The following is a 114,099-nucleotide window of genomic DNA, read 5'->3' on the forward strand; positions in this document are numbered from 1 at the left end:
CCACCATTGCACGCCGAATATCGCCTTCGCTGTTCTGGCTGGAACTCATGCTGCCGTTGGCAAGTACGATACCAGCACGACCGGTAGGCTTCAGGTGATACAGCATGTGCTGCAACCATGCATAGTTGGCATTGCCTTGCGGCGGCGTGCCATACACCCAGCGTGGATCACCTTCTAAACTGCCATGCCACCAGTCACTGATGTTGAAGGGCGGATTCGCAAGTATGAAATCGGCACGAAGGTCAGGGTGTTGATTGCGTCTAAACGTATCATCCGGCTCACGACCAAGGTTGTAGTCAATGCCGCGAATCGCCAGATTCATTGCCGCCAGCCGCCATGTTGTGGGGTTTGCTTCTTGGCCGTAGATGCTGACATCGCCAAGTTTGCCGCCATGGGCTTCGATGAAACGCTCAGACTGCACGAACATACCGCCGGACCCGCAGCATGGGTCATACACCTTGCCATGATGTGGAGCCAGCACAGCAACCAGCGTTTTAACTATGCTGGCAGGCGTGTAGAACTGTCCGCCACGCTTGCCTTCTGCACTGGCGAACATGCCAAGGAAGTATTCGTAAACCTGCCCGAGCACATCACGGGCGGCACTGGCATCGACACCAAAACCAATCTGCGATACCAAATCGACCAACTCGCCAAGCTTGCCATCCGGTAGCTGAGCACGGGCATAGCGTTTATCCAGAATGCCTTTCAGCTTTGGATTTTCAATTTCGATCAGTGATAACGCATCATCAATGCGTTTGCCAATGTCGGACTGCTTGGCATTGGCACGAATGCTTTCCCATCGTGCCGCTTCTGGCACCCAGAACACATTCACTTCACGGTAGTAGTCACGATCTTCCAGTTCTTCTGCCAACAATGCGGCGTCAGCGTCATGCAGGAAGTAGTCGTCTTTCGGATCAGCAAAGCGGCGGGTCAGTTCTTCGCGGCGGCTTTGAAAGGTATCAGAGATGTATTTAACAAAGATCAGACCTAAAACCAGATGTTTGTACTCGGCGGCGTCCATGTTGGCGCGGAGTTTGTCTGCCGTCGCCCAGAGTGTTTTTTTTATGTCGTCAATCATTGAGCTATTCAGTTAATTTGCTGTAAGTTTGCATGTATTTTGTACCATTATCATTCATATTCGCGGTCATTTTATTATTGATTTCGCAAATATCGCTTGTTCAACTGAGGCATTGTTAATTTTTTAGGATTTATCTGTACTCATGCTTCAATGATCAAATAAAAATCGAATATTGGTCGGTTAATCAAATGGGGGAGTATTTATTTTTCATCGCCAAGAAGTGAGCTTCACTCGTGGTTTGGTTGTACCGCAGAAAATCTGCGGAAGTACAGACCATCTGATGGCAACGGTAGTGTTTTTTCATCTGAGAATGTGAGATCAATATCCAAATATCTACTAGAATAAATATAAAGAACAGATATGGATCTTTCTATGAGCACAACTGCGGTTAATCCAAAACCAGAATCACAACAATTATCTGCTATTGGTCTTAAGACCTTTTTCAACATCGCATCCGCATGGAAGTTGACGAATGATCAGGAGGTGATTTTACTGGGTTCGCCAAGTCGCTCTAATTTTTATAACTGGAAGCGGAATCCATCTGCTGCCAATCTCAACCGGGATACGCTGGAGCGTATTTCTTACATTTTAGGAATATATAAAGCACTGCAGATTCTATTGCCAGATCCTAAAGCAGCCGACGAATGGATTTCAAAGCCAAACGCAGAAGCTATATTCGGAGGAGAGTCTGCCTTGGCCAGAATGTTGTCTGGCAATGTGTCCGACTTGTTCGTGGTACGGCAATACCTCGATGCCATTCGGAGGATGAACATGATGAATGATCCAATGGCGTGCATTCACTAGAAGCTAGGATAGTGCAGGAGATAACGCACTATAAATCTTTAATTTTGTTGCAAATTGCGTCAAATTCTGCTTTCACTGCTTGCCTGAAATCTTCCCGAGAGGGGCGGTTGTTCTCATCCGAAAAAATATCTTTCAACTCCAAGCTTCTCGTATCCATCATCGCCACCGCATATTCCAAAAAGCTGTTATAGCCTTCTGGCGGCCTCAGTCCATGTCCGGCCCACGCTGCAATGGTGCGAGATTTGATGGATTTTTGTGGTCGTCCATACTTAACTCCTTCAGACACAGGTGTCAGATAAAGGTAAAAATAACTTGTAACGCGTAGAGTTCTAAAGACTTAGTTTCTTAGAATTCCAAAAAACTCAAAATTTAACATCTCATTGAACAATTTATAGAATTTAATCCTTCATCTCACCTTTTTGGCAATTGAGGACTCTGTGGCAATAACCGATATTTTTATCGTTAGAACACTCGAGTGAACTGAAGTGGGATACTTTATCTTCCCAAATTGGGTGAGTTTTACTTCAATAGATGAACTCCGATAAAAGGGAACGAAATGTATTTCAACAGAAAAATTCAGAGTTAGCTGAACAAAATTCAGAGTTAAGTGAATTTCGACAAATGTCGACAGTAGAGGGTTACGTAATTTTTTAATTAAGTGCTTTTTTTGCAAGGGGAAAAACATCCCACTGCATTCAGCGCAAAAAAATATAGCTAAAAACTTGATAAATATTACTATGTTGATTATTAGGATAATCAACTTGATTTTAAAGTAAAAAATAGGAGGGAGGTCAAATTTCTGCGTGGAAGACTTAATTTCAGCTCTGCCTGCTACGAGCAAAGAACGGTATTTGGACAAGCTACCCGTCCTCAAGGATCGCCCGTTACCACTAGCCTGTTCCTCATACTTTCCACCGCTCAGGCTAAAAGCTCAGCTAATTTCGCAGGAGCACCGGGCCACGCGGTTGTGTCGCAATAAGGTAGAACGGACAAAAAATGTGGCGAGAGTCCGGAAAATTAAAAAGCTAAACTATAAAACTGTTCAGCTTTGGACAAAGGCTGACCTTTGGAGGTTTGAATTCGGTCGTATAAGCTTTTTTGGGTATCCTGTTCATCATTTGTCTTTCCAAAGTTACGATTATTTTACGTCACCTTTGGGGAACTAAATTTCAGGGGAAGCTCAGCCTCACTGAATCAGGGGGGCTACGCGATAAGTCGAGATATTCCGCAACGACGAGCCTGTGTACTGGCTATTGTAGAATGCTTAGGTCTTTATTACGATCTCAGGTTGCCCAGTTAATATAATCCAATTGTTGAGACGATTCTGCATCTGTCAGCTCAACTTCCTCGCTTTGGATCGCGTCGAATCGGGCTCTTTCTAACAAAGGAATGAATTGAGCTAGGTGATGAACGTCATTCTAGGATTTTGGACATTATCCAGCTGCAAGTTACGACAAAGTGTAAGCATCCAAAGCTAAAGATACCGGACAAGCGCAATATTATGTGAAGCTACTATTTCGTCTTTGACACTTGCACTAATAACCAGGCATTGAAATTTCTGACAGTAATGGATGAATACACGAAAGAATCCTGGCGAAAGGCGTAGCGGGTAGTATTAGGTCAAAGCGGGTCATTGATGTACTAAGCAAGTTGATCAGTATCCTAGGTACACTAACATGTCCGCGTAGCGATAACGGGCCGAAACTTTTAGCGACCCAATTGTTGTAATTGGTAACAGAATAATAAGCTGGAAATTGTATTAATCGAGCTAGGCAAGCGATGGCAGAACAGCGTGACAGAGAGTTTCAACGGGAACTCCGCGATGAATTTTTATCAACAGAATGGTTCAGAAACCGGATTTAAGTCCGCATCATCATTAAGACTAGCGGCAGCATTACAATCAGATTAGGTCAAACCCGGTCTGAATTATTTAACCCCAAACGAGCTTGTGAAAACAATACTCAAAGATTTACCAACCTAAGCTGACGAATTAAGATATCTGCAACAGAAAGTTTAACGGTAAGTCATTTGCAAAATCCCACTTTATCGATCGGGAATACCACAGCAAAATTCTTGCATTGCGAATTTGTAGTGAAATTTTTACCCTAAGACTCTAATTCGGTTTCGTTCTATTTTTGGTAGAAGATCAGCTACAACAGTAGAGTTAACTATATTTAGGTAGGATATCGGCTAAAAGTCTTTACAGATTTTTTCTGATGAACTTATTCTCCAATATCAGTACAACAATTCTATTGAAATCTGTAACATCGTCTAGCAATGGGCCCGCGCTCGAAAAAGAAGCGACAGATACAAGCTACGCTTATCAAGATCACGAACCGAAGGAAAGATTTCAGACAGGAATTCCGCATTGAACTTGTTCGCCAGTTCAGTGGGATATTCGTTGGTAACGTCAATGCATCTGGCCTGGCAAAATGCAGTATGACAAAGTCCACATTGATTTCCTGTTGGTTATAGTTCAGTACCATGCTTCCGTGCAAGTGCAATGAGTCATACATGTGATTTGTAAAAGTCAATGCAGCAGATTTCGCCCACGTATATTCTTTTGCAGTACTGTAATCTACAGGTTAGCAAAAGATTGTGAGTCTCTTAGAGTAAGAGAATTAAATTAAGCTGGGAGTGCACTATAAATAACTGTAAGCAGATATGAATATTCTTCGTCACGGATATTGGACACTAGCAGAAGCCACCATCCTTTAGCAAAGAACATCAAGACATTAAATAGTGATTGAAAAGAGGGCAAGACTCTAAATAACGTAATAAAACATTAGTAATTTCGATTCGAGACAAAATCGCCCCCCAAAAAGACAGCCTGACTTTCTTTTATTGACTTAATCATCGACAAGAACTATGTGCTTATCTTTTAGTCGAAAACGATGTCTAACTTGGTTCTCTTGTTATTATCCAAGCTCACTTGGAATTTAATATTTAATTATAAGCAGCTTATAAATTGTTTTTAGGAATATTTTATAAGCTGCTTATAATTTTTTAGCTTTCTTCGATAGATAATGCAAAATCCCGAAGAGCGGCTAATGTTTTCTTAGAGGCTACTTCTGGATCAACATTTTCTTTGATATCAATGATTATTTGTTTTTCAGTTACTTTTACCGAAAACAAAGAGACTCCATTTGAATCAACAATTAATGTAGGCTTCTTTGGAAGTTCTCTAGTTCTTTTAACCAATTGCTTCTCTACAAAAGCTCGTAGATCATCTCCATTAAGCTCGTGGTTATCAATTAATTTTTCGATACCTAGTATGATGGTTTCCAACCCATCAGGAAATTCTTTAAGTAGATCAGCAATGACGCGGCCATAGCGATATCCAAATAGACCTGGATATTTATCTAAAATCGACTTTATGGGATCAGGTAGATTTAGTAGTCCCAAGCACTGTGCCACACGAGCCTGCGTGCAACCGAACAATCTTGCGACCTCTGCCTGCGTTTTAGCGAAGCCACGATTCATCGCCTGTTTATAGGTTTTTGCTTTTTCATAGTCAGTTAGATCGATGCGTCCCTCATTGCTAACCAAGGTAGCAAGCTCAGCACTTCGATCATCTAAAGAATTCACTTGAGCACTGATCGTGCTCCAGCCTATCATCCTGGCTGCCCGAACTCTACGATGTCCAGAAATCAGTTCATATCTGCCAGTAGGCATTAATCTGACGTTAATAGGATCATCCTGACCGCGATCAACTAACATTTCGCCTAATGCTTGGATATAGCTTTCATCATATTTAGTGCGTGGTTGCCAAGGGGAATCATCGATTAAATGGACAGGGATTTTTTGAATTGTCTTTTCTTCAGACGCGATTGATTGTGAGGTAGTGGGTTGTTCGTTTGACTGAAGCAACTCTTCAAGTGACTTCGAAGGGCCAGTTGGAGGTTTTGTCATTACCATATTTGGCATGGATAGTGGTTTGTTAATGTTACTTAACTTTGCCGCAAGCGAAGCTTGAAATTCTGCCTCAGTTTGATGTTTATTACTCATAGAATTCCCATTTTTTCAATTAATGCTTGTGCAACTGACCTTAACTCTAACGCCGACTGAGCACTGGGCTTAGCCAGGGCAAGTGGTAATTCATAATCATCAGAAGACAAGACTTTTTTAAATTCTTCACTAGAACCAATTGTTTTGTTCAACCAGGCATTTTTATATTGATTTGTTAAAGCCAATACTTGCGCTGCCACTCGAACCCTTGTCGCATCAAAAAAGTTTCCTAAAATAATGAGCTCAGGATATTTTCCTAAGCTACTTTCCATCTCGCTGAGGACTTTAGACAAGTAAGACACTGACTTGGTACTATATTTTTCCATCGACACGGGGGCTAATACAAAATCACTTGCCAGCAAAGCTCCCCTTGTAGTTTGATTTTTTGCAGGAGGTGCATCAAAAATAATGATGTCGTATTGCGAAAGATCGAGATTTACATTTTGCCCAGACCGACCTTCATGTAAGAACTTTGCTATTGCCAATTCCGGCTGCTTACTCATAATGGCGTCTAAAGTAAACAAGGCTTCCAGCCTATCAAGTGATACTTCTGCTGGAATTAGATGAGGTCCAAATTCTCCATAAGGCTTTTTCAACACTGAGTCTAGGGAAGGAGTCGTGCTTTGTTGCCACTGAGGAAGAAGATTTCCGAAGTGAAAATCTACACACGTTTCAACAGGTTTGTTTACCTCAATCGCCTCTTCATGAGTCATTTCGGCATCATACCCAAATGACATAGATAGGTTTGCTTGAAAGTCGAGGTCAATAACTAGGGTTTTTAAACCAAGCAATGGAAAAATAGAACTGAGATTTGATGCGATCGTTGTTTTGCCGACTCCGCCTTTAGGGGCGTATACGGTCATAATGACCTTTTTTTTGGGCTTAACGAGTGTCTTTTTTGCTCGAAAAGCTGCTAACTCATAAATATTTTGTATCGTAAATAAACGTGTTTTGGGTCCATCACCAGCTTGTCTCGCCACTTGTATTCCCGCCTCTTCGGAATCGCGTCTAACGGCATCGACTGTGATGCCAAGTAAATTAGCAACGGCTTGTACCTTAAAGGGTTTGCTAGACAAGATTAATCTCCAGAATTAAATTTTTTTCATAATATTATACGTACAAGCTGTTTGCAAGGATTTTTTCTATTTGTAAGGTTAAATCCTTGCATTTAATCTATGGAATAATTAATAGGTAAATTTTTGATTAGTATTCACATAGGAGTAATTTTGACTTTGATTAACCCCTAATGAATTCGCAAAGGTGAGTATCAACAGGGATTAAATTTGAAAGGTGAGCTTTTACGGGGTTCTTTTCGAGATTTACTGCTTGAGAAGTATGCTAGTCGCTATCCAAATAATTTTTTGTTGATAATCATGGTGTTACCTCATTAGTTGCGAGAATAATTGTGTATTTCAGAACATAAATATCTGTATGGAAACAAAAGGGTGAGCTTTTACGGGGAGGAAAACTTGCTGTTTCAATGTAGAGAATTGATAGTTAAAATTTATTTGAATCTTCGAAAGCTACTTTTATCCCTTGAAAACCAGTAAATCTCATAGGTAAAGAGATTTGAAATCTCTTTACCTAGGTTTTTGTAAAAAAACTTAAGATAGTTTTTAGAAGTTAGGTTCTTTCTTTGGCGGTTATTTTTTCTAAAAATACACACAGGATCAAATTTATTATCTTGAGGGTTTTATTAATAAAAAACCCTATTAAAACCTTAAAACCAAATTAAGCAACACTAGACCTAGTATTCATGCGGGTCTCAGTCCGATTCGGTGAGTGAATACAGGTACTATGGTGAGTGCATACAGGTTCTTTCGTGAGTGTGTACAGGTACTAACGTCGATACAGGTGAGTATTTACAGGGACTTAGTGTGAGTGCATACAGGAACATTGGTGAGCTTCCACAGGTATCTTTTTGAGGTGATTCTAATTTGTAGTTGAAACTCACTTAAATAAGGTGAGGTTGTGGTCAATACGATTAAAAGGTGAGAGAATCAGAAAACAAATTTTTCACCTTTTGGAAGGTGATTTCCTATTTTCACCTAAAAAGGGTAGGTAGTGGCTAATGGTAACTAGAAGATCAAAAAAGGAAATCGTTGCTTTTGATACTATGCAATTAGAAGCTACCGAGACTACCGAATCAAAGGAATTTCGAAAGACCAATGAAGCAATTGGTCTAAGAGTAACGGAAGGCAAACTGACACTACTCACTCGGAAAGTGTTTAATGTCATGATGTATCACGCTCAGGCAATGAAGGTGCCCGGTATCAATGCACCGATTGATACACCATCGGCAAAGAAGTATTACTGGATTCCTCTCTCTGAACTCGCGAAAGATGCCTCTTACGATAGTAAAGACACCGAATTTCTAAAACTGCAATTAGAAGAGTTACAGAATATAAAACTCTTGATGGAAAATGAGACGCAATGGACAAGCGAGCGCCTCGTATCTTCGGTAACACTGGTGAATCCGACAGGTTTTAAAAAGCATGGCGGCCAGGTCTGGTTTGGTTTCGCATTTCCCCCAGAAGTGCATGAACTTGTTATGGCGCCGGGGACTTACACTCGCTTAAATATTATCTATCAAGGGTTATTGCGATCGGGAACGGCTTTAGCTTTATATGAGATATGCCGACGCTATGCAACGAATCCGTCAAAGAGAACGCATATCGAAACCTACGAACATTGGTACGGTGCATTAACGGGAAATGCGGTTTCGAAAGATGACCCCCCACCATATAAGTATTTTAAGCGTGATGTTATTAAACCTGCTGTTGCTCAGATAAATGCGCTCACAGATATTAATGTCGAGCTAATTGAACATAAAAATGGTCGAAAAATCGATCGTCTTCAATTCAAAGTTGATCATGCTCAGCAGCCACAGTTAGCATTCCCAGCTCCGCCAGTAATCGACCTAGAGTTAATAAACCGGATCATGAAATTAGGATTTAGCCAGCAGGAGGCAACGGACTTTGTCGCACAGTATGCCGATGAAAATATTCAAGCAGCTATCTCTTTTGTTGAAAATCGTCAGAAACAAAAAAATAGTCCTCCATTAGACTCTCCAGCCGCCTATTTCCGTTGGACCCTGAAGAAAGGATTGAACGCAGCAAATGAGCAGCTACAGAATAACGCTGCAAAATTACCAAAACCAAAAGCCAAAGATGGGCAGTCGCTAATGGATCGTTTCCTGGCAGCACGCTCGCAAGAGGCATTGGACGTGTACCATGAGGTTGATGAGGCCGGTAAAAAGATTTTATTTGAACGGTTCAAAGAAGCGAACCAAAGTAGTGCTTTGAATCTAAACAAAGGTATTGAAAGCCCGACTGTCAAAGCAATGTTTTCTTCTTGGTATGCTGATGAGTTATGGGGCGAGCCAACTGCTGAAGCGCTTGCACGGTTCCTGGAGCAAATGGAAGTTATCAAGAAATAAAAGATGTCAGTGCTGACGCTGTCTGACTGACCGAGTGGAAAACACGGGTTACTGGGCCGCAAATAATATTGCCCATTGTGCCAATAACGAATCACTTTACCAACGGGGAACGAGAGTGATGCATGATTCCATGGGTGAACCAAGCTGAATTGCCAACACCCGTCTAATCAACCAGGTATTGCAATCTAATGAGGTTTCTTGTGCTTGTCCAGCCAGCTTGTCGGTGTGGAGTGGGCAGTTCTAGCTTGTATATAAGGGCTATATCACCTGACTCTTATAGCTATTCGAAATCAAGGTAAATTTCGCCAAAAACGCAATTAACACCCAGCGAAGCGGAATAATAAGAACCTATTTGTTGTAGACATTCTTTTTCTTTATGTCGTGCAATTTTAGTAGTATGGCTAGCTTTGATTCGCTTAATTCGAGAATGCATTCGTTTGTTAATTGCGTTTTTGGTTTTTGTTTTAATTTTATTCTTTTCCTTATGAAACAATCTAACGAGTTACCAAGAAAATTTTGGATAGAAACACCCCTGGAAGCATTCTTGCATTTTGTTAGGTCGCCACAGTATGTTGAATCATCACTTAGACCAATAGGTAAAGAAATAATTTCTGAGTCTTCAATTGAAGTCTACAGGGCCATGTTCACTCGATTTTTACTTTTTATATCCACACGAAGTCTGAATTTATTTACAGTATCCGCGACAGATATTTATGCATTCCTAGTAGCAGAGGAACAGGTAGGTGAGGGTTCACAGTTGATTTTACAAAGTGATATTCAATTCCGCTATATTCGCTTGTTAGAACGTGTCTTTACCCACTTACAGATAATCCCAAGGCCGACTGACGATTTACTATTTGGGAAGTTGAAGGAATATTATCGTTTAGATGGGCGCAATCATAAAACTGTTACGCTGACGCAAAGCGAAATCAAACAATTCCTCTTTGCTTTACCCGTACCTCAAGCAAAGGAGCGAGTCGGAAGACTAAGTGCGAATTGGAAAAGGCGTCGTGATCGTGCAATGCAGTGCATCGTTTTAGGTGCTGGCCTCACAGTATCAGAAGCCATTTCTTTGAACATAAATTCCATTGAAAAAATTCGTCAAATTGATGGCACGCTCAAAATATATGTAAGCGATCACTCCCAGCTAGATCAACCACGTGTACATGAAACTTTTATGCATGCTGAGTTAGTTCCGGAATTATTAGATTGGCTGAATGAAAGAAACAAACTATTCCCAGACAACCCAATTGTTTTTCCAGGTACAACAGGAAAAATGCTGGATAAGGCCACTGTGTATCGACAAATCAGAAAAACTTTTGAAGCGGCTAAAATTGAACTGCCGAGGAGAGGAGGTCGGACCTTGCGTAATACTTTCGCTGCTCAAGAAATTAGAGCAGGTGCTAGTAATGCTGAGCTGATCGAAAAGCTTGGGCTCAATGAGGAGCGTTCTTTGGAAATATATTCACATGCTGCGAAAGCAAAATAAAAATTATTGCCTCGTACATTTTGCATGTGTTCATTAAGTACAAAATTTGAACCATTGTTTTAGCAAGACCTAGCCAAAACAACCATACATTGATTATTTCGCAATCATAGCAGGCTATTCAATTTGAAGAAATGGACGTCGGTATTGATTGGTGCAAGACAAATAAGAACCACCTATCAGCAAAATAGGCGATGTCTCAAGAAAGCAGTTCTAGGTCAGTAAACGGAGCTCGTTTAATGAAAATTTATCAGGGAGACTATGACCCGCATTTTATTGCCAAATTAATACGAATAGAAAATCCGGGTTGTGTCGCAATAAGCGGATCTGGTAAAGTTTGGTATGGACGATTTTCGCAAAAGCCTCATCAAAAGTACCCTCTGCAAGGTTCTTAAACGACTGCATTATCCGTTGGTCCTTTGCCAAAGCTTTCAGTTTTTCTCTATCCATTAAAATGTCCATCGGTAATTCCTCGCTCGAGAGGTTAATAGACCGTGGACATTTACACAAATTTATTTACAGGCTCGAAAGTGTCGTCGCCATGGCCTGTGCTTTTTTATGGCTGCCTATGTGAAACGTCAACAGACCCTAGTGTCAAGAATGTACTCATATTTTGATCGGGCAGCTTTGAAGTCTCCGAGAGCTTCATCAATTCCCGCAAGCGCACCTATTGCTTCCAGTGTTTTAGGATCATGAGCACCAAGTGTTGATTTACTGTTAGCTAGGATATATTCGTATCTTGTACGGGCGGACGCATAATCTTGCAGTGCTTCGTCTAATTCAGCAAGTTGGTACAAAGTCTTAATTTCATTATCTGCATCCTGATTGTACGGACTTGTATAGATATTCAGGAGTTGCTCATATAATTTTTTTGCATTTATATAATTTTTCTCTCTGAACAGCATGCGCGCCATCAATGTAAGGCAAGCAGTGCACTGTGATTTACTGGCATCTGATTTTCCGGCGACTTCTAAGAGCAGTTCATAAGCAGCTTTTGCTTCCTCGAACAGAAATAATTTTTCTAGTGAAAGTCCAATTGCAGATATCATTTTATCTACATCGCGCATTCCACGTCGTTCTATAAGTTGCTCAATTTTAAGTTTGAACTGAACTTCTCCCTGCAATTCTCTTTCCTTATTTTTACCGTTCAAAGCACATAAGAACTGTGAGCTTATTGTGTCAGCATGATCGCATCCCAGATATTTTTCCCGTAAGCGATAAACCATTTCATGCATTCTGCCCGCTACCTGGGACAGATTTAATCTGTCTGTTTTGATTGCCAGTTTAAATAATTCAGAAAGAGACCCCTTTGGATACTCTTGAATTGTGTCCTTAATGTGCGGAATAGTAGAGGTAACAAATGTCGAAAAGCCATATACGTACAGTTCGTTCAGAGTTATCTCGTCTTGCGTACTATTGCATGAAAAATCAAGATCATCAGGCTCTTTGCCCAGATCATTTATGAGGGTGATCAAACCATTCGTAGCTTCTTTGAACGATTGATAGGCTGACCCTGCAAGCTCGGGAGGTATCGATGCAGCACTGAAACATATTGTCAGAACACCCTCGTATAGTTTTTGTGCGACGTCATTTCTTTTTTTCTGCCGCTCAATATGCGCGAGTGAATTCATGAGTCTGCAAATATCGACGTGTTCATCCGTAAATGCATATGGCAATGTTCTGTCGGGAATTTGCTCATATAACCAGTTGGTGAGTCGCTGATTACCGTCATCAAAATTGATGCAAAATGCACTGATTGTTTCATATAGCCAGTCAGTAATACTTTTATGACTGAATTCGATGACATGATTCCAGACAACAAGTCCACTCAGTGCTGTACGAACGGTTGTCGCATTCTGTCCACGCCAGTCGCAAATATTTCGGGCAATATGTACGGGCAATGGCATCGGGCTTGCGCATAAAATTTCCAGGAACGGATATACAAGCTCCTTCCAGACCGGATTTTCGTTTGGTTTGTGGCCAAATGCCCGTTCAAACCAGTTCTGGTAAAAACCGCCCAGGCCGGGTGGCAACTTGGGTAAATCGGCAATATCCATACGCCCTTCTTCAACAGCGCGTCGTGCCATGACAAGGTACAGGATTTGTCCTGATGCACAGTCGAACAAGTGCTGCTGAGTATTTGATGTTAATGCCGGATTCTCCAGGGCCCAGGTTGACAAAAATTCCCGAAGATCATTCAGGTTATTTTCTGCGGCAATATTGAGATCAAAACTGGGGAATTCGTCGAGATAGGCGCTGACAGAAGGTCGTCCCGTTACGACGACTCCTAGCCATGTGGGTAAATATGATAATTGCTTGCCAAGCAGCTGTGTAAGGCTGATATCCCCTTCGTCAAGACCGTCGATGACGATCAATAGACGATCATCAGACTGGCCTCCGTCTATTTGTGATCGCAATGGATCAACGATCAAATGCGTCATTAAATAGTCAGCAGACAGCTCATGCAGCGGGCGATCGAGAAGGTCTAATTGTGCTCTTAGTAAAGTGCGATATGCCGGCAGTCTGGCAGCCAGCATAAATGCCAGATTCCGGACAAAGGCATGTGGGGAGCCCGTTTCCGGCTGAGATTGTTCGCAAAAGTGATATGCAACGACACGAAGCTTTGCGAAGTGGGCCAAATGAGCCGCAATGGCACTTTTTCCTGTGCCCGGAAGTCCGATTAGTTTGAATACCCGTTGTGATGGCTCGGTTAGTCTCCATTTTTCAATGGCATCAAATATCCATTGTCGACCAATAAGCCCATTTTCAATGAGTCGCCCGATTTTTGCTACACTTGTCGACGGATTCAAGCGTTTTGCAAGGAATTCGAGATCACCAGCAAAGCTTGCATTGTTCGCCAATATGTCCAAAATCTGACGGACTTTATTGTCGAGCCAGGGTTCGCCGTCATTAATTGCAGTAATTGATTCCCATCCAACCATATTCAGATATTGAATGTGACTCACGCTTGCCGGAATATTTTCTGCTGTACATTCGTCCGTCAGAACAGTCGCTATTGCCCCATGCTTATGGGCCATAGCGATACCGATCTCATCCAGACAGACACCAGGATCGCGAATTGACCGTGGACTCAAAAAAGATAAAACACGGTCTGAGTTTAGGATCCCTTGGGTTATTCCTTGTCGCCAATTATTTCCGGGATGTAATTGCTGTTCGTCAATCCAGGTTTTATGCCCGGCTTGCTCTAATTTAGCTTTAATTTTGCGTACAAGAAATGCACTGCGGTCGTTATTCCCATCGACAGTATGGGCATATGAAAGAAAAATAGTCTGCGGGATAAAGTCGGTTTTGGGCGGAGGGCCATCAAACACTTCACAACAGTCTATGTTTTCACAACGCCAGCGTTTGCGTGCTGAAATGTATGTGTGTTTTGTTCCATTACACAAAGGGCAGTGGATTTCACTAATACGCGTATCGGTCATACAATTTCTCTGTAGGTTTTTTCAAAATATCACCTGCAACCACCAATTGATGTCCATTATCATTCTTAATGAATCATCGCCAGGCAATCCTTCTATAACCCCTGATTATTCTCGGGGTTATGGAGGCAGGTTCAGTTAACTAAGCAGCAGATACTTGTATCGGTAGCTTGACGTAAGTGCCTGACTGATTATCACTGGTCGGCGAAACGGGGGCATACAGTCGATCGAATGTTGATCCGGCAACCGGCCATAAGTCATTGTTTGTGCCGGAAAGGATGGCGTCGCCAGCCACGAAGTGCGCGCTACTTTCGAGTGTACAGACTGTTCGCCAGAACATGGACAATGTACCTGAACAGGAACAGTGATCTTGATGTATCTACGGGGCATGACGTTCCAATGCTGGTTGAAACTTTATTAGAAATTTAATGAAAATTCGGTTGTCGAATTACTATATTTTAGCTGTTTGCAGCGGTTTAATGTACCCGGACACTGATTTTAGCGAGATCACTCACCATGATGAGGTGTTTGATGAGCACGCAAAGTCGTACATTTTTTACTGAGTTTTAACTCAAGGGTACAGCCACATGGCGGCAGGCCGGTCAGTCGCTTTGGGGGGGGGCTCAGCGGCGTGAGCTGAACTGGTTGTACAAGCTTTGGAAATAGCCCATGAGGAGAGAGGTCGGTTGCAGGCGTTGTTGTTTCATTTGGACTAGAGAACCCAGTATGGCTGTCGGAAATTCGGTCAACGCCTTTGGTGCTGTGTATTAATATTAAAGCAACTAAGACATTTTGTCTAATTGTCTGAAATCCGCGTTGGAGTAACATGCAACGATCTGCAAATTAGAAAATATCTCAAAATGAACTGGGTCCCCATTTCCTTCGTTTTATCAAGTCAGCCGTAAAACCTCGTCTCTTCAGGGCGAGGATGTAAGGCGGGAGGCGTAAGCCTCCTTGCTTTTCTTCTTGACACTGATACACTGAACATTCATTCAGTAGTTATTATTTTCCATGCCAAGAGATTCGCTCATTCCTGCACCTAAACCAGTCACCAACACCCGCGTGTTGCGTCTGCGATTAAAAGACAAGCATGCCGCTGTCTTGCGTGACCGGGCAATGTGGGTTAATCAGGTCTGGAACTACTGTAACAATCTCCAGCAACAGGTATGGACGCGTGAACATCGCTTCATGTCAGGTTACGACTTTGCTGCCTATACCAAAGGCGCTGGCAAGGAAGGCATTCCCCTTCATTCGCAGACCATTCAGGGTATCGCCGAAGAATATGCCACCCGCCGCAAACAATTCAAAAAAGTGAAACTTCGTTGGCGTGTTTCCAAAGGATCAAAGCGTTCACTCGGCTGGATACCGTTCAAAGCATCCGCCCTGCAATACCGCAATGGACAGCTCTGGATGTCAGGTATCGATCAGCCCTTGTGTCTGTGGGATAGCTATGGCCTGGCCAACTACGATCTAGGTGCCGGGTCCATTTCCGAAGACGCTCGTGGCCGCTGGTATATCAATATCACCGTGAAGGTGGTCAAGCAGCCGCCCACTGAAGGCAAGGCGGACTTGGGCATCGATCTGGGTTTAAAGACTTTGGCGGGGTTCTCTGATCCTGCCTTGCGCAATGTGGAAGCGCAGGACTTCTATCGCGGTGCCGAGCTTAAGTTGGCCATGGCGCAGCGTGCAAACAAAAAACGCTTAGTCAAATCAATCCATGCGCAAATAGCCAACCGGCGCAAGGATCATCATCACAAACTGAGCACTGCACTGGTCAAACGGTACGGTGCGATTTTCGTTGGCAACGTGAACGCGTCTGCTCTGGTCAAAACACGGATGGCAAAATCCGTTCTTGATGCCGGGTGGTCGATGTTCCGAACCATGCTCTCTTACAAATGCGATGACGCAGGTAGTTGGTTCGATGAGGTCAATGAAAGTTTTTCTACCCAAGACTGTTCTGTGTGCCTGGCACGCAGCGGACCGAAAGGGATGAAGGATCTTGGAATAAGGGAGTGGACTTGTCCGCATTGCGGTACGATACATGATCGTGATCGCAATTCTGCCAGTAACATTCTCCGTCGCGGACGTGCGACGCTAGTGGTAGGAATCCCCGTCCTTTAGGGCGGGGAGGACGTGTGCGCCCAGCATGGGCGCGATCTTGGAGGTGAAAGTCCTCCCGCGAGCTGACCACAGTGAGTGAAAGGAAATGCAACTGCGTGAGGGTGACCGAGCGTGGGAAGGAAGCATGGAATGAAACCGTGAGCCGATGAACAAAAACTGGATATGAGGCACGATGGAACAAAGCGAGCAGGCACTTCACTGCGAAGCTTTTGTGGTCAAGGTGAAATTGTGTAGATTCAGCGGTTGTGCGGGGAAGGATCGCGTTCTTACCTGGGGAGGTCTCGCTTTACGCCTGAAAGGGCGACGACGTAAGCCGGAGTGAGAAGTCAGCAGAGGCCGTAGTAGCTGGGCAACCAGTCAAGGGCCGAACGAGAAGGAGAGCTGGAAGTTATGACACTTGGTGGTGCATCGCATCAGAAATCTGGGAAACCAGAGCGTGACGCAGTTGGCGCGGGTGAAGCTCGCGCTGAAGCGGCACGTGATGAAGCACGTCCGGCGTGTCAACAACAAGAAGGCTTAGGGCGAGACGATCTGCTAACGCAGGTCTTATCGCGTGAGAATATGGCGGCGGCGTGGAAACGCGTCAAAGCCAACAAGGGTAGCGCAGGTGTCGATGGATTGACGATTGACGAGGCTCCGGAATTCCTTAAAACCCACTGGCCGCGCATACGGTCGGAACTTCTGAACGGAGCTTATCGGCCTCAAGCCGTACGCCGGGTAGAAATTCCAAAACCGAATGGCGGTATGCGGGAACTGGGTATCCCAACGGTTCTGGATCGGCTGATTCAACAAGCCCTGCTACAAGTTCTGCAGCCGATGATTGATCCGACTTTCTCGGAATTCAGCTACGGCTTTCGCCCTGGTCGGAGTGCACATGACGCGGTGCTTCAAGCACAACGCTATGCGCAAGAAGGCTTCCGGGTGGTGGTCGATGTGGATTTGGAGAAATTCTTTGATAGGGTCAATCACGACATCCTTATGGACAGGCTTGCCAAGCGTATCACCGACAAGGCCGTTCTGCGGCTGATCCGGAGTTACTTGCAGGCAGGGATCATGGCGGATGGCGTGGTTATGGATAGGATGGAAGGAACGCCGCAAGGCGGTCCTCTCTCTCCACTCCTGGCCAACGTCCTGTTGGATGAAGTAGACCAAGACTTGCAAAGGCGTGGGCATCGCTTTGCACGCTACGCTGATGACTGCAACGTTTACGTTCGCAGTCAGAAGGCTGGCGAGCGGGTATTACTCTCGCTGAGAAAGCTTTACGACAAGCTCCATCTGAAGGTGAACGAGAAGAAAACCGAAGTGGGACCAGTCTTTGGTCGTAAGTTCCTTGGCTATTGCCTACGGCGGTGGTCAAAGGACACGGTGAAGATTGCTGTCGCACCAAAGGCGCTCGATACGTTCAAGCAACGCATTAGACTCATCACGAGACGGGTTGGTGGCAAAGGCATGGAACAAATCGCCGAACAGATGCGGGCCTATTTGCCCGGTTGGAAGTCCTACTTCCGGCTGGCACAGACCCCGCAGACATTCAAAGACTTGGACTCATGGACGCGTCATCGCCTGCGGGCTATACAGCTCAAGCACTGGCGACGTGGTACGACGACTTATAGTCGTCTGCGGGCAATCGGTGCGTCCCATGATTTGGCGGTGCTAGTTGCTGGCGGTGGAGGTAAGTGGTGGAGCCACAGCGGTTCAGGACTAAACCTTGTACTTACCGTCCAATACTTCGACAACCTTGGGATACCCAGACTCACATGACCTCAACTTCTCGAACCGCCTGGTGCGGACCCGCATGCCAGGTGGTGTGGCAGGGGCGCGGCTAACGCCGCCCCCTATGCCGATCAATTACCTGGCTTCATGCCCGCATTTTCAGATGTGAAGATTCAACACATCGATCATGCAACCGGTTTGCTTAGCCTGAACATGACGCGAAAGGCTCGTTTAAAAGTGGAAAAATTGACGTTGCCGGCAATTCATTTTGCCACATACGCCAACTTAGCTTCTGACGCCATCGCTCCACAGCAAAGTCAGGAACTTGCTTTTTCAATGCAGTGCTGATGTGAAAGGTGAGGGAGATCAGGGACTTTATTAAAGCCCCTGAATTCTCTCCCAATCTGTACGCATTAGTTACGGAAACTTGCCCTGGGATACGCTCATTCTTAAAAGCACAGATTTTAAGGTGAGCCTTTACGGGGATTCACTTTTTAACTCAAAACCTCATGCCCACAACTATCTCAAATCAACAAACAAAGCGTACTTTGGCCAACATTATGTTGTATGTGTTGGAAGCAATTCACGAATCTGGTTTGACTGGCGCGCCTGGAGGCATTATTTATGCCGCTTTAATGCAACAGGGTGCCACCCTGGATCAATTCAATACCTTGATGGGTTGCCTCGTCAAGGCCGGCAACGTTACGCATGAAGACCAGGTGTATCGAATCACAAAAAAAGGAGAGGGCGCAATGATGTCCCTCGATGCAGCGTGTAGCTAAATTAAAGAACTTTATTTAGCCTTCAACTTTAGAAAAATTGGAGTTAATTATGGTAGCTGTAGTCACCATCGTTCAGTTGGAAACATCAATCAACGATTGGCGTAATAGAAAGCCTGCTAAATCAGGGGTGCTCTGTCGCGAAGCAAGCGTTTTAGCCGAACTCTATGGCGAAATGATTTTGTAAACCTCCCCCAATCAGTGCCAGGTATTACTAGAGTTTTGAGGTTGATGAAATAATCGGTATTCAACAGGTGTCATCCCGTTGAGCGAATCATGTGGACATTGCTCGCAACGGATAATGCAGTCGTTTAAGAACCTTGCAGAGGGTACTTTTGATGAGGCTTTTGCGAAAATCGTCCATACCAAACTTTACCAGATCCGCTTATTGCGACACAACCGTCAGATTTGATTTGCTACATCTAAATCCTTAAAATTGCCGCATCAAGAACTATGTCCATGCAGGGAGCGCATGTTCATTTTAAGAAAACTACATTAACCTTGAGTTAGGCCTTGCCAAAATTAAAGATTGCGACTCGAAAATAATCCGGAATTTTTCAGGCTGAAGCGATACCAGGGATGCTTATAGTCGCGTGTGAAATGCACACAAATCGCTGGCCACACCACTGCACTTTAATCGCTCTTTTTATTCCGGATACTTTTTGCATGCGTACTGTAATAGCTGGCATGTAAAGAGAGCAGGGCAGAACCATCATGAATTGCAGTGTCGCTGACTGAACTTCCAACCGTCTGACCAAACAGATTTGCCATTGATTCCAAAATCCGGAAAGCCACCCGATTATTTTCCCTTAAAAGTTGGGATGGGGGGAGCTGAATTCCCGTGGGAGACTGAAAGTATCATCGTTACCAGTTTCTTTTATGCTGTCTCGAGGATGGATACCCGACTCTTAAAATCTATACTGTCGGTATAGCTCTTTAAGTAGCAATCCGGTTTCCGCTTCATACAAAAAGCCAATGATCTTTTCTTATGGGAAACGCTTTTTCATGTCTCGCAATCCTTACAGTATGGGATTAGACTCTAATTCGGCGCGCTCCTCAAATGCGGGGAGACGTCGCTAACCAAATAGCGAAGCGTCTCAGCACATTTCTCCTTCTCCAATAGGCAAAAGAGGCAAAATAAATTCCTAAACATAACGTAACATAAAGCAGCTAGAATTGGATCGCATCAAGTGCTGAGATTTGTGACCACGTACCCATGTCGGAAACGCAGCAACCGCAATGTCTGTATGTTCTAAATCGGAGTAATATTAATGGTTCTTCCACTGATCCCTTTAGCTGCAGGAGCGGTCTCTCTTGCTGCCGGTGCATTAGGGCTTAAGAAAGGTCTTAACGCTAAAAAGATATTCGAGGAGGCTCGTAAGATCGGGGAAAATTCCCAGCGCCAATATAGAAAAAGCATCGAGGAACTTGACGAAAAGCGGAATTCGGTCAACGGCGAGCTTGAGAGTCTGGGCAAATTGAAGAAGAAAGTGTTCACGGAGACACTTGGTTATGTCGTACAGCAAGTGAAAAATGCCCGTTCGTCCGTCGATGGTATTGATGAGGAAATAACCTATATAGAAGTCAAGGAAATCGACATCTTCGATAGGGATTTGACCGAGATTTCCGGCTTGGATATCAGTGCCGGCTCCGCACAAGGCTTGGCTGCAGGTAGCGCAGGTGCTTTCGGCGCCTATGGCGCTGTCGGACTAGTGGCTAGCGCATCTACTGGAACCGCGATCTCTAGCTTGTCCGGTGTAGCAGCGACAAATGCAACTCTGGCTTGGCTAGGTGGAGGAAGCCTCGCCACAGGTGGTTTAGGGATCGCCGGCGGAACATGGGTACTGGGAGGCCTAGTTGCAGGACCAGCTCTTGCTATTGCGGGTTACACACTAGCAAGTAAGGCCGAAGATGCATTAACCAAAGCCGAAGAGTACAAGGCTGAAGTATCGATCGCGATTGCAGAACTTAATACCCCAACTCGACTTCTAGAGGCGATTCAGGCGAATATAGACGATACTCGCTATGTCCTTGAGGAGCTAAACCGGCGCTTTTTTGAAGCTAGGCTTGATTACGAAAAACATTTAAATAGAAGCAAAGGATGGCGTGGCTGGCTAGCAAAAATCCTTGGCAAGTATCAATCTAAACTCAGGCAACAACGGGAGCAGCGACTCGCCACGTTGGTTGCCTTGGGTAAGTCCATCAAGGCCGTGGTCAGCGAGCCTTTGTTGGACAACACCGGCGCGGCGACGCAGGGGTTTGGTTCCCGCATTGCAGGCGCCGTTGCTGTAGAAAGTATTGAAGAAAGTTGGAAATCGTGTGTCAGCTGTAAAAAACACATAAATCCCCTGCTTCGTATCTGTCCTGAGTGCGAGGCACCGCAAGATACACTACCCACGACCGCCAATGAGGATACGTGCTCAGACAAGAATAGTCAGAGTAGAAACGGCCGTATAGCGGCCATATCTATGGCAGTCATTTTAGCCTTGGTTGTATTCGCTGTGTACTGGTACGTTAATGTCCTGCCGAGCAGACAACAGGTCTTGGAGCCTGTGCCTACTTCAGCCCCAGTAGCCCCAGCCGACAATAAAATGGCAGTTGAAGAAAAGCCTGCATTGATCGACACCATTGTGCAATCAAAGACACTCGGCATGACGGTACAATACCTCGAAACGCTTGCTGGACCTGCAAAATATATTGAAGACGGCAACTCATCCAGAACTTACGAAATCGATGGATGTGTAATCAAAGTCATCTTGGGCCGCGACGGGCAACAGCGTATCGAAGCCCTCGCTGTCACAATGAGCTCCACCTGCAAGGCAAAGGCCGGAGGTTTCTTCCCGGACGATACAAAACAAATTCTGTTGTCTGACCTGACGATAAGCAAAATTACAGACTTATTATCGAGCCATCCTGATTTTTCAGCTAATTGCATCATGGACTGCGGAAATGCTTACGATCCATCAGTTTATGCCTCTTGGACGGCTGCTCACCATCTTGACTTCCTTGAAGTCACAGCCGGTATTCTTCTAGTGAGTGATACGTCGATTCAGGCCGCCCAAAAGTGGGCTCAAAGCATGGCAGAAAATGAAGGAGAAGAATGGGTGATAAATAACCGTTTCAATTGTGATCAAGGAAAATATCAAAATAGCGCAATTAACCTGTTTTCCGATATTAAGCCGACATCCATAACGTTCGGAAAATCTGCGACAAAGCCGGAATGTTCAAACTAAGGGCATGCCAGCCGATTGTTTCTATCGCAACCACCTTCGACTATCCATAATAAAAGGACCGCCATGGCCTTTCCAAATTCACTACACAGTCTTGGAAAAATCGCATCCAAACAAGATGCAACAAATTTTGTTCATGCATTTCTTGAGGTCGTGAAGGCGCGTGAGCGCTATTTACAACATAGAGAAACGGAAATCACGAAGCGGACGCATATCCGTGCAAACGCAGAGATTGAAATCACGAATATCCGGGAAAAAGCCCAGCTGTTGCGCGACTACTTTGTAATGACGTTTGCTGAGAGACGAGAAAATTTCGACCGGTGTTTTCAGTTACTCGACGCAGGAATGTCTAGTCAAAATAATCAGCAGATCGATGCCGCCCTTACACTCATCGTAAAAATGATCGACGAATCGCCGCTCAAGCAGGCTAACGAAGTCATGCAGCAATTAAAACATCGTTCACATGATCAAATTATTGATATCTAATGATCATTGGTTTCTGGTGGCCTTTGTAGGTCTTGCGCTTGGCTTATTTCACATGTCCACAAAGATCAGATAGGGAGCACAGGCCTTCCCCCATTAGCACGGACACTTTCGATAAGTATCGATGCCACTGTCAGAGATATTACCTGGCCCGTGGAAGAATGTTATTGTCTGAAGAGTTTAAGGGGGAAGCGGTCAAATTGGTTATCAGGCAGGCGCGCCGAAGGCGGCAATCGCCTACGACTTAGACGTTGTCCCCAATTTGCTAGGACGCTGTTCTAGAAAAGCAAGTAACGAAGCAGTCGTTAGCGATAGCGGCGGCGGAAGGTATCAAATCAAGAATACGAACGCATGCAACATGAATTAGTCTAGGTCAAAACGAAGCGCGACATCTTAAAAAAGGCGCTCGGTTTCTTCGCAACCGATTTCACTTACGTGTGGACTGGCAAAGGCTAATTGTTTGTCGCTGTCGCCTTAGACCTGTATTCGCTCAGAGTTGTAGGATGATCGATTCAACTGACGAAGAAGGCGCAATTGGTGATGGCGCCTTGCTGATGACCGTCTTTCGTCGAGGAAAACCGCGTGCCGTGCTGCATCACTCCAACTAGGGTTCTCAATACACGAGCGAGGACTTCCAGCGTCTACTTGAGTCCCACGGCATCGTCTGCAGCATGAGCCGCTGCGGAAACTGTTGGGATAACGCTGCAATGGAAAGCTTCTTCTCGACACTCAAGACTGAACGCCTGAGCAAAAGCACTACCGGACAAGAGATGATTTACGTGCTGATGCGTTTGATTACATAAAAGGTTTTACAATCCACATCGGAGGTGTTCCGCCATCGGCGAACTTAGCCCAGTACAGTTTGAAAATTTAAAATGCGCCTAATGGAAGTCCGTTCATGCTGGGAGTGGGGCAAGGATTGGTTGCATAGCGGGTTTAGTGGCCAAGTAAAAATGTTGCCACATCCAATAAAAGTCAATGCCGTTGTCAAATAAAATGGTATTTTATTACGACGCGTTTTGTCGCTTACATTGAGGTTCCCTCGATATTTCGTCTGCCATCAGATGAACTTCATGCTGTCAGCGTCTTCTGATTTTGCTCAGTTCTCCAGCGATTGAGATACTCAATGGGAGACTGGTAACCCAGTGTTGAATGCTGACGGGTTCGATTATAAAAGACTTCAATGTATTCGAAACTGGCAGCCCTCATTTCAGCATGGGTTGCATAACGCAGACCGTGGTAACGTTCGTTCTTGAAACTGTTAAACCAGCTCTCCGTTGGCGCGTTGTCCCAGCAATTTCCTTTGCGACTCATCGAACATATCATGCCGAATTCCTTGAGCTTGCCCTGAAAGGCATGGCTGGCATATTGGCTACCCCGGTCCGAGTGATGCAGCACGCCGGTTGCCGGCCGACGGCGAAACCAGGCCATGGTCAATGCATCCGTTACGATATCGCTGGTCATACGCGGCTTGAGCGACCAGCCTATGACTTCCCGATTGAACAAATCCAGCACAATCGCCAGATACAGCCAGCCTTCGTCGGTCCACAAATAGGTGATGTCCGAGGTCCAGACTTGATTGGGTACGGCTGGCGTAAAATTTCTATCCAGCAGATTGTCCGCAACCGGCAGGCTATGCTTGGAGTCGGTCGTGACCTTGTAGCGCCGCTTATGTCGGGCACGCAGACCATGCTCACGCATCAGTCGTTCAATCCGTTCTTTGCCTGCCGTAAAACCGCGCCGCCGCAATTCACGCACCATGCGTGGGCTGCCATAAGCCCCTTTGAGTTCGGCATGAATGGCGCGAATAATGGCCAGCGTTTGGGCGTCCGTGAGCCGTTTGCGAGCAGGTGTGCCGCCGCGCTTCCAGGCACGATAGCCACTGAGGCTGACGTCCAGCACGGCACACATTTCGGTCAGCGGATAAGTTTTGCGGTTGACGTCTATCCAGGCGTACTTCACAGAATATCCTTGGCAAAGTACGCTGCGGTGGGTTCAACCGGTCAAAGCAACACCTTCTGGTTTAATATAGATTTTGAAGGGAGATTGTTATGGTACAAATGGGACGCCCAGGTTTGTCAACTGCTCAAAAGGCGGATTTGTGGAATAGATGGAAGAATGGACAGTCATTAAGTGACATAGGGCGAGCCCTCGGTAAACATGCTGGATCTATTCACGGTGTTGTGTCGTCCAATGGCGGAATCGTTCCTGCTGCGCGCCATCGTTCCCGTTTGACGCTAACGCTTATTGAGCGAGAGGAGATTTCCCGAGGAATAGCAGCGGGACATTCAGCAAGACAAATAGCAGTTATGATTTGCAGATCACCTTCAACAGTCAGTCGTGAAATTGAGCGCCATGGCGGAAGAGTCAGTTATCGAGCTTCTGAGGCCGATGCGATGGCCTGGAAATACGCTACACGTCCCAAACAATGTAAGCTAGCCACAAACCTCAAAATGCAAAGGATTGTCGCAAGCAAACTACAGATGGATTGGTCGCCAGAGCAGGTAGCCGGGTGGCTGAAACTTGAATTTTCAAACGACCCCAATATGCATGTTTCGCACGAAACCATCTACCGCAGCTTGTTCATACAAGCTAGGGGCGTTCTCAAGAAGGAGTTGGTAGGGCATTTACGTTCTGGACGAATGATGCGGCGGTCAAAAAATGCTAGCACTGAAGGGCAGCCACGTGGCCGTATAGTTGATGGTATTTCCATCAGCGAGCGACCAGCAGAAATTGAAGATCGCGCGATTCCAGGGCACTGGGAAGGCGACCTGATCACTGGCTCAAATAATTCGCACATAGCTACGCTGGTAGAGCGACATTCACGGTTCACAATGCTAGTAAAAGTCCAGGGTAAAGACACTGTAAGCGTTGTCTCTGCACTAAGTAAACAGGTCCGCAAATTACCCTTGGAACTGCGTCGCTCCCTGACATGGGATCGCGGGATGGAACTGGCGCAGCACAAAAAGCTTACCGTCGCGACCAATGTTCAAGTTTACTTCTGTGATCCAAAAAGTCCTTGGCAGCGAGGCACAAACGAAAATACAAACCGCTTACTACGTCAATACTTCCCGAAAGGGACAGATCTGTCTGGATATTCACAGACTGACTTGAACAAGATTGCGCTTAAGCTAAATCAGCGACCAAGAAAAACCTTGGGATTTGAAACGCCAGCTAGTAAACTTAATTCCAGTGTTGCTTTGACCGGTTGAACCCACCGCCGCCTTTTTTATAATTTCGTTCTCCCGCTTTAGCCGGGCATTCTCTGCTCGCAGTCGCGAGAGCTCCATGGCCTCTGGTGTCACCACTTTGTTACCAGCACCCTTTAGCTTACCTTCCGCTTGTGCTTTGACCCAGTTACGTAGCGTTTGGTCGCCAAGCCCCAGTTCTTTAACAACAACCGAGACTGCCTCCCCATCTTTGACGCGCTGAACAGCCAACTCTTTGAATTCGGTCGTATAGGCCTGTTTAGGTATTTTTTTCATTTCCAGTCTTTCCATAGTAACGGTAATTTTACGTCACCTATGGCAGACTAAATTTCAGGGAAAGCTCAATCATTGATTTTCATAAACATGCAATTCAGCTTTATTCTAATATCGGCAACAAAAGTCCTGCGCAATATCCTCGGATCCGATTAGCCACCTTTAGCCGGCGAATTTAGTAGTTACCGCAATCTCTTGAAGCCTGAGATGCTGTCGTTGATATTACATACCTGAGACGCGGCTAAACATTTCAGCCGAACATCATGTCATTGCTTGATGAAATTCCGATTCGTCTTGTCGTTGAGCCTTGCATGGAAGCGGCGTGGCCGGTTGTGTCGCAATAAGCGGATCTGGTAAAGTTTGGTATGGACGATTTTCGCAAAAGCCTCATCAAAAGTACCCTCTGCAAGGTTCTTAAACGACTGCATTATCCGTTGGCCTCCAAAGGTCAGCCTTTGTCCAAAGCTGAACAGTTTTATAGTTTAGCTTTTTAATTTTCCGGACTCTCGCCACATTTTTTGTCCGTTCTACCTTATTGCGACACAACCGGCTGCAGTGTATACTTTCAACGATGACGGGGCCCGATACAGAGGCGCCGCATTACGAGAGAGACAAAACCATGAATCCCATTGTGTATGCAATACCCGTATTCATGCTCACCATCCTGCTGGAGGCCTGGGTGGCCCGGCGGCGTGGTGTGGCGGTGTACGACATTCCCGACGCCATCACCAGCCTGCACCATGGCCTGTTGAGCCAGGTGACCAACGCCTTCACCAAGATCGCCACGCTGGGCATCTACATCGCGGTGTATGAGGCCTACCGCTTTACCGAATGGTCCATGAGCAGTATTCCGCTGTGGATTCTGGCCCTGGTGCTGTACGACCTGTGTTACTACTGGGCGCACCGCATGGGCCACGAGGTCAATGTCATGTGGGCCTCGCATGTGGTGCACCACTCCTCGGAGTACTACAACCTGTCTACCGCACTGCGGCAGACCTCTACCGGCGCGTTATTCGGCTGGGTGTTCTACCTGCCCTTGGCGGTGCTCGGTATCCCGTGGCAGATGCTGGTGATCGTGGGCCTGATCGACCTGCTGTACCAGTACTGGGTGCACACCGAGCTGATTGGCCGACTGGGCATACTGGATCGCATTCTGGTGACGCCCAGCAACCACCGTGTGCACCACGGCCAGAACGACTACTGCATCGACAAGAACTACGGCGGCATCCTGGTCTTGTGGGACCGCCTGTTCGGCACCTTTGCCGACGAGCGCGATGACGAGAAAATTTGCTACGGCATCCGCAAGCCGCTGCACAGCTTCAGCCCGATCAAGGGCAACCTGCACTACTACGCCGACCTGTGGCAGATGTCCCGTGCGGCAAAGGGCTGGCGCGCCAAGCTGGGTGTCTGGGTGGCGCCACCGGGCGGCTGGACCGACGAACCCATCGAACATTTCGAGCCCCGCACCTTTACCCGCTTTGATGTGCAAACCCCCGCGCCGCTGCGTTGGTACGTGGCGCTGCAGTGCGCGGTGCTGGTGCCTTTTGTTTCGCATTTCATCGGTGTGGCCAAGGGTCTGGACAGAGGCACGGCCGCGGTGTACGCGCTGGGCATTCTGGTCACGGCGGTGGCGCTGGGGGCGCTGCTTGAGCGTTTTGTCTGGGGCAAGTGGCTGGAGCAGGTGCGTCTGCTGGCGCTGGGTGTGTCGTTCGCCGCCGTGCCGCAGTGGTTTGGCTTTGAGGCGCCGCTGCTGCTCAAGGGTGCATTGCTGGTGTTGTGTGTGGGCAGTGTGGTCTGGCTGAATCGCCAGTCCGTCGCCCCTGCCAACGCGGTGGGAGTGGCAGCATGAACCCGGACGCCTTGTCGGATCTGGTGCTGCTGCTGGTGTGTGCTGCCATCCTGTGGTTTCATCTGCGCCAGCGGCCTGCTGTGGCAGTGGCTGCCGGCCTGATCGGTTTGGCGGCCTGCCTGGGTGTGCTGCGGTATTCGGGCTGGGCCGAGATGCTGGGGCCACACCGTTTCACCAGCCTGCTGGCCGCCTGTGCTGCGTTTCCGTTGCTTGCATCAGGCCTGCGCTGGCCGGATGCGCCGCTGGCCACACGTGGCGCGGCGGTCGGGCGTTTTGTGCTGGTCGTGGGGGGCGTCGGCATCGTGCTGACGCTGGCCGGTCTGGCGCTCTGGTCGCAGGTGGTGCCGGGCGTGTGTGCGCTGGTGATTGCCTGGACGGCGGTGCAGCAGCGCAATACCTGGGGCTTGGCGGGCACGCTGGCTTTGCTGGGCAGCTTTGTGGTGGCGGCTACTGGCAAGGCCGACAGCAACTACCTGGGCTTGTTCAACACCGTGCAATTGATGCACTACACCCTGGCGCTGGCCTTGGCGCTGCTCGGCATGGCGGCGGAAGTGGCGCATGGCAGCTGCACGGATGTGCCGCCTGCGCGCAAGTAAGTCCGCAGCCAAGCTACCCTGACAAGGCCCGAACTGGCGACGGTTCGGGCCTTGTGCTTTGCGTACCCAAACAATCGCCGCAGAATACTGTGCATTTGTACAGTATTCATGTCAGCCACTTCCAAGCCCAAGCTCTACAACCCACGCCACCCCGAACGCACGCTGCTCTACCAAATGGTAGCCGAGCACTACGAGACCTGGCTAGAGTTGGCCAGCGCGGGTCAGTTCGACGGCCAGGGCGACCACCACACCCCCAAGCCCTTCGTGCGCAAAGCGTTTGCCAAGTATCTTGAGTGCGGCATCTTTGCCCATGGCTTTGCCCGCGCTCGCTGCGGCGACTGTGGGCACGACTACTTTGTAGCCTTCTCCTGCAAAGGCCGGGGAGTCTGCCCCTCGTGCACCACGCGGCGGATGGTGGAGACGGCGGCACACCTGAGCGACCACGTTTTCCCCCGCCTGCCGGTGCGCCAGTGGGTGCTCTCCGTGCCCAAGAGGTTGCGGTACTTCATGCAACGCGACGGAGCGGTGCTGAGCATGGTGCTGCGCATCTTTCTGCGGGTGATCGCACAAACTCTGCAGACCCACAGCCCCGGTGCGGCCCATATGGACAAGGCAGGCCTGCACATCGGTGCCATCGCCTTCATTGGGGTCTCCTCGTTTTCAGTGCAATAAGTGACGGTACGAAAAGCTAGCACTGGCGCGGAGGTGGTGTTGGTAGATCGTTGATTTCATTGACTTTCCTGTTCACTTTCAAATCTGCGATTCGTGGCGTCAAACCGTGGTCGGTTTCATCCATTGGTGCCAGTTATCGATGCATTTGGCCGCGAAGGCAGGATTTGGTCAGCATAGCGGTCAACCGGGAAGCGAAACACACCCCGCAAGTTGATGCTCTCCAGCCTGGTGGGCGCAATCTTCCCGATCAGTTCCGGTGGAATGACCTGGCGGCGGTTCGACCAGCGATCCAGGACCGCCTGCATCTGTGAGGTATTCCACGCCATCACGATGTTGGCCATCAGGCTCAACGCATCGGCCACAGCCTGCATTTCATCGACACGTTTGGCCTGCGCCGGGCTGATCCGGCCGGTATAAATGGCGCGCTTGAGGGCGTTAACAGCCTCGCCCCGATTGAGCACCCGGCGCAACTCGTTCCTGAAAGCGTCCTTGACAAAGTAGTCAGCCAAAAACGCCGTACGCAGCAACCGCCCCAATTGCACGCCAGCCTCATAGATTGGATCGCCCTGGGCGGCAGAACCGAACCGCGCAAGAGCTGCCACCGCACTGGCATGTCCGCTCATGACCGAGGCTGCCAGGTGCACCAGACTATCCCAATGCTTTTCGATCAAAGCGACGTCGACATTGGCTTCGCACACCGCAGCGATTTCTGCGGGCACTTTGGTGCCGCGTGGCACAAAGAGGTGGCGCTGTTTGAGTTCCTTCAACCGCGGGCAAAGATCAAAACCAAGCAAACGGGCATGTGACATGGCAAAGTCGGTGTAGCCATGGGTATCCACAGCAAGCTGGCTGGTCTCCAGCTTTTCTTGGCGGATGACACCTTCAATGGCCACGCCCGCCTGGCGCTCATTGAGCACAAAGGGCTGCGCATGGAAGATGCCCCACCGGTCTTTTACATGGGAGTAGATTCCAATGGAAGGTGTGTTGCGCCGAGGATCAAGCCGGGCTTGCCACACCCGTTTGGTGGTCTCCATGCTCATCATGTCAGAAGATGCCAAATCGGACCGCCCCCAGGTGGCGGCAATCGGGTGTCGCTGCATGAATTCCAGCACAGCCTGGCAGGCCTGGCTCAGACGCCGTTCGTCCCGCGCCCAGCGCATGGCCTGGCGAATGCTGGTGGCAGACAATTGCGGAATCATGCGCGCGCATTCGACCGCAGTCAGACTGGTGCCGTGGGCCATGATGCCGGCATAGACCATCAGCAGCTCGTCGGTAGAGCGCGGCTCACGTCCGAGCATGATCCAGCTAAAGCGCACCTGGGCGTCAACGGCCAGAATCACTTCCGGCAATTGAACCTCACCGATGCGGTGATCCAAAGCCGCGCGCAGCTTGGTCACTTCTGGGTCTTCGTCCTCTGCGGGCAATGGCGACAAATGGAGTTCATCATCCACGCGCAGTACGCCACTGCGGGCTGCAGCGGCCACCGCATCGACACCGGCAGTTACTCTGGCCAGCAAAGGCTTCAAGAAAGTGGCAGCCTTGCTGGGTAACGATAGACGGGCATAGTGTTTCTTGGACTCTGCCTGCCAACGCTCGTCCGTGAAGAACAAGCGCGCACGACCCCGAAAGCTCAGGCTGTGCTCAATCCAGACCGAGCCATTGCGCACCGCGCGGCGCAGGGCAAACAGGGTGGCCACCTCCAACGCCTGAAACGCCCGTTCCCGGTCTGGGCTGGAGATCGAAACCTGCCAGATCATTCCCAGACTTGGTGCCACCACTTCAACTGGCAGCTTTCTGGATCCTTTGAGATATAAAGCTTGCAGCTTGGCAAGGTACTCGATGGCAGGATGCTCGCCGGTGGCCTGCCAGGGCAGCTTTGCAATGGCGACGAGCAACGACCGCACGGGGCGAATTCCATCAATCAATCCCTCGCGGACCAGGGAGGCCCTGCTCGGTGGTTTGCGTTTCTGGGTTTCGGTGATCAAGGCTTCAAGACGGGCACGCAACTCAGCATCTGGCACCGCACCTTGCGCGCTCAAGGCAACAAGTTCGCCGAGCAGCGTTTTGTACATTGCGGCCCAATTGACGGTAGCGGGGACATCGGCGGCAGCCTGACGCCACAGATCGGCGATCCGGCGCTGCACCATAAGGATCAACTGGTCTGTGGTGGTGAACAGGCAATACCGAAGAAAGCATGCGACCTCCACGGTGCGCGCTGGCTCTTTGATCTTGGCTCCGGCTGAGGGCGGCCTGGAGACAAGTCGGCGCGCGTAGCGGCGCAAGATGAGATCGGGGATGTCTGCCAGGTGCTTATGAACGTCCAGCGTGTAAAGCAGGTCGATGCGCTCCAGTACCTCGCTGATTTGGCGGGTTGAGTGTTTCGCCGGTGCAGCCCATAGCCAACTCTGCTGGGTTTGTCCATCTGGGCGCAGCTCTGAAACTGAGGCTCGCCAGCGATCAAGTGTTGCTGGATCAACGCTGGCGGCGATGGCGGTGCCTGTTTCAACTTCAAGCTGGGCAAGTGCCGCCGCAATCAGTGTCCGAATTGCCCGCTCGTGCACGATCACCAGCTTGTTCTTGTACAGCCATTGACGCGCCCGCACGAGTAGCTGATCGCGGTCGGCGCAGCGCGCCACTTCGTCGCGCAGTTCACGTACCAGTGAGCGGCGCTGGTGCTCGCTCATCCACTGGAATCCAAGGACCGTGCAGGCTACTTGTTGGTGATCGAATAGCGTGCGCCCGCGTTCATACATGGCTCTCAGCGAGGCGACTTCTGGTGCTGCAATGCCAAGCTCGTTGCCAAGGTGGCGCCACAAGGCTACTGGAATTACCCGAAAGGCACCGAGCAAACGCCCACTCATGCGCAGGAAACCAATATGGAGCGCCAGACCAAGCTTGTGGGAATCACCTCGGCGTGCATTGATTGCGTCGCGCTCGGCACCATCGAAGGTGAAAAATGCCTTCATCTCGAAGTCGCTGATATCGCGGGGGAGCCCACGCATCCCCAAAAACGTTGTGTGCCAACCCTGCATCGTGAACCTCAAAAGTGGGAGGCCACCATACCCGTTTACAAAGCGAACAGGAAAGTCAATGAAATCAACGGTCTACCCAGACCACCCCCGCGCCAGTGCTAGCTTTGCGTACCGTCACTTATTGCACTGAAAACGAGGAGACCCCCTCTACCAAATGGTAGCCGAGCACTACGAGACCTGGCTAGAGTTGGCCAGCGCGGGTCAGTTCGACGGCCAGGGCGACCACCACACCCCCAAGCCCTTCGTGCGCAAAGCGTTTGCCAAGTATCTTGAGTGCGGCATCTTTGCCCATGGCTTTGCCCGCGCTCGCTGCGGCGACTGTGGGCACGACTACTTTGTAGCCTTCTCCTGCAAAGGCCGGGGAGTCTGCCCCTCGTGCACCACGCGGCGGATGGTGGAGACGGCGGCACACCTGAGCGACCACGTTTTCCCCCGCCTGCCGGTGCGCCAGTGGGTGCTCTCCGTGCCCAAGAGGTTGCGGTACTTCATGCAACGCGACGGAGCGGTGCTGAGCATGGTGCTGCGCATCTTTCTGCGGGTGATCGCACAAACTCTGCAGACCCACAGCCCCGGTGCGGCCCATATGGACAAGGCAGGCCTGCACATCGGTGCCATCGCCTTCATTCACCGATTCGGCTCCAGCCTCAATGAACACGTCCACTTCCACGTTTGTGTGGTGGACGGGGTGTTTGAGGAAGTGGAGGGCGAGGGCGATGCTGATGCGACCCCTCGAATCTCATCGCCGGGTGTCATCTTTCACGCGGCCACCGGCATCGATGCGGCTACCGTGGCCCCAGTGCAGACCACACTGCAAAAACGCATCCTGCGCGCCTTCGTTGCTCGGGGCCTGCTGGAGAACTGTGACGCCAAAGACATGCTGGGCTACAAACACAGCGGCTTCTCGGTGGACGCCGGTGTCTGCATCGAAGCCCACGACCGCGCTGCGCTGGAGCGGCTGCTGCGCTATTGCGCGCGTCCACCGTTTTCCATGGAGCGCCTACGCAAAGAGGGAAGCAAACGGTTGTGTCGCAATAAGCGGATCTGGTAAAGTTTGGTATGGACGATTTTCGCAAAAGCCTCATCAAAAGTACCCTCTGCAAGGTTCTTAAACGACTGCATTATCCGTTGGAAGTCATGATGCTTTGTGTGCGATGGTACGTGGCATACCCGTTGAGTTTTCGTCACATTGAAGAAATAATGCAAGAACGCGGCGTTGTCGTTGATCACGCCACGGTACATCGCTGGGCTGTGAAGATGTTGCCTGTGCTGGCCAAGATATTTCGTTCACGTAAGCGCTCCGTAGGTCGGAGTTGGCGCATGGATGAGACGTATATCAAGGTGAAGGGTCAATGGAAATATTTGTACCGAGCCGTTGACCGTGAAGGGGTCGTCTCAGAAAACGGAAAAAATCGTACGCTAAGCATGCGCGGAGGCTGGTATCCAGCGTTATAAGATCGGAATGGACACGCCGAGGTTTTTGGCCACGTCCTTGGGCTCCAAAGGTCAGCCTTTGTCCAAAGCTGAACAGTTTTATAGTTTAGCTTTTTAATTTTCCGGACTCTCGCCACATTTTTTGTCCGTTCTACCTTATTGCGACACAACCCGACCGGCGCATGGTCGAATCTGAAGACCGAAATACGGAGGCGCTCGCGCGCTTAGTACAGCAAGTGGATAAAGTTCACGAACGCTTAGACGAGCTTAAGGCAGAGACTGGCTCGCAAATTGCAGAGGCGATTCGGCCCTTGAATGAGAAACACCAGTCAATGTCGCGGGATCTGGGAAATGTTCGCGCCGATCTGGACGGCTGGGTGAATCGTGGTAAGGGAGCATGGTTTGTCGCATCGATCTGCGCGGCTATTTTTCAATCGTTTATTGTTGCCGCGTTGCTGTGGGCAGTTGCTGAAATTAAAACGCTGCACGACTGGCGCATCTCGGTGGACGCGATCAACCGGACGGAAGAACGGCGACCGAAATAACCGCCTTCCTGCTCAAAATACGAGATTCCGTCATGAATCTCGTATGTTTGCTCTGGTGTCTAAACAGGGACTTGTTCTATACTTCAGGAACCCCTTACCCTGACTTGGAGCCTCTCCATGGATACCTTGCCTGCTTTGCGTTCAGACAGCACTTCGCCTGCCTTGGCGCAATCGTCCCATCCTCCCCTTCCCCCCCCTTTAATCTTGGCGCGCAATGACCGCGAGATTATCGATGCCTGGCTGTCTCGTCCTGGCTTATCAAATGCGACGGTAAAAAACCTGCGCAAAGATGCCGGCCGCTTTTTGCTTTGGATAGAATCGCGCGGCCTTGGTCTGCGTGATGTTCGCTTTGAAGACCTGATTGCGTACTCTGAATTTGTAATGAATCCGCAGCCGGCCGATCTCTGGATTTCTACCGCGAAGTGGCCGCGGCATGATCCAAGATGGCGGCCGTTCTCTGGGCCACTGTCAGATGCGTCGCACAAGAAAACGCTGGAAACAATCAAGAGCCTGTTTTCGTGGTGCGCGCTGGCGAGGTACCTTGAGGTGAATCCTGCGGTGCTGCTCGGCCGGATAAGTGCGCCTCGCCGGAGCAGTGTCGAGCGGTACCTGCCGGCGGAAGGAATAGGCCTATTGCTGGACGCTTGCGATGGTCGGCCGCAAGAAAGCTGGCGTGACATTCTCAAGGTCGCCCGTTCTCGCTTCCTCATCCATGTCTATTACGGTACCGGTGCTCGCCTGCACGAAATCAGCAGCGCAACGATGGATAGCTTCCGCCCTGACCATAAGGGTATGTGGTGGCTGCACGTCATGGGCAAGGGTGGCATCGAGGGGAGTATCCCTGTCTCGCTGGATCTGCTTAGTGAATTCAAGCGGTACCGCTCTGCGTTTGGACTTCCTCCACTGCCTAAGCCTGGCGACACGACTCCGCTGATTTTGCCAGTGACTGGCGCGGTTCGCCCTGTCGCTGATTGCTCAATTCATCGAGAGGTGAAAGCTGTTATGACCGATGCTGCGCGCCTTGCCGAGCTCGCCGGCGATGACCGCCTCAGTATTGCCTTAGCCAGCGCTTCTACGCATTGGCTGCGCCACTCTGCAATCACTCATCAGCTGGACGCGGGTGCGTCGCTCAAGACGGTACAGAAAAATGCGCGGCATTCATCGATTACCACCACATCGCTGTATATCCACAAAACTGATGACGACCGTCATGCTGAAACAGTCGCGGCTCAGAAAAAGGCGCGGTAAGTTATCCACCGAAATTGTGGGTAACTTTTGCTCTTTCCGCATGGGGCGTGGCTCCGGTCGGTGATGTCAATTTTTAGGCTCCCGTCAAAATCGCAGCCTCGCGTTCCGCTGTTGCCAGAACCAGTCTGCCTGTTTCAATTCCCGCTATCCAATCGGTTAAATCGTTGAGCGGTACCGTGCCGGTCTTGGCTCCGGTCACTTGGGCAAATCGGCAGGCGCTGTCGATCTGGTAGAGCAGGGTTCCGCTTCTGTTCGTCAGGGAAACGCCTTTAAACCGTTCACGGAAGGCTTTAGCTTTCGCTTTGGCAAGCTGCTCTGCTTCCCTGCCTTTCTCGCGCCGTAGGGCTTCTGCTGCGATGTGCGAGTAATCGACTGTGCTGTTGGCCAGCTTCCGCAACGTGCAGAAAAGGTGTTCGCCTTTGAGCTTGGCCAGATATTCTCGGCAGGCTGTTGCGATGTCGCTGAGGCGCTTGCCTTTCTGGGTTGCAATCTTCATTAACTTAAAAACTCCAGCGAGGCTCAGTCCGTTTCCTGTCAGCCATTTCAAATCATCGGGCAGTATGCTTCCTCGCGTCGCTGGTTGTTTCTTTGGGATAGTTGGTTCAGTTAACGTATGGCCGTCTGACAAATTATCATCCGGCTCCCTGTGGATATCGTTGTTTTCTGCCTCGATCAAACCCAGCAATTCTGCCGCTTTTTTGGTCAGGCGAATGCGCGCAACCGCAAATCGTCCGTTCCGGCTTTTTCGTTCCTGGCTCATGACTTCGATCAGCCCGTGTTCCTTGATGGCGCTCATGTGGCGATAGACCGTGCGCTCGTCGATGCCTATTCGGCTGGCGATGTGTGCTTTGTGCGGGAAAATTGGCGCGAGTGGGTCGCTCTGCTTAACGTACCTGCAAATCTCCGCGAGTGTGTCTTTCACTCCCCGTGACAGGCCGATGATGTGCTTTGCGTTATCGAATGCTCTCAGTATCCTGACTGGCAGGTTGCGTGACTTTGGTGCTGAGATGCTGATCGCTTCCCCTTTGGATAGTGCTTGTACGTGCATGGTGCTGCCTTTCTGCGTTTTTCGCAAAAATCTCATTGACGGCAACACTAAGGGGAGATATATTGAGGTTTCTGACTTCTTTTCTCCCCAGAGCGTGTCTGGTGTATGTGTTTAGTGAAAAGATCCAAAAAGCCACAACGCCAATTGTGGCTTTTTACTTTTCTGGTGCTGAATCCTACTGTTTCATCTCGCTCTCCAATTTATAAAACTTTTATATTCTGCTCAGACCGATCGGTTTATAAAACTTTTATATTCCCTCTCGGCGGTGCATTTATAAAACTTTTATAAATGTTGTCTTCGGGCGGTTTATAAAACTTTTATATTTACCTGGTTCGCTCGCTTTATAAAACTTTTATATTTTCTTCTGCTCGGCTTCTTAATGCCTTGAGTATCAATTCTTCGATTTCCTCTGCACTGATTTCGGTCGCCTTTATCCTGATCGCAATCTCTTTGCCGGTCGTCTTTGTCGTGAATATTGGACGGCCGCTGCGGTCGGTAATGACTGCCTGATCATTTTTTGCGATGGCCTTGCTCTTTGCCTTGAGCATTTGCTCAACCCATGGCTTGATTGAATTCTGGCTTGCTCCGTCCTGCAATCTCATTACGGCGGATTCAATCAGTGCTCCTTCCTCTGGGTACGCTTTCAGCAGCGCGGCGATTGTTTGGCCGCAGCTTGCATTAAATAACTCAGGGTTATGGTTGAGCATGTCTAAGATGTTCTGGGGCAGCTTCAGCATGTTCATTCGCATCGACACCAGCGCTTGGCTGGTGCTGAAAATATTGGCGACTTCTTGCTGTGTGCTGGCATACCGGTCTGCGAGCGTTTCTTGGTACATTTTCGCTCGTTCATAGTCGGTCAGGGTGACGCTGCCTTCATTCGACACCATGGCCGAGAGCTTTGCGGCCCTGTCGTCTTTGATGACTACGTCGGCATCAATCTCTGTCCAGCCTATACTCCGCGCTGCGCGTGTTCTGCGGTGGCCTTTGATTAACTCGAAGCGACCGGACGGTTTTTCGCGCACGGTAATGACTTCCTCTTGGCCAGCGGCCGCGAATGAGTGCGCTAGGTTGTCGATTTCTTCTGCGCTGTACACCATCCTCGGCTGGTACGGACTGTCATCGATCTGGTCGAGGCGGATTCTCCGTCGGGTGCTTTGTGCTGGCTCTGGGGTGGCTGCGTGGTGGGCTTCTGTTACTAGCGGCAGCGGGTTATCTTCCGCTGAAACGGTGGCGATGAAGTTCTTGTCGCTGGCAGTATCCAGTGCCGGAATCGCTCCGGTGCTTACTAAGCCTGAAAACTTGATTTGTTTCTTCTGTGCGCCGGTCTTGTTGTTCATGTTTGCGCTTTCATCATCATGGTGCGGTCAGTTTGACGTTGTAAAGTTTGGCGAGTGATTTCGTCACATCGATGATGTCTCTCGCTCCTACGCTGTTCGGCTCTTTCTCCAAAACAGGCGCGGACTTTGTTATGTCATCGAGGTCGGTTTCCCGCAGGAATCCTACAAAATCTCGCACTATCGTGTCGTTCATGTACTTGCCGTAATCGGTACCGAGCTTTTCGATTGCTTCGACGTGGCTCTGGTACGACTGCCTGTATCGGTTCGCAATAATGTGAAGGCCGAGCGGGTGCTTGCGGTCTGGGTATGATCGGTTAATTTCTTCGATGTTGGATTCCAGCCCTTCAATCGCCAGCACAGATTGTGCTTCCGGCATGACGACCGCCGTCACCAGCTTGCTGGCAACTAAGAAGGACGTGGTCAAAATCGACGTGTTCGGTGCTGAATCTATAATGACAACGTCGTACTGCTTAAAGAAGTCGCTTTCCTTCTCCATCAGCCGGGCGAATAGGTGCTCTCGGTTCATCGCTCCGATCATCCACGATTCGACGTTGCTCAGGGTAATGTCGGCAGGTATCAGGTCGAGCATGCCTTGGTCGTAGATCGGCACAACGGCCTCGCGTATGCGGGTTGGCTGCCCCTTGGCCAGCCTTTCCATGAGGTTGCCTATGTGCGTCAGCGGCTGGTTAATGTCGAACCCAAGCTGCTTACTCATTGAGCCTTGCGGGTCGCCTTCGATCAGCAGCGTTCGGTGTCCGAATTGTGCAAAGCATGTCCCGACGTTGGTCGATATCGTTGTCTTTCCTACTCCGCCTTTTGACATGCGAAATGGGATAAGCGGGGGCATGTCTCGCGCTGAAGTGGGCGCGATGTTCATGACTGTCTGCCGGATTTTGCGGATTTCATAAGGCAGGTACAGCTTGTGCCGGTTGGCGTCAGTGGCGTCTTTCGTTCCGACTCCGGCTTCTTTTGCCAGTTCCCGGAACTTTTTATCTGTGTCAGTGAAGCCGACAAACTCTTTCGCCAGCTTCAGTTTGATGCCTTGGTGCTGCCGTATTCCCGCTTTCGCTTCCATGCAGATTTCTCCCGTAATATCGAGCATTTCGACGAATGTTAAATGGGCGGCGGAACATTTGCAACCAATTTTCACGAAAAATAGGCAACGCGAATAAAAAACGTGCCGCCGTTGCTTTTCCGTATTTTGATTATTTTTTACCCCTTGAGCACATGCGGCGTCGTATTTTCTCCATATCACTCTCAACAAAAAGGTGCTGCAGGCATTGGTTGTCGGTCGCTGGCTGCTGGACGATGACGATTTCCGGCTTCGGTGTGGGGGTCGGGCTTTGGTTGCTCCAAACTGCCCCAGCCGTAAAGGATAGGGCAGTTGCGAGGCCGTTAATGACTAAACTTTGAATCTTCACGTTTAACAATCCCGCACAGCTGCTTGAGTTCTGAAATTGCCAGACCAGATGCTTCGTGCATTGCGATCAGTATCGTGGGGCCGATATCGAGCTTGTGGCTTCTTAATTTGCTAATGACGGGCGGCGCAACAATGAGAGCCCGTGCCAGCGCGGCATCGTTCTTCAGCCTCATCGTTTTGATTAAAGTGTTCAGCAGGTGGTTGGTGCCTGGCTTTGTGTGTTCGTCAGTCATTCTTCATTCTCCTGGATAATTTGTGTTATTTGCTGCTCTGTCAGTCCGGTTTCTTTCGCTATGCGCTGAATTGCGTAAGTGGCGAGGTGCTCTTGGCCAGCCTTCAGCAGACTCATCAGATTGCGATATCTGCCGATCACATTGTCTTTGCTAATAATCGACGTCATGCTGCTGCTCCCGCTAAAACTGTCCGGCTGCCGTTGGCCGCCATCGGGCTGATGATGCCTTGCATCTCCATCTTTTCCATGAGGTGCGCGGCGCGGTTGTACCCGATACGCAGATGCCGTTGAACAAGTGAAATGCTGGCGCGGTCGTTGCTGATGACGATCTGGGTTGCCTGCGCGAGCAGTTCATCGTCGTTCGCTGAATTTCTGACGGCTTCTGTTTCCTGCACTAGATCGGTTTGCTGATTATTCTCTCCACCAAGTGCGAACGTGACCGCTTCCAGCATCTGGTTGAGCTCGCCGGTCATTAATGCAAAGTCGGCGTCAAAGCGATCACCTTCATTGGCTCCTTTGTCTTTCTGTTCTTCGATAATGTCGAGTGCCTTCACTTTCCGGATGCTCAGGGTGGCATCGAGCACAAAACTGATGCGGTCGTTCCATGTCAGGGCCAGCTTTTTGCATTGCTTGCCTGCACCGATGTGCCGTGCGACTTCGGCTTCATCAAGCGTGTGGCGAACGTACCGGACGGTCGCTTTGTCCTCGGTAACCGATGATAGCTCCGCTTCCTGGTCAATCGTGAAGCCTGCCGGCGCTTCATTTTCTGTCAGCCAGCTGGTCATTGCACTCGACGGCGCGGTTTTGACTGAGAACCCGCTGATTGGCAGGCGGTCGATTGCCTTGAGCATAACCTTCATGATTTCGTCTGCCTTCGTTGGGCTTGCTGTGTCGACGACGAGCCAGCCGTTGATCGGGTCGATCCACACCTTTACGTCGGTGATTGTGGTGAAGGCTCGCGGCAGTAACTCGTCGCGGGTGCGCTCTTTGATGTCTTTCATCGCCTTGCGTCCTGGAGCAAATCCTTGTTCCTCGGCGATTGCGGCGGCACGTTGCTTGGCTACTTCGTTGACGACACTCGCTGGCAGCAGCTTTTTCTCGGTGCGGAAATTCAGCAGCCATTGCCCGTTGCTGGAATACACAAAGTCGCCGTCTGGGCGTGGGTATGTCCAGCCGTAGCTTTGTTCCTCAGATGCCCCGCAGGGCGTGAATTCAAAGCGAGCGAGCATGTCTGAGAGCGTTTTTGCGTCCATGTTCCAGTGCTGCGTCAAGCGATTATGTTGATTTGCATTTAAAACTGACCCACCTTTTGCATTGAATATTGACCCACCCTAGATGTTCATATTACTGGTTTAGGTTGTGGATAACTAGTTGTTTTTTTCTCCTTTTCCTCCAAAGGTCAGCCTTTGTCCAAAGCTGAACAGTTTTATAGTTTAGCTTTTTAATTTTCCGGACTCTCGCCACATTTTTTGTCCGTTCTACCTTATTGCGACACAACCGTGTTTCTGGAGCGGGCGACACAGGTTGCGCGCGGTCCTGGCAGCTCCCCGACGCCAGTATGCTGCAGTTTCGTGTCCTCGTTGGCCTGGGAGCACATCTACGGGACCGGATATTACATTTGAAGGAAGAGCAAGAAGGTTGATGAGAAAAATATCGGCCGCTGCGGACTTCAAGAATCGGTAACAGGGCTTAGCGCCCGATTTTTTCCGTTTTCCCTATTCTCCCCTAACTGACACCACCTCCCAGGGCCTGATATAAAGCAACACTATCGACTAGGCGTTGTGCCTGGACCGCAACCATATTGATCCGGATTGACTGTGCCTGTTGCTGCGCGATGAGCAGTTGCAGGTAGCTGGCCGCGCCCAGCCGGTATTGCCGCTCGACCGACTGCAAGGAGGCCTGTGCAGCCATATCAGCGGCAGCGAGGGCAGTCAAAGTTTGTGCATCGCTTTCCACCGCGCGCAGGGTGTCGGCGACGTTACGCAAAGACTCCAATACGACGCTCTGGTAATTGGCTACGGCGGCATCAAAAGCGGCGAGCGCCGCTCTTTTTTCAGCGGGTAGCCCTGGATTAAAAAGAGGCTGGGTGAGCTGCGCAACCAGGCCCCACACTGCCGAGCCACCACCGAACAGGGCACCGGTGGTCAGCGCCTGAGAACCAAGGTTGGCGCTCAGGTTGATCTGTGGGTAGAGCTTGGCGACAGCCACACCATAGTCTGCATTGGCCGCATGCAACAGCGCCTCTGACGCCTGGATATCCGGTCGGCGGCGCACCAGTTCTGAGGGCACGACGAGCGGCATCTCGACGGGTAGAGTGAAATCGGCCAGAGTGAAGGCCGGGATGCCACCCGTGCCTGGGGCACGACCGGCTAGCACCGCCAGTAGATGTTCGGTTTGTTGCAGTTGTTTACGCAGCGCAGGCAGTTCTGCCCGCGTTTGCTCCGCCTGAGCTTGTAGGCTCAACGCTTCATCAGGTGAGGCCTGACCGATACGCACGCGTTCATGGGCTAGGCGCAGTTGCTCATCCTGCACGCGCAAAATGGCAGTAGTGGCTTCTAGTTGCGCGGCGAGGCGTGCTCGGGTAATGGCAGCGGTTGCCATGTTGCCGGCAAGGGCCAGGCGCGCAGCATTCAGTTCGAAGCGACGGTAGTCGGCGCGAGCAGCCAAGGCTTCGAGTGCGCGCCGGTTGCCGCCAGCCAGATCGAGGTTGTAATGCACGCCAACGCTGGCGTTGTAGAGGCTGAATTGACGTGCGTCTCCGCTCAACCCTTGGCTACTGGGACTCATTTGCTGGCGCTGAGATCCCAGTGCGACATCTACCTGTGGATATTGCGTCGAGCCCGCCTGTGCGGCAAGAAGCTCCTGCGCGTGTCGCAAATTGGCGCTGATGCTCGCCAGCGTCGGGCTGACATGGAAAGCTTCGTTTATCAGTCCGTCGAGTGCGGATGAACCCAAGCTTTGCCACCATTGCGTTTCGATCGGAAGCCCTTCGACTAGACGTTGTGTTTCGCCGAACTGCGTGGGAGCGGACGCGGTTCTATCAGCCACTGGTATTGCAGTGTAGCGAGCCACATCGGGTGCGGTGGGACGCTTAAAATCAGGGCCAGCGGCGCAGCCGGCCAGACCGGCGGTGATCAGACCAGCTACCAGGTAAGTTGCCGCAAGCCGTCTTTCGAGGCTGATGGGGCGCTGGCATGTTTTAGCGTGCTCCATAAAAATGCTCCACGAAAGGTTTACGGAAAGCTTGGTGGCAGCCCAAGCAGCTTTCCTGCACGTGGGCGAATGATTGGATCACCGCCTTGCCGTCGCTGCTCGCAGCAGCCAGCTTCATGGCCAGCGCCGCCTCGTGAGTCTGCGCGTCAAAGTTTCTGAACTTGGTCGCATCAGCGCCGAGGTAAGCAAGGATGCGCATTTTTTCAGTAAGCGGTGGCTCGGGGTGTGCAGCAACTTTTGGGGCGAGCTGAACGACCTGAACCCATTCCTCCTGCGAAATCGCACCGGTAATAGCCTGCATGTTGCGCCCGAGTTCCTGCATGATCTTGCGTAGCGCCAGTGGCTTAACCTGGGTAGCGTCACCAGCCCAAACTGGCAACTGAAAACCCCATAGAAGCAGGCAGGCCGTAACGGTCAGGGTGATAGTTCCAAATGCGTGGCTGTGTTTGCGGTGGGTCATGAAATTCTCCTGTAATTCAATCGTTCTCTCATTCGAATCCTCGCCCTTCGCCCGCTTCCTCATGGGTCACGCCGTCGCGGATGTGGTAGATGCGCTTGAAAGTGGGGATGATCTTTTCGTCATGGGTGACGACGATGATGGCGGTCTCGAACTTCCGAGCCATGTCATTGAGGATGCGGATTACAGCCATGGCGCGCTCACTGTCTAGTGGAGCTGTGGGCTCATCAGCCAGGATCACCGGAGGGCGATTGACCAAACCTCGCGCAATGGCGACCCGTTGCTGCTCGCCACCGGAGAGTTGCGAGGGCATGGCGCGAGCCCGGTGTTGCACATCGAGCGCGGTGAGCAGTTCCAGTGCCTTCGCGCGCGACTCTCCATTCGCGACGCCTGCAAGCATCGGCAACAGCGCCACGTTGTCGGTGACATCGAGAAACGGAATCAGGTATGGTGCTTGGAAAACGAAACCGATCTTGTCGCGCCGCAAGGCGCGCAAGTCGCGGACTTTCCAGCCATCGTCGTAGATCACTTCATCGCCCAGCGTCATGCGACCAGCGGTCGGTTCGATCACCGCCCCCAGACATTTGAGCAGCGTGCTCTTGCCGGACCCGGAAGGGCCGATCAGCCCCACCACTTCACCTGGCGCAACATGCATATTCACGTCTTTCAAGGCAAAGACAGCGGTGTCACCATCGCCATACCGCTTGCTCAAACTTTCGATGTGGATGCCTTTGCCACTCATCTCAACCTCCAATGGCTTCGGCCGGATCGACCTTGAGTGCCATGCGAATGGCGACGATGCTGGCTAGAACGCAGATCACGAGCACGGCGAAAAAACCGGCGATGGAGTCGAACGGCATCAGCAGTACGTACTTGGGAAACAGCGGCGCTGCGAAAGTGGCTGTGATCTTGCCGACCACGAAACCAATCACGCCCAGGGCGATCGCCTGCTGCATGATCATCGCGGCGATAGTTCGGTTGCGTGTGCCGATGAGCTTCAACACCGCGATCTCGCGGATTTTGTCCATCGTCAGCGAATAGATGATGAAGGCAACGATGGCCGCGCTAACGATGGCCAGAATCACTAAGAACATGCCGATCTGCTTGGCCGAGGTGGCGATCAACTTGCCGACGAGGATGTCTTCCATCTGTGCCCGGGTGTAGACCGTCAAACGCTTCCAGCGCCGGATGGATTCGGCAACCTCGTCCGGCGTATGGCCAGGTTTCAGTGTGACCAGTACTGCATTGACGAACGCGTTGGTGCTCTGTGAAGCAATCACGGCATCCAGCAAACCTGGAACACCGGGTCGATTGAAAGCCGGGTTGGCTTCGGTGCGACGCCGGCTTTGCCAAAGGGCGTCGTTGTCCTTGAGGAACTGAGCCTCTTGGGCATCCTTGAGCGGAATGAATACCATCGGGTCGCCGCTGGACGACACCATGCGCCGTGTCAGCCCCACGACGGTGTAATGATTTCGGCGAATGGCAAGACGATCTCCCAGTTTGAAGCCGGTGGCGATGTCGGCCACCGCCTCGTAGTGACCGCGCGTGATCTGGCGTCCAGCGACGAGATAAGGAGGCCATCCGGGTGTAGCCCCCAACGCGCCGGGCGCGATGCCGACCACCATGGTGCGTACATCACTCTCGCCCTTGCGTACCTGCATGGTCAGGTAGGTCACGTTCGCTGCCTGGGCGACTCCCGGCATGGCGAGGATGGCGCGATACACGTCATCGTTGAGGCTGGACGACTCCGCATAAGGACCCAGAGTATCCTTTTGCACCACCCAAAGGTCGGCGCCACTGTTGTCGAGCAGCGCCTTGCCGTCGTCCACCATGCCCCGGTACACCCCGGCCATGACCAGGGTGACGCCGATCAGCAGACCCAGCCCGATGCCAGTGAAGACGAACTTTCCCCAGGCATGGAGAATGTCGCGGCCGGCAAGGCTGATCATCGTGACACTCCTGGGATATGGTCGACCACATGGATGCGGCTGCGCGCCGTCAGTGCCTTTTCGCTATAGGTCACAATCTGGTCCTCATTCTTGAGCCCTTCGCGCACCTGCACGTAACCATTGAGGTCGGAAGCACCGAGCTTGACCGGGGAGAAATGCAGATCACCATCCACGATTTGCCAGACACCAACTTTGTCGCCCTCACGCTGGACGGCAGCGTTGGGGATCAGTGGAGCGGCCGGGAGCGCCGGCAAGTCAACCGTGACTTCGGCCAGTTCACCCACCGGTGGCAAAGGTTCTGGTTTGTTATCGAATGTCACCTTGGCAAGCGTTTCCTCGGTTACCGCGTCGGCCTTGGGTTCCACCCGCAGCACGCGACCTTTCAAGGTCTGGCCACCACGCGAACGCAGGACGATATGAGCCGGCAGCCCCCCAGCCAGCCCCGATGCGCTGATCTGGTCGAAGCGCACATTGATCCACAAACTCTTGGGGTCGATCACTTCCACCACGGCCTGGCCCGCGACGATGGTCGTGCCGGGATCGGCATCGCGCACGGCGACTACACCGTCGACCGGCGCGATCAGGCGCAGATTGCTCCGCTGCGCGACGAGTCCTTCGCGGTCGGAGCGTGCCCGGGCAATATCTTCCCGAGCGGCGGATAGGGCGGCATCGGCGATCTGCAGTTCCTGCCGCTTGGTGGTGACGATTTCCTCGCTGGTCGAGCGCACCGCAAACAATTGCTCATAGCGGCGCGCCTGGGTTTGCGCGTAGGCTTGCCGGGCTTCTGCCTCGCGCAAAGCCGCTTCCGCCCGCTTGAATACAGACTCCTGTGAGCGCACCCGATCATCAAGGTCGACCGGCTCCATCTCGCCGAGCACCTGTCCGGCCTTGACCTGGTCGCCTACATGCACCTCCAGGCGTTTGACGCGCCCGGCAAACGTCGGCCCGATCTTGTAGGTGTAGCGCGCCTCCACCGTGCCGATGCCGAACAGCGCCGGTGTGATAGCCCGTGATTCCACGCTTGCCACCGTCACAGCGACCGGGGCGAGCGGCCCTGATCGCAGACCGACATAAATAAAAAGCACCAGCAAAGGAATGATGACGGCAAGCAGCGCCAGGGTGCGGCCTTGCAAGGGTAACTTTTTCATTGCGCACTCCTTATGCCACGCCGATAAATTGCAAAGATGCGCGGCGCATCGCGGTGCATACGTCCCACATCACCCGCCAACAGCGATTGCATGACCAAGCCCTGGATCGTGCCAATGAACAGCGTTGCCGCCGCCTCGTTGTCAAGCGAGGGAGACAACTCGCCGCTGGCCTTGCCTTTCTCGATGAGACGATGCAAACGTTCGCCGTAGCGCTGAATCAAGGTTTGCACCATGCGCTTGGCCGGTGTCGATTCGGCACGCTGAAGCTCACCAAACATCATTCTTGGCACGCCTGGGTGCTCAGCTACGAATTCGATATGACTCATGAACATCGCCTCCATGGCTGCCAAGGGCGACTCGATTCCTTGTGCGGATCGATCGATTCTGGCTAATAGGCGCTCTGCTACCCACTCCATGACCGCCTGCCAAATGGCTTCCTTGTTCGGGAAGTGCCGAAACAGCGCACCCTGGGTCAAGTTCATGTGTTTAGCGATAGCTGCAGTGGTTATCTCGCTTGGGTTTTGTGAACCGGCAAGCGCCACGACGGACTCGACAGTTACGGCACGACGTTCATCGGCCGGCAGATGCTTTGGATGGGTGTCCACGAGCACTCCTTGTAAGATAGTAATTGATTATTATCTTACCACAAGAGGCAACTCAAACAAGAGAAAACCCGACGTACTCGTCAATATCTAGAGTCTGCAATGGGCTTAACGTGCTTTATTTTCCGTTTTCTGAGACGTCCCCTAATTTAAAAATGTATTGGGCGGCATGCCGATATCGTCATTACTGCTACTGTTTTCATTCACTTCATCGTCATCATTGTTATCAGCATCATTTGCAAACTTGATCATGCCATCGCAGTTTCGGCTTTCGACGATGTGTTCTAACAGTTCTGCGTAGCGGATGGTGACTTTCATTAATTGCGCAAGATTAATGCCTTGCACAAAGCTCATGTAATACATCACCAATAAATCATCATCCTTATCCAGACTAAAACTAGCCAGAAATAATTCAGAATTAAACCGCTGTATTAAGCGTAATTTGCTCTCATATGCACGCGACGGGTCAAGCGGTAAGAAAGTAGAGAATCTGAGAAATTTTCTTTGATCATCAAAGTAAATCCGAAAATTCAGACCTGCTCCGGTCACCAATAAAACCGAAGCGTCGTTCCTGTTAACTTCTTGCTTAACCACTTCGATTCCGCTACTTTCAAGGTGGTCTGTAATGGTTTGCAGATTGACTTGGTTTTCTTCTAAAAATTTGATCATTATCTTTATCTGATAAAGTGAAATCGTTTAAGTTGTATTTATTAAGCCTGATATATCAGGCGACCGCTGTCATCAACAACTCGTACCTGCATGTTCGGATGTTGTTGTTTTAATTGATCTGCACGCATAATTGCACTGCGCTCACTGTTGTCCTTCATGTAGGTGTGCCAAAAACTTGTATTGGATGGGCGTTGCTGAGTGCTGTACATAGTCATCTCCTTACGTAACGATATAGATTTATAGCTGTTTATTGCGACAGAAGATGTCGCTTTGAATGGTGCTGACTATCTGATACTGATGACGCAGCGGCCAGGCAGTATGACTGTTGATTTGCATTTAAAACTGACCCACCAAACGGCCTAATTTGCATCGAATATTGACCCACGTTTAAACGCTATCCTGCTTATTTTGCGAGCAGGAGAATGGAGTGATAGGTTATCGCTCGCCGGTTCAATATCTGGAAGACTGGATGAAGAAACAAATTCAAGAGAATCTGGCTGCATGACATTCACCTGATGGTGAACTAATTACCGAGGGAAGCTCAGACCTCTACGCGTACCACTTTTTTCGATGACTCTCATTCATCACTTTAATCGTGAATATTTTTATCAATTTTCATGTCTCCCAAATTAGCTTTTCAGTTTTAGTAAATGAGCTTCGCTGATGCTCATGTCTACGGCATGGCATCAGTTACTATTTTGTTTGATTTTTTTAAAGATACCTGCTGAACCTCACCTTTTGATTCTAAGATCAATAATCTCTAGTTAATTTTAATGCCTAAAAGACAATGAAAAAGGAGATGACATCCCTGTTTTATCTCACCTCTGCGAGTCTAATAATACTAAGGTGAGATCGGATGTTGAGATTATTTCACCTTTTAGTGAAAAAAGTTATTTAAAACGCAAAATATAAGATATTTAAATACTAAATTTGCAATAAATAGCTTTCACAATTCGAAAGGTGAGTATTTACGGGGAGCTTTTAATTTAACTATGAACTTTTTTTAAGACTAATACCTTGAAAGGTGAGCTTTTACGGGAAACTTTTGTCTCGGACTCCGAAACTAGTCTCGGAGTCCGAGACTAGTTTCGGCGCCGAGACTACTCAGAAATTCGCTTCTCGGCTTATGGGAATGGGCTTTAACGTAGAAATACGCTTACACAAATCTTGAGACGCACCTTATATTGATCAGACCGGTCACCGTGAGTTCGTTTCACAAAATCTCGTCAAGGCGATGAAAATCGCCCACTCAACACTTAGAAATGCAGAACTTATGTTCCATCGTTAGTGCAGTACTTTTGGAATATCCCGGACATGCTCTGCTGCCATTCTTGCACAGACATAGTTTCCCTCATCTGTCAGTTCAGTGACTCTTGCTTCACCTAACTCGCGTAGCAATTGTGGCGTAATTGCATCCAGTTTTCTTTCCAGTAGTTTTTCCCAGAGTTGCTTTTCATTGTCCTCAAATTGGACCGTTCCATTCGTCACTAGCATTTCATTACTCCGTTTTTCATTAGCTGGTGCCAAGCGTAGCAAATAGCTACTCCTTGTCAAATGAGTTCAATAGCTACCAAAGTAATAATAAAACTACTTGCAGAATGGTGTTCGTTATTCGGTTAGCTCTATCTTTTGAAGAGCCAATTCGATGTGTCCTGAACATTGTCTGATTGAATTGCGAAGGACAATTGTTGAACCATATTCTAAGATTCAAGATCACTTGACCCGAAACCGAGAAGATATGCATTCCGTGTTGGCCGATGCGGTATGTCATACCATACCTTAAAGAGCAACTTGAATCGCCACGAGTTCCCTAGACACTCGCCAGCCGTTCGAAATACCGCTTTTCGTCATTCATCGGCGATAGCTACTTGCAGAAACTATGCCGACGTTTCGGATTGTAGAACATCTCAATGTAATCAAAGATATCTCACTTTGCATCTTCCCGTGTTTCATACGCTTTTCTGGGTATCCGCTCGCGTTTGAGTAACTGGAAAAAACTTTCAGCCACCGCGTTGTCATGGCAGTTTCCACGTCGGCTCATACTCTGCTGCAGGTTATGCGCTTTGAGGAAGTCCTGCCAATCATAGCTGCTGAATTGACTACCTCAATTTTAAATTCGTCGGTATATCGTTTGTTACTCATCACTTCTCCTATTAGCCTAAATTATAGGCTGGAGAGTGTCTACATTACTCGTGGCGATTCAGTCCATGTAAAAAACACCAAATACCCCCGGCAAAAATACCGAAAGGTTACATTCTAAGGTGGAAACTATTGGACGCTGTTTTACCGCCACCTGATAACACCCATTAAACCAGTTAGATTTGCCTTAAATTTTTGGTATCGGACACTATTTATTGCATCATTTCTCGCTAACCATGAGAACTCATGGATACTTCATGGTTAGGTCATGGATGAAATAGATTGGAGTTGATGGTAAAAATGCAAGTCATGGTTACTCCATGGTTACTTCATGGACAGGTCATGGATGCAATCGATTGGAGTCGATAAATAAACCGCAAGTCATGGTTACTTCATGGGTTGGTAGTGCATGCTGCTTTTTTAAATTTTGACCGTTTGTGATGTATGACGATTCAAAGTCGCGATAGCAGATGATTTGTCGAAAGGCATGAAAATAAAGTGCTGATTTCGCATGACAAATGCATTACTGTTCATTATTATCCAGATTGCAGTACAGAATTCTCGCTGGGAAACTAGCATCGTCAAGGGCTCAATGCCGCATTTTCAGTCTCTCGTTGTTTTGCTTCTCGTCTTGTTTTCCGCTCCAAAAATGGCAGCGGATTTTTAAAAAAAAACAAGAACTTAGAAAAGCAAAGAGTGAGGGAACCAAGACAGTGATAAATATTGGCTCTCCGGTGTGTTTTCAAGAATTCTTCGGAATTCTCGAAATTGTAAATACACAAGCCAACTACACACTACAGTCACAAAAACACAGGATGACATTCGCTTCAGTGCGAAATTGTTGGGAGGTTGGACACAATCGCGTGCTCTGACAAACTTCAATTCACTCATCCTGCACGTCGGTCCGATTAAAACGACTGATGTGAACATTCCATACCGGGTTCCGCGTACCTGACACAAAACGCATGGATTCACAGCGATGCAGAAGTATCGACTTTCTATCCAAAACTCAGACAGCTTTGCAGTGCAGTTGCGACACCTCAGTGTGAAAACGCGCGCCAGCAGAAGTTGTTTGTAGATTGGAAAAGTAGTCGGAGCATCGTTGTGAAAGGGATGTGACCTACACCAAACCTAGTGCCAGCTGGGTTCGGTAGTGCCAAATTTATCGCTAAAGAGCCCTGGCCACGCTGCAAGCCGTCCGACCGACGTTACAGGTCAAAGAATTCGTTAAAGAAGCAAAAAACAAAAAGGAGTAGTCATGGCGTTAATCTACGATTTTGAGGTGGATATAGCGGGAGCGAAGCTCAATAACCGAATCAAAGACGAACTGCGCTCGCTGTTTAGAGACAATCTTGCAAAAGCACACAGCAAGAGTCGGATTTCGCATCAGTCGCTCGGCGTGAAAACACAGCGCATGCGCTCGTTATGCATGATTGCAGCAATAGAGATTTTGCAGAACGTCGGCAATTTTCGATTCGAAAGTCTGTCTGCATTAAAAGAAAAGCACATTCACTACCTGTTAGAGCACTGGATCAGTAAAAACCACACCCGAGGAACGCTGGAAAACAAGATCACCTATCTTGCAACACTGGCAAGTTGGCTCGGTAAGGCAAATATCGTGAAGTCTGCGGAAGAGTACGAACAGTTGAAGTCGCTGGAGAATCGTACTGGAGCGACTGAGGTCGGTTGTAAACAGTAGAGTCCAACGGTTTAGGCGGCTATCTGTTTTTCATAATGTTGTTGCATAAACGCGGCAGGCGACAGATAGCCAAGGCGAGCCTGCTTGCGAATTCTGTTGTAGAAGATCTCGATGTACTCGGTGATTTCACGTTTGGCATCCGTACGAGTCGCGAAACGACGGTGGTGGACCAGCTCGTTTTTGAGTGACCCCCAGCAACTTTCCATCGGCGCGTTATCCCAGCAATTCCCTTTGCGACTCATGGAAACCTGCATGCCAAACTGGCGCAGCAATCGCTGGTAGGCATGCGAGCAATACTGGCTGCCGCGGTCCGAGTGGTGGACAAGCCCTTTTTCCGGTCGTCTGGCGGCAATGGCCCGGAAGAGCGCCTGCATCACGAGATTTTGTGTCATTCGCTCATCCAAGGCATAGCCAACCAGTTCACCATTGAACAAATCCTTGATGCCTGCCAGGTAAAGCCAGCCTTCATCGGTTGCGATGTACGTGATGTCCGTCACCCAGGCGCGGTTTGGTGCCGATACCGCAAATTGACTACAGCTGCGATTGAAGCACTGTCCGTGACCCGCTTGACGGCAAGTTCCTTGAACTCGGTCGTGTATGCCTGTTTCAGTATCTTTTTCATTTCTAGTCTTTCCAAAGTAACGTTAATTTTACGTCACCTATGGCAAACTAAATTTCAGGGGAAGCTCAGACTATGTCGACGCAGACGATTATAAAATAATTCGATATAGTCAAAAATATCAGCTTTGGCATCCTCTCTAGTTGAGTATATTTTCTGTTTAACTCGCTTCTTCTTTAAGCTACTAAAAAAATTTCGCGACAGCATTGCCATAACAATTGCCGCGTCGACTGATACTTGGAACAAGGGTATGCTCCTTACACAAGCGAGCAAAATCATCACTGCCAAATTGGGGAAATTCAACCAGTCATCACATTACTACATTATTAAACTGATATTTGATAAGAACCGAATCATACAATCAAACCGGCGTTCACCACCGCACAAAACCATCCGCCATGCGATGAGATAGGTGAGGAATTCTACGTGTCGGCATCAGTCACGCCGGTCGCAGACGATATCGCGGCGGCTTGGTCGAGCGCCGGTCTAAGTATTGCTCGCAGCCTTGCGACTACCTCAAGCAGCGGCGTTATTGCCAACTGGTTTTTCCTGAGAAAGGTGAGCCAGATGGCTTGCCGTGAAGGATCGGTGGCAAACTCATCCGTTAGCCCAATAGGCAAAGAAGTTGGGACTGGCATGCCCCGCCGGACGAAGGTCGCAGCGATCGCTCTGGCCAGCGTATGGGTATTGATCGTCTCCCGACTCAGCAACACCCAGATGTCCAGATAATCCTTCAGCCGGCTGTTGGTCATGCCAAGCAAGGCAATGGCGTGCAACTTTTCCGAGATGACGGTATAGACGGGATAGGTTCGCAGGCGAGGTGCTGGCAAATCTTCGATCAACACTGGGTAGACCGCTTGAACCGGCCCAGGGGTGACTGCGTCGCCGAATCCGATGTCAATTTGCGTCTTGCAGCGTGCCTTGGCAATTTCGGCTGTGATAAACACCCGTGCGCCGGCGTAACCAGCCTCTTTACGAATTTCCTCAACACTGACCGTTGTCGGGTCGAAGGTAATACCATCCTCCACCTCGACGCCGGCGATGTCGCGGAATGTTTGTGCGATGGATTCAAGATCACTTGACCCGAAACCGAGTAGATCTGCATCCCGTGTTGGCCGATGCGGCATGTCATACCATAGCGTAAAGAGCAAGGCGCCCTTTAGCAGAAATAGATCTGCATGCTCGGACTGGCTCAAGCGGTACAACATACGCTCCAGTGCAAAGCGCACCAGAAGCTGATTGAAATCCGACTCCTCTGCTTTGGCAATGTTGAGCAGACGAGTCCGTACCGATGCGGCGAGATTCTTGTTCATTCGATTGCCTCGAGGTAGGGACGCATCACATTGGCAACACGGCAGACCTTTGCGAAGTGCCAGAGGTCGTCAGGGCTGGCCTTTTTTTGCGATCTTGCATCTTTGAGCGCCTCCAACGCCACGTCCAGTCCGATTTTGTTACGGTGTTTGAAGCAGTCGGCAATGGTTTTGGCAACGCAGTAAACGCGCAGCGTGACTTGATCGCGCTCGAACACCTCTATGCCACCTGAATAAGCCTCGCCGGTGAATTGAACCATCTTGAGCGGAGGATAGTCGATTTTGGGTGCATGACTGCCGCGAGGCATGCCGATCCAGACCTGGCGTGGCAGTTGGGTAGTCAGCTCATGAAATTGCAGGGCCGTGAGCAGACAAAACACGGCCTGTGGCGCCTTGATAGCGATTGCGGTCAGGCTTTCGTTCTCGGAGCCTTGGTTGTCAGGCAGGCGATACAGGCCACGATCAATCTTTTCCAGTTGTCCGCTTGCCGTCATGCGCGTTAGCACCACTCGGGGAGCTCCAATGTCGTCAAGATCGCTGGGGCGCAGCGTTCCCTTCCGACTAAGCAGATCAAGGACGCGTTGGGTATGGGTTTCGGTGCGCATAATACAGTCAGTATGTTCCTTTTTTTCGTCGAATACAAATAAGTGACGAATAAAAGGAACTTTTAGGAAATGACAATTCGCGAAATATGAATGGCATGGCTGGTATTGGCACTCACTTGTCCAATTTTGAATTCACCAAAACCAAACGATTTTTCAAAAGGCGTTATATTCAAAAAAGGGGAAAAATGATGAAAAGTTCGATCTCAAAGAAAATTAAGGCCTTAAAATCTGTTTCGACTCATGGAACAGGTAAAGAAAGTGACAGCCAGCAACGGATCGCTAAAGCGACTATGTTGTTAGCTTCAACTCGCGCTCAATACTTGGCAAATCTAGAACGCACACGTAAACAATTGACTTCGGATGAAGTAGGGGTTCTTGCAGGTCCTATTGCAAGGCAACACTAATCCGCAAAATATACCGCTCAGACATATTGCAATTTGACATCTTAATGATGCAGTTGCTTTATTTTGGAGATTTTATTATCTCATTTCAAGCTCGGTTCTCGAAAGTCTGGAAGACAATAGGCGCAAGGACTGTCTTCTTCAATTAAGTACCAGACTGTTAAGGCATGACAAGCCGAGTTAGTTCAGGAGTGTCTATGTAGTGGTCTAATGTACCCGGACACTGATTTAGGCGAGAATACTCGTCATGGAGAGGTGTTTGATGAACAAGCAAAGACGTACATTTTCCCCTGAGTTCAAACTGCAGGCCCTCCAAAGGTCAGCCTTTGTCCAAAGCTGAACAGTTTTATAGTTTAGCTTTTTAATTTTCCGGACTCTCGCCACATTTTTTGTCCGTTCTACCTTATTGCGACACAACCCATCAAACTTCATGATCCCGTAGCCTTGGAGCACGCTTGCAGCGCCATCCAAGCTCTGGAAGTACCGAAGGCCGCCACGGGCAGCACCCAGCACTCGCTCATTCATTCCGGCTCGCACCACAATCAGAAGACCCTTATCACCGGGCTCCACGCGGGCGGCGGAAACCGACCCAGCGGCGATGAGTTCCTTCAAAACCTTCGGCGCGACCACACTAGCAGTTGTCGTCAGCATCGTTTATACCCTATTCCGCGCCCAATCGCAACGATATCAGAAAACGTCGCGCCTGTCGCTGTATGGTGTGGGTGTCGTCACTTGTATGGACTATAGTCCATACTCGAAATCGTTATGTATATACATAGATAGGTATATACATACCTATCAGCGCTTGAGGAAGGCTTCCAGCGCCTCGACCACGATGTCCTTCTCAGTGACACGGCGGCCGGTCTGCTTGGAGCGCGCACTGGCCTCTTCGCGCAGCCGATCAGCCAGCTCTTCGGGAAAGTTGAAGATTTTTTGCACCCGTGCGCGGCCATAGCGCGGGCCTTCCTCGACCACGGGCGGCGTTGCTGCCGGTGCAGGCGCGGCGGGTGCCGCAGGCTTTTCGGCGCGATCAGCAGCGCCACTTTCCAAAAACTCGTTCAGGTCTTTGCGCTGGGCAAAGCCGATGTCCGGTTTTGCCTTCATGCCATCACCTCACGGAAGAACGCTTCCATCTCGCTGATCGCTGCTTGATCGCGGCCCAGCTCCTGAACGGTCGCGCCCTCGCCGATGGCGCGGCGGAAGGCCACGCGCTCGCAGACCTTGGTGGGCAGCACAGTCAGCTTCTGCTCGGCCAAGAATTCCAGCATCTCGGCCGCATCCTTGGTGCGCGGATCGACGCGGGTCAGCAGCACGCGCACGTCCAGCTCGGGGTTGTAGTCGCGGGCCAGCTCGACGACTTCCAGCAGGTCAGTCATGGCCGCTGCGTCCAGATTGGAGGCACCGACCGGGATCACGGCACGCTGGGCCAGCAGCAGCGCGGAGCGCAGGCCCACGGAATCACGGCCGCCTGCATCCACGACGACGTGCTCAAAGCCGGTGGCCAGTTGCTTGCCTTCGGCCAAGATCGCCTTGCCCGCGAGGCAGGTGGTGGTGGGCGACGGGTCGTACTGCGTCTCACGACGCCATGCGGCCCAGCTCGCGGCCGAGGCCTGCGGGTCGCCGTCGATGAGCAGCGTCTTGCCCTGACGGGCCAGCATCACTGCTAAATGCACGGCCGTCGTCGTCTTAGAAACGCCGCCTTTGGTATTTACGCAGGCAAAAATCATGGGGTGCTCCTATCTATGTATATACCTACCGATTGCAGCAGCATAGCTGCTCACCATCGCCCTTGATGGTCTGCCGCGCATCCGGCGCGTAGGTATGTATATACCTACCGACCACAAGCGAATAGTAGCAGACTTTTGCGCCATCGCGTATAGTTTTAGTTGTACGCAACAACAAGCAGAAGAGAACGCACCCATGCAGTTCAAGATCATCCGGCACCGCGACAAGGACGGCACTTACCGAGAGGGGCACAGAGTCCAGTGCCTGCGCCGGGTGCGCGAAGTAACGCCGGATTTTCCCGAGGGGAAGAACGTGCAGCGCGTGGTGGCCAAGTTCGACCGCGAAGCGCGCGAGCTGCCTGCCGATGCGCTGGCCATCCTCACCCCGGCCGAAGTCGAAGAGTGGCGGGAGTGGCGCGTCCGGCAAGACGAAGAAGAGTTGAAGGCAGCAGCGCAGTTCGAGCTGGACACGCTGGCCGAAAGCACGCGGGTGGCTCGGGTCGGGTTGGCCAAGGGCTACGCCACCACCACCACCGAAAACGTCGCCGCCATCCGCAAGGAAATCCGGGCGCTGATACGGGTTGCCAGCGAGCTGGGCCTGATGCCGGAGCCGGTGAGAGGGCGACCGGTCATCGAAGAGGAAAGCGAGATCACCTTGCTGCCGAACTTCGCGCCACCCGGCACGCCCGCCTATGAGTCCTACCAACGGCTGCTCGATGAGCACGAGAGAAAGAAAGCACAGACCAACGAAGGAGGCTGACATGCGCTACTGGACATTCGACCCCAACACCTGCCGCTTCGAGCGAGCGAGCAAGCAAGCCGCTTTGCACGCCGCAGACGTGGCCGTGGTCAACGACGACACCGACGTGCAGGTCATCAGCGATCACCAGCCGCCCAAGCGCTGGCCCAGCGGCGAGCCGCTGGTGGTGGCTGGCGTCGAGTTCGAGCGCGAGTTGTTCGAGTAGGTATGTATATAGGTAGGTATATACATATATGAGAACAACCAAAGCCATCATCTTCGACGCCTTCGGCACACTGATCCGCTACACAACGCGCACGGCCCCCTATGGCAGCCTCGTGGATGCGGACGGGCGGCCGGTGGATCGGCTCGCCTGCCTGACCCGCAATGTGCCGCTGGCGACCCTCGCCACTGAGATTGGCGCGGGGGACAACCTCGACCTGATGCTGCCCGACTTGGCCGAAGAGCTGTCCGGCCTGCGCCTGTTCCCCGAGGTGGCGGACGTGCTCGCCAAGGCACGGGCAGCAGGGCTGCGTTTGGCGGTGTGCTCGAACCTCGCCTATGAGTACGGCGCGGCCGTGCGCGGCCTCGTGCCCGAGCTGGACGCCTACGTGCTGTCGTATGAGGTCGGGGTGGCCAAGCCACACCCGACGATGTACCGGCTCGCGTGCGCCGAGCTGGGCTGCGCTCCGGCCGAGACGGTTTTCGTGGGTGACAGCAAGCGCTGCGACTTCGATGGGCCGCAGGCCTTCGGGATGCAGGCCCGGCATCTGGACAGAAGGGGAGGGCAGTCGCTGCTCGACGTGCTCGCCGATGTCCTGCCGACCGGCGACGAGATCGCGGCCGATGCTCGCGCCCGGCTCGCAACAAGCGGCGGTCAGGCACCAGACATTGCCGCTACTCCACGTCGCCGCGAAACCATGACACACGACGAGCTGATTGCAGCCGTGCCCGTGCGCCACATGGGCACCAGCACCGCCTACGCCTACATCGCACTGGCTGACATTCCAGCACCTTGGCGTCACCAGTTCGAGCAGGCACTGCGTGGCAGTGCAGCCCCCGCTGTGCCGGACGTAGGCCCTTGCGCATGGCTGACCGACTGGCAACAGTGGGTGATGGGTAGCTGGCACCGCGACAGCCGGGCGGAGGGCCTGCAACCATGACCGATCCCGCCGCAATGCACGCGCTGTATCGGTTGGCCGACTTCCCTGTGCTTGCCTCGCTGGCCCAAGGGCGCACCGAAGCGACGAGGCTGGACGGGCGAGCGTGTCGGTACATCTACGAGTCGGCGCTGGCCAGGATCGACTGGCCAGCCGTGTCGGAAGGCGAACGGGCATTGATGCGCTCGCTGGGGATCGAGGTGACTCCGTGATCCTCTTTCTCGACTTCGATGGGGTGCTCCACCCCGACGCGGCCTACCTGGAGCGCGGACGGCCTGTGCTGCGCGCCGATGGCGAGCTATTCATGTGGGCTGGCTACCTGGTGGACGCGCTGGCCTGCGCGCAGCATGTTCGCATCGTTCTGAGTACGAGCTGGGCGCGCGAGCTGCGGTACGCCCGCGCCCGAGACTACCTGCCTGCCGAGTTGAAGCAGCGGGTTATTGGAGCCACTTGGCACTCGGGGATGGCTACCGACGAAGAGCACCGCCCTCTGGGCAGAGACACATGGTGGGACACGTCCACGCGCTACCAGCAAATCCGCCGCTACGTGGATCGCGCGGGCATCACTGACTGGATCGCCGTCGATGACCAGCCCGAAGGCTGGGCCGAGACTGACCGGGACAAGCTGGTGGTCACTGACAGCAATCTTGGCCTGTCCGCGCCTTCGGCGCGCGTTCGCCTCACGGCGGCCGTTGGCAACATGACCGCCGCGTTGGCCGTGGCCGACGCGATAGCTGACGTGCTGACCATTCCGCAGGTCGCGCGTAGCGCGTCCTGCGCTGACTTGATGCAGTGGGTCGATTGGTGGCAGTCCTCATACCTCGATGCGATCCAGCTAACACCCGGCCACATTGCGCACGCGAAAGCCGGTCGCTGGTGGCCACCAGTGTCAGAGATGCAAATCGGAAAAATGCCACCAGCAATCGCTCAGAGGCGCATCCCATGACAGCCCGCGACAACGAAGCCGCGATGCTGAAATGCTGCGCCATGATCGCGACTGGCGCTCTGGACTCGCCGCGCACGCCAGCGGAAGCGAACGTCTGTCGCGTAGCCGGAATTATCCTGGGCCGACACCTGCATGACGCCCGTCAGCGCCTGTCTCAGGCCGCCGATGCATACTTCGCTGTTCATCCCTCCGAGCTGCTGGAGTCCGCCGAGACGGTGCGGCGCGGCTGGATCATCAACCTGCCTCGGCTACGTGACCGCTTGGAGCGACGGCTACGGGAGGTCGGGCCGGGAGAGGAGGGGCAGCAAACGACCCTTGATGCGATTGCCGAACTGGAATCCGGCAACGGACAGAGTTTGACAACGGTGGATGGGTTATTCGCAGACCTGCAAGCCAACGATGGAAACGCAGGCTTGCAGCCAATCCTCGTCATCGACCTTGAGGCCACCTGCGACGAGGGCGATGGCCTCCCAACAATGGACATGGAGATCATCGAGATCGGCGCGGTGTGGGCCACGGCTGAGGGCACCGTACTCGACCAGTTTCAGGCGCTGGTGCGCCCGGTGGTGTGGCCTCAACTCACCCCATTTTGTCGGCAGCTCACCAACATCCAGCAGGCCGACGTGGACGGTGCTGAGTTGTTTCCAGCGGTCGCGGCACGGCTGGCCAGCTTCGCCCAACGGCATCAGGCTCAGGGCGCAACCTGGGGGAGCTGGGGCCAATTCGACGCCAAGCAGCTTGCGCGTGACTGCGAGCGACACGGCATCGAAAGCCCGCTCGCAGCCTTCGAGCATGTCAACCTCAAACGCCGGTTTGCCAAGGCCCGCAAGATCAAGGAAGTGGGAATGGCCCGCGCGTTGCAGATGGTGGGCCTTCCTCTCGATGGCGCTCACCACCGAGGCCTCGACGACGCGCGCAACATCGCCAAGCTGCTGCCGTGGTCGCTGTAAGTAGGTATATATATATACCTACCTATATACATACCTAAAGACGGGACACCGGGGGGGGGAGGGTGTCACCTTGCGATTGTGGGCGGCGTGCGATACAATGTATCTCAATCAGTCGCAATAGGAGGCCGTCATGGCTGCTACCACCACTATGGTTCACGTTCGCGTGGACGAGAACGTCAAGGCGCAGGCTGCGGAAACGCTGGCCTCGATGGGCCTGACCGTCTCCGATGCGATCCGCGTGTTCCTGACCCGTGTTGTCGCCGACAAGGAACTGCCGTTCGCGCTCAAGGCACCGAACGCCACCAGCCGCGTTGCCATCGCCGAGGCCAACGAGATCATCAAGAGCCGTCGCGCTCGCTTCGCAACCGCTGACGCTCTGCTGAATGACCTCGAAGAAGCCAGCCGCAAGTAAGCGGGCGAACCTGCCTCGCGCGTCGGACTACACCAAAGACTTCCTCAAGGATTGGCAGCGCCTGTCTCATTCCGGCCGGTACGACATGAACCGGCTGAAAGAGGCCATGACGCTGCTGATCGCCAACGACGGGCCGCTGCCGCCTGAATGGCTCGACCACCCGCTGACGGGTGACTGGGCAGGCCATCGCGAGTGCCACATCGGCGGCGACTTCCTGCTGATCTACACGGGGTCGCCTCAGAAAACGGAAAATAAAGCACGCTAAGCCGGTTGCAGCGGTCGTAGCGGCCTGAACTTGCCCGCGCCGATCTTGGCGCTGCTGCGCCAGAGGTAATCGCCGGTCAGGTTGATGTGTTCCCAGCCGAGCGGCGACAGGTATTGCAATAGCGCGTCATCGACAGCATGCCCGTTGCCACGCAACGCATGTGCTGCGCGCTCCAGATAGACCGTGTTCCACAACACGACGGCCGCCGTCACCAGGTTGAGGCCGCTGGCCCGGTAGCGCTGCTGCTCGAAGCTGCGGTCGCGGATTTCGCCCAGACGGTTGAAGAATACGGCGCGGGCCAGCGCGTTGCGCGCTTCGCCCTTGTTCAGTCCAGCGTGGACGCGGCGGCGCAGCTCCACGCTTTGCAACCAGTCCAGGATGAACAGCGTGCGTTCGATGCGCCCCAGCTCGCGCAGGGCGATGGCTAAGCCGTTCTGGCGCGGATAGCTGCCGAGTTTCCGAAGCATCAGCGAGGCTGTCACCGTGCCCTGCTTGATCGAGGTCGCCAGCCGCAGAATTTCATCCCAGTGGGCACGAATAGCCTTGATGTTCAGCCTGTCGCTGCTAATCATCGGTTTGAGCGCGTCATAGGCGGTATCCCCCTTGGGGATGAACGCCTCCAAAGGTCAGCCTTTGTCCAAAGCTGAACAGTTTTATAGTTTAGCTTTTTAATTTTCCGGACTCTCGCCACATTTTTTGTCCGTTCTACCTTATTGCGACACAACCAGATTTTGTATTGGTATTGGATCAGCTTTCTGATAACGCGGTCGTCGCTATCGGGCCAGATTATGTCAATGCCGAGCGACATGTCATGCTGGCCAGTTTTTATCCTCAGATTCCACAAAATGCGAATGCAAAGGTTTCGGTAAAAATTCTGGTTGATTGTTCTGGCTCAATGGCCGGTGACAGTATTGCTTCAGCGCGCCGGTCATTACAGTCGATTGTGGACAATTTGACCGATGGTGATCGCTTTTGCCTCAGTCGCTTCGGTAATCACGTAGAACATCGCTCACGTGCAATGTGGAAGTCAGCGCCAGCGAGTAAAGCTGCCGCACAGCGTTGGATAGACGGGCTTGAGGCAGATTTAGGCGGCACTGAAATGGAGGCAGCACTCAGTTCTACTTTTGAGTTGAATGATCAGTTACAGAGTGATGTTTTACTGATTACGGACGGTGATATCACCGATATAACGAGCGTCATTCTTTCTGCTAAAAAATCCGGACACCGGTTATTCATTGTTGGCGTCGGTAATAGTCCTGCTGAGAGTCACTTGCGTCGGCTGGCTGATGCGACAAAAGGTGCGTGTGACTTTGTTGCGACTAGCGAAGCCGTTGAACCAGCGGTTTTGCGCATGTTCAACCGCTTACGTTCACCGCATTTCGACACGATAACCTGTGTCTGGCCAGAAGAGTGCACCCCAATCTGGACATCAGAAAACACGAGTACGCTGTTTGAGGGTGATACCTGTCATGTGTTTGCACTGTTTGCGCAAAAGCCCAAAGGGGTATTGCAACTGCTTGGACGGCGATTGGGGAGTGCATTGCCGGAAGAGCTTGGAACACTCGATATCTCATCCGCGACAACGTCCGATCATCAATTATCCAGAGTCGCCGCTAACGCCAGACTGAACGCGTCATCATTGATCGGCTCTGGCAGTACTGAAGTAGAAAAAATCGCATTAGATTACCAACTGGTGACTGAGCAAACTAATTTCCTGTTAATTCATGAGCGGCCCGAGTCAGAGAAAGCGAGTGATATGCCGACTCTGTATCAAGTGAAACATATGATACCGGCTGGCCATAGCGGAATAGGACAGACAAGATTGAGAACGATCGATCCTTTGGTTTTCGATTCCGCGAGTTGCAAGCCAGCTGTGTACCGTATGGCGACGAGCAGCGAGCGGGCTCGTTTGGCGTCAAGCAGGGACCGGGTAGAAAATGGAATGGAAATGTACGATATCCCGGCCTTTCTCCGAAAAAAACCAGATGACGTAGTGACAGCGCCTGACTCAGTGGACGAGGATGACGCTGTGACGGAATCAACGCTGCAAGGAAAAGAAAAATTATCGCCATTGGGGTTGTTGACCTTATTAGACACAACACCGGAAAGAAATTGGCCGATCTGCTTTGATGATCTGCGTCATATTGATCTGAGCGAAAGCCTGATTGAATGGTTGGAGTTCGTCGTCATGCCTGAATTTCCGTGGGCGACCGAAAGTATCGTCGTGGCCAGTTTCATCCGTGCTGTGGCGTCGATGAATGTCTGCCGCGTTATGCCAGAACAAGCAAAAAAGAAAGCAGATACCCGTTCAATCTTCAAGCGATTCTTCAAGAAAAACGAACAGCTTTTACCTCAGAATATCAGTCCAGATGTCGATATGAAGATCGTCGGAGAAATACAGCTCCTGTTGAAAGGAGCTAAGCCACAACAATGGCCGGTGGAGTTTAATGATTTTGTTGATGATTAAATCCTTGTTTAATCGACACAATTGTTGTTCATTCGATTGCCGGATAACGAAACGATGGACAAAATCACGACGACCGTGATTTTGTCCGTTCAGTAAAAAGGGAGGGAAACGCCGAATGAATACTTCCGTGATTTGCTCAGTGATATCTCCCATCCCTAATTAAATTTCCATACTACTGCGGAATGAAGTGAATTATTAACCGCAGACGCAAGACAAAAACTACCCTAGATACGAAAAATTTAGACAAACCTGAGGAGAGCCTGATGGCAACAAAGTTTCATCCAGAAGTGCGCAAGCAATTGAGGAACATGATGGAAAAAACCTTTACTGCCTTTTTCACATCAATGCAATCAGAATCATTTTCTGAGCCGGACTCAGCCGAGACCATTTCTATCTTGCTCGAAGCGATAGCCGATGCTTCATCAAATATGGTTGCTGATCACCACGATCGTGAGGCATTACTGAATACATTTGCGCTAGATATTTTAGACAGAACTAAGGACTAAATAACGCAAATCGTTCCATTCGAAAGCGTATAAATACCAAGCGAACTCCATCGCTACAGGCATGGGCTTACAATTTTTTCACGGCACCTAGTGTCATGCCAATCGGATGCAGTAGTTTTTCTGCTGTCATTAAAGTCGGACTTGATTCCCCGCGTTCGATATCTTGCAATGTTCGGGCAGATACACCGCACAGCTTCGCATATTCGGGAATCGTGAAGCGTAATCCTGTACGTATTTTCCGGATGACGGCAGGAATAGGGGTCGTCGGTTTTGCGGTGAGTTCTTCTAGCAAATGGCGACGAATTTGTAGCTCCTCCATCGGAGTCAAAGGTTTATAGCGTTTATCCATTTACAAATCCTCCAACTGCGTACGCACGTTTTTCAAGGTGTTTTCAAATGGATGCAACATTTCTTCTTCTATCCCACATTCTTTCGCATAATTGCGTAACGTAGACATTGGCGCAGCCATGGCTTGTACGCCGGACTTGAGTGTTGAGATATCGAGGTTTGTTGCTTCACTGGCTTGCTGAATCACACTTCTCCAGTTTGGCAGCCCGCCATCATCGGATTGCCACCGAATACGTCTGGCAATACCGTCTGGATGCAGCCACATAGGTGCAAAATCAAATAAAGGCGTCAATCCAATGTGACCATCTATGCCTCGTTGTATTGCGGTGTTCCTCGCGTGGTTGTCCTTGTTCCCCAAAACGATATTGGCGATATCTCGCTTGATATATTCAATAATGGTTTTTTCGGGTTCCGTGACGACTTTGCTCAGTTTCTGGCAAATCTGGTTGTGATTCGGTAGCCCAGAAAATCCTGTGATTTCACAGAGAGAAGCAGTACTTTCCTGACCGAAGCGAATGACTTTTCCATTCTGAATCTGGCGATCAAAACGGGGAATGAACAATGCACGTTCGCGCAAGATCAATTCTGCATACACATTCAGTCCTAAATACTTTGCCAGTCGCATGTAGGGGGCTTCCAAACGCAAAATATTTGCCAGGGATGGATCGGTGCCACGTCCAAACTTTACGATGTAATGTTGTTCTGCCTGATCGTCAGCGAGTGTGTGATCAAGATAAAGCAGTCCATCATGTGCTCTGGTCAGTAAAATTTTCGGCCATTCGCCTTGAACACCTGAGGAGCCCGCTAAAAACAAACCGTGTTGTGCCAGATATTCATTAAACTCGCCGGCTCTGGACGCAACTTCATCAAGGGTAAATCCACGAGGCAAGCCAGATGTTCTCTCCGAAGCCCAACTATGTGCCTCTTTAATTCGGAGATTACCAATAGGATTTCCTGCACCCGAACAAAGCAGTGCCCAATCGGCAGCAGAACCAGCCGTTATGTCTTTATGAAGCTGTTTCAATAATTCAATTCGTCCAAAGCCTTGTGGAAGTAAATCAATCAGAAACGCCGGCCACGAATTCAAGGCATAAGAATCCAGATTAACTGGCATATTGACTGAAAGCGCACTTGCATCGCATTTTTCCCAATGTTTCAGGATGTACTCTTGCAGATAAACCAAATAGGTCGATGCCTTCATGCCAAAGGCTGAATCTCCGGTCAGCTCAAGTACTGCCGCGTCATGCCAGGCATTCTCGATAAAAATTTGTATAGTGCAGTCATTTAATTCCATTTGCACATTATAGTGGTATAAATATGTAATGCAATGGATTTATATATGCTACTAAAGTGTGTATTTATGCTCTCTGTCCACAAATAATTTTGTTACTTAGTCGAGACTATGTTTGCAATTGCATGGCCAGATTGACCTGGCTGTATTGATTTCGCTGTGAAACTTTCCTGATCTGCGGTAGGAGAGTTGAATCGCCACGAGTAATGTAGACACTCTCCAGCCTATAATTTAGGCCAACAGGAGAAGTGATGAACAACAAACGATATACCGACGAATTTAAAATTGAGGCAGTCAAACAAGTTACTGAGCGCGGCCATGCGGTCACGGATGTGGCAGCGACTCGATGTCAGTTCCCATAGCCTCTATCAGTGGGTAAAACGCTTTAGCGCACCGCCAGCCGAACGCAAAGCAGCCGATGACCAGCCAGCCGAACTCCGCCGCCTCAAAGCCGAATTGAAACGGGTCAGCGAGGAGCGCGATATCTTAAAAGGCGTTCGTGCAAGCACACCAGTCCGGCTATCCAGTGCGCCGACTGTGCAAAGTGATGGAAATTCACCCGAGCGGTTATTACGCCTGGCTGCACACGCCAGAGTCAGAACGACACATCGAAGACCAGTGCTTGCTAGGACAAGTGAAACAATCCTGGCTGGAAAGCGGCTCTGTCTATGGCTATCGCAAAGTCTGGCAAGACTTGCGTGAGCTGGGTGAAGTCTGCGGCGTCAATCGTGTACACCGACTGATGCGTCAGGCACATCTGCGTTCGCAGACTGGCTACCATCGCCGTCCACGCGCCCGTAGCGGCCCAGTTTCGGTGCATGCGCCCAATCATCTGCAAAGACAGTTTGCACCGACCGAACCGAATCGCGTGTGGGTCACCGACATCACCTATATTCGCACCCATGAAGGCTGGCTGTATCTCGCGGTAGTACTGGACTTGTTCTCGCGACAGGTCATCGGCTGGTCGATGGGTTCGCGTATCGACCGTGAGCTGGCGTTGAATGCCTTACTGATAGCAGTCTGGCGGCGTCAACCCAAACAAACCGTGATGGTGCATTCAGATCAGGGAAGTCAATTCAGCAGCTATGATTGGCAGAATTTCCTCAAAGCACACAACCTGAAACAGAGTATGAGCCGTCATGGAAACTGTCATGACAACGCGGTGGCTGAAAGTTTTTTCCAGTTACTCAAGCGCGAGCGGATACGCAGAAAAGTGTATGAAACAAGGGAAAAGGCGAAGCGTGATATCTTTGATTACATTGAGATGTTCTACAATCCGAAACGTCGGCATAGTTTCAGCAAGCAGCTATCACCGATGAATTATGAAAAACAATAATTTGAACGGCTGGCGAGTGTCTAGGGAACTCGTGGCGATTCAATATCCAAATATCTACTAGAATAAATATAAAGAACAAATATGGATCTTTCTATGAGCACAACTGCAGTTAATCCAAAACCAGAAGCACAACAATTATCTGCTATTGGTCTCAAGACCTTTTTCAACATCGCATCCGCATGGAAGTTGAAGAGTGATCAGGAGATGATTTTACTGGGTTCGCCAAGTCGCTCCAATTTTGATAACTGGAAACGCAATCCGTCTGCTGCCAATCTCAGCCGAGATACACTGGAGCGTATTTCTTACATTTTAGGAATATACAAAGCACTGCAGATTCTATTGCCAGATCCTAAAGCAGCTGACGAATGGATTTCAAAGCCAAACGTAGAAGCTATATTCGGAGGAGAGTCTGCCTTGGCCAGAATGTTGTCTGGCAATGTGTCCGACTTGTTCGTGGTACGGCAATACCTCGATGCTATTCGGACAGGATGAATGATATCAGTTGAACTGATTGGCATGCTTAAAAAATATCAAATGCTTCACAAGAAATAAAGCAAGACGGATTTCAGAAATGGAATCTGAACTGTCAGTATTTTGAGTGAGCGACAGACAGAAATGTCTTTAAACAGAGATTAAACTGAAGAGTTTGATCCTGGCTCAGATTGAACGCTGGCGGCATGCCTTACACATGCAAGTCGAACGGCAGCACGGACTTCGGTCTGGTGGCGAGTGGCGAACGGGTGAGTAAAGTATCGGAACATACCTTGTAGTGGGGGATAACTATCCGAAAGGATAGCTAATACCGCATACGCTCTGAGGAGGAAAGCGGGGGATCTTCGGACCTCGTGCTATAAGAGTGGCCGATATCTGATTAGCTAGTTGGTGAGGTAAAGGCTCACCAAGGCGACGATCAGTAGCTGGTCTGAGAGGACGACCAGCCACACTGGAACTGAGACACGGTCCAGACTCCTACGGGAGGCAGCAGTGGGGAATTTTGGACAATGGGGGCAACCCTGATCCAGCAATGCCGCGTGAGTGAAGAAGGCCTTCGGGTTGTAAAGCTCTTTTGTCAGGGAAGAAACGGTGAGTCCTAATATGGCTTGCTAATGACGGTACCTGAAGAATAAGCACCGGCTAACTACGTGCCAGCAGCCGCGGTAATACGTAGGGTGCAAGCGTTAATCGGAATTACTGGGCGTAAAGCGTGCGCAGGCGGTTATATAAGTCAGATGTGAAATCCCCGGGCTCAACCTGGGAACTGCATTTGAGACTGTATGGCTAGAGTGTGTCAGAGGGGGGTAGAATTCCACGTGTAGCAGTGAAATGCGTAGATATGTGGAGGAATACCGATGGCGAAGGCAGCCCCCTGGGATAACACTGACGCTCATGCACGAAAGCGTGGGGAGCAAACAGGATTAGATACCCTGGTAGTCCACGCCCTAAACGATGTCTACTAGTTGTTGGGTCTTAATTGACTTAGTAACGCAGCTAACGCGTGAAGTAGACCGCCTGGGGAGTACGGTCGCAAGATTAAAACTCAAAGGAATTGACGGGGACCCGCACAAGCGGTGGATGATGTGGATTAATTCGATGCAACGCGAAAAACCTTACCTACCCTTGACATGGCAGGAATTCCGAAGAGATTTGGAAGTGCTCGCAAGAGAACCTGCACACAGGTGCTGCATGGCTGTCGTCAGCTCGTGTCGTGAGATGTTGGGTTAAGTCCCGCAACGAGCGCAACCCTTGTCATTAGTTGCTACGAAAGGGCACTCTAATGAGACTGCCGGTGACAAACCGGAGGAAGGTGGGGATGACGTCAAGTCCTCATGGCCCTTATGGGTAGGGCTTCACACGTCATACAATGGTACATACAGAGGGCCGCCAACCCGCGAGGGGGAGCTAATCCCAGAAAGTGTATCGTAGTCCGGATTGTAGTCTGCAACTCGACTACATGAAGTTGGAATCGCTAGTAATCGCGGATCAGCATGTCGCGGTGAATACGTTCCCGGGTCTTGTACACACCGCCCGTCACACCATGGGAGCGGGTTCTGCCAGAAGTAGGTAGCTTAACCGTAAGGAGGGCGCTTACCACGGCAGGGTTCGTGACTGGGGTGAAGTCGTAACAAGGTAGCCGTATCGGAAGGTGCGGCTGGATCACCTCCTTTCTAGAGTAGCGCCGTAATTAAGTGTTCACTTTTATTGACTGTTAAAAAGAGACGAGAAGAGTAGTAAGAGTAGTGAAACTGCTTTGAAGTAGGAAGTAGTGCCTGAATGGGGGTTTAGCTCAGCTGGGAGAGCACCTGCTTTGCAAGCAGGGGGTCGTCGGTTCGATCCCGTCAACCTCCACCAATACTGGGGCTGTAGCTCAGCTGGTTAGAGCACCGTGTTGATAACGCGGGGGTCGTTGGTTCGAGCCCAACCAGCCCTACCAAAAGTATGTTGAGAAAACAAACGCAAATGGCGCGAGCGCTGTTTAGGTTTGTTCTTTCAAATCGAAAGAGAGTCGGAAGACTCAGTAACAAGAAGTTCTCGTTCTTTAACAATTCAGAAGAAGTAAAGTAGAAATAATCAAAATTTATTTCTGTAAAGAGATTGGTAGTAATACTGATCAGATTTATGGAAGGGTTATGATTGTATCGAACAAACAAAGTATTAAAAGAGTTTGATCAAAAGCAGCCGAAAGGCAGTTTTAGAAAAAATAAATTCTTGAGATACGGCAAACGCTAAAGTAATACTCATAAGTAGTAAAGAACTATAACCGTTTTTGGTGATGAACCTGAGTTGAGCAATCGACCCAGACACCAGAAGCTAAAGTTATAGGGACAAGTGACTAAGTGCACATGGTGGATGCCTTGGCGATATCAGGCGATGAAGGACGTAGTAGCTTGCGATAAGCTGCGGGGAGTGAGCAAACACACATTGATCCGCAGATTTCCGAATGGGGAAACCCGGCCGTAAGGTCATTTAACACTGAATACATAGGTGTTAAAAGCGAACGTGGCGAACTGAAACATCTAAGTAGCTACAGGAAAAGAAATCAACCGAGATTCCCAAAGTAGTGGCGAGCGAAATGGGAAGAGCCTGCAAGATTTAGCAGATTTGATAGTAGAACGGATTGGAAACTCCGGCCATAGAGGGTGATAGCCCCTTATACGAAATCATCTTTGTGGAACTAAGCTTGCGACAAGTAGGGCGGGACACGTGAAATCCTGTCTGAACATGGGGGGACCATCCTCCAAGGCTAAATACTCGATATCGACCGATAGTGAACCAGTACCGTGAGGGAAAGGCGAAAAGAACCCCGGGAGGGGAGTGAAATAGAACCTGAAACCGTGTGCATACAAACAGTAGGAGCGGACTTGTTCCGTGACTGCGTACCTTTTGTATAATGGGTCAGCGACTTACATTCAGTGGCAAGCTTAACCGCATAGGGAAGGCGTAGAGAAATCGAGTCCGAATAGGGCGTCTTAGTCGCTGGGTGTAGACCCGAAACCAGATGATCTACTCATGGCCAGGTTGAAGGTGCGGTAACACGCACTGGAGGACCGAACCCACTAATGTTGAAAAATTAGGGGATGAGCTGTGGGTAGGGGTGAAAGGCTAAACAAATCTGGAAATAGCTGGTTCTCTCCGAAAACTATTTAGGTAGTGCCTCAAGTATCACCAACGGGGGTAGAGCACTGTTATGGCTAGGGGGTCATCGCGACTTACCAAACCATTGCAAACTCCGAATACCGTTGAGTGCGAGCTTGGGAGACAGACATCGGGTGCTAACGTCCGGTGTCAAGAGGGAAACAACCCAGACCGCCAGCTAAGGTCCCAAAGTATAGCTAAGTGGAAAACGAAGTGGGAAGGCTAAAACAGTCAGGAGGTTGGCTTAGAAGCAGCCACCCTTTAAAGAAAGCGTAATAGCTCACTGATCGAGTCGTCCTGCGCGGAAGATGTAACGGGGCTAAGCTATACACCGAAGCTGCGGATATCCTTTTAGGATATGGTAGGAGAGCGTTCTGTAAGCCTGCGAAGGTGACTTGTAAAGGTTGCTGGAGGTATCAGAAGTGCGAATGCTGACATGAGTAGCGATAATGGGGGTGAAAAGCCTCCACGCCGTAAGCCCAAGGTTTCCTGTTCAACGTTCATCGGAGCAGGGTGAGTCGGCCCCTAAGGCGAGGCAGAGATGCGTAGCTGATGGGAAGCAGGTTAATATTCCTGCACCGTCGTATGATGCGATGGGGGGACGGATCACAGAAGGTCGTCAGGCGGTTGGAAGAGCCTGTTCTTGACTTGTAGAAGGCACTTAGGCAAATCCGGGTGCGTAATTCAAGGGGTTGAGACGAGTGAACTTGTTCACGAAGCGATCGGAAGTGGTTCCAAGAAAAGCCTCTAAGCTTCAGTCATACGAGACCGTACCGCAAACCGACACAGGTGGGCGAGATGAGTATTCTAAGGCGCTTGAGAGAACTCGGGAGAAGGAACTCGGCAAATTGGTACCGTAACTTCGGGATAAGGTACGCCCTTGTAGTTTGACCCCCCTGCGGGGGAAGGATGAAGGGGTTGCAATAAACTGGTGGCTGCAACTGTTTAATAAAAACACAGCACTATGCAAACACGAAAGTGGACGTATATGGTGTGACTCCTGCCCGGTGCTGGAAGATTAAATGATGGGGTGCAAGCTCTTGATTGAAGTCCCAGTAAACGGCGGCCGTAACTATAACGGTCCTAAGGTAGCGAAATTCCTTGTCGGGTAAGTTCCGACCTGCACGAATGGAGTAATGATGGCCACACTGTCTCCTCCCGAGACTCAGCGAAGTTGAAGTGTTTGTGATGATGCAATCTACCCGCGGCTAGACGGAAAGACCCCATGAACCTTTACTGTAGCTTTGCATTGGACTTTGAACCAATCTGTGTAGGATAGGTGGGAGGCTTTGAAGCGGGGACGCCAGTTCTCGTGGAGCCATCCTTGAAATACCACCCTGGTTTGTTTGAGGTTCTAACCTTGGCCCGTTATCCGGGTCGGGGACAGTGCATGGTAGGCAGTTTGACTGGGGCGGTCTCCTCCCAAAGTGTAACGGAGGAGTTCGAAGGTACGCTAATTACGGTCGGACATCGTGATGATAGTGCAATGGCATAAGCGTGCTTAACTGCGAGACTGACAAGTCGAGCAGGTACGAAAGTAGGACATAGTGATCCGGTGGTTCTGTATGGAAGGGCCATCGCTCAACGGATAAAAGGTACTCTGGGGATAACAGGCTGATTCCTCCCAAGAGTTCATATCGACGGGGGAGTTTGGCACCTCGATGTCGGCTCATCACATCCTGGGGCTGTAGCCGGTCCCAAGGGTATGGCTGTTCGCCATTTAAAGTGGTACGTGAGCTGGGTTTAAAACGTCGTGAGACAGTTTGGTCCCTATCTGCCGTGGGCGTTGGAAGTTTGAAGGGGGCTGCTCCTAGTACGAGAGGACCGGAGTGGACGAACCTCTGGTGTATCGGTTGTCACGCCAGTGGCATTGCCGAGTAGCTATGTTCGGAAGAGATAACCGCTGAAAGCATCTAAGCGGGAAACTCGCCTTAAGATGAGACTTCCCGGAGACTTGATCTCCTTAAAGGGTCGTTCGAGACCAGGACGTTGATAGGCTGGGTGTGGAAGTGCAGTAATGCATTAAGCTAACCAGTACTAATTGCCCGTAAGGCTTGTCCCTATAACCTTAGCAGGTATAGGCTGCAAGTGAGCAATATGAAGTGTGAGCCAATGAATGTTGGTACAAATCATAACCAGGAATAAATAATAAATTGAGATTGGTGCGAGTGAAAAACGACGCACATTCTGCTGAACTCTTCTGAATTGGATTTGTTGTGCCCCACAGAGCAAGGTGGCCACAGCAAGTCGACAAGTTATGCCTGATGACCATAGCGAGTTGGTACCACCCCTTCCCATCCCGAACAGGACCGTGAAACGACTCTGCGCCAATGATAGTGCTGCAACCAGTGTGAAAGTAGGTTATCGTCAGGCTTGTATTCTGCGAACCCCCCGTTACCCAGCGTAACGGGGGGTTTTGCTTTTAGCCAACGGATAATGCAGTCGTTTAAGAACCTTGCAGAGGGTACTTTTGATGAGGCTTTTGCGAAAATCGTCCATACCAAACTTTACCAGATCCGCTTATTGCGACACAACCCAATTCAGTGCATCGAAACTCCCTGCTGCCCAGCGGAGTTCTGCCCAAGGACGTGGCCAAAAACCTCGGCGTGTCCATTCCGATCTTATAACGCTGGATACCAGCCTCCGCGCATGCTTAGCGTACGATTTTTTCCGTTTTCTGAGACGACCCCCAGTACGTTCCATTCCTCGTCAGTGATGGTGATTTCCATAGGTGTCTTTCTCCTTGTGATGGAGCCTGGCTGCCTACAGCCCAAGCTCGCTATGCGAGCCGAGACGGACGAGTTGCAACACAGCGTCGTCCGGTTTGCGATAAATCAACACCAGGTCGGGCTTGACGTGGCAGTCCCGGTGATCCTTCCAATCGCCGGTCAGCGCGTGGTCACGGTGTTTCTCGGCCAGCGGTTGGTCGTTCGCCAAGTCGGTCACGATGGCGACGAAATCACTTGCCAGCGTCTGCCGATGCGGGCCTTTGGCTTCGCGCTTGTAGTCGCGTTTGAACTGGCCGGTCTGTTCAATCGTCCGCATTCAAGTCCGCCATCAAGTCCTCGACGGTAGCGAACGACTTCAGGCCGCCACGGCGCGCTTCCTTCATCGCCTCGATGGTGGTGGCGTTTGGCACCAACGGCTCGAACGGCAAGGCTTTCTCGCGGGCGACGCGGGTCAGCATGATGCGAAAGGCGTCCGACACGGTCAGCCCCATCGCCGCCAGCACGGCGGTGGCCTCTTCCTTGATGTGCTCGTCGATGCGGGCACGGACTACTGCATTTGCAGACATGGTTTGATCCTCCGGATTAATGAGCTACATTGTAGCCCATATTTGCACAGAGCGAAGTAGGCATACTTTGCCCGACATGTCGTAAAACAAATGTTTTGCGACATATCTGCAACAGTCCTATGCACCAACCTCTGGATGGCCTCAAAATTGTGCGGAAAACTCTGTCGCCATGCGCTACCATACGGAAACCTGTTTTCGATAGTTATCCGCCTATGTTGGTTGGTTACATGCGCGTGTCGTCGGATTCCGACCGGCAGAGCACGGACTTGCAGCGCGACGCGCTGCTCGCCGCCGGCGTCGATCCGCGTCATCTGTTCGAGGATCACGCCTCTGGTGCGAAGGATGACCGCGCCGGCCTGGCGCGGTCGCTCGAATTCGTCCGCGCCGGCGACGTGCTGGTGGTGTGGAAGCTCGACCGGCTCGGCCGCTCGTTGTCGCACTTGCTTTCCATCGTGACCTCGCTAAAGGACAAGCGGGTGGCGTTCCGTTCTCTGACGGAGAACCTGGATACCACGACGCCCTCGGGCGAGTTCCTGTTCCAGGTGTTCGGCGCGCTTGCGCAGTACGAGCGCGCCTTGATCCAGGAGCGTGTCGTGGCCGGCTTGGCCGCCGCCCGCAAACGCGGCCGGATCGGCGGTCGGCCGCAAGCGATCACCGGCGAGAAGCTGGACGCCATCGTTGCCGCGCTCGATGGCGGCATGTCCAAGGCAGCGGTGTGCCGAAATTTTAGCGTCAAGCGCACCACGCTGATCGAAACGTTGGCGCGAGTGGGGTGGCATGGCACGGGAAGGACGGATGATGGGCAACAAGAATAAGCTGCTCACCGTCCTGTCGGACGCCGAGCAGGAAGCCCTGTACGGCTTGCCGGATTTCGACGACACCCAACGGCTGGAATACCTTGCGCTGACCGAAACCGAACTGGCGCTCGCCAGCAGTCGGCCCGGACTCCCCGCCCAGGTCTATTGCGTCTTGCAGATCGGTTACTTCAAGGCCAAGCACGCTTTCTTCCGCTTCGATTGGAACGAGGCTGAGGACGATTGCGCTTTCGTGTTGAGCCGCTATTTCCACGGTGAGCCATTCGAGCACAAGGCGATCACCAAGCACGAGCACTACACCCAGCGCGAGCGGATTGCCCAGTTGTTCGACTACCGGCCGTGGACGGCCGATTTCCTGCCGCATCTCGTGCGGCAAGCCGCGCAAATCGTGCGCCGCGACGTGACACCTGGGTTCGTGGCCGCCGAGCTGATCGTCTGGCTCAACGAGCACAAGATCATTCGGTCCGGCTATACCACCCTGCAAGAGCTGGTCAGCGAAGCCCTGTCCGCCGAACGTCGGCGCTTGGGCGGCTTGCTGGCGGAAGTGTTGGACGAATCGGCCAAGGCTGCGCTGGGCCAGCTCCTGGTGCGCGACGATACCTTGTCTCAACTGGCGGCGCTCAAGCAGGACGCCAAGGATTTCGGCTGGCGTCAGATGGCCCGCGAGCGCGAGAAGCGCGCCACGCTGGAACCGCTGCACGGAATCGCCAAGACACTGCTGCCAAAGTTCGGAATCTCACAGCAGAACCTGCTGTACTACGCGAGCCTGGCGAATTTCTACACTGTCCACGATCTGCGCAACCTGAAGGCCGATCAGACGCATCTCTACCTGCTGTGCTACGCCTGGGTGCGCTATCGGCAGCTCTCCGATAACCTGGTCGATGCGATGGCCTACCACATGAAGCAGTTGGAGGACGAAAGCAGCGCGGGCGCAAAGCAATCCTTTGCCGCCGAGCAGATGCGCCGTCAGCAAGACACTCCGCAGGTCGGCCGCCTGTTGTCGCTTTACATCGACGACAGCGTGCCCGATCCCACACCTTTCGGCGATGTGCGTCAGCGCGCCTACAAGATCATGCCCCGCGATACGCTGCAAACCACGGCACAGCGTATGAGCGTGAAGCCGGTAAGCAAGCTGGCTTTGCACTGGCAGGCAGTGGACGGCCTGGCCGAGCGTATCCGCCGTCATCTTCGCCCACTGTATGTCGCGCTCGATTTCTCCAGCACCGACCCGGAAAGCCCGTGGCTCGCGGCGCTGGACTGGGCCAAGGGCGTGTTCGCCAAGCAGCAGCGCCTGTCGCAACGGCCGCTCGCCGAATGTCAGGCGTCCACGCTGCCGAAAAGGTTGCGGCCGTACCTGCTGACCTTCGATGCGGATGGCACGCCGACGGGCCTGCATGCCGACCGCTACGAGTTCTGGCTGTACCGCCAAGTCAGGAAGCGCTTCCAGTCGGGTGAACTCTACCTCGACGACAGCCTGCAACACCGTCATTTCTCCGACGAGTTGGTTTCGCTGGACGAAAAGGCCGATGCACTGGCGCAGATGGACATCCCGTTCCTGCGGCAGCCGGTCGATGCCCAGCTCAATGTGCTGGCGGCCGAACTGCACGCGCAATGGCTGGCCTTCAACCGCGAGCTGAAGCAGGGCAAGCTGACGCACCTGGAATACGACAAGGACGCGCAGAAGCTGACCTGGCACAAGCCCAAGGGTGAGAACCAGAAGGCGCGCGAGAAGTCGTTCTACGAGCAACTGCCGTTCCGCGACGTGGCCGACGTGTTCCGCTTCGTCAACGGGCGGTGCCAGTTCCTGTCGGCGCTGACGCCCTTGCAGCCGCGCTATGCGAAGAAGGTCGCAGACGCCGACAGCTTGATGGCGGTCATCATTGCGCAGGCGATGAATCACGGCAACCAAGTCATGGCACGCACCAGCGACATCCCTTACCACGTGCTGGAGAGCGCTTACCAGCAGTACCTGCGCCACGCAACGCTGCACGCGGCCAACGACTGCGTCAGCAACGCCATCGCCGCGCTGCCGATCTTCCCGCATTATTCGTTCGACCTCGATGTGCTGTACGGTGCCGTCGATGGCCAGAAATTCGGCGTCGAGCGGCCGACCGTGAAGGCGCGCTACTCGCGCAAATATTTCGGTCGCGGCAAGGGCGTGGTCGCCTACTCGCTGTTGTGCAACCACGTGCCGCTCAACGGCTATCTGATCGGCGCGCACGACTACGAGGCCCATCACGTGTTCGACATCTGGTATCGCAACACGTCGGACATCATGCCGACCGCGATTACCGGCGACATGCACAGCGTCAACAAGGCCAACTTCGCCATCCTGCACTGGTTCGGTCTACGCTTCGAGCCGCGCTTCACCGACCTTGACGACCAGTTGAAGGAACTGTATTGCGCCGATGATCTGGCACTGTATGAGAAATGCCTGACCCGGCCGGTCGGAAAAATCGACCGCGATCTCATCGTCAACGAGAAGCCAAACATTAACCAGATCGTGGCCACACTCGGGCTGAAGGAGATGACGCAGGGCACGCTGATCCGCAAGCTGTGCACTTACACCGCGTCGAACCCGACACGGCGCGCGGTGTTCGAGTTCGACAAGCTCGTTCGCAGCATCTACACGCTGCGCTACCTGCGCAATCCGCAACTGGAGCGCAACGTGCACCGCTCGCAGAACCGGATTGAGTCCTACCACCAGCTACGCTCGGCCATCGCCCAGGTCGGCGGCAAGAAGGAGCTGACCGGGCGCACCGACATCGAGATCGAAATCAGCAACCAGTGCGCAAGGCTGATCGCCAACGCCGTCATCTACTACAACTCGGCCATCCTGTCGCGGCTGCTGACGAAGTACGAGGCGAGCGGCAACGCCAAGGCGCTGGCACTCATCACCCAGATATCACCGGCGGCCTGGCGGCACATCCTGCTGAACGGGCATTACACCTTCCAGAGCGACGGCAAGATGATCGACCTAGATGCGCTCGTGGCGGAGCTGGAACTGGAATGACGGAAATTTCTGGGGTTCCGGCTTACAACCCCATATTTGGTTTCAAAAACTCAATTTTAGTATCAGATAAATCTGCAATTGGCTTTTCATTCTGTTTCTGGCAAATTGTAACCCTCCCGTAAAATCAAGCCATGCATAACTAGAGTTCTTGAGGCAAACTTATATGCCAAGGGAGAACAGAAATGCGTAAGAGCAGATTTACAGAGACACAGATCATCAATTGGCGTATGGCCTTAAATCGTTTTATGATTGAGTTTGGTGATCGCATTCAAAAATACGATCACTGACTTGTTCCGTGGCATTTACACAGAAATTCTTACAGGCTCAAAGTTCCACAGAAATGATAAATCAGCCGTTTTTTAAAGTCCGTTGACATATTCTATCCCTCGACCATCAAATCGTTGAATGTAGCGCGTTCTGACAGGCCGATCTCTCGCCCCCTCCCCAGCACTTAAATCGCGATTATTTATGGCCGCGACGCACGGCTCCAGCGCTTTATCAACCATTCCAGCATATCGCCTCTCGAATTGCAGTCGGTTATTCAGGATAGAATGCCCGCCCGCATTTTTCATTTCACGAGAGGTCTCCAATGCCAAGAATGACTATTTTTAATGCCTTGGAGCAGGCGGCCTTCGATTCTCCACCTGTATTTAATAATACTGAGCGCTATAATTTCTTTTTTGCACCTCTCATGTTCACTGATCTGATGGAAGGGATGCGAACGCCGACCAACAAGGTTTGCTTCATCGTAACCGCAGGCTATTTTAAAGCGCGCCGAAAATTTTTCGCACGACAATTCCACCAAGCGGACATCGAATTCGTCGCCAAACAAATTGGCCTAAATCCAAGCGATATTCTGCCTGAAGCTTATAGCAAAGTAACCTATCTTCGGCACCAAAATTTGATCTTACGTTATTTCGGTTGTAGTGCTTTTGACGATGCCGCGAAAGTATTCACAGCGAACGAAATCGCGATGATGGTGCGCGTTCAATTCCGACCAAAATTAGTTCTCCTGGAAATCATCGAACAGCTAACCACCAAAAAAATTGCAATGCCTAGCTACGCCATTCTCGCCGATCTAATTGTCGCAGCGATCAACGATTATCAGCGTGAGCTAGGGCACATTATTACCGCTAGTCTTACCGAGTCACAGCGCCAGAAACTCGATTCTCTTCTGTTGAAAGAGACTAAGTACGGCACAGATGATAGTCGATGTTATTCGCTCACGTTATTGAAGAAGCCATTTCAGTCGACGCAGCCTTCGAAAATCAAAGCTAATCTAAACGACTTTGGAACCTTGCTCGCATTTTATCTTGATTTGAAACCGATCATCGATTCACTTTCCTTGCGTTATGAGTGTGTTCGTCATTACGCCTATTCTGTGATCAAATTTCAAGTGCCGCAAGTCTCTCGCCGTTCGGCGGAAGATCGCTATTTGCATTTGATCGCATTCATTATTTTTCAGACCTATAAATTGCATGACACGCTGATTGACACCTTGTTGTTCACAGTGCAGTCGGCTCGTAACATCGCTGAGAAAGCACATAAAGAATCGTACTATCAAGACCGAGAACAGCGCGAGCAAAAATTCTTCACGCTCGCAGATCGCCTTGGACAGACCATCATCGGAACCGTATCGGCGATCAGACATATCATCGCCGATGATGCATTAACGGACAGCCAGAAAGTCATCGCTATCGACACGATGCTATCTTTGAAGACACCAAGAGAAGCACCGGTTGAGCAACAGATCAATGACTTCAAACAGAACATGGCTACCATTCATCATGGACAGGACTATTACGTGCTTCTTGAACAGCAATCGTTGAAGCTGCAAAATCGCATTGCGGAAATTGTGCGCAAAGTGCAATTTGATTCGCATTGCCGCAAGCCAGAATTATTTGCGGCCGTACTGCATTACCAAGGCAATGCAGGTGCCATCGATAAGCATGCACCCACCAATTTTCTTTCTTACGAAGAGCGGGCAGCAGTCGTCGGAGTTGACGGAAAATTTCGGATCTCGCTCTATAAAGTACTGCTTTATATTGCGATCGCCGATGCGATCAAATCCGGCACCTTAAACTTGGTGCACTCTGAGAAGTACCGTTCTTTGGATGACTACCTGATTGCGAAGTCCGATTGGGACGCGAACCGCGAAACCTATATACGCCGTGCGCAGTTGGAACAATTCGTTGATTGCGGAGCCACGTTACAGGAACTTAATGAGGCGCTCGACGCCCAGTATGAGGAAACGAATAGGCATTTTTCTGCCGGCGACAATCCACTGCTCAGTCTTCGCCCGGATGGCAGCTTTCAGATCAGCACACCGAAGCTTGAGGAGACAGAAGCACTTTCTCTTTCTACCTTTTTCCCAGAACGCAAATACATTTCTTTGCTCGAAGTATTGGCAACGGTAGATCAAACAACAGGCTTTCTCGATGAATTCGAACACTGGCAACCAAAGCATCAACCAGCCAAGCCCCAAAAGAAAGTCTTCTTCGCCGGTATCATCGGCTATGGATGCGACATCGGTCACAGAAAGCTTGCGCAAATCTCCAAACAAATTAACGAGAATGAACTTGATACTGCAGTCAATTGGTACTTTACTTCGACTAATATTCATAGTGCCAATGATCGTATTTTGCAGTTTGTCGATAAGATGGAATTACCCAATCTTTATCGACAACAAGCAGACGTGTTGCATACCTCGAGCGATGGGCAAAAATTTGAAGTCGCTGTCGACTCCTTGAATACCAACTACTCATTCAAATATTTTGGAAAAGATAAAGGTGTGAGTGTCATAAGCTTCATCGACATGCGCCACTTGCTATGGCACTCTACCGTCATCACTTCCGCCGAGCGCGAAGCAGCTTACGTGATCGATGGTCTGATGCGCAATGATGTCATCAAGAGTGACATTCATTCCACGGACACGCATGGTTATTCAGAAGTGATCTTTGGATCGACCTATTTGTTGAACACCATGTTCGCGCCACGTATCAAGGGCATCGGTCGACAACGTCTATATGCGTTCAAGAATCGTAAATTTTACGAGGATAAAGGATATGCCGCGCTGCTACCGCACCGTGCGATTCGTGAAACGATAATTGAGCCACAGTGGGATGAAATTCTGCGCTTCATTGCGACCATTCGGTTAAAAGTAGCAACCGCATCACAACTTTTTAAACGACTAAATTCTTATTCCAGACAACATCCCTTGTACCAGGCATTAAAGGAATTTGGTAAGCTACCGAAATCAATTTTTATTTTAAAATACGTTGACGATCCGATGCTTAGACAATCGATCGAAAAGCAGCTCAACAAAGTTGAAGGATCACACAAATTTGCCAAGGCGATTTCCTTTGGCCACAATCATGAGTTCATTCAAAGTGAAAAAGAAGATCAGGAAATCGCAGAGGGTTGCAGGCGGTTGATCAAGAATGCGATCATCTGTTGGAACTATCTTTTTCTGACGCGCGCTTTGGAGGATGAATCAGATGAGGCGCGCAAAGCGGAATTGATTGAAGCGATTCGCAACGGTTCAGTGGTCACTTGGCAGCATTTCAATTTGCATGGCGAATTTGATTTCTCAGATGATCGAATGGTTGATTCGGTTGGATTGACTGCGCCAAGAAATTTGACACCAAATGGAGGTTGAAAATTTGAGCCTGCACAAAAAAATCAACCTCTTAAAAGGCGCTACAATCAACGATCTGATGGTCGGTGGATAGAATATGTCTGCCGACCTTAAAAAACGGCTGATTTATCATTTCTGTGGAACTTTAGCTCCGTTTGTTTAGACGCACCCTTTATTGGTAAATATCTTTAATTAAAGTAAGTAATCGATTACTATCTTAACAGAGTGAGCAGCCTTTTCAAGTGATTTTTGATGAGATTATTTAGCAGTTTGCGATGCCTCAATATCAGCGAAATGGCTGACCGCTTTTATTTACTGTTGAGACATAATGACGTCACCAACATCAATTAAGGAGCAATTTATGGATAAGAATTTTCAAGATATTACAAAGTCAATTTCTGCATCATTAGCGACATTGCGGACAGATACGCCGGATGTCATGAAAGCCTTCTCGATGCTGGCACAAGCAGCAAGCAAGGATGGCGCTTTGGATAAAAAGACTAAGGAATTAATCGCACTTGCCCTCGGCATTGCGGCCCATTGTGATGGCTGCATCGGCTTTCATGTGCAGGCTTTAATTAAACTAGGCGTGAGTCGTGCTGAGTTTGAAGAAATGCTAGGAATGACAGTCTATATGGGTGGTGGGCCATCATTAATGTATGCGGCGGATGCTTTGACCGCATTCGAGCAGATGTCGACGCCCACCGTAAGTTAATAAAGAGGCTAACAAAACAGAGTAGTGAATCAAAAATTAAACTGGTAATTACTTCTGAAAATGTAGGATGGCGTGATGTGCGAATTATTGGCGATGTCTAGTTCGGTACCTGAACGACTTAACTTGTCCCTGCAATTGCTTGCATCCCATGGCGATAAGCAGCATGGAACGAATGATGGTTGGGGAGTGGCATATTATCAAGATCAAGATGTTGCTTTATTTCGAGAGCCTCAAGGTGCAGGCAATAGTCGTTTATTGGAATTTTTACGGGAAAATGGTCCCGAGACCAATATCGCCATTTCACATATCCGGCGCGCGACGATCGGCGCTCGGCAGCTAGCCAATACGCAGCCTTTTGTTAGGGCGATGGCGGGGCGGAGGTTGTGTCGCAATAAGGTAGAACGGACAAAAAATGTGGCGAGAGTCCGGAAAATTAAAAAGCTAAACTATAAAACTGTTCAGCTTTGGACAAAGGCTGACCTTTGGAGGCCCAACGGATAATGCAGTCGTTTAAGAACCTTGCAGAGGGTACTTTTGATGAGGCTTTTGCGAAAATCGTCCATACCAAACTTTACCAGATCCGCTTATTGCGACACAACCACGACGTCTCCCCACATTTGAGTAGCACACGGAGTTAGAGTCTAATCCCATCCAGTAAGGCTAACGAATGTCTGTCATGGCGATGGGCTTCTAAATTTGGTCGCCCAACTGCTCGGTCTATCCTCATTGTGTCGATAAAGCGCACATTCAGGTCAGTATTCACAACCAATGACGTTGGAACTATCAATTCAATTCTGCGTGGCAAACTGAAGTCAGGACGGCGTCCGTTGTTAACGGAGAGCGCGTACCATTAGCATCGTCATTTCAGCGCCGAAAATGGACGGCGAACGTCTCTCCTGCAACCCGGGTGATTTATTCCGGAGCAAATTCGGCTATATGACTTTCCACCTCACTTACACTTCGAAGATGAGGGCGTATGAAGCCAATTTACATCAGCCATGGGGTGAGATTAAGCCATTCCTATTCTTACTTTGACATAAGTAAAGACATCTTCTAAAATCAAAATAAACGTTACATAAATCGTTACATAGTTAATTTATTATTTTAATATTGCTCTATGATATTTTAATAATTAACTAAAAAAGAATCGTTACATGTCAATCGCTAAAATAGTTTTGGAAACGCTTCGGACCTGGCACCGACAGCAAGCTGGCGAGTTGTTAAAGCGACTTGGGGTAAGTCGTCCGTCCTTGATGCGAGCGATTGCCGAACTGGACGGTCAGGTTATCTCGCGTGGCCGCGCGCGACGCACGGCGTATGCAGCGCGCCGGTCGATTCGAGGTAACTCAGCTCCACTGCCACTGTATCGCATTGACGAGTCGGGGCGGGCGCATGAGGTAGGACTGCTGGAGCCTGTTTATCCTGCAGGTTGCGCGATGACTTTTATCGAAGCATTTCCTTGGCCGCTGGATGATGAGATGGCTGATGGCTGGTTCCATGGGGTGCCATATCCATTGGGCGACATGCGACCTCAGGGTTTCTTGGGTCGTAACTTTGCACACCAGTTTGCCGCTATCCTCCAAGTAGATGATGCCGTGAATCGCTGGAGTGAAGACGATGTCCTGCATGTCTTGAGCGTGGTCGGCTGGGATCAGCCTGGCAACTACATTCTGGGTGAGCAAGCACTGCGCCGCTTCTTGGAGGTGCAGCAGCACGGCATTCATTTTCTCAGTGATGATGAGGTTGAAACCGACTATCCGCAGCGCGCCCTGCAAGCGCTCAAATTTGGAGAGGCGGAGTCCTCAGCCGCTGGAGAATTTCCCAAATTCACGGCACGCCGTTGGCGGGGAATGCCAACCCATGTCATCGTCAAGTTCTCAGGTGCCGACGGCTCGCCACAGGAACAACGTTGGGCCGATTTGCTGGTGTGCGAGCACCTGGCTCTGACCACCATTGCTGACACACTCCAGCTCAGAGCCGCACAAAGTCGCATCTATCAGTTCGCCGGTCGGGCCTTCTATGAAGTCGACCGTTTTGACCGCCATGGCGAATTTGGACGCTCCGGCGTTTGCACCTGGTTCGAATTGAATGCGGCGCTGTTCGGCGGTACAGGTTCATGGTCGGACGGTGCAAAAGCACTTTTTGAAGCGAATTATATTTCTGAAGAGACCGCACAACAGATAAGACTATTGGAGCATTTTGGTCGACTAATTGCGAACTCTGATATGCATGACGGTAATCTTGCGTTCTTGCCCGACCTTAGCTTGGCACCGGCCTATGACATGTTACCTATGATGTATGCCCCTTCGCGAGGCGTGGAGCTGGTAGAGCGCAAATTCGCGCCCACCTTACCGGTACCGAGAGAGCGCAATACCTGGGTTCAGGCAGCAGCAGCGGCCGTTGTGTTCTGGCGTCGTGTGGAGAGCGATAATCGTATCAGTGAGGAATTCAGGTCTATTGCTAACGCCAATGCGGCTCAGGTCGAACGCTTGCTTGACGCGCAACGCGATTGACCATGCTAGGTGTTGGTCCGGCTAGGCGAACCATACCCACTGATAAAGACAAACAGCAGCATGAGGCTCCAGAACAGGGTCAGTGTCCACAGAAACCGTTTGGGATTACGCATGATCATGATTGTCGATTTCTTTCAGTCGTTGGTACAAATAGGATCGGGAGCATTTGAGTTGCTTTGCTGCTTCCATTTTATTACCACCATTTTTTTGCAAGCTTTCGAGAATCTGCCTATTTGTGAGGTCTTTTGATGTTTTGGCCTTGATCGCCGCATGGCTGCCAATGTAAGCATTGGCTTTTGATGCGCGGGAATGACCGGCATGTTCGGTAATAATCTGACGAGCCTGCGTCAGTATGTCTTTTGAAGGTTGCTCTCCACCACGGACTGGGCTGTCGGTGCCAGTCAACTGCTGATATAAATTCTGCATATATTGGTGACGCAGTCCGTGGGCGGTGACACCGAGGTTTTTCTTGGTGAAGCCGTATTTAGAGAGTGTGTAGTAATAAATGTTTTTCCACTCATTCAGAGTATATTCGGCAGGAATCGTGCTACGGCTTTTGCGATTCGCCAATGTCTCCGCCAAATAAATGACGTCCAGATCTTGTTCGTTTTGCACATCAATGCGGCGCGGACGGCCGCCTTTGGTTCCGTCCGAAATCATGAGATACGTATATTCTTTTCGACGCATGATCACGTCTGCCGGACGCAATAACATGCTTTCTTCGGTGCGCAAGCCAAACGTAATTTGAAGCAATAACTGAACGCCAATGTGTTTATTTTCTATTGCGATGAGTCCGATCACTTTTTGCGCATCGATGCCAACGGCTTCCCAGCTTTTATCATTCATCGTGATGCCGCTGCGCGTTTCCAATTTTTTCAACTGTTCATATTCGTCTGCTGCTTTGACGAGATTCGTCTTGCGAAGCCATCTTGCTAGTGTTGCTAAATATGTAATTTTGTTTTCGATTGTTCCGCGAGTGTGATTTTTAGCAATCCAATGATCTAATAAATAGTGAATGTGCTTCTCTTTGAGTGATGACATACTTTCGAATCGATAATTACCTTCATTTTGCAAAAGCTCGATCGCTGCCAGGATGCACAGCGAGCGCATGCGCTGCGTTTTAACGCCAAGCGGTGCTTCCGACTTTCGTGTCTTGCTGTGCGCAGCAGATAAATGATCGCGGAATAATGCTCGCAGTTCCTCTTTGATCTTGCTGTTGAGTCTCGCTCCAGCTATATCTTTTTCGAAATCATAAATTAACGCCATGTTTGCTCCTTTTCTACATTGCTTTATTGATAACGCTTACTTCTACTACGAATTCTTTGACCTTTACGCGGGTCGCACGGCATGCAGCATGGCCAGCGCTCTTTAGCGATAAAAATTGGCACTGATAAATCCGTCTGGCAACAGATCTACCGTAGGTCACATCCCTTTTACAACGATGCTCCGTCGGTCAATCTGAAAGGCGTTGGTAATTCACTGGCGTGCATTTCACTTCGAGGTGAAGCAACAGCGCGGTGAATGGCAAGTCTTTCGGGTGTACGACGATACTTTTGCATCGCTGTAAATCCACGCGTTTTTAAGCAGGTACGCGGAACCTGAATGGGAATTTACATACCGACACGAATTAATCGATCTGGCATGCAGGATGGAGAGAACTGAAGTTTGTCAGAGCACGCGATTGTGTCCGACCACCCCTCAATTTCGCATTGAAGCGAATGTCATCCTGTGTTTTGTGACTGTAGTGTGTAGTTGGCTGGTGTGTATTTCAAATTCATAGAATTCCGTGGAATCCTTGAAAACACACTGCAAAGCCAATGTTTATCACTGTCTTGGTTCCCTCACTCTAGCTAGATCTAAGTTCTTGTTTCTTTTAAAAAATCCGCATCCAATTTTGGAGCGGAAAACAAGACGAAAAGCAAAACAACGAGAGACTGAAAATGCGGCATAAGCCGTTGACGATGCTAGTTTCCCAGCGAAAATCTGAAATTCTGTGCTGCATTGACGATAATAATGATCTGCAATTCATTTGTCATGCGTTATCAGCACTATATTTTAGTGCCTTTCAGCAAATTTGATCGACGACTGTGAGCAAGTCGATTTTGAGTAGCTTGCTCAACGCATGGCAGTAACTCTCAATGCGATATGCTCAATGCCCTCCATTACTTATGTGCCACATAAGTACGACTTTAGTATGAATTTAAAAGGTAAATTCTTTTAGAAAAACCAATATCCGACTTTAGTGGCACTTTAGTAGGACTTCTCCGAGCACCCATTGAACAGTATCTATTTGTAGGACTTTAGTGGCACTTTTGTGGCACTTTAGTAGGACTTCTCCGAGCACCCATTGAACAGTATCTATTTGTAGGACTTTAGTGGCACTTTTGTGGCACTTTTGTAGGACTTCTCCGAGCACCCATTGGGGTTGTGTCGCAATAAGCGGATCTGGTAAAGTTTGGTATGGACGATTTTCGCAAAAGCCTCATCAAAAGTACCCTCTGCAAGGTTCTTAAACGACTGCATTATCCGTTGGGTTGCGCTTCGGTGACGCTCTCGGCGAAGGCATCCCAGGACATGACGGCCTCGATGGCGGCGAACGGATCGCGGCCCGCCTGCTTGGCCTCGATCAGCGCCTGGCCGATGCGACCGAACAGCCGCACCTTGGCATTGATCGCCTTGCCGGACGCCTGGAATTGCTGCTGATGCTTGTTCTTGGCGGCGTTGAACAGTTTGCCCAGGATGCGGTCGTGCAGGTCAATGATTTCGTCGGTGACGGTGGCCATGCCCTCGATGGCAAGCGCCACCAGGGTCGCGTAGCGCCGCTGCGGCTCGAACTTGGCCAGATCGGCGGGCGTCATCTGGCCACCCTCGCGGGCGATTTTGAGCAGGCGGTTCTGGTGCACCGACCGCTCGATGCCGGAAGGCAGGTCGAGCGCCTGCCACGCCTTGAGGCGCTCGATGTGTTCCAGCATGTGCCGCGAATTGGGCTTGACGGGCGACTGGCGCAGCCAGGCCAGCCAGGTCGTCTTGCCGTTGTCCCGACGCTTGAGCAGATCGTCGAGGCGGCGGCGATGCGCGTCCGACAGTGGTTCGGCCAAGGCGTCGTAGATGCGCCGGTTGGCACGGGTGATCGCCTCGGCACAGGCGCGCTCGACAACATCCAGCGTCGGCAAAATGATGTGTCGGTAGCGCAGCGAGTCGAGGATAGCGCTGACCAGCACGACACCCTTGTCGGTCTGTAAGGCCAACTCGGTCGTGGCATGGACGGCCTGCCGGTAATGCGCCAGGCCGAACGGCTCCATGCCCAGGTATGCCCGCAGTTCGAGCAGGTGTTCGCGCCGGGTTTCCTCCCGCTCTGCATACTGCGGCCAACACGCCGGATCGAGCCGCAATTGCCGCCCGATCCATTGCAGCAGGGGCGTCGGCACCTCAGCGCCGGGCAGCAGGCCCTGCCCGGGGAGGCGCAGCAAGCACAACTGCACCGCGACGCCCAGGCGGTTGGCGTCGCCGCGCCGCTGACGGATCAGCGACAGGTCGGGTTCGCTGAAGGTGTAGTGCCGGATGAGTTCGTCTTGGGTATCGGGCAGAGCTAAGAGGCTGTCGCGCTCGGCGGCGGAGAGGATCGAACGACGGGGCATGCGGTTTCCTTCTTCTTGAAAACGCTCGTTTGTGATCAGCCAGCCAAGGCAACCAGCGCGGCACGGGAAATCAAGGCGTTTCAATTCTCAAAAATAGTTCTTGAAACTCTATTCTTATCGGCATATCATTTCAACGAGTTTCGATAAGAAAAGGTGCTCCATGCGACCGTCCGTTGTGCTTGAGATGAAACGAAGCGCAGTGCGCGAAGCGGCAAGCCGCTTTCGGGTGGCGAACCCACGCGTCTTCGGATCGGTGCTTCGCGGCACCGACCTGGACGGTAGCGACCTTGATCTGTTGGTCGATGCGCTACCCGGCGCGACCCTGTTTGATCTCGGTGGCCTGCAAGACGAGCTGGAAGCGCTGCTTGGCGTCCACGTCGATTTATTAACGCCTGCCGATCTGCCGCCGAAGTTCCGGGCCAAGGTGCTCGCGGAGGCACAGCCGGTATGAGCGAGAACCGACTGCCCGACTACCTCGACCACATGCAGCAGGCCACCACCGATGCGTGCAATTTCGTGGAGGGCCTGGATAAAAACGATTTCCTTGAGGACAGGCGCACCCAGCAGGCCGTCATCATGAGTCTCATCATTATCGGCGAGGCGGCCACGAAGGTGATGGACGGCTACGCCGAGTTCGCGCAGGCACACCCCGATGTGCCATGGCGCAGCATGCGCGGCATGCGCAACCGCATCGCCCACGGCTATTTCGACATCAACCTCGACGTGGTGTGGGAGACGGTGCAAACGGCATTGCCGGCGCTACTGAAGCAACTGCCCGCAGTGCGCGGGGACGCAGCCGACGACGCCCCAAGCGATCCTGCACCGGGCGCGCCATGCTGATCGGCTATGCACGGGTCTCGACTCAGGATCAGAACCTTGATCTTCAACTCGAAGCCTTGACCAAAGCGGGCTGCAAGAAGGTCTTCGACGACAAGATCAGCGGTAGCCGAGCCGAGCGACCCGGACTCACCAAAGCGCTGGAAATGCTGCGCGAGGGCGACACCCTCGTTGTCTGGAAGCTGGATCGCTTGGGCCGCAGCGTCAAAAACCTAGTCGATCTGATTAGCGAACTGCACCGGCAAGGTGTCCAGTTCAAAAGTCTCACCGATGCCATCGACACCGGCACGCCATCCGGCCGGTTTTTCTTCCATGTCATGGCCAGCCTGGCTGAAATGGAACGGGAATTGACGGTAGAGCGCACCCGCGCCGGGCTGGAGCTTGCCCGCCAGCTTGGCCGCAAGGGTGGTCGCAAACGCCAAATGACCGACAGCAAGATCGAGTCGGCCAAGAAATTGCTGGCCAGCGGCATCCCGCCTCGGGATGTAGCCAAAAACCTGGGGGTGTCGGTGCCGACCCTGTACCGCTGGATTCCGGCCTCGATGCGTGCGTAATGCAGTTGTGATCTGTTTTTCGAGACGACCTGGAATTCCCCAATGAACAGTTCACCAGAATGTCAAGCGCAAGCCCTGATGACGCTGGAAGGCGTCAGCCAGACTTACCGTATTGGGGATCGAATAATTCCCATTTTAAGAAATATCTCCTTAACTCTCTGGCGGGGTAAAACATGCGCCCTACTCGGTGCGTCAGGGTCGGGCAAGAGCACGCTGCTTAATATTCTGGGGCTGCTTGATCGACCGCTATCCGGTCGATTCCAGTTCGCCGGCCAGGACATGCTTACTGCAAGCGTGGATGAACTGGCTACGATTCGCAATCGCGAGATCGGGTTTGTTTTCCAGTCATTCAATTTGTTGCCGCACCTTACCGCATTGGACAATGTGGCCTTGCCGTTAACATATCGTGGAATGTTGCGTCACGAGGCACATGCGTATGCACTAGACCAAATGCGGCGAGTAGGTCTGGCAGGCCATGCTGCGCACCGGCCCGGGCGGCCCAGCAATTGCTGCTGTGGCGGCGAAGATGGAGGTGGCGGCGAGCAGTTTCGGCAACAATTTCATGGATTACTCCTTACGGTTGGTGAGTTAGTAGTGTTTTCTGATTTTTGGTGGAGTTCATTGGCTTGTTGCGGGCTTTGCTCGAATAGCATCTCGATCAAGCTCATGGGGTCTTTGCCTCTACCTTCTGCCTGGTGGGTGCGGTAGTTAAAGTCCAGATCGATCTTGGACTGTAGGTCGCTGGCATAATCTTTGGGATATTGCGCCTGCTCGATGGCAGGCAGTTCCTTGAAATGGTCCAGCACGGAACTGAAGAAATTCGTCAGTTTCCCCGTGCTGTTGTATTCGGCCATGGCTTGGGCTGCCACTTTCTCTCGCCACGCTTCTTCCTGATCGTAAGACTCTCGCCAAGCAGCATGACGCTCATTCACCGTATACGTACCGCTCTCGTCGTAAATAATGTTTGACAACTGTTCTCGCGATAGGCCGGAAAATGGGTTTTTTATCGAGTGGCCGCCTCTAGATGCATCATTAACGAATGCCGTTGCCTGTTTGGCTCTAGACAGTAATTCCGGGTCACTGGTATTGGGAATCTCGCTGTCGTGCAGTGTTTTATTTGCATAGTATGAATCACCAACTACGTGATTCATAATGCTTTTCGCCTTGTCAGCTAATTCCGAGCGTGTGAGGGTCTTGTCTCGTTCTTCGGCACGGCTGGCGCTCGCTGCCAGTTGTCGGGCCAGTGTGGAAATCGTCTGTGAGCCACCTTGGGTGCCCGATGTGCCCGAACTTTCCGTAGCGTCGGAAATCGGGCCCCGTTACCCAGCGTAACGGGGGGTTTTGCTTTTAGGCTTTGCTTTGAATGCGTTCATCTGATCGCCGATGTCCTTACGCATTGGCGGTGCTGTGATGGCCGTTGATCGGCACACCGCCAACGCTCATGCCATCACCATGGATTATTACCGGTATATATGCAAATGCAAACGAGAATAAAGTGAATTTTTCTTAACAAATTCTGAGCGGTATAAGATAATGTTCCTGAGTATTTAGAATTTATAGTTAGTTGTATTTAAAATAAATTTTGTTAGGATTTGGTGTTAAATATGACTCTAAAAAGGCAGCTTTTGGTAGCTATTTCGATAATGTTTTCTATTGTCTTCGCAGGGTTGCAGTCATTATCCGTCAACGCTACCAAAGAATTTTTACAACGGCAATTAGCATCTCATGCCCAAGACGCCGCAACTTCCATGTCTATCTCTTTAGGCCAAGCTTTAGAGAAAAAAGATCTGGTTCTTGCGGAGATCCAGGTCGCATTGATGTTTGATCGTGGATATTATCAAAAAATAATTTTGTTTGACGTAAATGGTAATCAGATTTTAGTGAAAGAGTTACCCAAAAAAATAGGAGAGGTTCCGGTATTATTTTCGTCTTTGTTTTCGTTACAAACGCCCGCTGGCGAAGCATTTATTTCTTCTGGTTGGCGACAGTTGGGGAAAGTTGTTGTTGTTAGTCAACCAACATTTGCATACGAGTATTTATGGAGCTCATTTAAAGATGTTGCTTGGTGGATGATTGCGACTTATCTATTAGCATTGGTACTTACCATATTGCTGTTGAGGTTGATTCTTAATCCGTTGTTACAGATTGAGCAAACAGCAATTGAAATACAAAACAAGCGATTTACTCAGATAAGTGTTTTGCCGAGAGCTCGGGAGTTGCGGAGAGTTGTTGTTGCCATGAATGTGATGTCTCGAAAGATATCTGAGACTCTAGATGTTGAAATTGCAAAGGCTGACGCGTATCGCAAGGAAGCATATATCGATAAAGTTACAAAACTTGAAAACCGTGCTGGATTTGATCTTCGGTTCAATCAATTTTTATCGGAAAAAGGCGAGTTTAGTACAGCTGCACTGGTTTTATTAGAGTTAGAAGATTTACGGGAATTTAATAATAAATTTGGTTATCAGGAAGGGGATGCGGTTCTTTTTGGTATTTCTAATGTAATTAAGGATTTGGTTTCAACTAAGGCTAGGTTTGCAGGTCGTATAGGTGGTGCGGCCTTCGCCTTTGTTGTTGCAGATGTTAAAAAAGAAACAATTGAGATTGCTTTGAATGAGTTTCATCGCAGAATTTCTTCCTTGTTTGAAACTCTATCGATAGAAAAAAATCTCAATTTTAGTATTGGTTGTGTTGAGTTCACTTCTTTGCAAACAAGAGCTGAAGTTTTTGCGAAAGCAGATTTAGCTATAGAAACGGCAAGGCATCAAGGTGCTGATAACTACGTATTGTTGAATTTCTGTGATGATACGTCTATCGTCACAGGGTCTTCAGGTTGGAGAACATTAATTCAAAATGCTCTATCAGAAAATAGATGGGCTTTGTTTGTGCAGCCTGTAGTGTGTTTAAGAGACCGTTCAATTTTTCAACATGAAATATTTTCCCGGCTTGTTGATCATCAGGGAAATTTTGTATCTGCTGCAAAATTTTTACCTATGGCTCTGCGGCATCATCTCATGGAGGATATTGACAAGGCTATCGTAACTCTCATTTTTGAACTATTGCTGTCGCCGGTGAATCGTTTGAAGGATGTTGCAGTTAACGTTTCAGTACAATCAGTTCAAAGCCTGCCATTCCAAGAATGGTTGTTTGAAAAACTGGAACGCTCTAAAGCAGTAGCTAATAGATTAGCTTTTGAACTGAATGAGTTTGGTTACTCGAGAGATCTTGAACTGACTCGAGAATTTGTTACTCGTTTGAGGTCGTCTAATGTTCGAATTGGTATTGACCACTTTGGACTAGATTCAAAATCTCTAGATGTTCTTAAACAGGTTCCTCCTGATTACATCAAACTTGATGGTGGATTAGTTAAAACTATACTTTCTAGTGAACAAGGACGTGACCATTTAAGATCTATCATCTCACTTGCAAAATCTCTGGAAATTTTGATTGTTGCACAAAATGTCGAGAGCGAAGAGCTGGTCACTACTCTGTTAGAGGATAACGTTATTTATGGTCAGGGATATCATTTAGGCTCGCCTGAACAAGCTTAAGTTACATTTGGCAATCTTTCCTGAAAGTCGTTATTTTCAGAGGGGAGTGTCAGACCCGATTGCGGCTGGTGGGATGACATTTCTATGCTGATTGGTTATGACTTAACTGCTTTTATAAATTCTGAAAGGAATTGATTTCTAGTTTCTTATTTAAAATGGTGCTTGAGATTAAGGTTATTTAAAAAGGTAACAATGAACAAATCTGAAGCCATATTGATTGCGAACGAGTCTTTACGTGCGAACATACTCAATGACATGAATACGCAGTTTTCGAATGTTGTCCGCTACGCGGGCGATGAAGGCTGGTGGCTCAATATTCCTCTCACTTACTTTCGCAAAGAAATTCATTTTCTGATTTGTAGCGATAAAGCGAGAATCATTCGTCACTTAACGATTAAGGCGAATAACATCCTCAGCCCTGCGACCAAGTTTCGTGTTAAAGATGGGGTCGCCGATATTTTTATTTCGGCGGCAAATCCAAAACGATTGGTTGATGCGTTACAGGGCGGGACAAAGTACAGCTTTAACAAGCACCTTGTCGATGAGTATCGATATTAATCGAGAGTGATTCAGCTTGAGCTAAAGACATTTATTTTGCAGATCATAACAAGGCTGACTGACCTTCGTATTGCAAGTTTTGCCTATTAATGTCATAATTCGGCTTATGCGTTGCCGAGATGGCGGAATAGGTAGACGCACGGGACTCAAAATCCCGCGCCGCAAGGCGTGCCGGTTCGATTCCGGCTCTCGGCACCAAGAGCTTGTTTAAAGCAGTACAAAGTAGTCCAATGACCCGTGTTACTCACTATGAGAACACGGGTTTTTTGTTTTGTAATGCTTCAATCTATTCATGACCATCCGAGATTATCATCGGCAATCCCGCTGCGCTGCAAACTTGTATAAACGAGGTGCAACAGAGAGTGGTATTCTCTACCTCGGGTTTTTAGAGGCTGATGTGAGCTTCAAGGGTATCGCAGAGTCACACAGTCTCACGAAAGGCTTATTGCAGGGATGGAGCCTGTAAATAAATTTGTGTAAATGTCCACGGTCTATTAACCTCTCGAGCGAGGAATTACCGATGGACATTTTAATGGATAGAGAAAAACTGAAAGCTTTGGCAAAGTTGCGCTTCGGTGACGCTCTCGGCGAAGGCATCCCAGGACATGACGGCCTCGATGGCGGCGAACGGATCGCGGCCCGCCTGCTTGGCCTCGATCAGCGCCTGGCCGATGCTCTGTTCGAGCTGCCGTTCTGGGTTCTGGTCGAAGCTGCTGACGCGGACGTAACCGATGCGCTGACCGTGCAAGGTATCCTCCTGAGGGAAATGTGTCAGGAAGAAATCTGTGACCCTTGACGGCGTATGTCAATCAATTCGGAAGGCAACTCTATTCTGACGATTTAGCGCCGGATGGTCTGACGCCAAGTTAGGGTATGCCTCAGTCTGACAGTGATGAGTCGCAGGCGTTCGGATCGGCATCGGTTTCGCTCCCGGTCTTGGCGCGCGCCTGGAAGCGCTGATAGCACTCCAGCCCGCAGAAGGGCTCTGTTGCAAAGATTGGCGGCAGTCAGAGGTAGGCTGTCGCTCTGCGCCGATCAGGCGGCTGCTGCGAAATGGTGGTTGAGCATGCCCATGGCCTCCGTCAGCGCCGAGGGCCCAATGCCAAAAGCTCTCTCCACAAGGCGCACCTCGCCCCTGATGCCGGGCTGCAGGCACCAGGGGCGAGCCTGTCCTTTGCGCAGGGCTCGCATGACTTCGAATCCCTTGATCGTGGCATAGGCCGTGGGGATCGATTTGAAACCGCGCACCGGCTTGATCAGTATCTTGAGCTTTCCGTGATCGGCCTCGATCACGTTATTGAGATACTTCACCTGCCGGTGGGCCGTCTCCCGGTCCAGCTTTCCTTCGCGCTTCAATTCGGTGATCGCTGCACCATAGCTCGGCGCTTTGTCGGTATTGAGCGTGGCAGGCTTTTCCCAGTGCTTCAGGCCTCGCAGGGCCTTGCCCAGGAACCGCTTCGCTGCCTTGGCGCTGCGGGTCGGCGACAGGTAGAAATCGATCGTGTCGCCCCGCTTGTCGACTGCCCGGTACAGGTAGGTCCACTTGCCCCGCACCTTGACGTAGGTTTCATCCAGGCGCCAGCTCGGATCAAAGCCACGCCGCCAGAACCAGCGCAGCCGCTTCTCCATCTCCGGGGCGTAGCACTGGACCCAGCGATAGATCGTCGTATGGTCGACCGAAATGCCGCGTTCCGCCAGCATTTCCTCAAGGTCGCGATAGCTGATCGGATAGCGACAATACCAGCGCACCGCCCACAGGATCACATCACCCTGGAAATGGCGCCACTTGAAATCCGTCATCGTTCCGTCCGTCCAATCTCCGCCAAGCATGCTCAAGCTTCACGATTTTTGCAACAGAGCCAGGCCCGATCCTTGGAGCCCTTGCCCTCCCGCACGATGATCGTGCCGTGATCGAAATCCAGATCCTTGACCCGCAGTTGCAAACCCTCACTGATCCGCATGCCCGTTCCATACAGAAGCTGGGCGAACAAACGATGCTCGCCTTCCAGAAAACCGAGGATGCGAACCACTTCATCCGGGGTCAGCACCACCGGCAAGCGCCGCGACGGCCGAGGTCTTCCGATCTCCTGAAGCCAGGGCAGATCCGTGCACAGCACCTTGCCGTAGAAGAACAGCAAGGCCGCCAATGCCTGACGATGCGTGGAGACCGAAACCTTGCGCTCGTTCGCCAGCCAGGACAGAAATGCCTCGACTTCGCTGCTGCCCAAGGTTGCCGGGTGACGCACACCGTGGAAACGGATGAAGGCACGAACCCAGTTGACATAAGCCTGTTCGGTTCGTAAACTGTAATGCAAGTAGCGTATGCGCTCACGCAACTGGTCCAGAACCTTGACCGAACGCAGCGGTGGTAACGGCGCAGTGGCGGTTTTCATGGCTTGTTATGACTGTTTTTTTGTACAGTCTATGCCTCGGGCATCCAAGCAGCAAGCGCGTTACGCAGCAGGGCAGTCGCCCTAAAACAAAGTTAGACGGGCGTACAAAGATAATTTCCATCTCAAGGGATCACCATGCGCTTCATTCACGCACTATTACTGGCAGGGATCGCTCACTCTGCATATGCGTCGGAAAAATTAACCTTCAAGACCGATCTTGAGAAGCTAGAGCGCGAAAAAGCAGCTCAGATCGGTGTTGCGATCGTCGATCCCCAAGGAGAGATCGTCGCGGGCCACCGAATGGCGCAGCGTTTTGCAATGTGCTCAACGTTCAAGTTTCCGCTAGCCGCGCTGGTCTTTGAAAGAATTGACTCAGGCACCGAGCGGGGGGATCGAAAACTTTCATATGGGCCGGACATGATCGTCGAATGGTCTCCTGCCACGGAGCGGTTTCTAGCATCGGGACACATGACGGTTCTCGAGGCAGCGCAAGCTGCGGTGCAGCTTAGCGACAATGGGGCTACTAACCTCTTACTGAGAGAAATTGGCGGACCTGCTGCAATGACGCAGTATTTTCGTAAAATTGGCGACTCTGTGAGTCGGCTAGACCGGAAAGAGCCGGAGATGAACGACAACACACCTGGCGACCTCAGAGATACAACTACGCCTATTGCTATGGCACGTACTGTGGCTAAAGTCCTCTATGGCGGCGCACTGACGTCCACCTCGACCCACACCATTGAGAGGTGGCTGATCGGAAACCAAACGGGAGACGCGACACTACGAGCGGGTTTTCCTAAAGATTGGGTTGTTGGAGAGAAAACTGGTACCTGCGCCAACGGGGGCCGGAACGACATTGGTTTTTTTAAAGCCCAGGAGAGAGATTACGCTGTAGCGGTGTATACAACGGCCCCGAAACTATCGGCCGTAGAACGTGACGAATTAGTTGCCTCTGTCGGTCAAGTTATTACACAACTCATCCTGAGCACGGACAAATAGTTGACGCCCGTCTAACAATTCGTTCAAGCCGACGTTGCTTCGTGGCGGCGCTTGCGTGCTACGCTAAGCTTCGCACGCCGCTTGCCACTGCGCACCGCGGCTTAACTCAGGCGTTAGATGCACTAAGCACATAATTGCTCACAGCCAAACTATCAGGTCAAGTCTGCTTTTATTATTTTTAAGCGTGCATAATAAGCCCTACACAAATTGGGAGATATATGGTTATCGCTCGCCGGTTCAATATCTGGAAGACTGGATGAAGAAACAAATTCAAGAGAATCTGGCTGCATGACATTCACCTGATGGTGAACTAATTACCGAGGGAAGCTCACTCGCTCAAAGCACGCCTGCACGACTGGCACATCAGAAGCGGCGCTTTGGCTATCGACGGCTGCACGTTCTGTTGAGACGTGAAGGGTGGGTGATCAATCATAAACGCACTTACAGCCTGTATCAGAACGCAGGACGGTCCGCGCGTCATGCTTGAACTGAAAGCGCGGGCGATGGCGTCGAATCAATTTGCAGACAGTTTTTTAACTAGGGACTATAAATTGGTTTTGTACTAATTTGGGGAGCAGGTCAGCTGAACAAAATCCATTCGTCAAAGACCAATTTGCAGAAGAGTTTTTAGCTGCCGTCAAAGGTCTTTACCGTAATTCCACCCTGATTTATACAGGCATCGACATCTCTTTTTATCTTGAATGTATTTACGTTTGTGAATATAATTTTTCTGAGTGCTTTGGGACTTGTTGGTTTAAACCTCCCCCCAGAGACAAGTGAGTATAACGGCTTGCTTCGGTAGGCCGTTTCCATATCTATTTTTTAATAATACCAGCCACTACTGCATAGCATCAGGGTATTGCCGAACCAGGAACAAGTCCGAGACATTGCCAGACAACATTCTGGCCAAAGCCGACTCTCCCCCGAATTTTGTAGTGGTCAATTGCACTAGGCTCAACTTCACTTTGGAGTCTGCCAGACGTAAGAGTGAGTTTTAGTCTTTCGGCTTGAATTTCTTTAGGTTCAAAACCAAGGAGGCCGGAGCGGCTAGGATAATCACTAAATTGGCACAAACCAGATTTTTGCATTCGATGTGCAATGTCCTGCTCCACCATCCAGCTACACGGTGTCCAAGCGCCTCTCTGTAGAAGACCTAGCCCTAATTCGATAACCGTCAATTCGGTACCACTTGGGAGTGACGATGAGAGACCAGCAGGATTGATCACACCCCATTGGTGACTGGAGGAGAATTCCCTGAGAGCCTTGAACCGTGCTGATTCTTCTATAGACAAGCGCGGATCTAGTGCTCCCTTCCAAAATCCGGGAGATTTAAAAAAACATGGGAGTGCCGATAAACGCCCCACCGACGCCTGTTTGATCTGGACTTTAGAGTCAATCACTGCATTTACCTAGAACCTTCATGTCAACTTGGAAATTCATCTCATTTTTAGATAGTATTAAATGGATAATAAATTAGAGAAAGTCCACCTTAATGCCAAAGCTGCGATGTAAGTCAGCGGTTGCCCAAATTTTTGATTCGTATTGAAATATGTTCATTACAAGAATTGCGTATTATTAGTTGATTCGCAATAGTCGTCGCGTCAGCAATGCATTCATATCGCGCCGGGTATCGACAACGACATGAACATAAATAACATCCTGCCGTACTTCGTAAATAACCCGGTTCATACCAGATACAACTTGCCGGTATTGCGAGAGGTTGAGCTTTTCAATTTCTTCTGGAACAGATCCCGCCTGCGGAAAATTTTGCAGATTGCGGATCGCTTCTCTTATCTTGGCGTAGGTAGTGCGCCAGGTTTCAACAGAAAAATTTTTGAGGATATAGGCTCTGAGTTCTTTCAGATCTTGCTCAGCCGAATCGAGGATAACGACCTTAAAGCCCATCAGTGATCGGCCTTATCCAGGTCAGCAAACACATCTTCAGCGGCGCGGAATTTGCCTTGTTCAATTTCACGATTACCGAGTGCCAGAATTTTTAACAGTGCGAGCGTCTCTTCTTGTTCTTCAAAGCTCTTCACATCCATAACCACCAGCTTGGCTTCACCATTTTGCGTAATGAGCATTGGCTCACGATTTTCTGTAATGTCTTTGATGATTTCAGCAGCGTGACTCTTGAGGTAGCTGATAGGCTTTACCTGTGTGGAGAATTTCATGATTCGACCTCTATTACCAATGAATTGGACTAATTTTAGTTCTAATTCAGTCCTACGTACAGCATTAATGTAAATTCACCAACTATTTATCCCGTGGGATCTCAGAGTTGCTGACTAATATCTCATTGAGATGAAAAGCATTTCTCGGAGTTCGACGTCTCCCCGTATTCAGTAGCAACCAGCTTTAGAGTCAGGGGTTAATGTAGCCGCTTTCGTGGCCAGTTGCCTAGCGTCAGCCCCACCAAGGATTTCTTCGGTCGCTCCTCGTTGCATTCCCTCCGCCAGCGTTCAATTACAGTGCGGGCATGGGCCAAGCTGACGAACCAGTGTTCGTTGAGACATCCATCCCGTAATCTTCCATTAAATGACTCGATGTACGCGTTTTGATTCGGTTTGCTCGGCTCAATCTGTCGAAGTTGCACTCCTCGACGGTGTGCCCAGGTCAACATGGCACGACCGCAGAATTCTTTGCCATTGTCAGTTCGAATTATCTTGGGAAGACCTCGCTTGAAACCTCACCGATCCAACATCCGTGTCAAAGGATATCCTCCAATAGCGCGTTCTGCCACGACAGCAAGCGACTCATGCGTAGCATCATCCACGATGGTCAAACACTTGATCGCACGGCCTTCGGCAGTCCGATCGAAGACAAAGTCCATTGATCTGCAATTTAACTATTGGTTTTTATCACCGATCTGCAAAACACCTATTGTTTTTTCACACCACTTGCATATTTCTGCAAACAGACTATTGTTTTTTATCACCTCAGTTCTGACTAGTGTGTCGAAAGCGGGCATTTTGACAGCCGTTTCCGTAATTTCTGCATAAACCTATTGGGGGTCGTCTCAGAAAACGGAAAAAATCGTACGCTAAGCATGCGCGGAGGCTGGTATCCAGCGTTATAAGATCGGAATGGACACGCCGAGGTTTTTGGCCACGTCCTTGTCCAAAGGTCAGCCTTTGTCCAAAGCTGAACAGTTTTATAGTTTAGCTTTTTAATTTTCCGGACTCTCGCCACATTTTTTGTCCGTTCTACCTTATTGCGACACAACCCGATTGATTCGATCCCCTACAAGCAACGGCGCAGACTTGATTGGAGCCACCGTGTACACCAACGTGCTTAAGCGTCTGCAGGGGACTTCAATATTTGAGCGAGTTGAACTAAATCAGCTGTTGGACGAGAACAATGCGCTTTTTCTACTCCCTGATTTGCAATAGTAGAGAGCGCGGGTATTGTTGGCGATCGATTTATAGAAACACCAAAGGAAAAATACTTTGAACCACTTGGAACAGCTGGTCGCCGAATGGCATGAGTATCGCGGGTATTTTGTTCGTCGGAATGTGCATGTTGGGAAGAGAATCGGCGGCGGATACGAGTGTGAACTGGACGTTGTTGCATTCCACCCAGGGTTGAAGCATTTGGTTCATATTGGACCATCAATGGACGCCAACTCTTGGAACAAAAGGGAAGAACGTTACTCAAAAAAATTTGGTGCAGGGCGCAAATTCATCCCAAAGTTATTTGACGGACTTGATGTTCCAATTGATATAGACCAGATCGCCTTGTTCGGATTGGGAAGCCGAGCTAACTATCCAAAAATTGGTGGTGGGCGCGTGATGCTGATGTCAGATCTTTTGTTGGATATAACCGCTGATTTGCGAACTAAGCGCATTGAGAAGGAGGCCGTTTCTGAACAATTCCCACTTTTGCGAACTATTCAGTTTATGTGCCAGCACGAGAAGATACTCGCACGCTGATCGAATCCGAAAGAAAAGTCGAAAAATGAAAAAACTCCGCACCTCCGCCAAAGCTAACTCTATCCTACAGAGTGCAATAAATGACCTGTCTATAGAGTATGTGGGGTCATATACAGTACCGCGCACGTGGGGCGTATATCAATTGAAACCGCAGCAGAACACCCTAACAAAGAGAATATTTCGTATTGGGAATCATCCCGTTCGAAAAAATGAACTCGAACGAGACTTTGGAGCCGTTGACGTAATCGCTTTATTTACATCAAGGTATTTGGCTAATGAACTCGCGGTAGCATTAAACGAAAAATCTCCATAGGATAAAACGTCTAAACATTCGTGCTGCCCATCAAACGGCGATGAACTATCTAAAAACAATTAATCGAATAACGTCACGGGACAACAAATGAAAGTTTTTTCATTGATATGTGCATGCTGCGGAGCCGCTGTCGAAGTGGAAGAGTCTGCAAATCTTTATAAGTGCAGCTACTGTGGGGCACAGCAGGTAGTCGAACATAGCGGGGATGTTATCTCATTGAAAAAAATCGAGACGCTACTGGACGATGTTAAGGTTGGAGCAAACCGGGCGGCCTCGGGGCTCGCATTGCAGCGGCTACTCAACGATATTGCGATAATTGAAAAGAGCCGTGACCAGGAGTTGGCGCAATTAAAAGCTGCGGATGACCAAAATAATAGCGCTGTAGGATGGTTTTTTATCATAGGTGTAACTGCCTCAATCATCATGTTCGGTTGGTGGTCAATTCCAGTTATTGGCGCTGGTGTCGCTTTAACGTGGAAGTGGATACCATCGGTGGCCCAGAAAATTCGATCAACTGAAAGCAAAGCGATTGCGAAAATCGCCCCTCTCAAGGAACAGATTGCAAGACATCAAGTTATCGTTGATGCTTACGATATGGGAGCAAAATCAAGTGACTGAAATGGATATAGTATCTCTTAGATTTAAAGGCACTTCGCCCGCGCCCTGAAAATTAGACCAAAGGAAAAATTAGATGGCTCATTCGATCGAATCAAACAGTTCCTTAGCTGTTCTTATCGACGCCGATAATGCAAGACCTTCAATTGTTGAGGGACTATTGGCTGAAATCGCGAAACTCGGAATTGCGAGTGTAAAAAGAATTTACGGGGATTGGACAACTCCAAATTTGGGACAGTGGAAGCAGGTATTGCTTGAACATTCGATTCAACCGATTCAGCAGTTTAGATATACAACTGGAAAGAATGCAACTGATAGCGCAATGATCATTGATGCAATGGACTTGCTGTATATGGGGCACTTTTCTGGTTTTTGTTTAGTGTCAAGTGATAGTGATTTCACTAGGCTCGCGGCCCGTATTCGCGAGTCAGGTCGTCGTGTTTATGGTTTTGGCGAAGAAAAAACTCCGCGTCCATTTGTTTCAGCATGCGATCGATTTATTTATACCGAGGTGTTTACTAAGAAACCTGAAGATGAATCTGTCGATGTTATTTTGGCGTCTAAATCTGTAAAAGAACTGCGCCAAGACACCAAGCTCATCAACCTTATTCGCGGTGGAATACAAGCATCGTCAGATGATGATGGTTGGGCTCACCTTGGACCGGTTGGATCTTATATCACCAGAATGGCAAACGATTTCGACCCAAGAAACTATGGTTACGCCAAATTAAATGAACTAATTGCTGCGATTGGACTTTTTGAGTTGGAGCGGCGCGATACACGCATGTACACGCGAGATGTACGAAAAAAACAGCTACTTAATTTACTAAGGACTACAAATGAAAAAACTTTATGAATCATCTTAAATCAAAAATTGTTTTGAATATTTCACTTTGTATTGTTGCGCCTCTTTCTTTGGCGCTTCCTCAGATTGGTGCCGCCCCTAAAGGAGAGGCGAAAACTATAGCATCAAAAATTATTAAATATAATTTCCCACTAGGGTCTGTTGACGTTTCACATAGGCAGCCATAAAAAAGCACAGGCCATGGCGACGACACTTTCATAATTTCGCTTCAATTTATCAAACCGGGTTGCCAGCGCCCGATAATGGATTTTTCAGATCGCCAGCAAGAGCCGGGCAAGAAGTTCCTGGGCATAGGGCTGGTCATAGCGTTTCACGTAGTGCTGGTGTACGCACTGCTCAATGGCCTGGGTACCCAGCTCATCGAAATCGTGCAAAAGCCTTTAGAGACAAAAATCGTCGAAGAAGTGCCGCCGCCACCACCACCGCCAGATACGCCACCACCACCGCCGCCGAAACTGCTGGCTCCACCGCCACCATTTATTCCGCCGCCGGAAGTGCAGGTGCAACCACAGGTACAGCCGCAGAACACCATCTCTGCCGTATCTAACGTCAAACCTGAAAACCCGGTCTTCAGCAAAGCACCACCGGCTCCTGTGGCAGAAGCACCGAAAGCAACCGGCCCAGTGACAGTACCCGGCGTCATCGACTTCAACGTCGCTGGCTGCAAACCCGAGTACCCACGCGCTTCGTTGCGCAATGAAGAAACCGGTACCGTCGTTCTCTCCGTCCTGATCGGCGCCGATGGCTCCGTAGCAGACGTCAAGATCGACAAATCGAGTGGCTACCGCGGTCTCGATAACGCTGTCCGTACCCAATTGCTGTCTGGTTCCTGCAAAAACAAACCAGGTACCGTCGATGGCAAACCACAACAGACCTGGACGAAAGTGCAGTACGTGTGGAAACTGGATTAATCCGGATCTCAGGCAAAAGCAAGAAGTCAGCGTCCCCGGCAATACCTCTCTGACTTCCTGCTTTACCCGGAAAACAGCATGAATTACAAACGTCATCCTCGTCCAGGGCCACACAGACCTGAATGAGGTGACAACAAAAACAGTCGTAAGCAACACCAACCTTCTATATTTGTTATTAAAGGAAGCACCATAATGAAAACCCGTTTCTCCGCATTTCTGGCTGCAGCTCTCCTGGCATTGACTGCCGCTGTTGCCGTCGCTCCAGCCTCCGCACAAGAAGCTTCCGCTGCTGCCTCCGCTGCACCTGCTGCTTCCGCACCTGCTGCTGACGCCGCTGCTCCTGCTGCCCCTGCCGGCGACATCGCTGCTGCACCAGCCAAAGAAGTGATTGAAAACCCATACGGCTTAGACGCACTCTGGAAAACAGGTGACTTCGTTGCCAAAGGCACACTGATCATCATGGTCATCATGTCCATGGGCAGCTGGTACATCCTCATCACCAAAATCATCGACCAGGTCAAACTCTCCGGCCAGGCCAAAGAAGCTGCTAAATTCTGGAAAGCTGCTTCCGTACAAGCTGGTTCCGCTGCACTCAAAGAAGGCAGCCCATTCCGCTTCATCGCCGATTCCGGTATCAAAGCCTCAGAACACCATGAAGGCGCCCTGCTGGAACAAATCGATCTGAACACCTGGGTCTCCATGTCCATCCAACGCGCTGTTGATAAAGTACAAAGCCGTCTGCAAGATGGTCTGGCCTTCCTGGCGACTGTTGGCTCTACTGCACCATTCGTTGGTCTGTTCGGTACAGTCTGGGGTATTTACCATGCGCTGACAGCGATCGGTATGTCCGGTCAGGCATCGATCGACAAAGTAGCGGGTCCTGTGGGTGAAGCGCTGATCATGACCGCGATCGGTCTGGCAGTAGCGGTTCCAGCAGTTCTGGGCTACAACTTCCTGGTTCGCCGTAACAAAACTGCGATGGAAGAAGTGCGCTCCTTTGCAGGCGATCTGCACTCCGTCGTTCTGTCTGGCAGCATGAGCAAAGTTGCCAAGAAATAAGACGGCACACAAGACACACAGTCACAGGTAATAAAGACTCAAGTCACAACGCCGGTAGCCCAGCGCACCGGCGTGTAATCTGAAAGAGAACACACTATGGCAATGGCAATCGGCAACGATGGTGATGGCGAAGACGAAGTCAACAGCACCATCAACACCACCCCGCTGGTCGACGTCATGCTGGTCTTATTGATCATCTTCCTCATCACCACCCCGGTGATTACTGACACGGTCAAACTCAAGCTCCCGGCAGAACGCAACCAGATTTACAAAACCAAACCAGAAAACATCACCGTATCGATCAGCAAAGATGGTGACGTCTACTGGAATGGCGGCATGAAACCCCTGCCAGGCGGCACCGAAGGTTTGTTTGACAAACTCAAGGTCGAAGCCGTCAAAGTACCGCAACCGGAAGTCCATATTCGTGGCGACCAGAATGTGCGTTACGAATTCGTTGGCAAAACCATCCTGACTGCCCAGCGCGCCGGGATCACCAAGGTCGGGTTCGTGATCGAACCGCCACCACGGAATTAAGGAAAAGGACCAGATATGGGAATGCAAATAGGCTCCGGCAGCTCCTCCGCCGATCCTGAAGTGATGATAGAGATGAACATGACGCCGTTGATCGACGTCATGTTGGTACTGATCATCATGCTCATCATCACGATCCCGATTCAGAATCACTCCGTGAATCTGAACATGCCGACGAACACCCCGAGTAAGCCGACAGAACCACCGGTCGTGATCAATATCGACGTTGACTTTGACGGTACGGTATTGTGGAACGGTGTGGCGGTCGCGAGCCGCAACGAACTCGAAGCGAAGCTCAGTGAAGTGGCGGCACAGCCGAATCAACCGGAAGTGCATCTGCGTCCGAATGCGGTGGTGCCGTACAAATCGGTGGCGGCGGTGATGGCTTCGGCACAGCGTCTTGGTGTGACCAAGATCGGTATGGTCGGCAATGAGCAGTTCTTGAAGTCCCAAGGACGTGGCCAAGAACCTCGGCGTGTCCATTCCGACGCTGTACCGCTGGGTGCCAGCCTCCACGCACGCTTAGCGTGCTTTATTTTCCGTTTTCTGAGACGACCCCCTGTCGGTCATGGGAGCCTTTGCTGAGTTCGAGCGCGCCCTGATCCGCGAACGCCAGCGCGAGGGAATCGTGCTGGCCAAGCAGCGCGGTGCCTACCGGGGACGAAAGAAATCGCTGAACAGCGAACAAATTGCCGAGTTGAAACGGCGAGTTGCGGCAGGCGACCAAAAAACCTTGGTGGCCCGTGACTTCGGCATCAGCCGTGAAACCTTGTACCAGTACCTGCGGGAAGACTGACCATGCCGCGCCGCTCAATCCTGTCCGCCACCGAGCGCGAAAGCCTCCTGGCATTGCCAGATGCCAAAGACGAACTGATCCGGCAGTACACGTTCAACGAAACCGACCTGTCGATCATTCGCCAGCGTCGCGGGCCAGCGAACCGGTTGGGCTTTGCCATCCAGCTTTGCTACCTGCGATTCCCTGGCGTCATCCTGGGTGTCGATGAACTGCCGTTTCCGCCTTTGCTGCGCATGGTGGCGGCACAGCTCAAGGTTCCGGTGGATAGTTGGGATGAGTACGGCCAGCGTGAGCAGACACGGCGCGAGCACCTAGTCGAACTGCAAGCGGTGTTTGGGTTCAAGCCCTTCACCATGAGCCACTATCGGCAAGCCGTGCATACATTGACAGAGCTGGCCTTGCAGACCGACAAAGGTATTGTGCTGGCCAGCACCCTTGTCGAAAACCTGCGGCGGCAGACCATCATCCTGCCCGCCATGAATGCCATCGAGCGCGCGAGCGCCGAGGCCATCACCCGTGCCAACCGGCGTATTTACGAGGCGTTGACCGATTCTTTGTTATCGCCCCACCGTCAGCGCCTGGACGAACTTCTCAAGCGCAAGGACGGCAGCAAAGTGACGTGGCTGGCATGGCTGCGCCAGTCGCCCGTCAAGCCGAATTCTCGGCACATGCTCGAACACATCGAGCGCCTCAAAGCCTGGCAGGCGCTTGACCTGCCCGCAGGCATCGAGCGACAAGTTCACCAGAACCGCCTGCTTAAGATCGCCCGTGAGGGTGGCCAGATGACGCCCGCTGACCTGGCCAAGTTTGAGGTGCAACGACGCTATGCCACTCTGGTAGCGTTGGCCATTGAAGGCATGGCTACCGTCACCGACGAAATCATCGACCTGCACGACCGCATCATTGGCAAGCTGTTCAACGCCGCTAAGAACAAGCATCAGCAGCAGTTTCAGGCTTCCGGTAAGGCGATCAATGACAAGGTGCGGATGTATGGCCGCATCGGCCAAGCTTTGCTGGAAGCCAAACAGAGCGGCGGCGATCCGTTCGCCGCCATTGAGGCAGTAATGCCGTGGGATACCTTCGCCGCCAGCGTCACCGAGGCGCAAAAGCTCGCGCAACCGGAGGGCTTCGACTTTCTGCATCGCATCGGTGAAAGCTATGCCACGTTGCGCCGGTACGCGCCGCAGTTCCTGAATGTACTCAAGCTACGGGCGGCTCCAGCCGCCAAGGGCGTGCTCGATGCCATCGAGGTGCTGCGCGACATGAACACCGACAACGCCCGCAAGGTGCCCGCCAACGCGCCGACCGCATTCATCAAGCCACGCTGGACCAAACTGGTGCTCACGGACGAAGGCATTGACCGGCGCTACTACGAGCTGTGCGCGCTGTCGGAGCTGAAGAACGCGCTGCGCTCGGGTGATGTCTGGGTGCAGGGATCACGTCAGTTCAAGGACTTCGACGAGTACCTGGTGCCGGTCGAGAAATTTACCTCTTTGAAGCTGGCCAGCGCATTGCCGCTTGCCGTGGCCACGGGTTGCGATCAGTATTTGCACGACCGGCTGGCATTGCTGGAACAGCAGCTCGCCACCGTTAACCGCATGGCGGCGGCCAATGATCTGCCGGATGCCATCATTACCGAGTCCGGCCTGAAGATCACGCCGCTGGATGCGGCGGTGCCGGAGACCGCGCAAGCCCTGATCGACCAGTCGGCGATGCTGCTGCCGCACGTCAAGATCACCGAACTCTTGATGGAAGTTGATGAGTGGACGGGTTTCACCCGGCACTTCACACATCTGAAAACCGGTGACACCGCCAAGGACAAGACGTTGCTGCTGACGACGATCCTGGCCGATGGCATCAATCTTGGGCTCACCAAGATGGCCGAGTCCTGCCCTGGCACGACCTACGCGAAGCTGTCGTGGCTGCAAGCGTGGCACATCCGGGATGAAACGTACTCAACGGCCCTGGCCGAGCTGGTCAATGCGCAGTTCCGGCAACCCTTCGCCGCGAACTGGGGTGATGGCACCACGTCCTCATCCGATGGCCAGAACTTCAGAACCGGCAGCAAGGCCGAGAGCACGGGACACATCAACCCGAAATATGGCAGCAGTCCGGGACGGACTTTCTAGGGTTGTGTCGCAATAAGGTAGAACGGACAAAAAATGTGGCGAGAGTCCGGAAAATTAAAAAGCTAAACTATAAAACTGTTCAGCTTTGGACAAAGGCTGACCTTTGGAGGTTGCCAAAGCTTTCAGTTTTTCTCTATCCATTAAAATGTCCATCGGTAATTCCTCGCTCGAGAGGTTAATAGACCGTGGACATTTACACAAATTTATTTACAGGCTCGAAATTGAACAAGCGTTTTATGGATAATAGCTAGTCCTTATAGATAGGGCAGAGAGATGATGAATTAATGTTTTTTCTGCCCTGTCTGTCCACGTGTCCAACCCGTCCAAGCACTTTTCTAAATCTTGCTGCTAAATTCAATCAGTCCAAAGATAAACGATTAGATTCAAAGTCAGAAGAATCATTTTCCACACCAAATAAAGCGTAGTCTCGTGGCTCTAACATGCCAGCAGAAATCAATTCTTTGCCCAGCTTCTTCAAATCGTTATCTGCCAGCTTAATCACATAAGCACCTGCCAGGATTTTTCGTCTGGTATCGCGTTTTCTTTCTTCCATCGCTTCACGATTTTTCGTCTGTTGAATTCGGGCTTCAAGTTCCGCTTTCTGTTGAAGTAATTTATTCAAATTCGGTTTGCTCATTTTTTGTCTCCTATTTTTATTGTTTTAGCGTTGACATTTCAAATTCACGCAGTAGTACTACAAATAACAAACAAAAAAGAAACGTCAAGAGCAAAACAGCGAAATGCGCACTTATACATTGAGGATAAATCTCTCAACGTGTGCTCAAAGCTGAAAGCAAAAACGTTCAGGAGAAATGAAATATGGCGATTTACCATTTGAGTGTAAAACTCATTACCCGCACCACTGGAAGAAGTGCCACCGCAGCAGCCGCATATCGTGCTGGTGAGAAAATTCAAGATAACCGCACTGGTCAAACTTTTGACTATTCCAGAAAAAAGGAAGTCACTTATCGCCGTATCTTCGCACCACCGAATACACCGCAATGGATGAAAGACCGTGAACAGCTTTGGAATGCCGTAGAGCAGTCCGAAACCAGAAAGGATGCGCAGGTAGCCCGCGAGATAGAAGTCGCCTTACCGATTGAATTAAGTCCTTCACAGCACATTATTTTGTTAGAGAGATTTGTGCATACTCAACTCACCAGCAAAGGCATGATTGCGGATGTCGCTATTCACAATAAGAAGGGAAATCCTCATGCCCACATTTTACTTACGACTCGTGAAATCAATATCACCAATGATGGCTTTGGCAAGAAGAATCGTGACTGGAATAGTAAAGAACAATTAGAAGAATGGCGCAAGCATTGGGCGAAGCACTGCAATAGAAGACTGTCCATCGCAAGCAGCAAATCCCGCATTGACCACCGTAGTCTGCAAGATCAGGGGGTAGATCAAATCCCAACCGTCCACGTCGGTGCAAATTGTCATGCAATCGATAAACGAGGTATCACCTCAAAAAGAAAGGTACTCAACATACTAATTAAGGAGAAAAATATGAGTAATGAAAAAAATAAACAATTCAACGCGTCATTAAAATTGGAAGGTGAAGCAGAACTAATTCAACAAGAAATTGTTCAAGCAAAAAAATCTAAGCACTTGTTCTTAAACCCTACCGACTTCAATAACAGCAAAAAATACCGTGAAGCGATTTTTGCGAGAACCTACATTCCGATTTTGTTGGAGATATTTGCAGACTACTGCACTAGGGTAGATGAGATTGAAACAGATATTGGCACATGCTTTCAAATCAATCTCAATAGTGGCGGAAAAGTTTTTGACTATGGCAGTCAAATTAAAGTGGCGAGTGGCACTGAGGAAGAAGTCAAGGTTGCGATCAAATTAGCTGTGGAAAAAGGCTGGCAGGGAATTCACCTAACGGGTAGTGATGAATTCAAGTCAAAAGTGTTTGTCGAAGCCGTTTTATCAGGTGCATTCCTACCAGAAAAAATCACGGGCTATAAACCTAGTAAAACCGATCTTGAAGTCATTCGCGATTGCAAACCTTCATTAAAGATTACCAACGACAGCAATGTGATTAAAAGCTATGTTGTTGAAAAATCAGATGGCAGTGGCACAAGCAGTGCTGAACAGGTTCACCTTCCACGATTGAAAATATAATTTTTTTAATCAACAATCAATGTTTTGCGCGTTTTGATGTTAAGAGATGAAGTTAATTCAGTACTTTAAATGCAATTTTTTGTTGAATGTTGTATTGCTCTGATAAACTCGGAAGTATTTGTTACATCGACTTTTTTGATCACAACGGACATCTTCAGAACTTATTGTTCCACTAACTGCATATATATACTATGGCTAGAACACTTGTTTTTAAATCTTCACGAAATGTGAATTCAACAGATGGTGGAGACGTCATCCCAGTTGCAATAGAGAATGAGGATGGATCGATATCAGTAGTAAATATCGGTGATTTTCCCAACGGCAATAAGATTTATATCTCAAAGGAATATTCGAAGATAGACGAAAATTTTGTTGAGAGAGAATTATTTAGTCTTCGAAGAGCCTGTAAATAAATTTGTGTAAATGTCCACGGTCTATTAACCTCTCGAGCGAGGAATTACCGATGGACATTTTAATGGATAGAGAAAAACTGAAAGCTTTGGCAAAGGAATCAGCTGGATTTTTTCTAATTCGTGTCCATATTTTTTTGCAGAGAGATCGTTTTCGCAAATGCTGACGACTTGGTTGTAGCGTATAGGGATAAGAAGTAACTCGCGAAGATGTGTTGTAGAAACACTCCAGTGGATTCTCGTGCCTGCAGGATAGATATTTCCATTTCCATAGTCGAAGTCTTCACGTAACAGATACCCTACGCCATGAAAGTCCAATCGATGTATGGGATCATATTCACGCGTTGCAGTATTCAGTTGCCACGTTTGATAGAGCTCTAAAAATTCAATGCCATCAGGTGCATAGTCATGACTCCAGGACGAAGAAGCACCTTTCCTGGCTTCAGCCAATAATTCATCGCTAAAGTCTCGTCGTAATATCGCAATTAATATCGGGGCAGCGTCGAGCAAGCGAAAAATATCTGCCAGCAAAACATCCTTTTCAATCGTGATAGATTCAAATAAGTATTCGTGCGCCGCTGTAGTGATATCGAGATCAACATAGCCCCCTTCTTCCGTCACTTCGTCGTATTCCCACTTACGCCATAAAAGGACAGGGCCAGGTTTCAATATTAATTCGGACATGATGAGGATTTGATCTCATGAAAATAATAAATTGCGGTACTAGTGCATTCTGAATACTATCACTCACCCCATAACTGAATAATTTCATTAACTCTTTAATCTTTTTCATAGACGGTCCCAGCTCTGGAGTTAGCTCATCACAGCTGCACACTCCGCTTCGGCTATTGCTACAGAGCCCTCAATTGTCAAAAAGGTGAGACGAAGGATTAAACTCGGGTATGCGGATTTTATGATTGAAATAAATTAATGTAATTCTAGCCTAACTTCGGAAATTATGATTGATATTTAAATTATTCGATCTATAATGAGGCAATCACTATTTGTATGGGCTGTAATAAGTGTGGGGGTTTAACGGTTCGATACCGTTCCAGTGGTGACGTAAAAAGCACTTCAGGCAAGGTTGAAGTCCCCACACTTATTACCGGTTAAAGAAAAATCCGCGCTGGCTGGAAGTCAGTAATTACAGGAGAAATTATGACAGTCCCAGAAAGCGGTAACGATAAAGTAAAAATTCTTCGTGCATCAGGTGAAGCACTACGCGCTCTTGAAGCAGTTTTTAATGTAGAACAGGCGGCAGTCGTTAACGACCTTATTGAGGAGTCTTGTTGGAGTACAGACGCCGCACTGCGTGACTTCGTAGGTGGACGCGGAACTCCAGAAGAACGTTTGTCAGCAATTCTCAATGCGATTGACGATGAATACACGTCCTGCCCGTATTGTAATGGCGAACCGCAGCCTACCGTTTGTAGCGAATGTGGAGGAACTGGCAAAGCACTATTAGAACTGGGTGGTGCAGGGGCAAGGCGCTTGCAGTCCGATATTGAACACGACGCTTTGCAGCTTGCCAGTGGCGACAACGTACTCTAAGAAGACAATGAAGCCCTCCCTAGCTCTTGAACCAAAACGAAACGCCGTGCGTGAAGCGGCGCTACGCTATCGCACGGTCAATCCGCGTGTATTCGGATCCGTACTGCATGGCGACGACAAAGATGGTAGCGATCTGGATTTGCTGGTAGACGCCTTGCCTGGCACAACGCTGTTTGACTTAGGAGGTCTGCAAGATGAACTTGAGGAACTGTTGGGTGTTGCGGTCGAAGTGCTGACACCTAACGATTTGCCTCTTAAATTTCGTCACCAAGTTCTTTTGGAGGCACAGCCAGTATGAGTGAGAACCGCCTACCTGATTATCTCGATCACATGCTGGAAGCCGCCCAGCAAGCGTGCAGCTATGTCGAAAACATGGGCAAGGATGACTTTCTGTCCGACAAACGTACACACAAGCCGTGGTCATGAATCTGATCATCATCGGCGAGGCCGCGACTAAAGTGATGGATTTAAATGTCGAATTCGTCGCGAGTCACCTTGAAATACCTTGGCGCAGTATGCGTGGCATGCGTAACCGCATTGCCCACGGTTATTTCGACATCAATCTGGATGTGGTCTGGGATACGGTGCAAACAGCCTTGCCTGAGCTGCTGGAGCGTCTGCCGTCCATTCGTCAAGATGCCATGGATGCGGACGACAATTCGCCTGAACCTGATTTTTCTTAACTAATGCCAGCGAACATCCTCAATCTACCGTCCTACAGAATCACCAAAGTCACAGAACTCAATCACGACTACCATGTACATGCCGAGGTCGCGGCACCTATTACCGCATGCATACACTGCCAGTCCGACAAGATCGTCGGCTTTGGCCGTCGTGAACGCCTAATCAAAGACATTCCCATGCATGGCCAGCGCGTCGGTATTTACGTGGATGCTCGCCGTATTCAATGCCGTGGCTGTGACAAGACTTTCTACGAGATACTGCCGGATGTGGCTGAAGGCAGAGAGATGACCGCAAGGCTTGCCAAATGGATCGGCGAGCAAAGCCTGAAACGCCCCTTCCTCGCCATCTCAGAAGAAACCGGCATCGATGAGAAGTCCGCTGTTGATTTGCATTTAAAACTGACCCACCAAACGGCCTAATTTGCATCGAATATTGACCCACGTTTAAACGCTATCCTGCTTATTTTGCGAGCAGGAGAATGGAGTGATAAACGTGTCAATATTAAGTAAGATCCGTCGCTGGCATTTCCGTGAACAAATCTCTCTGCGGGAGATCGCCAGACGTACAGGACTATCCAGAAACACCATACGCCACTATCTCAAAGAAGAGATAGTCGATCCCGTCTATCCACAGCGGCATACACCGAGCAAGCTCGACACCTTCGCCGACAAGCTCGCTCAATGGCTATTTGACGAAACCAAGAAGTCACGCAAACAGCGCCGCTCCCTGAAGCAAATTCACTCGGATCTCTGCGCACTTGGCTATGACGGTTCTTACGACCGCATTGCCGCGTTTGCCAGACACTGGCGAGAGGAACAGATTGAACGTAACAAGGGTGCCAGCAAACACACCTATATTCCCCTGCAATTTGCCGCTGGTGAAGCATTTCAATTTGACTGGAGCGAAGACTGGGCGATGATTGCCGGGGAGCGCGTCAAGCTCCAGGTTGCCCACTTCAAGCTCAGCCATAGTCGCGCCTTCTTCGTGCGCGCTTATCTCTTGCAGACCCATGAAATGCTCTTTGATGCGCACCATCATGCCTTCGTGGCCTGGGGTGGCATTCCCCGGCGCGGCATCTACGACAATATGAAGACCGCTGTCGATAAGGTCAAACGGGGTAAAGCACGCGATGTAAATGCCCGCTTTGCAGCCATGGTCAGCCATTACCTGTTTGATGCAGAGTTCTGCAATCCTGCTTCCGGCTGGGAGAAAGGACAGATAGAGAAGAATGTTCAGGATGCCAGACGCCGTCTGTGGCAGAAGGTGCCGCCACAATCCTCCTTGGTTGCATTAAACCAATGGCTGGCAGAGCGTTGCAGAGCACTCTGGGAAGAAGTCACGCATCCCACCGAGTCAATTCCTATTCATCAGGCCTGGCTCAATGAACAGAAACACCTGATGCCTGTAGGGCAGGCGTTTGATGGCTTTGTCGAGCACACCAAGCGCATCTCACCAACTTGCCTGATCACCTTCGAGCGTAATCGTTATAGTGTTCCAGCATCATTTGCCAATCGTCCAGTTAGTCTGCATGTGTATGCTGATCGGTTGCTCATCATTGCGGAGGGAAAGGTCATTGCCGAACACCAGC

The 114,099-nt window shown here is 50.4% G+C and carries 94 protein-coding genes, 3 tRNA genes, 3 rRNA genes and 23 pseudogenes (2 of these 123 cut by a window edge); 72 read left to right on the forward strand and 51 right to left on the reverse strand.

The features are described 5' to 3' along the window. On the reverse strand, positions 1–1,078 hold the 5' portion of the coding sequence (locus tag ACOTSW_RS16680; protein WP_423680189.1) for a type I restriction-modification system subunit M. Its footprint begins 473 nt before the window's first position; 1,078 of the gene's 1,551 nt are visible here — the first part of the coding sequence; the start codon lies at positions 1,076–1,078; its stop codon lies off the left edge, out of view. A 372-nt stretch (positions 1,079–1,450) separates the two neighbouring features. Between ACOTSW_RS16680 and ACOTSW_RS16685 the strand changes: the two genes are divergently transcribed. Further along, on the forward strand, positions 1,451–1,882 hold the full coding sequence (locus ACOTSW_RS16685) for an MbcA/ParS/Xre antitoxin family protein (RefSeq protein WP_423680190.1): 432 nt from the start codon (positions 1,451–1,453) through the stop codon (positions 1,880–1,882). A 28-nt stretch (positions 1,883–1,910) separates the two neighbouring features. Here the strand turns inward: ACOTSW_RS16685 and ACOTSW_RS16690 are convergent, their stop codons facing one another. From ACOTSW_RS16690 to ACOTSW_RS16700, 3 genes are all read right to left on the reverse strand, one after another. Continuing rightward, positions 1,911–2,168 (reverse strand): hypothetical protein, encoded by a 258-nt coding sequence (locus ACOTSW_RS16690; RefSeq protein ID WP_423680191.1) that lies wholly within the window; start codon positions 2,166–2,168, stop codon positions 1,911–1,913. Between the two features lie 2,720 nt (positions 2,169–4,888). After that, entirely contained in the window at positions 4,889–5,890 is a 1,002-nt protein-coding gene (locus tag ACOTSW_RS16695; protein WP_423680192.1) for a ParB/RepB/Spo0J family partition protein, read from the reverse strand. Beyond that, a complete protein-coding gene (locus ACOTSW_RS16700) occupies positions 5,887–6,966 on the reverse strand; it encodes a ParA family protein (RefSeq protein ID WP_423680193.1) in 1,080 nt (359 codons plus the stop codon). Before ACOTSW_RS16700 ends, ACOTSW_RS16695 begins: the two co-directional genes overlap by 4 nt. 1,040 nt (positions 6,967–8,006) lie before the next feature. Here ACOTSW_RS16700 and ACOTSW_RS16705 point away from each other — a divergent pair. Both ACOTSW_RS16705 and ACOTSW_RS16710 read left to right on the forward strand, forming a co-directional pair. Continuing rightward, entirely contained in the window at positions 8,007–9,329 is a 1,323-nt protein-coding gene (locus tag ACOTSW_RS16705) for a replication initiation protein (RefSeq protein WP_423680194.1), read from the forward strand. Positions 9,330–9,813: 484 nt separating this feature from the next. After that, positions 9,814–10,818: a tyrosine-type recombinase/integrase gene (locus ACOTSW_RS16710; protein ID WP_423680195.1), complete on the forward strand. Its 1,005-nt coding sequence runs from the start codon at positions 9,814–9,816 to the stop codon at positions 10,816–10,818. A gap of 270 nt (positions 10,819–11,088) precedes the next feature. On the opposite strand, the gene ACOTSW_RS16715 is transcribed toward ACOTSW_RS16710, so the two are convergent. Beyond that, entirely contained in the window at positions 11,089–11,277 is a 189-nt protein-coding gene (locus ACOTSW_RS16715; protein WP_423680197.1) for a hypothetical protein, read from the reverse strand. A gap of 116 nt (positions 11,278–11,393) precedes the next feature. After that, complete coding sequence (locus ACOTSW_RS16720) at positions 11,394–14,258, reverse strand: TIR domain-containing protein (protein WP_423680199.1); 2,865 nt, start codon at positions 14,256–14,258, stop codon at positions 11,394–11,396. A 1,008-nt stretch (positions 14,259–15,266) separates the two neighbouring features. Between ACOTSW_RS16720 and ACOTSW_RS16725 the strand changes: the two genes are divergently transcribed. The 5 genes from ACOTSW_RS16725 (at position 15,267) to ACOTSW_RS16745 (ending at position 19,055) form a co-directional block, all read left to right on the forward strand. Continuing rightward, positions 15,267–16,376 carry an RNA-guided endonuclease InsQ/TnpB family protein gene (locus tag ACOTSW_RS16725; RefSeq protein WP_423680200.1) on the forward strand — a complete coding sequence of 370 codons (1,110 nt, stop codon included), beginning with the start codon at positions 15,267–15,269 and terminating at the stop codon, positions 16,374–16,376. 390 nt (positions 16,377–16,766) lie between these two features. Next, the gene (gene ltrA, locus ACOTSW_RS16730) at positions 16,767–18,137 is read left to right on the forward strand and encodes a group II intron reverse transcriptase/maturase (RefSeq protein ID WP_423680201.1); all 1,371 of its coding nucleotides are present in this window, start codon (positions 16,767–16,769) and stop codon (positions 18,135–18,137) included. Between the two features lie 99 nt (positions 18,138–18,236). Next, a complete protein-coding gene (locus ACOTSW_RS16735) occupies positions 18,237–18,437 on the forward strand; it encodes a hypothetical protein (RefSeq protein ID WP_423680203.1) in 201 nt (66 codons plus the stop codon). A gap of 161 nt (positions 18,438–18,598) precedes the next feature. Beyond that, complete coding sequence (locus ACOTSW_RS16740; protein ID WP_423680204.1) at positions 18,599–18,871, forward strand: winged helix-turn-helix domain-containing protein; 273 nt, start codon at positions 18,599–18,601, stop codon at positions 18,869–18,871. A 49-nt stretch (positions 18,872–18,920) separates the two neighbouring features. Beyond that, a complete protein-coding gene (locus tag ACOTSW_RS16745; RefSeq protein ID WP_423680205.1) occupies positions 18,921–19,055 on the forward strand; it encodes a DUF3717 domain-containing protein in 135 nt (44 codons plus the stop codon). Between the two features lie 446 nt (positions 19,056–19,501). Here the strand turns inward: ACOTSW_RS16745 and ACOTSW_RS16750 are convergent, their stop codons facing one another. After that, positions 19,502–19,639 carry a hypothetical protein gene (locus tag ACOTSW_RS16750; RefSeq protein ID WP_423680206.1) on the reverse strand — a complete coding sequence of 46 codons (138 nt, stop codon included), beginning with the start codon at positions 19,637–19,639 and terminating at the stop codon, positions 19,502–19,504. A 500-nt stretch (positions 19,640–20,139) separates the two neighbouring features. On the opposite strand from ACOTSW_RS16750, the gene ACOTSW_RS16755 reads away from it, so the two are divergent. The 3 genes and pseudogenes from ACOTSW_RS16755 to ACOTSW_RS16765 form a co-directional block, all read left to right on the forward strand. After that, positions 20,140–22,101 (forward strand): hypothetical protein, encoded by a 1,962-nt coding sequence (locus ACOTSW_RS16755; protein WP_423680207.1) that lies wholly within the window; start codon positions 20,140–20,142, stop codon positions 22,099–22,101. A gap of 63 nt (positions 22,102–22,164) precedes the next feature. Beyond that, positions 22,165–22,584, forward strand: coding sequence for a hypothetical protein (locus ACOTSW_RS16760; RefSeq protein ID WP_423680208.1), 420 nt, complete (start codon positions 22,165–22,167; stop codon positions 22,582–22,584). A gap of 411 nt (positions 22,585–22,995) precedes the next feature. Further along, positions 22,996–23,466 (forward strand): annotated as a pseudogene (locus ACOTSW_RS16765) (IS3 family transposase); the annotation flags it as partial. A 186-nt stretch (positions 23,467–23,652) separates the two neighbouring features. Here the strand turns inward: ACOTSW_RS16765 and ACOTSW_RS16770 are convergent. Next, a pseudogene (locus tag ACOTSW_RS16770) lies at positions 23,653–24,564 on the reverse strand (IS3 family transposase); the annotation flags it as partial. Positions 24,565–24,632: 68 nt separating this feature from the next. Between ACOTSW_RS16770 and ACOTSW_RS16775 the strand changes: the two are divergent. Continuing rightward, positions 24,633–25,793 carry an IS30 family transposase gene (locus ACOTSW_RS16775; RefSeq protein WP_423680210.1) on the forward strand — a complete coding sequence of 387 codons (1,161 nt, stop codon included), beginning with the start codon at positions 24,633–24,635 and terminating at the stop codon, positions 25,791–25,793. Positions 25,794–25,802: 9 nt separating this feature from the next. Here ACOTSW_RS16775 and ACOTSW_RS16780 read toward each other — a convergent pair. Beyond that, a pseudogene (locus tag ACOTSW_RS16780) lies at positions 25,803–26,066 on the reverse strand (transposase); the annotation flags it as partial. Positions 26,067–26,682: 616 nt separating this feature from the next. Between ACOTSW_RS16780 and ACOTSW_RS16785 the strand changes: the two are divergent. The 3 genes and pseudogenes from ACOTSW_RS16785 to ACOTSW_RS16795 all read left to right on the forward strand — a co-directional run. Continuing rightward, positions 26,683–27,912: a sterol desaturase family protein gene (locus ACOTSW_RS16785; RefSeq protein ID WP_371295095.1), complete on the forward strand. Its 1,230-nt coding sequence runs from the start codon at positions 26,683–26,685 to the stop codon at positions 27,910–27,912. Then, on the forward strand, positions 27,909–28,508 hold the full coding sequence (locus tag ACOTSW_RS16790) for a hypothetical protein (RefSeq protein ID WP_423680211.1): 600 nt from the start codon (positions 27,909–27,911) through the stop codon (positions 28,506–28,508). The genes ACOTSW_RS16785 and ACOTSW_RS16790 overlap by 4 nt, the downstream gene beginning before the upstream one ends. Before the next feature lie 108 nt (positions 28,509–28,616). Continuing rightward, positions 28,617–29,153: pseudogene (locus ACOTSW_RS16795) on the forward strand (transposase zinc-binding domain-containing protein); the annotation flags it as partial. Between the two features lie 143 nt (positions 29,154–29,296). Here ACOTSW_RS16795 and ACOTSW_RS16800 read toward each other — a convergent pair. Then, complete coding sequence (locus ACOTSW_RS16800; RefSeq protein ID WP_003049965.1) at positions 29,297–32,212, reverse strand: Tn3-like element IS1071 family transposase; 2,916 nt, start codon at positions 32,210–32,212, stop codon at positions 29,297–29,299. A gap of 145 nt (positions 32,213–32,357) precedes the next feature. Between ACOTSW_RS16800 and ACOTSW_RS16805 the strand changes: the two are divergent. The 4 genes and pseudogenes from ACOTSW_RS16805 to ACOTSW_RS16820 all read left to right on the forward strand — a co-directional run. After that, a pseudogene (locus ACOTSW_RS16805) lies at positions 32,358–33,242 on the forward strand (IS91-like element ISPps1 family transposase); the annotation flags it as partial. A gap of 26 nt (positions 33,243–33,268) precedes the next feature. After that, positions 33,269–33,598 (forward strand): annotated as a pseudogene (locus ACOTSW_RS16810) (IS6 family transposase); the annotation flags it as partial. A 227-nt stretch (positions 33,599–33,825) separates the two neighbouring features. Continuing rightward, positions 33,826–34,188 (forward strand): hypothetical protein, encoded by a 363-nt coding sequence (locus tag ACOTSW_RS16815; protein ID WP_423680213.1) that lies wholly within the window; start codon positions 33,826–33,828, stop codon positions 34,186–34,188. A 117-nt stretch (positions 34,189–34,305) separates the two neighbouring features. Beyond that, positions 34,306–35,436, forward strand: a complete 1,131-nt coding sequence (locus ACOTSW_RS16820) for a tyrosine-type recombinase/integrase (RefSeq protein WP_423680214.1) — start codon at positions 34,306–34,308, stop codon at positions 35,434–35,436. Between the two features lie 73 nt (positions 35,437–35,509). On the opposite strand, the gene ACOTSW_RS16825 is transcribed toward ACOTSW_RS16820, so the two are convergent. The 16 genes and pseudogenes from ACOTSW_RS16825 to ACOTSW_RS16900 form a co-directional block, all read right to left on the reverse strand. After that, positions 35,510–36,484 (reverse strand): hypothetical protein, encoded by a 975-nt coding sequence (locus ACOTSW_RS16825; RefSeq protein ID WP_423680215.1) that lies wholly within the window; start codon positions 36,482–36,484, stop codon positions 35,510–35,512. 341 nt (positions 36,485–36,825) lie between these two features. Next, positions 36,826–37,821, reverse strand: a complete 996-nt coding sequence (locus ACOTSW_RS16830; RefSeq protein ID WP_423680216.1) for a ParB/RepB/Spo0J family partition protein — start codon at positions 37,819–37,821, stop codon at positions 36,826–36,828. Positions 37,822–37,837: 16 nt separating this feature from the next. After that, complete coding sequence (locus ACOTSW_RS16835) at positions 37,838–38,896, reverse strand: ParA family protein (protein ID WP_423680217.1); 1,059 nt, start codon at positions 38,894–38,896, stop codon at positions 37,838–37,840. A gap of 320 nt (positions 38,897–39,216) precedes the next feature. Next, entirely contained in the window at positions 39,217–39,474 is a 258-nt protein-coding gene (locus tag ACOTSW_RS16840) for a hypothetical protein (RefSeq protein ID WP_423680218.1), read from the reverse strand. Then, positions 39,471–39,641 carry a hypothetical protein gene (locus ACOTSW_RS16845; protein WP_423680219.1) on the reverse strand — a complete coding sequence of 57 codons (171 nt, stop codon included), beginning with the start codon at positions 39,639–39,641 and terminating at the stop codon, positions 39,471–39,473. Before ACOTSW_RS16845 ends, ACOTSW_RS16840 begins: the two co-directional genes overlap by 4 nt. Next, positions 39,638–40,744 carry a recombination-associated protein RdgC gene (gene rdgC, locus ACOTSW_RS16850; protein ID WP_423680220.1) on the reverse strand — a complete coding sequence of 369 codons (1,107 nt, stop codon included), beginning with the start codon at positions 40,742–40,744 and terminating at the stop codon, positions 39,638–39,640. The genes ACOTSW_RS16845 and rdgC overlap by 4 nt, the downstream gene beginning before the upstream one ends. 454 nt (positions 40,745–41,198) lie before the next feature. Continuing rightward, positions 41,199–42,686 carry an efflux transporter outer membrane subunit gene (locus ACOTSW_RS16855; protein WP_087756354.1) on the reverse strand — a complete coding sequence of 496 codons (1,488 nt, stop codon included), beginning with the start codon at positions 42,684–42,686 and terminating at the stop codon, positions 41,199–41,201. Beyond that, the gene (locus ACOTSW_RS16860; RefSeq protein WP_186886021.1) at positions 42,673–43,146 is read right to left on the reverse strand and encodes a cytochrome c; all 474 of its coding nucleotides are present in this window, start codon (positions 43,144–43,146) and stop codon (positions 42,673–42,675) included. Before ACOTSW_RS16860 ends, ACOTSW_RS16855 begins: the two co-directional genes overlap by 14 nt. A gap of 28 nt (positions 43,147–43,174) precedes the next feature. Next, positions 43,175–43,885 carry an ABC transporter ATP-binding protein gene (locus tag ACOTSW_RS16865; protein ID WP_423680221.1) on the reverse strand — a complete coding sequence of 237 codons (711 nt, stop codon included), beginning with the start codon at positions 43,883–43,885 and terminating at the stop codon, positions 43,175–43,177. A 1-nt stretch (position 43,886) separates the two neighbouring features. Next, positions 43,887–45,092: an ABC transporter permease gene (locus ACOTSW_RS16870; RefSeq protein WP_423680222.1), complete on the reverse strand. Its 1,206-nt coding sequence runs from the start codon at positions 45,090–45,092 to the stop codon at positions 43,887–43,889. Next, positions 45,089–46,240 (reverse strand): efflux RND transporter periplasmic adaptor subunit, encoded by a 1,152-nt coding sequence (locus ACOTSW_RS16875; protein WP_423680223.1) that lies wholly within the window; start codon positions 46,238–46,240, stop codon positions 45,089–45,091. The genes ACOTSW_RS16870 and ACOTSW_RS16875 overlap by 4 nt, the downstream gene beginning before the upstream one ends. Then, the gene (locus ACOTSW_RS16880; RefSeq protein WP_423680224.1) at positions 46,237–46,845 is read right to left on the reverse strand and encodes a TetR/AcrR family transcriptional regulator; all 609 of its coding nucleotides are present in this window, start codon (positions 46,843–46,845) and stop codon (positions 46,237–46,239) included. The genes ACOTSW_RS16875 and ACOTSW_RS16880 overlap by 4 nt, the downstream gene beginning before the upstream one ends. A gap of 141 nt (positions 46,846–46,986) precedes the next feature. Continuing rightward, entirely contained in the window at positions 46,987–47,511 is a 525-nt protein-coding gene (locus ACOTSW_RS16885; RefSeq protein WP_423680225.1) for a YbjN domain-containing protein, read from the reverse strand. A gap of 41 nt (positions 47,512–47,552) precedes the next feature. Next, complete coding sequence (locus tag ACOTSW_RS16890) at positions 47,553–47,720, reverse strand: hypothetical protein (RefSeq protein ID WP_423680226.1); 168 nt, start codon at positions 47,718–47,720, stop codon at positions 47,553–47,555. 1,075 nt (positions 47,721–48,795) lie between these two features. Next, on the reverse strand, positions 48,796–49,005 hold the full coding sequence (locus ACOTSW_RS16895) for a hypothetical protein (protein ID WP_423680227.1): 210 nt from the start codon (positions 49,003–49,005) through the stop codon (positions 48,796–48,798). Between the two features lie 370 nt (positions 49,006–49,375). Further along, a pseudogene (locus ACOTSW_RS16900) lies at positions 49,376–49,615 on the reverse strand (IS3 family transposase); the annotation flags it as partial. 1,293 nt (positions 49,616–50,908) lie between these two features. Here ACOTSW_RS16900 and ACOTSW_RS16905 point away from each other — a divergent pair. Continuing rightward, entirely contained in the window at positions 50,909–51,349 is a 441-nt protein-coding gene (locus tag ACOTSW_RS16905) for a phage integrase N-terminal domain-containing protein (RefSeq protein WP_423680228.1), read from the forward strand. Positions 51,350–51,360: 11 nt separating this feature from the next. Here ACOTSW_RS16905 and ACOTSW_RS16910 read toward each other — a convergent pair whose 3' ends face one another. The 4 genes and pseudogenes from ACOTSW_RS16910 to ACOTSW_RS16925 form a co-directional block, all read right to left on the reverse strand. Continuing rightward, positions 51,361–51,948, reverse strand: a complete 588-nt coding sequence (locus ACOTSW_RS16910) for an IS3 family transposase (RefSeq protein WP_423682358.1) — start codon at positions 51,946–51,948, stop codon at positions 51,361–51,363. 77 nt (positions 51,949–52,025) lie between these two features. Next, positions 52,026–52,260 (reverse strand): annotated as a pseudogene (locus ACOTSW_RS16915) (IS3 family transposase); the annotation flags it as partial. 130 nt (positions 52,261–52,390) lie between these two features. Then, positions 52,391–53,281: a nucleotidyl transferase AbiEii/AbiGii toxin family protein gene (locus ACOTSW_RS16920; RefSeq protein WP_423680229.1), complete on the reverse strand. Its 891-nt coding sequence runs from the start codon at positions 53,279–53,281 to the stop codon at positions 52,391–52,393. Further along, a complete protein-coding gene (locus ACOTSW_RS16925; RefSeq protein ID WP_423680231.1) occupies positions 53,278–53,883 on the reverse strand; it encodes a type IV toxin-antitoxin system AbiEi family antitoxin domain-containing protein in 606 nt (201 codons plus the stop codon). Before ACOTSW_RS16925 ends, ACOTSW_RS16920 begins: the two co-directional genes overlap by 4 nt. 86 nt (positions 53,884–53,969) lie before the next feature. Between ACOTSW_RS16925 and ACOTSW_RS16930 the strand changes: the two genes are divergently transcribed. Beyond that, positions 53,970–54,287 (forward strand): hypothetical protein, encoded by a 318-nt coding sequence (locus ACOTSW_RS16930; RefSeq protein ID WP_423680232.1) that lies wholly within the window; start codon positions 53,970–53,972, stop codon positions 54,285–54,287. A gap of 225 nt (positions 54,288–54,512) precedes the next feature. On the opposite strand, the gene parC is transcribed toward ACOTSW_RS16930, so the two are convergent. From parC to ACOTSW_RS16945, 3 genes are all read right to left on the reverse strand, one after another. Beyond that, positions 54,513–54,935 carry a ParC family partition-associated protein gene (gene parC, locus ACOTSW_RS16935; protein WP_423680233.1) on the reverse strand — a complete coding sequence of 141 codons (423 nt, stop codon included), beginning with the start codon at positions 54,933–54,935 and terminating at the stop codon, positions 54,513–54,515. Between the two features lie 147 nt (positions 54,936–55,082). Next, positions 55,083–55,388, reverse strand: coding sequence for a hypothetical protein (locus tag ACOTSW_RS16940; RefSeq protein ID WP_079437282.1), 306 nt, complete (start codon positions 55,386–55,388; stop codon positions 55,083–55,085). Further along, on the reverse strand, positions 55,385–56,011 hold the full coding sequence (locus tag ACOTSW_RS16945) for an AAA family ATPase (protein ID WP_423680234.1): 627 nt from the start codon (positions 56,009–56,011) through the stop codon (positions 55,385–55,387). The genes ACOTSW_RS16940 and ACOTSW_RS16945 overlap by 4 nt, the downstream gene beginning before the upstream one ends. A 193-nt stretch (positions 56,012–56,204) precedes the next feature. Here ACOTSW_RS16945 and ACOTSW_RS16950 point away from each other — a divergent pair, with 193 nt between their 5' ends. The 8 genes from ACOTSW_RS16950 (at position 56,205) to ACOTSW_RS16985 (ending at position 60,480) form a co-directional block, all read left to right on the forward strand. Next, the gene (locus tag ACOTSW_RS16950) at positions 56,205–56,768 is read left to right on the forward strand and encodes a hypothetical protein (protein WP_423680235.1); all 564 of its coding nucleotides are present in this window, start codon (positions 56,205–56,207) and stop codon (positions 56,766–56,768) included. A gap of 1 nt (position 56,769) precedes the next feature. Next, on the forward strand, positions 56,770–56,973 hold the full coding sequence (locus ACOTSW_RS16955; protein ID WP_136774625.1) for a hypothetical protein: 204 nt from the start codon (positions 56,770–56,772) through the stop codon (positions 56,971–56,973). A 28-nt stretch (positions 56,974–57,001) separates the two neighbouring features. Next, positions 57,002–57,910: an HAD family hydrolase gene (locus ACOTSW_RS16960; RefSeq protein ID WP_423680236.1), complete on the forward strand. Its 909-nt coding sequence runs from the start codon at positions 57,002–57,004 to the stop codon at positions 57,908–57,910. Beyond that, on the forward strand, positions 57,907–58,119 hold the full coding sequence (locus ACOTSW_RS16965; protein WP_423680237.1) for a hypothetical protein: 213 nt from the start codon (positions 57,907–57,909) through the stop codon (positions 58,117–58,119). Before ACOTSW_RS16960 ends, ACOTSW_RS16965 begins: the two co-directional genes overlap by 4 nt. Beyond that, positions 58,116–58,853 (forward strand): HAD domain-containing protein, encoded by a 738-nt coding sequence (locus tag ACOTSW_RS16970; protein WP_423680238.1) that lies wholly within the window; start codon positions 58,116–58,118, stop codon positions 58,851–58,853. Before ACOTSW_RS16965 ends, ACOTSW_RS16970 begins: the two co-directional genes overlap by 4 nt. A 413-nt stretch (positions 58,854–59,266) precedes the next feature. After that, positions 59,267–59,803 carry an exonuclease domain-containing protein gene (locus tag ACOTSW_RS16975; protein WP_423682360.1) on the forward strand — a complete coding sequence of 179 codons (537 nt, stop codon included), beginning with the start codon at positions 59,267–59,269 and terminating at the stop codon, positions 59,801–59,803. 130 nt (positions 59,804–59,933) lie between these two features. After that, on the forward strand, positions 59,934–60,215 hold the full coding sequence (locus ACOTSW_RS16980) for a type II toxin-antitoxin system RelB/DinJ family antitoxin (protein ID WP_013124611.1): 282 nt from the start codon (positions 59,934–59,936) through the stop codon (positions 60,213–60,215). Next, positions 60,187–60,480 carry a type II toxin-antitoxin system YafQ family toxin gene (locus ACOTSW_RS16985; protein WP_423680240.1) on the forward strand — a complete coding sequence of 98 codons (294 nt, stop codon included), beginning with the start codon at positions 60,187–60,189 and terminating at the stop codon, positions 60,478–60,480. Before ACOTSW_RS16980 ends, ACOTSW_RS16985 begins: the two co-directional genes overlap by 29 nt. Here the strand turns inward: ACOTSW_RS16985 and ACOTSW_RS16990 are convergent. Next, positions 60,477–61,094, reverse strand: a pseudogene (locus tag ACOTSW_RS16990) (Tn3 family transposase); the annotation flags it as partial. The gene ACOTSW_RS16985 and the pseudogene ACOTSW_RS16990 sit on opposite strands and share 4 nt — an antisense overlap. A gap of 128 nt (positions 61,095–61,222) precedes the next feature. On the opposite strand from ACOTSW_RS16990, the gene ACOTSW_RS16995 reads away from it, so the two are divergent. Then, positions 61,223–62,947, forward strand: coding sequence for a VWA domain-containing protein (locus ACOTSW_RS16995; protein WP_423680242.1), 1,725 nt, complete (start codon positions 61,223–61,225; stop codon positions 62,945–62,947). A gap of 263 nt (positions 62,948–63,210) precedes the next feature. Further along, entirely contained in the window at positions 63,211–63,453 is a 243-nt protein-coding gene (locus ACOTSW_RS17000) for a hypothetical protein (RefSeq protein ID WP_423680244.1), read from the forward strand. A 67-nt stretch (positions 63,454–63,520) separates the two neighbouring features. Here ACOTSW_RS17000 and ACOTSW_RS17005 read toward each other — a convergent pair whose 3' ends face one another. Beyond that, positions 63,521–63,802 carry a helix-turn-helix domain-containing protein gene (locus tag ACOTSW_RS17005; RefSeq protein ID WP_423680245.1) on the reverse strand — a complete coding sequence of 94 codons (282 nt, stop codon included), beginning with the start codon at positions 63,800–63,802 and terminating at the stop codon, positions 63,521–63,523. After that, positions 63,803–65,095, reverse strand: a complete 1,293-nt coding sequence (locus tag ACOTSW_RS17010; protein ID WP_423680246.1) for a type II toxin-antitoxin system HipA family toxin — start codon at positions 65,093–65,095, stop codon at positions 63,803–63,805. Between the two features lie 248 nt (positions 65,096–65,343). On the opposite strand from ACOTSW_RS17010, the pseudogene ACOTSW_RS17015 reads away from it, so the two are divergent. From ACOTSW_RS17015 to ACOTSW_RS17050, 8 genes and pseudogenes are all read left to right on the forward strand, one after another. Next, positions 65,344–66,428, forward strand: a pseudogene (locus ACOTSW_RS17015) (IS3 family transposase). Positions 66,429–66,521: 93 nt separating this feature from the next. Further along, a complete protein-coding gene (locus tag ACOTSW_RS17020) occupies positions 66,522–66,920 on the forward strand; it encodes an MbcA/ParS/Xre antitoxin family protein (protein WP_423680247.1) in 399 nt (132 codons plus the stop codon). 142 nt (positions 66,921–67,062) lie between these two features. Beyond that, positions 67,063–68,593, forward strand: a 16S ribosomal RNA gene (locus tag ACOTSW_RS17025). A gap of 108 nt (positions 68,594–68,701) precedes the next feature. Next, positions 68,702–68,777 (forward strand) — tRNA-Ala (locus ACOTSW_RS17030). 5 nt (positions 68,778–68,782) lie between these two features. Beyond that, positions 68,783–68,859 (forward strand) — tRNA-Ile (locus ACOTSW_RS17035). A gap of 389 nt (positions 68,860–69,248) precedes the next feature. Further along, positions 69,249–72,123 (forward strand): 23S ribosomal RNA (locus ACOTSW_RS17040). A 198-nt stretch (positions 72,124–72,321) separates the two neighbouring features. Beyond that, positions 72,322–72,434, forward strand: a 5S ribosomal RNA gene (gene rrf, locus ACOTSW_RS17045). The 16S, 23S and 5S rRNA genes sit together here with 2 tRNA genes alongside, the layout of an rRNA operon. A gap of 185 nt (positions 72,435–72,619) precedes the next feature. Further along, a pseudogene (locus ACOTSW_RS17050) lies at positions 72,620–72,688 on the forward strand (recombinase family protein); the annotation flags it as partial. Between the two features lie 136 nt (positions 72,689–72,824). Here ACOTSW_RS17050 and ACOTSW_RS17055 read toward each other — a convergent pair. Continuing rightward, complete coding sequence (locus tag ACOTSW_RS17055) at positions 72,825–73,106, reverse strand: type II toxin-antitoxin system YafQ family toxin (protein ID WP_186886052.1); 282 nt, start codon at positions 73,104–73,106, stop codon at positions 72,825–72,827. Beyond that, positions 73,093–73,356, reverse strand: a complete 264-nt coding sequence (locus tag ACOTSW_RS17060; RefSeq protein ID WP_186886053.1) for a type II toxin-antitoxin system RelB/DinJ family antitoxin — start codon at positions 73,354–73,356, stop codon at positions 73,093–73,095. Before ACOTSW_RS17060 ends, ACOTSW_RS17055 begins: the two co-directional genes overlap by 14 nt. Before the next feature lie 212 nt (positions 73,357–73,568). Here ACOTSW_RS17060 and ACOTSW_RS17065 point away from each other — a divergent pair, with 212 nt between their 5' ends. From ACOTSW_RS17065 to yjjJ, 6 genes are all read left to right on the forward strand, one after another. Next, on the forward strand, positions 73,569–74,171 hold the full coding sequence (locus ACOTSW_RS17065; protein WP_423680248.1) for a recombinase family protein: 603 nt from the start codon (positions 73,569–73,571) through the stop codon (positions 74,169–74,171). Beyond that, on the forward strand, positions 74,155–77,184 hold the full coding sequence (locus tag ACOTSW_RS17070; protein WP_423680249.1) for a Tn3 family transposase: 3,030 nt from the start codon (positions 74,155–74,157) through the stop codon (positions 77,182–77,184). The genes ACOTSW_RS17065 and ACOTSW_RS17070 overlap by 17 nt, the downstream gene beginning before the upstream one ends. Positions 77,185–77,773: 589 nt before the next feature. Further along, positions 77,774–80,842 (forward strand): Tn3 family transposase, encoded by a 3,069-nt coding sequence (locus tag ACOTSW_RS17075; protein WP_423680250.1) that lies wholly within the window; start codon positions 77,774–77,776, stop codon positions 80,840–80,842. A gap of 340 nt (positions 80,843–81,182) precedes the next feature. Further along, entirely contained in the window at positions 81,183–81,536 is a 354-nt protein-coding gene (locus ACOTSW_RS17080; protein ID WP_423680251.1) for a carboxymuconolactone decarboxylase family protein, read from the forward strand. Positions 81,537–81,611: 75 nt separating this feature from the next. Next, entirely contained in the window at positions 81,612–82,037 is a 426-nt protein-coding gene (locus ACOTSW_RS17085) for a class II glutamine amidotransferase (protein ID WP_423680252.1), read from the forward strand. Between the two features lie 653 nt (positions 82,038–82,690). Beyond that, on the forward strand, positions 82,691–84,049 hold the full coding sequence (gene yjjJ, locus ACOTSW_RS17090) for a type II toxin-antitoxin system HipA family toxin YjjJ (protein WP_423680253.1): 1,359 nt from the start codon (positions 82,691–82,693) through the stop codon (positions 84,047–84,049). A 105-nt stretch (positions 84,050–84,154) separates the two neighbouring features. Here yjjJ and ACOTSW_RS17095 read toward each other — a convergent pair whose 3' ends face one another. Both ACOTSW_RS17095 and ACOTSW_RS17100 read right to left on the reverse strand, forming a co-directional pair. Next, complete coding sequence (locus ACOTSW_RS17095) at positions 84,155–85,315, reverse strand: integrase domain-containing protein (RefSeq protein WP_423680255.1); 1,161 nt, start codon at positions 85,313–85,315, stop codon at positions 84,155–84,157. Between the two features lie 1,268 nt (positions 85,316–86,583). Continuing rightward, positions 86,584–87,687: pseudogene (locus tag ACOTSW_RS17100) on the reverse strand (DUF4158 domain-containing protein); the annotation flags it as partial. A gap of 160 nt (positions 87,688–87,847) precedes the next feature. Between ACOTSW_RS17100 and ACOTSW_RS17105 the strand changes: the two are divergent. The 4 genes and pseudogenes from ACOTSW_RS17105 to ACOTSW_RS17120 all read left to right on the forward strand — a co-directional run. After that, the gene (locus ACOTSW_RS17105) at positions 87,848–88,138 is read left to right on the forward strand and encodes a nucleotidyltransferase family protein (protein WP_423682362.1); all 291 of its coding nucleotides are present in this window, start codon (positions 87,848–87,850) and stop codon (positions 88,136–88,138) included. Continuing rightward, positions 88,135–88,527, forward strand: a complete 393-nt coding sequence (locus ACOTSW_RS17110; RefSeq protein WP_423680256.1) for a DUF86 domain-containing protein — start codon at positions 88,135–88,137, stop codon at positions 88,525–88,527. Before ACOTSW_RS17105 ends, ACOTSW_RS17110 begins: the two co-directional genes overlap by 4 nt. Continuing rightward, positions 88,521–89,078, forward strand: a complete 558-nt coding sequence (locus ACOTSW_RS17115) for a recombinase family protein (RefSeq protein ID WP_423680257.1) — start codon at positions 88,521–88,523, stop codon at positions 89,076–89,078. The genes ACOTSW_RS17110 and ACOTSW_RS17115 overlap by 7 nt, the downstream gene beginning before the upstream one ends. A gap of 78 nt (positions 89,079–89,156) precedes the next feature. After that, positions 89,157–89,543 (forward strand): annotated as a pseudogene (locus ACOTSW_RS17120) (ABC transporter ATP-binding protein); the annotation flags it as partial. Here the strand turns inward: ACOTSW_RS17120 and ACOTSW_RS17125 are convergent. Together ACOTSW_RS17125 and ACOTSW_RS17130 are read right to left on the reverse strand one after the other, a co-directional pair. Then, positions 89,520–89,642, reverse strand: a complete 123-nt coding sequence (locus ACOTSW_RS17125; RefSeq protein WP_423682383.1) for a hypothetical protein — start codon at positions 89,640–89,642, stop codon at positions 89,520–89,522. The pseudogene ACOTSW_RS17120 and the gene ACOTSW_RS17125 overlap by 24 nt on opposite strands. Continuing rightward, positions 89,639–90,229: a hypothetical protein gene (locus ACOTSW_RS17130; RefSeq protein ID WP_423680258.1), complete on the reverse strand. Its 591-nt coding sequence runs from the start codon at positions 90,227–90,229 to the stop codon at positions 89,639–89,641. Before ACOTSW_RS17130 ends, ACOTSW_RS17125 begins: the two co-directional genes overlap by 4 nt. A 453-nt stretch (positions 90,230–90,682) precedes the next feature. Between ACOTSW_RS17130 and ACOTSW_RS17135 the strand changes: the two genes are divergently transcribed. The 4 genes from ACOTSW_RS17135 to ACOTSW_RS17150 all read left to right on the forward strand — a co-directional run bounded on the left by ACOTSW_RS17135 (position 90,683) and on the right by ACOTSW_RS17150 (position 93,983). Beyond that, positions 90,683–92,629, forward strand: coding sequence for a bifunctional diguanylate cyclase/phosphodiesterase (locus tag ACOTSW_RS17135; protein ID WP_423682364.1), 1,947 nt, complete (start codon positions 90,683–90,685; stop codon positions 92,627–92,629). A gap of 192 nt (positions 92,630–92,821) precedes the next feature. Continuing rightward, entirely contained in the window at positions 92,822–93,187 is a 366-nt protein-coding gene (locus tag ACOTSW_RS17140; protein WP_423680260.1) for a hypothetical protein, read from the forward strand. A gap of 113 nt (positions 93,188–93,300) precedes the next feature. Then, positions 93,301–93,385, forward strand: a tRNA-Leu gene (locus tag ACOTSW_RS17145). A 322-nt stretch (positions 93,386–93,707) separates the two neighbouring features. Beyond that, complete coding sequence (locus ACOTSW_RS17150; protein WP_423682384.1) at positions 93,708–93,983, forward strand: hypothetical protein; 276 nt, start codon at positions 93,708–93,710, stop codon at positions 93,981–93,983. Positions 93,984–94,065: 82 nt separating this feature from the next. Here ACOTSW_RS17150 and ACOTSW_RS17155 read toward each other — a convergent pair. The 3 genes and pseudogenes from ACOTSW_RS17155 to intI1 form a co-directional block, all read right to left on the reverse strand. Then, a pseudogene (locus ACOTSW_RS17155) lies at positions 94,066–94,173 on the reverse strand (DUF3330 domain-containing protein); the annotation flags it as partial. A 49-nt stretch (positions 94,174–94,222) separates the two neighbouring features. After that, on the reverse strand, positions 94,223–94,987 hold the full coding sequence (locus ACOTSW_RS17160; protein ID WP_001389365.1) for an IS6-like element IS6100 family transposase: 765 nt from the start codon (positions 94,985–94,987) through the stop codon (positions 94,223–94,225). A 62-nt stretch (positions 94,988–95,049) separates the two neighbouring features. Continuing rightward, positions 95,050–95,580: pseudogene (gene intI1, locus ACOTSW_RS17165) on the reverse strand (class 1 integron integrase IntI1); the annotation flags it as partial. A 135-nt stretch (positions 95,581–95,715) separates the two neighbouring features. Between intI1 and ACOTSW_RS17170 the strand changes: the two are divergent. Beyond that, positions 95,716–96,579 carry an extended-spectrum class A beta-lactamase GES-2 gene (locus ACOTSW_RS17170; RefSeq protein WP_045912044.1) on the forward strand — a complete coding sequence of 288 codons (864 nt, stop codon included), beginning with the start codon at positions 95,716–95,718 and terminating at the stop codon, positions 96,577–96,579. A 355-nt stretch (positions 96,580–96,934) separates the two neighbouring features. Then, a pseudogene (locus tag ACOTSW_RS17175) lies at positions 96,935–97,057 on the forward strand (IS3 family transposase); the annotation flags it as partial. A 1,097-nt stretch (positions 97,058–98,154) separates the two neighbouring features. On the opposite strand, the gene ACOTSW_RS17180 reads toward ACOTSW_RS17175, so the two are convergent. The 3 genes and pseudogenes from ACOTSW_RS17180 to ACOTSW_RS17190 form a co-directional block, all read right to left on the reverse strand. Then, the gene (locus tag ACOTSW_RS17180; RefSeq protein ID WP_423680263.1) at positions 98,155–98,484 is read right to left on the reverse strand and encodes a type II toxin-antitoxin system RelE/ParE family toxin; all 330 of its coding nucleotides are present in this window, start codon (positions 98,482–98,484) and stop codon (positions 98,155–98,157) included. Further along, a complete protein-coding gene (locus ACOTSW_RS17185; RefSeq protein WP_423680265.1) occupies positions 98,484–98,753 on the reverse strand; it encodes a type II toxin-antitoxin system Phd/YefM family antitoxin in 270 nt (89 codons plus the stop codon). Before ACOTSW_RS17185 ends, ACOTSW_RS17180 begins: the two co-directional genes overlap by 1 nt. A gap of 197 nt (positions 98,754–98,950) precedes the next feature. Next, positions 98,951–99,415: pseudogene (locus tag ACOTSW_RS17190) on the reverse strand (integrase core domain-containing protein); the annotation flags it as partial. 613 nt (positions 99,416–100,028) lie between these two features. Between ACOTSW_RS17190 and ACOTSW_RS17195 the strand changes: the two are divergent. The 4 genes from ACOTSW_RS17195 to ACOTSW_RS17210 all read left to right on the forward strand — a co-directional run bounded on the left by ACOTSW_RS17195 (position 100,029) and on the right by ACOTSW_RS17210 (position 102,471). Continuing rightward, positions 100,029–100,511 (forward strand): hypothetical protein, encoded by a 483-nt coding sequence (locus tag ACOTSW_RS17195; RefSeq protein ID WP_423680267.1) that lies wholly within the window; start codon positions 100,029–100,031, stop codon positions 100,509–100,511. 400 nt (positions 100,512–100,911) lie between these two features. Further along, entirely contained in the window at positions 100,912–101,442 is a 531-nt protein-coding gene (locus ACOTSW_RS17200) for a hypothetical protein (protein WP_423680268.1), read from the forward strand. A gap of 73 nt (positions 101,443–101,515) precedes the next feature. Further along, on the forward strand, positions 101,516–102,295 hold the full coding sequence (locus tag ACOTSW_RS17205; protein ID WP_423680271.1) for an NYN domain-containing protein: 780 nt from the start codon (positions 101,516–101,518) through the stop codon (positions 102,293–102,295). Beyond that, a complete protein-coding gene (locus tag ACOTSW_RS17210) occupies positions 102,292–102,471 on the forward strand; it encodes a hypothetical protein (protein ID WP_423680272.1) in 180 nt (59 codons plus the stop codon). Before ACOTSW_RS17205 ends, ACOTSW_RS17210 begins: the two co-directional genes overlap by 4 nt. Here ACOTSW_RS17210 and ACOTSW_RS17215 read toward each other — a convergent pair. After that, positions 102,454–102,549 (reverse strand): annotated as a pseudogene (locus ACOTSW_RS17215) (IS5/IS1182 family transposase); the annotation flags it as partial. The gene ACOTSW_RS17210 and the pseudogene ACOTSW_RS17215 sit on opposite strands and share 18 nt — an antisense overlap. Between ACOTSW_RS17215 and ACOTSW_RS17220 the strand changes: the two are divergent. The 7 genes and pseudogenes from ACOTSW_RS17220 to ACOTSW_RS17250 form a co-directional block, all read left to right on the forward strand. Beyond that, on the forward strand, positions 102,547–103,215 hold the full coding sequence (locus ACOTSW_RS17220) for an energy transducer TonB (protein WP_423680273.1): 669 nt from the start codon (positions 102,547–102,549) through the stop codon (positions 103,213–103,215). The pseudogene ACOTSW_RS17215 and the gene ACOTSW_RS17220 sit on opposite strands and share 3 nt — an antisense overlap. Positions 103,216–103,407: 192 nt before the next feature. Further along, positions 103,408–104,274, forward strand: a complete 867-nt coding sequence (locus ACOTSW_RS17225; RefSeq protein ID WP_423680275.1) for a MotA/TolQ/ExbB proton channel family protein — start codon at positions 103,408–103,410, stop codon at positions 104,272–104,274. A 96-nt stretch (positions 104,275–104,370) separates the two neighbouring features. Then, positions 104,371–104,808, forward strand: a complete 438-nt coding sequence (locus ACOTSW_RS17230) for an ExbD/TolR family protein (RefSeq protein ID WP_186886253.1) — start codon at positions 104,371–104,373, stop codon at positions 104,806–104,808. A 15-nt stretch (positions 104,809–104,823) separates the two neighbouring features. Beyond that, a pseudogene (locus ACOTSW_RS17235) lies at positions 104,824–105,252 on the forward strand (ExbD/TolR family protein); the annotation flags it as partial. Position 105,253: 1 nt separating this feature from the next. Beyond that, a pseudogene (locus tag ACOTSW_RS17240) lies at positions 105,254–105,331 on the forward strand (recombinase family protein); the annotation flags it as partial. Positions 105,332–105,364: 33 nt separating this feature from the next. Further along, positions 105,365–105,601: pseudogene (locus tag ACOTSW_RS17245) on the forward strand (recombinase family protein); the annotation flags it as partial. Positions 105,602–105,603: 2 nt separating this feature from the next. Beyond that, positions 105,604–107,727 (forward strand): annotated as a pseudogene (locus ACOTSW_RS17250) (Tn3 family transposase); the annotation flags it as partial. 361 nt (positions 107,728–108,088) lie between these two features. Here ACOTSW_RS17250 and ACOTSW_RS17255 read toward each other — a convergent pair. Continuing rightward, complete coding sequence (locus ACOTSW_RS17255; RefSeq protein WP_423680276.1) at positions 108,089–108,367, reverse strand: hypothetical protein; 279 nt, start codon at positions 108,365–108,367, stop codon at positions 108,089–108,091. 182 nt (positions 108,368–108,549) lie between these two features. Here ACOTSW_RS17255 and mobQ point away from each other — a divergent pair, with 182 nt between their 5' ends. Then, positions 108,550–109,866: a MobQ family relaxase gene (gene mobQ, locus ACOTSW_RS17260; protein WP_423680278.1), complete on the forward strand. Its 1,317-nt coding sequence runs from the start codon at positions 108,550–108,552 to the stop codon at positions 109,864–109,866. 437 nt (positions 109,867–110,303) lie between these two features. Here the strand turns inward: mobQ and ACOTSW_RS17265 are convergent, their stop codons facing one another. Continuing rightward, complete coding sequence (locus ACOTSW_RS17265; protein WP_423680279.1) at positions 110,304–110,960, reverse strand: hypothetical protein; 657 nt, start codon at positions 110,958–110,960, stop codon at positions 110,304–110,306. Between the two features lie 474 nt (positions 110,961–111,434). Between ACOTSW_RS17265 and ACOTSW_RS17270 the strand changes: the two genes are divergently transcribed. The 5 genes and pseudogenes from ACOTSW_RS17270 to istA form a co-directional block, all read left to right on the forward strand. Beyond that, positions 111,435–111,827, forward strand: a complete 393-nt coding sequence (locus ACOTSW_RS17270; RefSeq protein WP_423680280.1) for a hypothetical protein — start codon at positions 111,435–111,437, stop codon at positions 111,825–111,827. A gap of 7 nt (positions 111,828–111,834) precedes the next feature. Beyond that, complete coding sequence (locus ACOTSW_RS17275; RefSeq protein WP_423680281.1) at positions 111,835–112,125, forward strand: nucleotidyltransferase family protein; 291 nt, start codon at positions 111,835–111,837, stop codon at positions 112,123–112,125. Then, a pseudogene (locus tag ACOTSW_RS17280) lies at positions 112,122–112,510 on the forward strand (DUF86 domain-containing protein). Before ACOTSW_RS17275 ends, ACOTSW_RS17280 begins: the two are co-directional and overlap by 4 nt. Positions 112,511–112,513: 3 nt before the next feature. After that, entirely contained in the window at positions 112,514–112,930 is a 417-nt protein-coding gene (locus tag ACOTSW_RS17285) for a transposase family protein (RefSeq protein ID WP_423680283.1), read from the forward strand. 64 nt (positions 112,931–112,994) lie between these two features. Further along, positions 112,995–114,099 carry the 5' portion of an IS21 family transposase gene (istA, locus tag ACOTSW_RS17290; protein ID WP_423680284.1) on the forward strand. It continues 422 nt past the right edge of the window, so only the first 1,105 of its 1,527 coding nucleotides appear in the window; the start codon lies at positions 112,995–112,997; its stop codon lies beyond the right edge, outside the window.

It is taken from the genome of Undibacterium sp. WLHG33, assembly GCF_049544815.1.
GTDB lineage: Bacteria > Pseudomonadota > Gammaproteobacteria > Burkholderiales > Burkholderiaceae_D > Undibacterium.

Excerpts from the sequence above, each read along its gene's own strand:
- ACOTSW_RS16715 (WP_423680197.1), bottom strand. The coding sequence starts at position 11,277 with ATGGACATTTTAATGGATAGAGAAAAACTGAAAGCTTTGGCAAAGGAC.
- mobQ (WP_423680278.1), top strand. The coding sequence starts at position 108,550 with ATGGCGATTTACCATTTGAGTGTAAAACTCATTACCCGCACCACTGGA.
- ACOTSW_RS16965 (WP_423680237.1), top strand. The coding sequence starts at position 57,907 with ATGACCGATCCCGCCGCAATGCACGCGCTGTATCGGTTGGCCGACTTC.
- ACOTSW_RS17020 (WP_423680247.1), top strand. The coding sequence starts at position 66,522 with ATGAGCACAACTGCAGTTAATCCAAAACCAGAAGCACAACAATTATCT.
- ACOTSW_RS16775 (WP_423680210.1), top strand. The coding sequence starts at position 24,633 with ATGGTACAAATGGGACGCCCAGGTTTGTCAACTGCTCAAAAGGCGGAT.
- ACOTSW_RS16870 (WP_423680222.1), bottom strand. The coding sequence starts at position 45,092 with ATGATCAGCCTTGCCGGCCGCGACATTCTCCATGCCTGGGGAAAGTTC.
- ACOTSW_RS16930 (WP_423680232.1), top strand. The coding sequence starts at position 53,970 with ATGAATGGCATGGCTGGTATTGGCACTCACTTGTCCAATTTTGAATTC.
- ACOTSW_RS16785 (WP_371295095.1), top strand. The coding sequence starts at position 26,683 with ATGAATCCCATTGTGTATGCAATACCCGTATTCATGCTCACCATCCTG.
- ACOTSW_RS16800 (WP_003049965.1), bottom strand. The coding sequence starts at position 32,212 with ATGCAGGGTTGGCACACAACGTTTTTGGGGATGCGTGGGCTCCCCCGC.
- ACOTSW_RS16835 (WP_423680217.1), bottom strand. The coding sequence starts at position 38,896 with ATGGAAGCGAAAGCGGGAATACGGCAGCACCAAGGCATCAAACTGAAG.
- ACOTSW_RS16945 (WP_423680234.1), bottom strand. The coding sequence starts at position 56,011 with ATGATTTTTGCCTGCGTAAATACCAAAGGCGGCGTTTCTAAGACGACG.
- ACOTSW_RS17225 (WP_423680275.1), top strand. The coding sequence starts at position 103,408 with ATGAAAACCCGTTTCTCCGCATTTCTGGCTGCAGCTCTCCTGGCATTG.
- ACOTSW_RS17055 (WP_186886052.1), bottom strand. The coding sequence starts at position 73,106 with ATGCGGACGATTGAACAGACCGGCCAGTTCAAACGCGACTACAAGCGC.
- ACOTSW_RS17010 (WP_423680246.1), bottom strand. The coding sequence starts at position 65,095 with ATGGAATTAAATGACTGCACTATACAAATTTTTATCGAGAATGCCTGG.
- parC (WP_423680233.1), bottom strand. The coding sequence starts at position 54,935 with ATGCTGACGACAACTGCTAGTGTGGTCGCGCCGAAGGTTTTGAAGGAA.
- ACOTSW_RS16905 (WP_423680228.1), top strand. The coding sequence starts at position 50,909 with ATGGCGTTAATCTACGATTTTGAGGTGGATATAGCGGGAGCGAAGCTC.
- ACOTSW_RS16940 (WP_079437282.1), bottom strand. The coding sequence starts at position 55,388 with ATGAAGGCAAAACCGGACATCGGCTTTGCCCAGCGCAAAGACCTGAAC.
- ACOTSW_RS17230 (WP_186886253.1), top strand. The coding sequence starts at position 104,371 with ATGGCAATGGCAATCGGCAACGATGGTGATGGCGAAGACGAAGTCAAC.
- ACOTSW_RS17085 (WP_423680252.1), top strand. The coding sequence starts at position 81,612 with ATGTGCGAATTATTGGCGATGTCTAGTTCGGTACCTGAACGACTTAAC.
- ACOTSW_RS17285 (WP_423680283.1), top strand. The coding sequence starts at position 112,514 with ATGCCAGCGAACATCCTCAATCTACCGTCCTACAGAATCACCAAAGTC.
- ACOTSW_RS16790 (WP_423680211.1), top strand. The coding sequence starts at position 27,909 with ATGAACCCGGACGCCTTGTCGGATCTGGTGCTGCTGCTGGTGTGTGCT.
- ACOTSW_RS17205 (WP_423680271.1), top strand. The coding sequence starts at position 101,516 with ATGGCTCATTCGATCGAATCAAACAGTTCCTTAGCTGTTCTTATCGAC.
- ACOTSW_RS17140 (WP_423680260.1), top strand. The coding sequence starts at position 92,822 with ATGAACAAATCTGAAGCCATATTGATTGCGAACGAGTCTTTACGTGCG.
- ACOTSW_RS16760 (WP_423680208.1), top strand. The coding sequence starts at position 22,165 with ATGGCCTTTCCAAATTCACTACACAGTCTTGGAAAAATCGCATCCAAA.
- ACOTSW_RS16920 (WP_423680229.1), bottom strand. The coding sequence starts at position 53,281 with ATGAACAAGAATCTCGCCGCATCGGTACGGACTCGTCTGCTCAACATT.
- ACOTSW_RS16825 (WP_423680215.1), bottom strand. The coding sequence starts at position 36,484 with ATGCACGTACAAGCACTATCCAAAGGGGAAGCGATCAGCATCTCAGCA.
- ACOTSW_RS17115 (WP_423680257.1), top strand. The coding sequence starts at position 88,521 with ATGCTGATCGGCTATGCACGGGTCTCGACTCAGGATCAGAACCTTGAT.
- ACOTSW_RS17200 (WP_423680268.1), top strand. The coding sequence starts at position 100,912 with ATGAAAGTTTTTTCATTGATATGTGCATGCTGCGGAGCCGCTGTCGAA.
- ACOTSW_RS16820 (WP_423680214.1), top strand. The coding sequence starts at position 34,306 with ATGGATACCTTGCCTGCTTTGCGTTCAGACAGCACTTCGCCTGCCTTG.
- ACOTSW_RS17080 (WP_423680251.1), top strand. The coding sequence starts at position 81,183 with ATGGATAAGAATTTTCAAGATATTACAAAGTCAATTTCTGCATCATTA.
- ACOTSW_RS16885 (WP_423680225.1), bottom strand. The coding sequence starts at position 47,511 with ATGATCAAATTTTTAGAAGAAAACCAAGTCAATCTGCAAACCATTACA.
- ACOTSW_RS17185 (WP_423680265.1), bottom strand. The coding sequence starts at position 98,753 with ATGAAATTCTCCACACAGGTAAAGCCTATCAGCTACCTCAAGAGTCAC.
- ACOTSW_RS17220 (WP_423680273.1), top strand. The coding sequence starts at position 102,547 with ATGGATTTTTCAGATCGCCAGCAAGAGCCGGGCAAGAAGTTCCTGGGC.
- ACOTSW_RS16745 (WP_423680205.1), top strand. The coding sequence starts at position 18,921 with ATGGTAGCTGTAGTCACCATCGTTCAGTTGGAAACATCAATCAACGAT.
- ACOTSW_RS17135 (WP_423682364.1), top strand. The coding sequence starts at position 90,683 with ATGACTCTAAAAAGGCAGCTTTTGGTAGCTATTTCGATAATGTTTTCT.
- ACOTSW_RS17275 (WP_423680281.1), top strand. The coding sequence starts at position 111,835 with ATGAAGCCCTCCCTAGCTCTTGAACCAAAACGAAACGCCGTGCGTGAA.
- ACOTSW_RS17000 (WP_423680244.1), top strand. The coding sequence starts at position 63,211 with ATGGCAACAAAGTTTCATCCAGAAGTGCGCAAGCAATTGAGGAACATG.
- ACOTSW_RS17070 (WP_423680249.1), top strand. The coding sequence starts at position 74,155 with ATGGGCAACAAGAATAAGCTGCTCACCGTCCTGTCGGACGCCGAGCAG.
- ACOTSW_RS17130 (WP_423680258.1), bottom strand. The coding sequence starts at position 90,229 with ATGAATCACGTAGTTGGTGATTCATACTATGCAAATAAAACACTGCAC.
- ACOTSW_RS17005 (WP_423680245.1), bottom strand. The coding sequence starts at position 63,802 with ATGGATAAACGCTATAAACCTTTGACTCCGATGGAGGAGCTACAAATT.
- ACOTSW_RS17170 (WP_045912044.1), top strand. The coding sequence starts at position 95,716 with ATGCGCTTCATTCACGCACTATTACTGGCAGGGATCGCTCACTCTGCA.
- ACOTSW_RS17065 (WP_423680248.1), top strand. The coding sequence starts at position 73,569 with ATGTTGGTTGGTTACATGCGCGTGTCGTCGGATTCCGACCGGCAGAGC.
- ACOTSW_RS17125 (WP_423682383.1), bottom strand. The coding sequence starts at position 89,642 with ATGAAATTGTTGCCGAAACTGCTCGCCGCCACCTCCATCTTCGCCGCC.
- ACOTSW_RS16750 (WP_423680206.1), bottom strand. The coding sequence starts at position 19,639 with ATGGCAAATCTGTTTGGTCAGACGGTTGGAAGTTCAGTCAGCGACACT.
- ACOTSW_RS16855 (WP_087756354.1), bottom strand. The coding sequence starts at position 42,686 with ATGGAGCACGCTAAAACATGCCAGCGCCCCATCAGCCTCGAAAGACGG.
- ACOTSW_RS17270 (WP_423680280.1), top strand. The coding sequence starts at position 111,435 with ATGACAGTCCCAGAAAGCGGTAACGATAAAGTAAAAATTCTTCGTGCA.
- ACOTSW_RS16735 (WP_423680203.1), top strand. The coding sequence starts at position 18,237 with ATGCCCGCATTTTCAGATGTGAAGATTCAACACATCGATCATGCAACC.
- ACOTSW_RS17210 (WP_423680272.1), top strand. The coding sequence starts at position 102,292 with ATGAATCATCTTAAATCAAAAATTGTTTTGAATATTTCACTTTGTATT.
- ACOTSW_RS16830 (WP_423680216.1), bottom strand. The coding sequence starts at position 37,821 with ATGAACAACAAGACCGGCGCACAGAAGAAACAAATCAAGTTTTCAGGC.
- ACOTSW_RS17160 (WP_001389365.1), bottom strand. The coding sequence starts at position 94,987 with ATGACGGATTTCAAGTGGCGCCATTTCCAGGGTGATGTGATCCTGTGG.
- ACOTSW_RS17095 (WP_423680255.1), bottom strand. The coding sequence starts at position 85,315 with ATGGCGTTAATTTATGATTTCGAAAAAGATATAGCTGGAGCGAGACTC.
- ACOTSW_RS16865 (WP_423680221.1), bottom strand. The coding sequence starts at position 43,885 with ATGAGTGGCAAAGGCATCCACATCGAAAGTTTGAGCAAGCGGTATGGC.
- ACOTSW_RS16925 (WP_423680231.1), bottom strand. The coding sequence starts at position 53,883 with ATGCGCACCGAAACCCATACCCAACGCGTCCTTGATCTGCTTAGTCGG.
- ACOTSW_RS16740 (WP_423680204.1), top strand. The coding sequence starts at position 18,599 with ATGCCCACAACTATCTCAAATCAACAAACAAAGCGTACTTTGGCCAAC.
- ACOTSW_RS16860 (WP_186886021.1), bottom strand. The coding sequence starts at position 43,146 with ATGACCCACCGCAAACACAGCCACGCATTTGGAACTATCACCCTGACC.
- ACOTSW_RS16890 (WP_423680226.1), bottom strand. The coding sequence starts at position 47,720 with ATGTACAGCACTCAGCAACGCCCATCCAATACAAGTTTTTGGCACACC.
- ACOTSW_RS16895 (WP_423680227.1), bottom strand. The coding sequence starts at position 49,005 with ATGCTAGTGACGAATGGAACGGTCCAATTTGAGGACAATGAAAAGCAA.
- ACOTSW_RS17255 (WP_423680276.1), bottom strand. The coding sequence starts at position 108,367 with ATGAGCAAACCGAATTTGAATAAATTACTTCAACAGAAAGCGGAACTT.
- ACOTSW_RS17060 (WP_186886053.1), bottom strand. The coding sequence starts at position 73,356 with ATGTCTGCAAATGCAGTAGTCCGTGCCCGCATCGACGAGCACATCAAG.
- ACOTSW_RS16950 (WP_423680235.1), top strand. The coding sequence starts at position 56,205 with ATGCAGTTCAAGATCATCCGGCACCGCGACAAGGACGGCACTTACCGA.
- ACOTSW_RS16685 (WP_423680190.1), top strand. The coding sequence starts at position 1,451 with ATGAGCACAACTGCGGTTAATCCAAAACCAGAATCACAACAATTATCT.
- ACOTSW_RS16695 (WP_423680192.1), bottom strand. The coding sequence starts at position 5,890 with ATGAGTAATAAACATCAAACTGAGGCAGAATTTCAAGCTTCGCTTGCG.
- ACOTSW_RS16755 (WP_423680207.1), top strand. The coding sequence starts at position 20,140 with ATGGTTCTTCCACTGATCCCTTTAGCTGCAGGAGCGGTCTCTCTTGCT.
- ACOTSW_RS16960 (WP_423680236.1), top strand. The coding sequence starts at position 57,002 with ATGAGAACAACCAAAGCCATCATCTTCGACGCCTTCGGCACACTGATC.
- ACOTSW_RS16840 (WP_423680218.1), bottom strand. The coding sequence starts at position 39,474 with ATGACTGACGAACACACAAAGCCAGGCACCAACCACCTGCTGAACACT.
- ACOTSW_RS17265 (WP_423680279.1), bottom strand. The coding sequence starts at position 110,960 with ATGTCCGAATTAATATTGAAACCTGGCCCTGTCCTTTTATGGCGTAAG.
- ACOTSW_RS16875 (WP_423680223.1), bottom strand. The coding sequence starts at position 46,240 with ATGAAAAAGTTACCCTTGCAAGGCCGCACCCTGGCGCTGCTTGCCGTC.
- ACOTSW_RS17110 (WP_423680256.1), top strand. The coding sequence starts at position 88,135 with ATGAGCGAGAACCGACTGCCCGACTACCTCGACCACATGCAGCAGGCC.
- ACOTSW_RS16980 (WP_013124611.1), top strand. The coding sequence starts at position 59,934 with ATGGCTGCTACCACCACTATGGTTCACGTTCGCGTGGACGAGAACGTC.
- ACOTSW_RS17180 (WP_423680263.1), bottom strand. The coding sequence starts at position 98,484 with ATGGGCTTTAAGGTCGTTATCCTCGATTCGGCTGAGCAAGATCTGAAA.
- ACOTSW_RS17105 (WP_423682362.1), top strand. The coding sequence starts at position 87,848 with ATGCGACCGTCCGTTGTGCTTGAGATGAAACGAAGCGCAGTGCGCGAA.
- ACOTSW_RS16725 (WP_423680200.1), top strand. The coding sequence starts at position 15,267 with ATGCCAAGAGATTCGCTCATTCCTGCACCTAAACCAGTCACCAACACC.
- ACOTSW_RS17150 (WP_423682384.1), top strand. The coding sequence starts at position 93,708 with ATGGACATTTTAATGGATAGAGAAAAACTGAAAGCTTTGGCAAAGTTG.
- ACOTSW_RS16705 (WP_423680194.1), top strand. The coding sequence starts at position 8,007 with ATGCAATTAGAAGCTACCGAGACTACCGAATCAAAGGAATTTCGAAAG.
- ACOTSW_RS16710 (WP_423680195.1), top strand. The coding sequence starts at position 9,814 with ATGAAACAATCTAACGAGTTACCAAGAAAATTTTGGATAGAAACACCC.
- ACOTSW_RS16985 (WP_423680240.1), top strand. The coding sequence starts at position 60,187 with ATGACCTCGAAGAAGCCAGCCGCAAGTAAGCGGGCGAACCTGCCTCGC.
- ACOTSW_RS16720 (WP_423680199.1), bottom strand. The coding sequence starts at position 14,258 with ATGACCGATACGCGTATTAGTGAAATCCACTGCCCTTTGTGTAATGGA.
- ACOTSW_RS16815 (WP_423680213.1), top strand. The coding sequence starts at position 33,826 with ATGGTCGAATCTGAAGACCGAAATACGGAGGCGCTCGCGCGCTTAGTA.
- ltrA (WP_423680201.1), top strand. The coding sequence starts at position 16,767 with ATGACACTTGGTGGTGCATCGCATCAGAAATCTGGGAAACCAGAGCGT.
- ACOTSW_RS16845 (WP_423680219.1), bottom strand. The coding sequence starts at position 39,641 with ATGACGTCGATTATTAGCAAAGACAATGTGATCGGCAGATATCGCAAT.
- ACOTSW_RS16955 (WP_136774625.1), top strand. The coding sequence starts at position 56,770 with ATGCGCTACTGGACATTCGACCCCAACACCTGCCGCTTCGAGCGAGCG.
- ACOTSW_RS17075 (WP_423680250.1), top strand. The coding sequence starts at position 77,774 with ATGCCAAGAATGACTATTTTTAATGCCTTGGAGCAGGCGGCCTTCGAT.
- yjjJ (WP_423680253.1), top strand. The coding sequence starts at position 82,691 with ATGTCAATCGCTAAAATAGTTTTGGAAACGCTTCGGACCTGGCACCGA.